The 115343-nt window shown below is 63.0% G+C and carries 102 protein-coding genes, 1 tRNA gene and 1 pseudogene (1 of these 104 running past the window's edge); 31 read left to right on the top strand and 73 right to left on the bottom strand.

What is annotated here, in order from left to right; genetic code table 11:
• Window positions 1-1008: the 3' portion of an aminotransferase-like domain-containing protein gene (locus A3M3_RS0113295; RefSeq protein WP_028266758.1), read on the top strand. It extends 405 nt beyond the left edge of the window; the window shows 1008 of its 1413 coding nt (coding positions 406-1413); the start codon falls outside the window, past its left edge; it ends in the stop codon at window positions 1006-1008.
• A 142-nt stretch (window positions 1009-1150) separates the two neighbouring features.
• On the opposite strand, the gene A3M3_RS0113290 is transcribed toward A3M3_RS0113295, so the two are convergent.
• The 4 genes from A3M3_RS0113290 to A3M3_RS0113275 form a co-directional block, all read right to left on the bottom strand.
• Entirely contained in the window at window positions 1151-2449 is a 1299-nt protein-coding gene (locus A3M3_RS0113290) for an RNA polymerase sigma factor (protein WP_028266757.1), read from the bottom strand.
• Between the two features lie 314 nt (window positions 2450-2763).
• Window positions 2764-4050: a DUF4192 domain-containing protein gene (locus tag A3M3_RS0113285; protein WP_028266756.1), complete on the bottom strand. Its 1287-nt coding sequence runs from the start codon at window positions 4048-4050 to the stop codon at window positions 2764-2766.
• 89 nt (window positions 4051-4139) lie between these two features.
• Window positions 4140-5498: an MFS transporter gene (locus tag A3M3_RS0113280; RefSeq protein WP_028266755.1), complete on the bottom strand. Its 1359-nt coding sequence runs from the start codon at window positions 5496-5498 to the stop codon at window positions 4140-4142.
• 35 nt (window positions 5499-5533) lie between these two features.
• Complete coding sequence (locus A3M3_RS0113275) at window positions 5534-6472, bottom strand: proteasome assembly chaperone family protein (protein ID WP_028266754.1); 939 nt, start codon at window positions 6470-6472, stop codon at window positions 5534-5536.
• Window positions 6473-6787: 315 nt separating this feature from the next.
• Between A3M3_RS0113275 and A3M3_RS0113270 the strand changes: the two genes are divergently transcribed.
• The 5 genes from A3M3_RS0113270 to A3M3_RS0113250 all read left to right on the top strand — a co-directional run bounded on the left by A3M3_RS0113270 (window position 6788) and on the right by A3M3_RS0113250 (window position 12959).
• Window positions 6788-8305, top strand: coding sequence for a leucyl aminopeptidase (locus A3M3_RS0113270; RefSeq protein WP_028266753.1), 1518 nt, complete (start codon window positions 6788-6790; stop codon window positions 8303-8305).
• A gap of 234 nt (window positions 8306-8539) precedes the next feature.
• Window positions 8540-9922: a dihydrolipoyl dehydrogenase gene (lpdA, locus tag A3M3_RS0113265; protein WP_028266752.1), complete on the top strand. Its 1383-nt coding sequence runs from the start codon at window positions 8540-8542 to the stop codon at window positions 9920-9922.
• Window positions 9923-10028: 106 nt separating this feature from the next.
• Entirely contained in the window at window positions 10029-11798 is a 1770-nt protein-coding gene (gene sucB, locus A3M3_RS0113260; protein ID WP_028266751.1) for a 2-oxoglutarate dehydrogenase, E2 component, dihydrolipoamide succinyltransferase, read from the top strand.
• A gap of 150 nt (window positions 11799-11948) precedes the next feature.
• Window positions 11949-12320 carry a membrane protein gene (locus tag A3M3_RS0113255; protein ID WP_028266750.1) on the top strand — a complete coding sequence of 124 codons (372 nt, stop codon included), beginning with the start codon at window positions 11949-11951 and terminating at the stop codon, window positions 12318-12320.
• 210 nt (window positions 12321-12530) lie between these two features.
• Entirely contained in the window at window positions 12531-12959 is a 429-nt protein-coding gene (locus A3M3_RS0113250) for an OsmC family protein (RefSeq protein WP_028266749.1), read from the top strand.
• A 75-nt stretch (window positions 12960-13034) separates the two neighbouring features.
• On the opposite strand, the gene A3M3_RS0113245 is transcribed toward A3M3_RS0113250, so the two are convergent.
• A complete protein-coding gene (locus tag A3M3_RS0113245) occupies window positions 13035-16535 on the bottom strand; it encodes a S41 family peptidase (protein WP_028266748.1) in 3501 nt (1166 codons plus the stop codon).
• Between the two features lie 83 nt (window positions 16536-16618).
• Here A3M3_RS0113245 and A3M3_RS0113240 point away from each other — a divergent pair, with 83 nt between their 5' ends.
• A complete protein-coding gene (locus A3M3_RS0113240; protein ID WP_028266747.1) occupies window positions 16619-17518 on the top strand; it encodes a TIGR01777 family oxidoreductase in 900 nt (299 codons plus the stop codon).
• A 4-nt stretch (window positions 17519-17522) separates the two neighbouring features.
• Here A3M3_RS0113240 and A3M3_RS0113235 read toward each other — a convergent pair whose 3' ends face one another.
• Entirely contained in the window at window positions 17523-19181 is a 1659-nt protein-coding gene (locus A3M3_RS0113235; RefSeq protein ID WP_051423160.1) for a serine/threonine protein kinase, read from the bottom strand.
• Between the two features lie 141 nt (window positions 19182-19322).
• Here A3M3_RS0113235 and lipB point away from each other — a divergent pair, with 141 nt between their 5' ends.
• From lipB to A3M3_RS0113220, 3 genes are all read left to right on the top strand, one after another.
• Window positions 19323-19991 (top strand): lipoyl(octanoyl) transferase LipB, encoded by a 669-nt coding sequence (lipB, locus tag A3M3_RS0113230; protein ID WP_028266745.1) that lies wholly within the window; start codon window positions 19323-19325, stop codon window positions 19989-19991.
• Window positions 19988-21007 (top strand): lipoyl synthase, encoded by a 1020-nt coding sequence (gene lipA, locus A3M3_RS0113225; RefSeq protein WP_028266744.1) that lies wholly within the window; start codon window positions 19988-19990, stop codon window positions 21005-21007. The genes lipB and lipA overlap by 4 nt, the downstream gene beginning before the upstream one ends.
• Window positions 21008-21096: 89 nt before the next feature.
• Window positions 21097-21861 (top strand): DUF4191 domain-containing protein, encoded by a 765-nt coding sequence (locus tag A3M3_RS0113220; RefSeq protein WP_028266743.1) that lies wholly within the window; start codon window positions 21097-21099, stop codon window positions 21859-21861.
• A 64-nt stretch (window positions 21862-21925) separates the two neighbouring features.
• Here A3M3_RS0113220 and A3M3_RS0113215 read toward each other — a convergent pair whose 3' ends face one another.
• A complete protein-coding gene (locus A3M3_RS0113215) occupies window positions 21926-22363 on the bottom strand; it encodes an RDD family protein (protein ID WP_028266742.1) in 438 nt (145 codons plus the stop codon).
• Window positions 22364-22682: 319 nt separating this feature from the next.
• On the opposite strand from A3M3_RS0113215, the gene glnA reads away from it, so the two are divergent.
• Window positions 22683-24107 (top strand): type I glutamate--ammonia ligase, encoded by a 1425-nt coding sequence (gene glnA, locus A3M3_RS0113210; RefSeq protein ID WP_028266741.1) that lies wholly within the window; start codon window positions 22683-22685, stop codon window positions 24105-24107.
• Between the two features lie 179 nt (window positions 24108-24286).
• Here glnA and A3M3_RS28545 read toward each other — a convergent pair whose 3' ends face one another.
• Window positions 24287-24451 carry a hypothetical protein gene (locus tag A3M3_RS28545; protein ID WP_197023219.1) on the bottom strand — a complete coding sequence of 55 codons (165 nt, stop codon included), beginning with the start codon at window positions 24449-24451 and terminating at the stop codon, window positions 24287-24289.
• A gap of 221 nt (window positions 24452-24672) precedes the next feature.
• Here A3M3_RS28545 and A3M3_RS0113200 point away from each other — a divergent pair, with 221 nt between their 5' ends.
• Complete coding sequence (locus tag A3M3_RS0113200) at window positions 24673-24933, top strand: hypothetical protein (protein WP_028266740.1); 261 nt, start codon at window positions 24673-24675, stop codon at window positions 24931-24933.
• A gap of 6 nt (window positions 24934-24939) precedes the next feature.
• On the opposite strand, the gene A3M3_RS0113195 is transcribed toward A3M3_RS0113200, so the two are convergent.
• The 3 genes from A3M3_RS0113195 to A3M3_RS0113185 are packed head-to-tail and all read right to left on the bottom strand — an operon-like array spanning window position 24940 to window position 29873.
• A complete protein-coding gene (locus A3M3_RS0113195) occupies window positions 24940-25461 on the bottom strand; it encodes a GNAT family N-acetyltransferase (RefSeq protein WP_028266739.1) in 522 nt (173 codons plus the stop codon).
• Between the two features lie 50 nt (window positions 25462-25511).
• Entirely contained in the window at window positions 25512-28523 is a 3012-nt protein-coding gene (locus A3M3_RS0113190; protein ID WP_028266738.1) for a bifunctional [glutamine synthetase] adenylyltransferase/[glutamine synthetase]-adenylyl-L-tyrosine phosphorylase, read from the bottom strand.
• A 9-nt stretch (window positions 28524-28532) separates the two neighbouring features.
• The gene (locus tag A3M3_RS0113185) at window positions 28533-29873 is read right to left on the bottom strand and encodes a glutamine synthetase family protein (protein ID WP_028266737.1); all 1341 of its coding nucleotides are present in this window, start codon (window positions 29871-29873) and stop codon (window positions 28533-28535) included.
• A gap of 192 nt (window positions 29874-30065) precedes the next feature.
• On the opposite strand from A3M3_RS0113185, the gene panB reads away from it, so the two are divergent.
• The gene (gene panB, locus A3M3_RS0113180; RefSeq protein WP_028266736.1) at window positions 30066-30965 is read left to right on the top strand and encodes a 3-methyl-2-oxobutanoate hydroxymethyltransferase; all 900 of its coding nucleotides are present in this window, start codon (window positions 30066-30068) and stop codon (window positions 30963-30965) included.
• Window positions 30966-30977: 12 nt separating this feature from the next.
• Here panB and A3M3_RS28085 read toward each other — a convergent pair whose 3' ends face one another.
• Entirely contained in the window at window positions 30978-31142 is a 165-nt protein-coding gene (locus tag A3M3_RS28085) for an SPOR domain-containing protein (protein WP_155854374.1), read from the bottom strand.
• A 114-nt stretch (window positions 31143-31256) separates the two neighbouring features.
• Here A3M3_RS28085 and map point away from each other — a divergent pair, with 114 nt between their 5' ends.
• The gene (map, locus tag A3M3_RS0113170; protein ID WP_028266735.1) at window positions 31257-32135 is read left to right on the top strand and encodes a type I methionyl aminopeptidase; all 879 of its coding nucleotides are present in this window, start codon (window positions 31257-31259) and stop codon (window positions 32133-32135) included.
• Between the two features lie 72 nt (window positions 32136-32207).
• A complete protein-coding gene (ppgK, locus tag A3M3_RS0113165; protein ID WP_028266734.1) occupies window positions 32208-33011 on the top strand; it encodes a polyphosphate--glucose phosphotransferase in 804 nt (267 codons plus the stop codon).
• Window positions 33012-33059: 48 nt separating this feature from the next.
• Here ppgK and nrdR read toward each other — a convergent pair whose 3' ends face one another.
• The 3 genes from nrdR to A3M3_RS0113150 all read right to left on the bottom strand — a co-directional run bounded on the left by nrdR (window position 33060) and on the right by A3M3_RS0113150 (window position 35654).
• Entirely contained in the window at window positions 33060-33554 is a 495-nt protein-coding gene (nrdR, locus tag A3M3_RS0113160; RefSeq protein WP_028266733.1) for a transcriptional regulator NrdR, read from the bottom strand.
• Window positions 33555-33722: 168 nt separating this feature from the next.
• Window positions 33723-35096 (bottom strand): histidinol dehydrogenase, encoded by a 1374-nt coding sequence (gene hisD / locus A3M3_RS0113155; protein WP_028266732.1) that lies wholly within the window; start codon window positions 35094-35096, stop codon window positions 33723-33725.
• Window positions 35097-35105: 9 nt separating this feature from the next.
• Window positions 35106-35654, bottom strand: coding sequence for a hypothetical protein (locus A3M3_RS0113150; RefSeq protein ID WP_028266731.1), 549 nt, complete (start codon window positions 35652-35654; stop codon window positions 35106-35108).
• Window positions 35655-35812: 158 nt separating this feature from the next.
• Between A3M3_RS0113150 and A3M3_RS0113145 the strand changes: the two genes are divergently transcribed.
• Entirely contained in the window at window positions 35813-36271 is a 459-nt protein-coding gene (locus A3M3_RS0113145; RefSeq protein WP_155854452.1) for a flavin reductase family protein, read from the top strand.
• A 10-nt stretch (window positions 36272-36281) separates the two neighbouring features.
• Here A3M3_RS0113145 and dnaE read toward each other — a convergent pair whose 3' ends face one another.
• The 24 genes from dnaE to A3M3_RS29380 form a co-directional block, all read right to left on the bottom strand.
• Window positions 36282-39839 carry a DNA polymerase III subunit alpha gene (gene dnaE, locus A3M3_RS0113140; protein ID WP_028266729.1) on the bottom strand — a complete coding sequence of 1186 codons (3558 nt, stop codon included), beginning with the start codon at window positions 39837-39839 and terminating at the stop codon, window positions 36282-36284.
• A gap of 61 nt (window positions 39840-39900) precedes the next feature.
• Window positions 39901-40827: an RluA family pseudouridine synthase gene (locus A3M3_RS0113135; protein ID WP_028266728.1), complete on the bottom strand. Its 927-nt coding sequence runs from the start codon at window positions 40825-40827 to the stop codon at window positions 39901-39903.
• Window positions 40820-41416, bottom strand: coding sequence for a signal peptidase II (gene lspA, locus A3M3_RS24995; protein ID WP_051423159.1), 597 nt, complete (start codon window positions 41414-41416; stop codon window positions 40820-40822). The genes A3M3_RS0113135 and lspA overlap by 8 nt, the downstream gene beginning before the upstream one ends.
• A gap of 93 nt (window positions 41417-41509) precedes the next feature.
• Complete coding sequence (locus tag A3M3_RS0113125; protein WP_028266727.1) at window positions 41510-42193, bottom strand: DivIVA domain-containing protein; 684 nt, start codon at window positions 42191-42193, stop codon at window positions 41510-41512.
• A gap of 165 nt (window positions 42194-42358) precedes the next feature.
• On the bottom strand, window positions 42359-42646 hold the full coding sequence (locus tag A3M3_RS0113120) for a YggT family protein (protein WP_028266726.1): 288 nt from the start codon (window positions 42644-42646) through the stop codon (window positions 42359-42361).
• A gap of 101 nt (window positions 42647-42747) precedes the next feature.
• Entirely contained in the window at window positions 42748-43278 is a 531-nt protein-coding gene (locus A3M3_RS0113115) for a cell division protein SepF (RefSeq protein ID WP_028266725.1), read from the bottom strand.
• 88 nt (window positions 43279-43366) lie between these two features.
• Window positions 43367-44116 (bottom strand): YggS family pyridoxal phosphate-dependent enzyme, encoded by a 750-nt coding sequence (locus A3M3_RS0113110; protein WP_028266724.1) that lies wholly within the window; start codon window positions 44114-44116, stop codon window positions 43367-43369.
• On the bottom strand, window positions 44109-44804 hold the full coding sequence (locus A3M3_RS0113105) for a polyphenol oxidase family protein (RefSeq protein WP_028266723.1): 696 nt from the start codon (window positions 44802-44804) through the stop codon (window positions 44109-44111). The genes A3M3_RS0113110 and A3M3_RS0113105 overlap by 8 nt, the downstream gene beginning before the upstream one ends.
• Before the next feature lie 38 nt (window positions 44805-44842).
• Window positions 44843-46075, bottom strand: a complete 1233-nt coding sequence (ftsZ, locus tag A3M3_RS0113100) for a cell division protein FtsZ (protein ID WP_028266722.1) — start codon at window positions 46073-46075, stop codon at window positions 44843-44845.
• Window positions 46076-46290: 215 nt separating this feature from the next.
• Complete coding sequence (locus A3M3_RS0113095) at window positions 46291-47130, bottom strand: cell division protein FtsQ/DivIB (RefSeq protein ID WP_028266721.1); 840 nt, start codon at window positions 47128-47130, stop codon at window positions 46291-46293.
• Complete coding sequence (gene murC / locus A3M3_RS0113090; RefSeq protein ID WP_028266720.1) at window positions 47123-48496, bottom strand: UDP-N-acetylmuramate--L-alanine ligase; 1374 nt, start codon at window positions 48494-48496, stop codon at window positions 47123-47125. Before murC ends, A3M3_RS0113095 begins: the two co-directional genes overlap by 8 nt.
• Window positions 48493-49614 carry an undecaprenyldiphospho-muramoylpentapeptide beta-N-acetylglucosaminyltransferase gene (gene murG / locus A3M3_RS0113085; RefSeq protein WP_028266719.1) on the bottom strand — a complete coding sequence of 374 codons (1122 nt, stop codon included), beginning with the start codon at window positions 49612-49614 and terminating at the stop codon, window positions 48493-48495. The genes murC and murG overlap by 4 nt, the downstream gene beginning before the upstream one ends.
• Window positions 49615-49620: 6 nt before the next feature.
• Window positions 49621-50925 carry a putative lipid II flippase FtsW gene (gene ftsW, locus A3M3_RS0113080; RefSeq protein ID WP_028266718.1) on the bottom strand — a complete coding sequence of 435 codons (1305 nt, stop codon included), beginning with the start codon at window positions 50923-50925 and terminating at the stop codon, window positions 49621-49623.
• Window positions 50926-50927: 2 nt separating this feature from the next.
• The gene (gene murD, locus A3M3_RS0113075) at window positions 50928-52529 is read right to left on the bottom strand and encodes a UDP-N-acetylmuramoyl-L-alanine--D-glutamate ligase (protein ID WP_051423158.1); all 1602 of its coding nucleotides are present in this window, start codon (window positions 52527-52529) and stop codon (window positions 50928-50930) included.
• Window positions 52511-53620: a phospho-N-acetylmuramoyl-pentapeptide-transferase gene (gene mraY / locus A3M3_RS0113070; protein WP_028266716.1), complete on the bottom strand. Its 1110-nt coding sequence runs from the start codon at window positions 53618-53620 to the stop codon at window positions 52511-52513. Before mraY ends, murD begins: the two co-directional genes overlap by 19 nt.
• A complete protein-coding gene (locus A3M3_RS0113065; protein ID WP_028266715.1) occupies window positions 53617-55107 on the bottom strand; it encodes a UDP-N-acetylmuramoyl-tripeptide--D-alanyl-D-alanine ligase in 1491 nt (496 codons plus the stop codon). The genes mraY and A3M3_RS0113065 overlap by 4 nt, the downstream gene beginning before the upstream one ends.
• 6 nt (window positions 55108-55113) lie before the next feature.
• Entirely contained in the window at window positions 55114-56751 is a 1638-nt protein-coding gene (locus A3M3_RS0113060; RefSeq protein ID WP_028266714.1) for a UDP-N-acetylmuramoyl-L-alanyl-D-glutamate--2,6-diaminopimelate ligase, read from the bottom strand.
• 121 nt (window positions 56752-56872) lie between these two features.
• Entirely contained in the window at window positions 56873-58669 is a 1797-nt protein-coding gene (locus A3M3_RS0113055) for a peptidoglycan D,D-transpeptidase FtsI family protein (protein WP_028266713.1), read from the bottom strand.
• A gap of 55 nt (window positions 58670-58724) precedes the next feature.
• On the bottom strand, window positions 58725-59390 hold the full coding sequence (locus A3M3_RS0113050; protein WP_028266712.1) for a hypothetical protein: 666 nt from the start codon (window positions 59388-59390) through the stop codon (window positions 58725-58727).
• Complete coding sequence (gene rsmH, locus A3M3_RS0113045; RefSeq protein WP_028266711.1) at window positions 59387-60385, bottom strand: 16S rRNA (cytosine(1402)-N(4))-methyltransferase RsmH; 999 nt, start codon at window positions 60383-60385, stop codon at window positions 59387-59389. Before rsmH ends, A3M3_RS0113050 begins: the two co-directional genes overlap by 4 nt.
• 195 nt (window positions 60386-60580) lie before the next feature.
• Window positions 60581-61012 (bottom strand): division/cell wall cluster transcriptional repressor MraZ, encoded by a 432-nt coding sequence (mraZ, locus tag A3M3_RS0113040; protein ID WP_028266710.1) that lies wholly within the window; start codon window positions 61010-61012, stop codon window positions 60581-60583.
• Window positions 61013-61391: 379 nt separating this feature from the next.
• Window positions 61392-61754: a DUF3040 domain-containing protein gene (locus tag A3M3_RS0113035; RefSeq protein WP_028266709.1), complete on the bottom strand. Its 363-nt coding sequence runs from the start codon at window positions 61752-61754 to the stop codon at window positions 61392-61394.
• A 236-nt stretch (window positions 61755-61990) separates the two neighbouring features.
• On the bottom strand, window positions 61991-63256 hold the full coding sequence (gene dinB / locus A3M3_RS0113030) for a DNA polymerase IV (RefSeq protein ID WP_081736792.1): 1266 nt from the start codon (window positions 63254-63256) through the stop codon (window positions 61991-61993).
• Between the two features lie 116 nt (window positions 63257-63372).
• On the bottom strand, window positions 63373-63636 hold the full coding sequence (locus A3M3_RS29380) for a hypothetical protein (protein ID WP_331280364.1): 264 nt from the start codon (window positions 63634-63636) through the stop codon (window positions 63373-63375).
• Here A3M3_RS29380 and A3M3_RS29375 point away from each other — a divergent pair.
• Together A3M3_RS29375 and A3M3_RS0113020 are read left to right on the top strand one after the other, a co-directional pair.
• Window positions 63614-63886: a hypothetical protein gene (locus tag A3M3_RS29375; protein WP_331280363.1), complete on the top strand. Its 273-nt coding sequence runs from the start codon at window positions 63614-63616 to the stop codon at window positions 63884-63886. The two genes, A3M3_RS29380 and A3M3_RS29375, sit on opposite strands and share 23 nt — an antisense overlap.
• Window positions 63883-64974 carry a polyprenyl synthetase family protein gene (locus tag A3M3_RS0113020; protein WP_028266706.1) on the top strand — a complete coding sequence of 364 codons (1092 nt, stop codon included), beginning with the start codon at window positions 63883-63885 and terminating at the stop codon, window positions 64972-64974. The genes A3M3_RS29375 and A3M3_RS0113020 overlap by 4 nt, the downstream gene beginning before the upstream one ends.
• Before the next feature lie 102 nt (window positions 64975-65076).
• Here the strand turns inward: A3M3_RS0113020 and A3M3_RS0113015 are convergent, their stop codons facing one another.
• Window positions 65077-65430: an Rv2175c family DNA-binding protein gene (locus tag A3M3_RS0113015; protein WP_028266705.1), complete on the bottom strand. Its 354-nt coding sequence runs from the start codon at window positions 65428-65430 to the stop codon at window positions 65077-65079.
• 224 nt (window positions 65431-65654) lie between these two features.
• Here A3M3_RS0113015 and A3M3_RS0113010 point away from each other — a divergent pair, with 224 nt between their 5' ends.
• Complete coding sequence (locus A3M3_RS0113010; protein ID WP_028266704.1) at window positions 65655-67031, top strand: lytic transglycosylase domain-containing protein; 1377 nt, start codon at window positions 65655-65657, stop codon at window positions 67029-67031.
• 83 nt (window positions 67032-67114) lie between these two features.
• Window positions 67115-69205 (top strand): Stk1 family PASTA domain-containing Ser/Thr kinase, encoded by a 2091-nt coding sequence (gene pknB, locus A3M3_RS0113005; RefSeq protein WP_028266703.1) that lies wholly within the window; start codon window positions 67115-67117, stop codon window positions 69203-69205.
• A 53-nt stretch (window positions 69206-69258) separates the two neighbouring features.
• Here the strand turns inward: pknB and A3M3_RS0113000 are convergent, their stop codons facing one another.
• Both A3M3_RS0113000 and A3M3_RS0112995 read right to left on the bottom strand, forming a co-directional pair.
• Window positions 69259-70686 carry a class II 3-deoxy-7-phosphoheptulonate synthase gene (locus A3M3_RS0113000; protein ID WP_035741741.1) on the bottom strand — a complete coding sequence of 476 codons (1428 nt, stop codon included), beginning with the start codon at window positions 70684-70686 and terminating at the stop codon, window positions 69259-69261.
• 65 nt (window positions 70687-70751) lie between these two features.
• The gene (locus A3M3_RS0112995) at window positions 70752-71555 is read right to left on the bottom strand and encodes a lysophospholipid acyltransferase family protein (RefSeq protein WP_028266701.1); all 804 of its coding nucleotides are present in this window, start codon (window positions 71553-71555) and stop codon (window positions 70752-70754) included.
• 199 nt (window positions 71556-71754) lie between these two features.
• Between A3M3_RS0112995 and A3M3_RS24990 the strand changes: the two genes are divergently transcribed.
• Together A3M3_RS24990 and A3M3_RS0112985 are read left to right on the top strand one after the other, a co-directional pair.
• Entirely contained in the window at window positions 71755-72570 is an 816-nt protein-coding gene (locus A3M3_RS24990; protein WP_035741738.1) for an alpha/beta hydrolase, read from the top strand.
• Entirely contained in the window at window positions 72563-73120 is a 558-nt protein-coding gene (locus A3M3_RS0112985) for a hypothetical protein (protein ID WP_028266700.1), read from the top strand. Before A3M3_RS24990 ends, A3M3_RS0112985 begins: the two co-directional genes overlap by 8 nt.
• Window positions 73121-73186: 66 nt before the next feature.
• Here A3M3_RS0112985 and A3M3_RS24985 read toward each other — a convergent pair whose 3' ends face one another.
• Window positions 73187-74302 carry an ROK family glucokinase gene (locus A3M3_RS24985; RefSeq protein WP_081736791.1) on the bottom strand — a complete coding sequence of 372 codons (1116 nt, stop codon included), beginning with the start codon at window positions 74300-74302 and terminating at the stop codon, window positions 73187-73189.
• Window positions 74303-74509: 207 nt separating this feature from the next.
• Here A3M3_RS24985 and A3M3_RS0112975 point away from each other — a divergent pair, with 207 nt between their 5' ends.
• On the top strand, window positions 74510-76321 hold the full coding sequence (locus A3M3_RS0112975; RefSeq protein ID WP_028266699.1) for an AMP-dependent synthetase/ligase: 1812 nt from the start codon (window positions 74510-74512) through the stop codon (window positions 76319-76321).
• An 80-nt stretch (window positions 76322-76401) separates the two neighbouring features.
• Here the strand turns inward: A3M3_RS0112975 and A3M3_RS0112970 are convergent, their stop codons facing one another.
• Window positions 76402-79797, bottom strand: coding sequence for a pyruvate carboxylase (locus tag A3M3_RS0112970; protein WP_028266698.1), 3396 nt, complete (start codon window positions 79795-79797; stop codon window positions 76402-76404).
• Window positions 79798-80110: 313 nt separating this feature from the next.
• Here A3M3_RS0112970 and A3M3_RS0112965 point away from each other — a divergent pair, with 313 nt between their 5' ends.
• Window positions 80111-80929 (top strand): ParA family protein, encoded by an 819-nt coding sequence (locus tag A3M3_RS0112965; RefSeq protein WP_028266697.1) that lies wholly within the window; start codon window positions 80111-80113, stop codon window positions 80927-80929.
• 118 nt (window positions 80930-81047) lie between these two features.
• Here A3M3_RS0112965 and A3M3_RS0112960 read toward each other — a convergent pair whose 3' ends face one another.
• The 5 genes from A3M3_RS0112960 to gcvH all read right to left on the bottom strand — a co-directional run bounded on the left by A3M3_RS0112960 (window position 81048) and on the right by gcvH (window position 84130).
• The gene (locus tag A3M3_RS0112960) at window positions 81048-81641 is read right to left on the bottom strand and encodes a MerR family transcriptional regulator (RefSeq protein ID WP_028266696.1); all 594 of its coding nucleotides are present in this window, start codon (window positions 81639-81641) and stop codon (window positions 81048-81050) included.
• Window positions 81642-81881: 240 nt separating this feature from the next.
• Window positions 81882-82385 (bottom strand): bifunctional nuclease family protein, encoded by a 504-nt coding sequence (locus A3M3_RS0112955; protein WP_028266695.1) that lies wholly within the window; start codon window positions 82383-82385, stop codon window positions 81882-81884.
• Complete coding sequence (gene ftsR, locus A3M3_RS0112950; RefSeq protein WP_028266694.1) at window positions 82385-83101, bottom strand: transcriptional regulator FtsR; 717 nt, start codon at window positions 83099-83101, stop codon at window positions 82385-82387. Before ftsR ends, A3M3_RS0112955 begins: the two co-directional genes overlap by 1 nt.
• A gap of 20 nt (window positions 83102-83121) precedes the next feature.
• Window positions 83122-83601, bottom strand: coding sequence for an FHA domain-containing protein (locus A3M3_RS0112945; RefSeq protein ID WP_028266693.1), 480 nt, complete (start codon window positions 83599-83601; stop codon window positions 83122-83124).
• A gap of 142 nt (window positions 83602-83743) precedes the next feature.
• Window positions 83744-84130, bottom strand: coding sequence for a glycine cleavage system protein GcvH (gene gcvH, locus A3M3_RS0112940; protein WP_028266692.1), 387 nt, complete (start codon window positions 84128-84130; stop codon window positions 83744-83746).
• A gap of 163 nt (window positions 84131-84293) precedes the next feature.
• On the opposite strand from gcvH, the gene A3M3_RS28080 reads away from it, so the two are divergent.
• Window positions 84294-84431, top strand: coding sequence for a hypothetical protein (locus A3M3_RS28080; protein ID WP_155854373.1), 138 nt, complete (start codon window positions 84294-84296; stop codon window positions 84429-84431).
• Here A3M3_RS28080 and A3M3_RS0112930 read toward each other — a convergent pair.
• Window positions 84428-85651, bottom strand: a complete 1224-nt coding sequence (locus A3M3_RS0112930) for an MFS transporter (RefSeq protein WP_028266691.1) — start codon at window positions 85649-85651, stop codon at window positions 84428-84430. The two genes, A3M3_RS28080 and A3M3_RS0112930, sit on opposite strands and share 4 nt — an antisense overlap.
• Window positions 85652-85823: 172 nt before the next feature.
• On the opposite strand from A3M3_RS0112930, the gene A3M3_RS0112925 reads away from it, so the two are divergent.
• Complete coding sequence (locus A3M3_RS0112925) at window positions 85824-86270, top strand: MarR family winged helix-turn-helix transcriptional regulator (RefSeq protein WP_028266690.1); 447 nt, start codon at window positions 85824-85826, stop codon at window positions 86268-86270.
• Window positions 86271-86331: 61 nt separating this feature from the next.
• On the opposite strand, the gene A3M3_RS0112920 is transcribed toward A3M3_RS0112925, so the two are convergent.
• From A3M3_RS0112920 to A3M3_RS0112865, 11 genes and pseudogenes are all read right to left on the bottom strand, one after another.
• On the bottom strand, window positions 86332-86682 hold the full coding sequence (locus tag A3M3_RS0112920) for a zinc ribbon domain-containing protein YjdM (protein WP_028266689.1): 351 nt from the start codon (window positions 86680-86682) through the stop codon (window positions 86332-86334).
• Between the two features lie 744 nt (window positions 86683-87426).
• Window positions 87427-87500: transfer RNA gene (locus A3M3_RS0112910), tRNA-Pro, on the bottom strand.
• A 127-nt stretch (window positions 87501-87627) separates the two neighbouring features.
• Entirely contained in the window at window positions 87628-89178 is a 1551-nt protein-coding gene (gene der / locus A3M3_RS0112905; RefSeq protein WP_028266687.1) for a ribosome biogenesis GTPase Der, read from the bottom strand.
• A 10-nt stretch (window positions 89179-89188) separates the two neighbouring features.
• Window positions 89189-89904: pseudogene (locus A3M3_RS24980) on the bottom strand (lysophospholipid acyltransferase family protein).
• 25 nt (window positions 89905-89929) lie between these two features.
• Window positions 89930-90643, bottom strand: a complete 714-nt coding sequence (gene cmk / locus A3M3_RS0112895) for a (d)CMP kinase (protein ID WP_028266686.1) — start codon at window positions 90641-90643, stop codon at window positions 89930-89932.
• A complete protein-coding gene (locus A3M3_RS0112890) occupies window positions 90643-91749 on the bottom strand; it encodes a prephenate dehydrogenase (protein WP_028266685.1) in 1107 nt (368 codons plus the stop codon). The genes cmk and A3M3_RS0112890 overlap by 1 nt, the downstream gene beginning before the upstream one ends.
• A gap of 4 nt (window positions 91750-91753) precedes the next feature.
• On the bottom strand, window positions 91754-92974 hold the full coding sequence (locus tag A3M3_RS0112885) for a pseudouridine synthase (RefSeq protein ID WP_028266684.1): 1221 nt from the start codon (window positions 92972-92974) through the stop codon (window positions 91754-91756).
• A gap of 153 nt (window positions 92975-93127) precedes the next feature.
• On the bottom strand, window positions 93128-93802 hold the full coding sequence (gene scpB / locus A3M3_RS0112880; RefSeq protein WP_028266683.1) for an SMC-Scp complex subunit ScpB: 675 nt from the start codon (window positions 93800-93802) through the stop codon (window positions 93128-93130).
• A complete protein-coding gene (locus A3M3_RS24975; protein ID WP_051423339.1) occupies window positions 93799-94731 on the bottom strand; it encodes a segregation and condensation protein A in 933 nt (310 codons plus the stop codon). The genes scpB and A3M3_RS24975 overlap by 4 nt, the downstream gene beginning before the upstream one ends.
• A gap of 44 nt (window positions 94732-94775) precedes the next feature.
• Entirely contained in the window at window positions 94776-95675 is a 900-nt protein-coding gene (locus tag A3M3_RS0112870; RefSeq protein WP_028266682.1) for a ParA family protein, read from the bottom strand.
• A 241-nt stretch (window positions 95676-95916) separates the two neighbouring features.
• Window positions 95917-97242: a cation:dicarboxylate symporter family transporter gene (locus A3M3_RS0112865; RefSeq protein WP_028266681.1), complete on the bottom strand. Its 1326-nt coding sequence runs from the start codon at window positions 97240-97242 to the stop codon at window positions 95917-95919.
• Window positions 97243-97391: 149 nt separating this feature from the next.
• Between A3M3_RS0112865 and A3M3_RS0112860 the strand changes: the two genes are divergently transcribed.
• The 3 genes from A3M3_RS0112860 (at window position 97392) to A3M3_RS0112850 (ending at window position 101074) form a co-directional block, all read left to right on the top strand.
• On the top strand, window positions 97392-99059 hold the full coding sequence (locus tag A3M3_RS0112860; protein WP_028266680.1) for a sensor histidine kinase: 1668 nt from the start codon (window positions 97392-97394) through the stop codon (window positions 99057-99059).
• The gene (locus A3M3_RS0112855) at window positions 99056-99769 is read left to right on the top strand and encodes a response regulator (RefSeq protein WP_028266679.1); all 714 of its coding nucleotides are present in this window, start codon (window positions 99056-99058) and stop codon (window positions 99767-99769) included. The genes A3M3_RS0112860 and A3M3_RS0112855 overlap by 4 nt, the downstream gene beginning before the upstream one ends.
• Before the next feature lie 153 nt (window positions 99770-99922).
• Entirely contained in the window at window positions 99923-101074 is a 1152-nt protein-coding gene (locus tag A3M3_RS0112850; protein ID WP_028266678.1) for a bifunctional 2-methylcitrate synthase/citrate synthase, read from the top strand.
• An 86-nt stretch (window positions 101075-101160) separates the two neighbouring features.
• On the opposite strand, the gene A3M3_RS0112845 is transcribed toward A3M3_RS0112850, so the two are convergent.
• From A3M3_RS0112845 to A3M3_RS0112835, 3 genes are all read right to left on the bottom strand, one after another.
• Entirely contained in the window at window positions 101161-102660 is a 1500-nt protein-coding gene (locus A3M3_RS0112845) for a hypothetical protein (protein ID WP_028266677.1), read from the bottom strand.
• Window position 102661: 1 nt separating this feature from the next.
• Window positions 102662-103171 (bottom strand): RNA polymerase sigma factor, encoded by a 510-nt coding sequence (locus A3M3_RS0112840; protein WP_028266676.1) that lies wholly within the window; start codon window positions 103169-103171, stop codon window positions 102662-102664.
• Between the two features lie 108 nt (window positions 103172-103279).
• The gene (locus A3M3_RS0112835) at window positions 103280-103783 is read right to left on the bottom strand and encodes an 8-oxo-dGTP diphosphatase (protein ID WP_028266675.1); all 504 of its coding nucleotides are present in this window, start codon (window positions 103781-103783) and stop codon (window positions 103280-103282) included.
• 55 nt (window positions 103784-103838) lie between these two features.
• On the opposite strand from A3M3_RS0112835, the gene A3M3_RS24970 reads away from it, so the two are divergent.
• Complete coding sequence (locus tag A3M3_RS24970) at window positions 103839-104492, top strand: hypothetical protein (RefSeq protein ID WP_051423156.1); 654 nt, start codon at window positions 103839-103841, stop codon at window positions 104490-104492.
• Between the two features lie 10 nt (window positions 104493-104502).
• Here A3M3_RS24970 and xerD read toward each other — a convergent pair whose 3' ends face one another.
• The 9 genes from xerD to A3M3_RS28900 form a co-directional block, all read right to left on the bottom strand.
• Window positions 104503-105465: a site-specific tyrosine recombinase XerD gene (xerD, locus tag A3M3_RS0112825; protein ID WP_028266674.1), complete on the bottom strand. Its 963-nt coding sequence runs from the start codon at window positions 105463-105465 to the stop codon at window positions 104503-104505.
• Window positions 105466-105467: 2 nt separating this feature from the next.
• A complete protein-coding gene (locus tag A3M3_RS0112820; RefSeq protein WP_028266673.1) occupies window positions 105468-106130 on the bottom strand; it encodes an NUDIX domain-containing protein in 663 nt (220 codons plus the stop codon).
• 27 nt (window positions 106131-106157) lie between these two features.
• Window positions 106158-107900, bottom strand: coding sequence for a CTP synthase (locus A3M3_RS0112815; RefSeq protein ID WP_028266672.1), 1743 nt, complete (start codon window positions 107898-107900; stop codon window positions 106158-106160).
• Between the two features lie 212 nt (window positions 107901-108112).
• Complete coding sequence (recN, locus tag A3M3_RS0112810) at window positions 108113-109849, bottom strand: DNA repair protein RecN (protein WP_028266671.1); 1737 nt, start codon at window positions 109847-109849, stop codon at window positions 108113-108115.
• Between the two features lie 3 nt (window positions 109850-109852).
• Window positions 109853-110875 (bottom strand): NAD kinase, encoded by a 1023-nt coding sequence (locus tag A3M3_RS0112805; RefSeq protein ID WP_028266670.1) that lies wholly within the window; start codon window positions 110873-110875, stop codon window positions 109853-109855.
• Window positions 110876-110888: 13 nt separating this feature from the next.
• Window positions 110889-111701, bottom strand: a complete 813-nt coding sequence (locus tag A3M3_RS0112800) for a TlyA family RNA methyltransferase (protein WP_028266669.1) — start codon at window positions 111699-111701, stop codon at window positions 110889-110891.
• A gap of 2 nt (window positions 111702-111703) precedes the next feature.
• Window positions 111704-111913: a hypothetical protein gene (locus A3M3_RS24965; protein ID WP_035741730.1), complete on the bottom strand. Its 210-nt coding sequence runs from the start codon at window positions 111911-111913 to the stop codon at window positions 111704-111706.
• Window positions 111914-111922: 9 nt separating this feature from the next.
• Entirely contained in the window at window positions 111923-112912 is a 990-nt protein-coding gene (locus tag A3M3_RS0112790) for an HAD-IIA family hydrolase (RefSeq protein ID WP_028266668.1), read from the bottom strand.
• Window positions 112905-113771, bottom strand: coding sequence for a hypothetical protein (locus A3M3_RS28900; protein WP_231497252.1), 867 nt, complete (start codon window positions 113769-113771; stop codon window positions 112905-112907). The genes A3M3_RS0112790 and A3M3_RS28900 overlap by 8 nt, the downstream gene beginning before the upstream one ends.
• Window positions 113772-113777: 6 nt before the next feature.
• On the opposite strand from A3M3_RS28900, the gene A3M3_RS28895 reads away from it, so the two are divergent.
• Window positions 113778-114605: a hypothetical protein gene (locus tag A3M3_RS28895; protein WP_231497251.1), complete on the top strand. Its 828-nt coding sequence runs from the start codon at window positions 113778-113780 to the stop codon at window positions 114603-114605.
• Window positions 114606-115343: the final 738 nt, after the last annotated feature.

Raw genomic sequence — 115343 nt, 5'->3', positions numbered from 1 at the left:
GCTTTGTCCCGCCCGCCGGCTCCCGGGCTGCCCGAACTGCAGTCGTGGTTCGCCCACGAACTGGGCGCCGCGACGCCGGCAGGGGTTACCCCGCCAACGCCGAGCGACGTCATCGTGCTCCCGGGAAGCCAAAGCGGCCTCAGCTCCATCTTCAGTGCGCTGCTTGGCCATGGGCAGCCCCTGCTGATGGAATCACCCAGCTACTGGGGAGCCATCCTGGCCGCAGCGCAAGCGGGCGTCCAGGTGGTTCCGGTGCCCAGCGGTCCGGAGGGTCCCGATCCCGACGAATTGGCCAGGGCTTTTGAAGAGACGGGCGCACGGCTGTTCTACGCCCAGCCGAACTACGCCAACCCCACCGGAGCGCAATGGCCCACCCGACGGGTCGAACAAGTCCTGGAGGTCGTCCGCCAGCACGGCGCATTCCTGGTGGAGGACGACTGGGCCCACGACTTCGGCATCACCTCGTCTCCTGTGCCGATCGCTGCGCGTGACGATTCGGGCCATGTCGTCTACCTCCGCTCCCTCACGAAGAGCGTGTCACCCGCAGTCCGGGTCGCTGCAGTGATCGCACGCGGCCCGGCCCGCGAACGCATTCTGGCGGACCGGGCAGCCGAGTCGATGTATGTCAGCGGTCTGCTCCAGGCGGCGGCACTCGACGTCGTGACGCAGCCGGCGTGGCAGACACATCTTCGCAGCCTCCGCCATCAGCTCCAATCACGCCGCGACCTCCTCGTCTCAAGTCTTCAGAAGCACGCCCCCCAAGCCCACCTCAGCCTCATCCCCAAAGGCGGGCTCAACCTGTGGGCACGGCTTCCCGACGGAACCGACCTCGAAAAGCTGAGCCGTGATTGCGAGAGTGCCGGGGTCATCATTGCTGTCGGCACCGAATGGTTCCCGGCAGAACCGGCAGGTCCGTTCATCCGGCTCAACTTCGCCGGACCTAATCCTGCCGCGTTTGCCGAAGGTGCACGAATCCTCGGACAGTCGCTGGAACGTAACAGCCGCTAGAAGCAACGCAGTGAACCTGGTCTTTCCGCGGCAGCTGCGTCCAGGCACCTTGCGGGAAGGCAGAAAAGAAACGGACCCCCGGAATAATCCGGGGGTCCGTTTCGTCACGGGCCGTGCGGTTTAAGGCCGCTCGTCCGTTGCTTTAGTCAAGGTAGTCGCGCAGAACCTGCGACCGCGAAGGGTGGCGCAGCTTGGACATCGTCTTCGATTCGATCTGACGAATGCGTTCGCGGGTGACTCCATAGACCTTGCCGATTTCGTCTAAAGTCTTCGGCTGGCCATCGGTGAGACCGAAGCGCATCGCGACCACGCCTGCTTCCCGCTCGGACAAGGTATCAAGCACCGAGTGCAACTGCTCCTGGAGGAGGGTGAAGCTCACCGCGTCCGCCGGCACAACAGCTTCGGAGTCCTCGATGAGGTCGCCGAATTCGGAGTCGCCGTCCTCGCCAAGCGGGGTGTGCAACGAGATCGGCTCGCGGCCGTACTTCTGGACTTCGACGACTTTCTCGGGCGTCATGTCCAGTTCGAGCGCCAGTTCCTCAGGAGTAGGTTCACGTCCGAGGTCCTGCAGCATTTGGCGCTGAACACGGGCCAGCTTGTTGATGACTTCCACCATGTGCACGGGAATACGGATGGTGCGGGCCTGGTCCGCCATGGCACGGGTAATGGCTTGGCGGATCCACCACGTGGCGTAGGTGGAGAACTTGAAGCCCTTGGTGTAGTCGAACTTCTCCACGGCGCGGATCAGACCCAGGTTGCCTTCCTGGATGAGGTCCAGGAACAACATGCCACGGCCCGTGTAGCGCTTGGCCAAGGAAACCACCAGGCGCAGGTTGGCTTCAAGGAGGTGGTTCTTGGCCCGCTTGCCGTCGTGGATGATGAACTCGAGCTCACGCTTGAGTTTCGGGTCCATGGATCCGTCATCGGCATTGATCTTCTCTTCGGCGAAGAGACCGGCTTCAATACGGAGCGCAAGGTCGACTTCCTGCTCCGCGTTCAGCAGGGCAACCTTGCCGATCTGCTTCAGATAGTCCTTGACAGGGTCGGCGGTGGCGCCGGCAGACATCACCTGCTGGACAGGTGCGTCGTCGTCATCGGCATCCGAGTAGACAAAACCGGAACCGGTGGTGGCGGGTTTCTTGCCCTCTTCGCCTTCTTCGACTTCCTCCGTGAGCTCTGCGTCGTCGGGAACGACGGCGTCAAGATCCTCGACTTCTTCCTCGGAGTCGTCGTCGGCGCCGGCGGAGTTGTTGGCTGCTTCGGCAGCGGCCTTGGCGCCGGGCTTGGGCCCGCGCTTCTTGGGTGCCGGCTTCTCTGCACCTGGAGTCGAAGCGTTGGCAGCACGCGTTGCCGCACGCTTCGCAGCTACAGCCGCCTTCTTTTCTTCGGCGGACAGTTCGGCCAGGGCGGCGGGTTCCTTCTCGGCGGAAGACGGGGTCACAGAAAACCTTTCTAGCGGCGGTCTGTGGAATCACCATGGGGGCAACACCACTATGACCCTGTCAAGTCCGCGATCAATTTCAAGTGCCATCGCCGACTGCAGAGTCTTAAGGTAAAACTCCCGCCGACGCCTAAATGTTCCCTGAATCCGGGGACATTTACGGCGCATGAATCACGGACCCAACCGGGTCTCGGCAATCATTGTCTCACGGTTTTGGATTCCGGAGGTCGATTTCAGCCTCCTTGCAGACAATTACGCTCCAGCGGACTGTGCGCAACAGCGCGCACCCGGAGGCCCCGCGTCATGGCTTCGCATCATGCCGCTGCCCCACCGAACTTCCGCCATGCAGACGAGGGGTTCTTGGCCCAGCCACACACAGTGCCGCGCCGCAACACTTCGCTTAGAAGTTCGGCAAGCCGATAGCCTGGTTGCTCGGCGCTTGCCTGCGAAAAGAGCTCGTCGGCGAACGACCCCCGTCCCTGGCACCAATGAATCCACCCCCGGATCGTGAGCGCAGCCGCACGTCCCTCCCCCACGCCGTGCCGCGAGAGCATAGCCAGAACCTCGTCCAGGCTCGTCATCCGGGCCCAGTCTGGATGCTCCGGGTGAAGACCCAGCAACACGTCCCCGTATCGCAAAGCATTGATGTCCCTGTCCGCACTCCACGAAGATTCCCCGGATCCGGAGGATCCCTGGACATTCCCTGTTTCCGATGGTCTCCTGGTTCCCTCCGGTTTCAGTGGCACCCGGGACGCGGGACGCAGCCCGTGCGGAATGACCAAAGGTTCCCCTTCGTCACCGTCGCGGTAGAAGGAGCAGAACGCTTCTGCGCCGCCGCGGGCGACTGCTTTCCCCGCAGCTGCCAGGACCACAACTGCGTCGCGCCACGCGGGGACCCTGAGGCTCGCCCGCAGAAACGCCGCAGCCTCAGCGTCGAATTCTTCGGGAGGGCCACCATCAAGGACCCGTGTCCAGACATCCAGCACTTCTTCGAATGCCCTCCCGCTTCGCCACCCCTGAAGCATTTCTTCCAGCTTGCCGTCTTCCGCACGCATGAATCCGGGATCTACGGCAGGTTCGTCCCGAGGCCCAAGCAGCTGCGGTGATTCCCGGATGCTGCTCCCCCTGAAGACCATTTCCGCATTAATCCGGCTATCAAGGATCTGGTCCACGGGACGCCCGGGGATGGGACAGCACTCCACATCGGCGCAGAACGCGCTCCGCCAATACTCCGAACCGATGAACCATGCATCCCGCAGCGCAAGCCCACAGCCGGCCAGGACCGGTTCAAGTGACGACAGCAGCGACACGTTGCCTTGGACCACGCCGCCGTCATCCCACCCCTCGTCGCTGAAGATCGCCAGGAGTACTCCATCGGCATCACGGTCCGCTTCCAAATATTCGCCGATCGTCCGCGAATACGCGGCAAGCACTCTTTCGGACCTCGCAGATGGAAGGTCCACGCGCAGGGTGGCGCCGATGGTTTGGCCGCGCAAGGTGATGGCCACGAGGCTCTCCTTCGGCCAGAGTCCCAAGGCATGGGGAATGAAGGCCAGGATGTCTTCGGCCCGGGAGACGGTTACTCGGTTGTCTGCTGTCATGAATCCAGCATCCGCAGCAATTCGCGGCGATGACAGCCCCCAATTGCCCTATGTGGACAACGCCGCGACGACCTTGTGGAGGAACACCGCTACTGGCTGGCGCTTCGCTGCTTCGCGAGACGTTCGCGGCGCAATTCCACACGGCGCCGACGCTGAGTTGCCAGCGATACCAAGAGGGGCGGAACGTGTACGCCTTGGGCCGCCATCTGGCGGCGCACCTTGCGACGGGTGACAAGTATCAACACGCCACCCACCAGCAAGAACAGGAACTGCACGCTGAGCGCGATGCGGAAGGACGCCAGGCTGTACAGTTCCCCGCCCGAAAAACCACTGGAATGGAGTACGTCGAGAATCAGCCCCACCAAGTAGATCGTCAAGAGCGCCGCAACAAAACCGCCCACGTTGACGATGCCCGTGGCTGTGCCGATCCGGTGCGAAGGATTGAAGGTTCTGGCGAAGTCAAAACCGATCATGGAGCCGGGGCCTCCGATGGCCAGGACAACCACCAGCAGGGCGAGCAACCACAGAGGCGCCCTGCCCGGGAGCGCCAGGACCGCAGCCCAAGCGAGCGCGGTGGCCACGGTAATCAGCAGAACCATGGCCGAGCGTCGCATGGGGTGCCTGGCCACGAAGGTTCCGAACAAAGGACCGACCAGAATGCTCGTGACAACGAACAGACCCATCAGGGCGGACACAGTCGCGGTATCCAGGCCCTGCGCGGACACCAGAAACGGGTAGCCCCAGGACATGGCAAAGACGTTCCCGCTGAATTGGACCGTGAAGTGGCTCCAGAGCCCCAGTCGCGTCCCTGGTTGCTGCCAGGCGCGAGCCAAAGTCACCCCGGTGGCACGCAGCCCCTGGCCACTCTCACGCGGCGGGTGGCCGGGCGGAACGTCCCTGAGGAGGGCTACGACAAGGACGACGGCGAGCGCGGACAGGGAGCTCAGCGCGAGGAAAGCCGTAGTCCAGCCTGCAGAATGAAGGACCAGCGCGAAGGGCACCACGCTAATGAGCTGGCCGAGCTGGCCCGACATGCCGGTCAGCTGGGTGACGAGCGGAACCCGCGCCGGGGCAAACCAAATCGGGACGAGGCGTATGACAGAGACAAACGTCATGGCGTCGCCGGCGCCGACGAGCACCCTGCCGAGAACACCAGCCGGAACCGCGTCGGCATATGCCAGCTGGAGTTGGCCGAGTCCCATCAGGACGGCACCGCTCGCAATCATCGCGCGGGAGCCGAAACGGTCGACCAGGAGCCCGACCGGTATTTGGAGGCCGGCGTAGACCAGCAGTTGGAGCACTGTGAAGAAGGAAATGGCCGCGGCACTGGCATGGAACCGCTCGGTCGCTTCCAGTCCGGACACACCAAAAGATGTGCGCTGGGCGACTGCCACGAGGTAGGCAAGCACCCCGATCGTCCAAATGAGCCAGGCGCGGGGTGCGTTCACCCCTCCATTATGCCCGGGGCAGGATTAAAGCTGCTTTAAGGGCGCGCATCTTTGCGCGCGAGATAAGCCTCAACCGCCGCACCCAGGTCCTCGGCATTAGGCAGCTCGTCGTTCTCGTCGGCGAGCAAGGACCGGCGGGTGGTTCCCTCGGCTTTGTCGTCGTAGCGCGATTCGAGGTTCGAGACCACCTGCTGCACATCCTCGGATGCCTCCACCTGCTCGGCGATCTGCCGGCCCACTTCCCTTCCGGCCTCACGGAGTCGGTCGGTGGGGAGCATGAGGGAGGTCGCGGCTCCCAAGTATTCAAGGCCCGCGACCGCAGCCGACGGGTACTCGGCGTCCGCCAGGTAATGCGGGACATGGATGACGTATCCAGCCACTTTCCGCCCGGCTTCCATCAACCGCAGTTCGAGGATGTGGCCGATGGCCGAAGGAACCTCGACCGTGGGTTTCCACGTCGAGATCCCCTCGATGAGTTCAGGCCGGTTTCCGTGCACCGTCACGCCAACCGGCCGCGTGTGCGGAACCGGCATGGGGATCGAGTGGATCCAGGTGACCAGGTTCACGTCGAGTTTTTCCACGATCCCGACGACGGCGCGCGAGAAACGCTCCCACTGCAGGTCAGGTTCAAAACCGGCAAGCAGCAGGAATGGCTCGCCCAAACCGTCATTGAGCTTGTATAGCGCCAACTGGGGAGCTTTGTAATCCTCCAGATGGTCTTCCACAAAACTGATGTGGGGACGGCGCGTGCGGTAGTCGATGAGCTGATCGGCATCGAATACCGCCACGGTTTCGACTTCGAGTGCATCCAGCAGTTCACGGTTGATCTGCTGGACCACGTGGCCGGCATCGGCAAACCCAGTGAAGCCCATCAGCATGTTGAGGCCCCTGATGTCCGGGCTGTGGAAGAGCTCAATGTTGCTCGCGTAGAGCGACTCGGGGTCAAGGAGGGAGCCGGAAATCCGTTCAAACACGGCGTTTTCCTTTCGCGGTTACACATTCGAGGAGGAGCAGGCGGCTACACACCGCGGCAATGCCTCGGCGGCCAGCCACGCTCCATGTATTGATACAACGTTTAGGACCAGCCACGCATTCCTCTCAATCGATGTGCTGCAAATCTCATTTAATTGCTTTCCGGCCCGGCAAACCGACTACGATCAAGACGTGCCGCTGTGCGCGGACCACTCAACCACCGACGTTGCCACAAGCTGGCGACCGAGGGGTATCAGGGCCGGCGCCTAACATGCAGCCCGGCCAAGCCATGCAGAGAGAGATGAGGACAGATCCTCGTGGTGAAGACTACAGACATCACCCTTGGCACGATCGCCAAGGACCTGAAGAAGTCGCCCAGCGACGCACTCGTGATAGGCATCGGACAGGGCGAGGACGGGCCAGTGCTGCTCGGAAATCCCCTGGGCGCGAAAGCCGCGGAATCCCTCGCGGCTTCGTTGGGCCTCCTCGGCATCACTGGAGCAGCCGATCAGGTTCACCGTCTGCCAGGTCTTCCGGAGACCGGTTCGGCCGTTCTGGTTCTGGCAGGTGTCGGCAAGGTTGCCGACACCCTCCTCTCGGAAGAGGCCCTGCGCCGCGCGGCTGGATCCGCCGTCCGCCAGCTGGCCGGCTTGTCCTCCGTGACCCTCGCGCTCCCGACGGCGTCCCTCGACGACGTCGCGGCCGTCGCCGAGGGCGCCGTGTTGGGTTCCTACTCCTACACAGAGCACCGCTCCAGCAAGGATGGCCTCAAGGATCCCGTCGGCAAAGTCCTGATCCACACGGCATTTGACAGCAAGGACGTCCAGCCTGCGCTTGACCGGGCCCTGCTCGTGGGACGCGCAGTCAACAACACCCGCACCCTGGTCAACCAGCCGCCGAGCCACCTTTTCCCTGAGTCCTTTGCCGAAGCTGCCAAAGAACTCTCCAAGGGACTTCCCGTCAAGGTGACCGTGTGGGACGAGAAGCGCCTCGAAAAGGACGGCTTCGGCGGAATCCTTGGCGTCGGCAAGGGTTCAACCCGTCAGCCCCGACTGGTCAAGGTCGAGTACGCCCCGGCCAAGGCCACCAGGAAGATCGCACTGGTCGGCAAGGGCATCACTTTTGACACTGGCGGCATTTCCATTAAGCCCGCCCTCGGCATGGGCGACATGAAGAGCGACATGGCGGGTGCCGCCGTCGTACTTAATACGGTCTTGGCGGTCGCCGGGCTCGGGCTGCCGGTCAAGGTGACCGCGTGGCTCTGCATTGCCGAGAACATGCCGTCCGGCGCGGCACAGCGCCCGGCCGACGTCCTCACGGTGTACGGCGGCAAGACGGTTGAGGTTCTCAATACCGACGCCGAGGGACGCCTTGTCATGGCGGACGGGATCGTGGCGGCGAGCCTCGAACAGCCTGATGCCATCATCGACGTCGCAACGCTCACGGGCGCGCAACTGATCGCCCTCGGCAACCGCACCGCCGGTGTCATGGGATCCGACGCCGTCACCGGCGCGCTCAAGTCCGCCGCAGACCGCGCCGGCGAGCTCGTGTGGCCGATGCCGCTGCCAGAGGAACTTCGGGCCAGCCTCGACTCGCAGGTGGCCGACATCGCCAACATCGGCGAACGCCACGGCGGCATGATGACCGCAGCCGTTTTCCTTCGCGAGTTCGTCGGCAAGGACGCCGCGGGCAAGCAAATCCCCTGGGCACACGTCGACATAGCCGGTCCGTCCTTCAACAACGGCAACCCCTACGGCTACACCCCCAAGCAGGGCACCGGTTGCACCGTCCGGACACTGCTTGCCTACGTGGAAGACCTGCTGGCAACGGCCTGAACCGGCACCCACGTGGGGCCGGTCATGACCGGCCCCACGGCCCGACGTGAGTCTGGCCACAAGCGCCCCACAAAAGCCTCGGCAGGGTGGAGCATGGATAAGTGGTTCGCTAAGGTGAACCACGGTAGTCACAAATGCAAGAGAACTTCGGTGCTGGCATAATCGCCGCAGTACAAGTTCCAAGACCAGATGACGCGTAGTCGCGTGTCATCGCTCACGCGAGGGAGCGTCCTAGTGGCCGATCAGGCAACTGCGCAAGAATTCGACATCCTGGTACTCGGCGGCGGCAGCGGCGGCTACGCCACGGCCCTGCGTGCCGTTCAGCTTGGTTTCACCGTTGGCCTCGTCGAGAAGGGCAAACTCGGCGGCACCTGCCTGCACAACGGGTGCATCCCCACCAAGGCACTCCTGCACTCGGCGGAACTGGCCGACCACGCACGCGACTCCGCCAAGTACGGCGTCAACGTCACGCTGGACAGCATCGACATCAATGCTGTGAACGCTTACAAAGACGGAATTGTCGCCGGTAAGTTCAAGGGCCTGCAGGGACTCATCAAGTCCAAGGGCATCACTGTCATCGAAGGCGAAGGCAAGCTGCACGGCACCGACACCGTCGTCGTGAACGGCACCGCCTACAAGGGCAAGAACATCGTCCTGGCCACGGGTTCCTACTCCCGCTCCCTCCCGGGCCTGGAAATCGGCGGCCGCGTCATCACCTCCGATGAAGCTTTGACCATGGATTACATCCCGAAGAGCGTGATCGTGCTCGGCGGGGGCGTCATCGGCGTCGAATTCGCTTCTGTCTGGAAGTCCTTCGGGGTCGACGTCACCATTGTTGAAGGCCTCCCCTCCCTCGTTCCCAACGAGGACACCGCCATAGTCAAGAACCTGGAGCGCGCCTTCAAGAAGCGCGGCATCAAGTTCAGCACCGGCGTCTTCTTCCAGGGCGTGGAGCAGGACGAGAACGGCGTGAAGGTCACTTTGGTCGACGGCCAGACCTTCGAAGCCGATCTCCTCCTGGTTGCCGTGGGCCGTGGCCCGGTCACTGCGAACCTCGGGTACGAAGAAGCAGGCGTCACCATCGATCGCGGCTTCGTCATCACCAACGAACGCCTGCACACCGGCGTCGGCAACATCTACGCAGTCGGTGACATCGTCCCCGGCGTCCAGCTCGCCCACCGCGGGTACCAGCAGGGCATTTTCGTTGCCGAAGAGATCGCCGGCCTGAAGCCGGTGGTCGTCGAAGACGTGAACATCCCGAAGGTCACCTACTGCGAACCTGAAATCGCCACCGTTGGCTACACCGAAAAGGGCGCCAAGGAGAAGTTCGGCGACGACCAGGTCCAGATCCAGGAATACAACCTGGCTGGCAACGGCAAGAGCTCTATTTTGGGAACGAGTGGCATCGTCAAGGTGGTCCGCCAGAAGGACGGTCCCGTCGTCGGCATCCACATGATCGGCTCGCGCATGGGCGAACAGATCGGCGAAGCACAGCTGATCGTCAACTGGGAAGCACACCCGGAAGACGTGGCCCAGTTCATCCACGCACACCCGACGCAGAACGAGGCCCTGGGCGAAGTCCACCTCGCGCTGGCAGGCAAGCCGCTCCACGGCTAAGTCTTTCGCAAGACACCCGGTCCTGCGCCCGCACGAACTGCGGACGCAGGACCCCAGCAGGCAACACTCATCCGCACTAAAGATCAATAAGGAGAACGGGGACGACATGTCTGAATCCGTTAACTTGCCCGCCCTTGGTGAAAGCGTCACCGAAGGCACCGTTACCCGCTGGCTCAAGCAGGTTGGTGACCGAGTGGAAGTCGACGAGCCCCTGCTCGAAGTTTCCACCGACAAAGTAGACACCGAAATCCCGTCTCCTATTGCCGGTATCATCGAAGAGATTCTCGTAGCTGAAGACGAGACCGCCGAGGTCGGCGCTCCCCTGGTTCGGATCGGCAGCGGCAGCAACGGCGCTGCAGCACCCGCAGCCGCACCTGCGGAAGAAGCCCCGGCAGCTCCCGCCCCGGCACCGGCACCCGCCCCTGAAGCAGCACCGGCTCCCGCAGCCGAAGCAACCGCAGCCCCCGCAGCAAGCTCCGGCCAGGCATCGGGCCACGACGTGACCCTCCCTGCCCTGGGCGAAAGCGTCACTGAAGGCACCGTCACCCGCTGGCTCAAGGCCGTCGGCGACACCGTCGAGGTCGACGAACCGCTCCTCGAGGTCTCCACCGACAAGGTCGACACCGAGATCCCTTCCCCCGTGGCCGGCACGTTGCTCGAGATCCGCGTCAACGAGGACGACACTGCGGAGGTCGGCGCCGTTCTTGCCGTCATCGGCTCCGGCGCACCTGCCGCCGCTACACCCGCACCCGCCGCCGCTGCACCCGAAGCTGCTCCGGCACCGGCCGCCGCCGCAGCTGCCCCGGCACCGGCCGCCGCGGCAGCTGCCCCGGCACCCGTTGTTGAAGCAGTGCCTGCACCGGCCGCGGCCCCTGCCACACCTGCACCAGCCGCCGCACCCGCAGCTGCGCCGTCGGCTCCGGCGGAATCCGGCTACGTCACCCCCCTTGTCCGCAAGCTTGCCAACCAGAACGGTGTTGACATCAGCACGGTGGCTGGCACCGGCGTCGGCGGCCGTATCCGGAAACAGGACGTCCTCGCCGCGGCCGACGCAATGAAAACGGCGGCGCAGGCAGCCTCGACTTCCGCGGCGGCGTCCGCCGCACCGGCAGCCCCCGGGAAGCCCGCTGCCGCCCCGGTTGCGGCGTCCTCGCTGCGCGGGACTGTCGAGAAGGCTCCCCGCATCCGCCAGGTCATCGCCCGTCGCATGCGCGAATCCCTCGAAACCTCCACGCAGCTGACCCAGGTGCACGAGGTCGACATGACCAAGATCGCCAAGCTCCGCCTCAAGGCCAAGGGTTCCTTCGAGGCTCAGAACGGCGTCAAGCTGACCTTCCTGCCATTCATCGCCAAGGCTGTCGCCGAGGCATTGAAGCAGCACCCCAAGCTGAACGCTGCCTATGACGAGGACAAGCAGGAGATCACCTACCACAACGCGGAACACCTCGCGATTGCGGTGGACACCGACAAGGGCCTGCTGGTTCCGGTCGTTACCGACGCCGGCAACCTGAACCTCGCCGGCCTGGCCAGCAAGATCGCCGACGTCGCCAGCCGCACCCGCCAAGGGAAGATTGGTCCGGACGAGCTGTCCGGCGGCACCTTCAGCATCACCAACATCGGTTCTGTCGGAGCCCTGTTCGACACGCCGATCATCAACCAGCCGCAGGTGGGAATCCTGGGTACTGGTGCCATCGTCAAGCGCCCGGTAGTGGTTGCCGACGAGAACGGCGACGACTCTATCGCTATCCGCTCCATGATGTACCTGTCTCTGACGTACGATCACCGACTGGTGGACGGCGCCGACGCAGGCCGCTTCCTGCAGACCCTCAAGGCCCGCCTTGAAGAGGGTTTGTTCGAAGCTGACCTGGGTCTCTAATCCCAGTCGCCCCGATAGCATGCAACGCCTGAGGTTGCGCTAGCAACGGGCAGGTCCCGGCACGAAACTGCCGGGACCTGCCCTTTTTTGCCTTCATTTTGTTCCGTGGCTTTGCTACGGCACGTAGAAGTTTCTGGCTAAGCTGGGGCCATGAGTATTCTCTTCAACGTCCTGCTGTTCTTGCACATCGTCGGCGCAGCCATGATTGTGGGCTACTGGATCGCCACCATGAAGCAGCCCACCGTCCACCCACGCCAGCGCGACGGCGCGTTCGTGCAGCTGATTACCGGTATTGCCATGATGGGTCTCCTGCCGGTGCTCCACAATCAAGACCCGGCCGAATTCGGCGAACCCAACTACTTCAAGCTCGGCATCAAGTTCGCCATCGGTCTCGCAGTCGCCGTGATGGCCGTCATCGGTGCGCGCAAGGTCAAGAAGGGCGAACCGGTCTCTACCGGCCTGGCCCACGGAGTAGGCGGACTGGCGCTGCTCAACATCGCGATTGCGACCATCTGGCAGTAATCCGGGAGAACCCCGCGGAACACGCCGCGAGGAACGAACAGAGCGGCCGCCCGGACCCTCCCGTCCCGGCGGCCGCTGCTGTCTCTAGCTCGGCAGTCACAATCCTCTGAGAGCGGACAAGCGGTGCGCCGCCGTCGTCGAATCCCTAGGATTGAACCCGGCGGCATCCGGCATCCGGACGCCAATTCGCAACGACGCTGAGGAGTGGACATGGCTACAACACGCACCGCACACACCGTATGGAACGGCAACCTGATCGAAGGCGCCGGCAACACCACGCTGGACAGCTCCGGACTCGGAACCTTCAACGTCACCTGGAAGGCCCGCGCGGAGTCCGCGGAGGGCAAGACCAGCCCCGAAGAGTTGATTGCCGCCGCACACTCGGCATGCTTTTCCATGGCCTTCAGCAACGGCGTGGCAGGCGCAGGCTTCACGCCGGAAGAGGTCAACACCAAGGCCGACGTGACCTTCCAGCCCGGCGAGGGCATCACGGGCATCCACCTGACCGTGAGCGCACGCATCCCCGGCGTCTCCGAAGAAGAATTCCAGCGCCTCGCCGAAGACGCCAAGGTCAACTGCCCGGTCTCACAGGCGCTCAAGGCAACCCCGATCACCTTGGACGCCACGCTCGCTTCCTAGCGGCAACACGTCCAAAGCAGCGAAGTCCCCGCCTTCCTTCCGGGAGGCGGGGACTTCGCTGTTGTGGCTTAGCCGCTAGCCCTTGTGCGGCCTCGCGGGCAGCTTGGCCGGGCGGACCTTGCGGTAGCCCTCACGCAGCGGAGGCCGGTCCGTGGGCAGTTCCTGGACCATTTCCTTAAGCGCGCCGATCCCGTACTCCAACTGGGGATCAGTGCCAGCTGCATATGCGTGCGGCGGGAACACCACTTCGATGTCAGGCTCCACCCCGAAGTTCTCCACGCTCCAGCCGATGCCCCCGGAGAACCAAGTCGCATAGCGGGGTTGCGTCACACCGGTGCCATCTGCCAGCGTGAAGCGGTTGTCGATGCCCACGACGCCGCCCCAGGTCCTGGTACCGATGACCGGGCCGATGCCCCGGAGTTTGGACACCTGGGTGATGATGTCCCCATCGGAGCCGGCGAATTCGTCGGTCAGGATGATGACTGGACCGCGCGGAGCGTGATGAGGGTACGTGCGCGGCTTTTCGCCGCGGGGCATGCTCCAGCCGGTGACCTTGCGGCCGATCAGTTCGGCCACCAATTGGGAAGTATGGCCACCGCGGTTGCGACGGACATCAACAATCAGCCCATCAAGCGCAGTCTCCGTGTCGAGGTCCCGGTGAAGCTGCGCCCAGCCGTTGGCCATCATGTCCGGAACGTGCAGGTAGCCGAACGTTCCGTCCGAGGCCTCGCGCACGGTGCGCCTGTTGGCGTGCACCCATTCCTGGTACCGCAGGCGTTCCTCGTCCTTCACTGGAACCACGGCGATCCGCCGCTGCCGGCCCGCTGCTTCACCGTGCCCGGCGCCGTTCAACAGCGTGAGTTCCACTGCCCGGCCTGCCGCGCCGACCAGCTGTTGGGCCGGAGTACGGTCCGCGGACAGCCCGACGCCGTCGATCGCCAGAATGACGTCGCCCACCTTCGCATCGGCTCCAGGCCGGGTCAACGGGGAGTTTGCCAGAGGGTCCGAAGTGTCTCCGGCGAGGATGCGCGTGATCTCCCAGCCGGCCTCCGTGAGCTTGAGGTCGGCACCGAGCCTGCCCTGTCCATTGCTCCCGGGTTCACTCACTGCCGCCGGACGCACGTAAGCGTGCGAGGTACCCAGCTCCCCGTGCAGTTCCCACAAGAGGTCCACAAGATCGTCGTGCGAACCCAGTCGTTCGACGATTGGACGGTACCTCCGGTGTACCGATTCCCAGTCCTGTCCTGCCATGTCTTCGGTCCAGAAGAAGTCCCGCTGCAGCCGCCATGCTTCGTCGAATGCCTGTCCCCATACGGCCACTGGATCCAGGACGACCCGGATACGGTTCAGCTCAACTTTCACGAGCTCACCGGATTCTTCGTCAACCTTGGCGTCCGACGGTACGGCAACAACCTGTTTGTCATTGACGTAGACCAGCTTCTTGCCATCTCCGGACAGGCGATAGCGCTCGACCGCGGAGACCAGGGTGACGTGTTTCTGCTTCGAAAGCTCGTAGCGGACCAGCGCGGGAGCGGGTGCCTTGTCCTGCACCTTTCCACGGCCGTCGCCGGTGACTCCCGAAAGCGGCGTGTCGAGCCAGAGCAACGCTCCGCCGGAGGCCGAAAGTTCCGAGTAGTTACCCTGAGGCACCGGGACACCCACCACTCGCAAGGGCAGGCCCTCGATGTCCACGCGGACCTGGACGGTAGGCGAGGCCCCATCCTTCGCCGATGTGGCAGGCTCAACGTCATCCTCGTCCAGAAGGTCCACTACCGGGCCGAATGGAGACGGAGTGTCCGCTGCGAGAGCCACGAGATAGGGCTTGATGGGGCTGGGGAAAGACAAGTCAAAGGCATGGCCGTCGTAGACGGGATCAAAACTGCGGTTGGACAGGAACGCCAGGAACTTGCCATCGGGAGTGAACGCTGGTGATTCGTCGCAGAATCGTCCATCGGTGACATCCACGATGTCTTCCGGCTTGGCGGTGCTGACCATGCGCAATTTGCTCCGGGAGCCGAAGGCCGTGACGGGTTCGGACCACGCCAGCCATTGTGAGTCGGGAGACCACGCGAGGCCGTCAATGCTGCCGTCCCCGACGCTGAACAGCAGCGACAAGGTGCCGCTGGCCGCGTCGGCCAGGTAGACGTCCCCGAACGCAGTTCCCACGGCAAGCCACCGGCCATCAGGGCTGGGCTCGAGGGCGCTCGGACGGGCTGCCTTGGGAAAGTCAATGCGCAGGACATCGATGCGCGGCCCTTCCGCCCGGTCATCCGCGGCTCCTACCGGGGCAGCTTCCTTCTCCCCGGAAGGCGGGACCGGCTCCGCATACGTTTCCGGTAGCCGGACGCCGGACGTGACAGGCTGCCCGGCGATAGCCGACGCCGAAACGGGGCGGGGCAGTTGCTCGGCCCCGCCCTCCGCACTTTCGCGCGGCTCCGGTGTGGTGTCCGGGACCGGCGCTTTGAGGACGGGCTGGCCGATTCGAGGGGCAATCCGCTTGATGTACACGGAATCGACGCCGTCGTGGTCTGCCACGTAAGCGATGCGACCGTCGATGAGGGGCCGGGGAAGCCTTGCGCGGACGCCGGGAGTCGCTTCGACCACCCGGGATGGTCCGTCTTTGTGGCGCAGCCAGTGGATGGTCCCGTGGGTTTCCACCGCGCTGGCCGAACCTGCTGCGTTGGGGAAGACTTCGCCCAAGTGGGCGGCAACTTTGAGGGGCGCCGGGCGGCGCGACTGCGATGACGAGCCCAGCGTAATCTCCAGACGCACTGCTTCGGACGTGGCGTCGAGCGTCGGCAGGATCCACAACTCGCCGGCCGATTCAAAGATGACCCGTTTGCCGTCGCTTGCGGCATGCCGTACGTAGAAGTCCTCGTGATCGGTGTGCCGACGCAGGTTCGAACCGTCCGGCTGCACAGAGTAGAGATTTCCGTAACCCTCGTGGTCCGAAAGGAAAGCAATCCGACCGTCCACCCATAGGGGATCTGCGAGGTTCCCGTCGAGTTCCGGAAGCAGCCGGGCGAACTCGCCGTTACCGTCGGCATCAATCCACAGTTTTCCAGCGGTACCGCCACGGTAACGCTTCCACCATGCCGGCTCCCGGGAGAGCACGCTGGCAAGGACTACGGGCCGTTCGTCCCCCACTTCCGGGCCAAACGCCAGCGATTCCACCGGACCGAATGGGAGCTCGACGGCGGGGCCACCGTCGAGGGGTAAGGCGTAAGCATGTGTGTGCCGTCCCTCAGCCTGTTCGAACGCGGTCGTAACGACCACGTCGCCCGAGGAGGTGAATCCTTTGACCCGGGTGGTGCTGTGGCCGAAGTAGCTCAACTGCCGGTACCCGCCGCCGTCGACCTCTGCTGTCACCACTTCGGGAGCAGCCCCGACGATCGTCGTCCAGACGAGCCGCTTGCCGTCCGGGGTGAAGCGGGGATTGCGTGCAGGCAACTGCTGGGCTGAAATCCGCCACGCGCGGCCTCCGGCCAAGGGGGCGATCCAAACGTCGTCTTCGGCCACGAAAGTAAGCAGATCACCGTGCACATGCGGGAAACGGAAGTAGCTGGAGGAGGTCATTGTTCGATCATAGTCAAAGGAGAAGGGAGCCCCTTGAGGCCTGCCGTAGTGCCGGAGTGACGCTCGCCATGATGTGATGAGGCATGCGAATCGTGATTTCGGGTGCTTCGGGATTCATTGGAACTGCACTGTCCGGGCATCTTCTCGCTCAAGGGCACGACGTCGTCCGCCTGGTTCGCCGTCCACCGGCAGGAACCGGCGAGGCTTTTTGGGATCCTGCCGCGGGGCAACTGGACGAGGCAGTGCTCGACGGCACGGACGCAGTGGTCAATCTCTCCGGGGCCGGCATCGGTGACCGCCGCTGGACGAAAACACGCGTGCGGGAGATCATCGACTCACGCTTGCGGACAACTACGACGCTTACGGCGGCCATGGCACGGCTGGCAGCCCCGCCCGGAACGTTTTTGAGCCAATCGGCGTCGGGCTATTACGGTTCGTCCCGGCAGGGTCTGCTCCGGGAAGATGCGGGACCAGGCAAGGGCATGCTGGCTACCCTGTGCGTCGAATGGGAGGCCGCCGCCCACACGGCACCCGCCGGAGTGCGAGTGGTGACCCCGCGCACCGGCGTGGTCCTCAGCCCGGCCGGCGGTGCGTTGGGCCCGCTCCTTCCATTATTGAAGCTGGGCGTGGGTGGCCCGCTGGGAAACGGCCGGCAGTACTGGCCGTGGATTTCCCTGGTGGATGAAGTCTCCGCCTTCGCTTACCTGCTCGGCTCATCGATCGAGGGTCCAGTCAACGTCTGCGCCCCGGAAAGCGCTGACGTCAACGCCATCGTTGCGCAGTTGGCGGCTGCCTTGCACCGTCCAGCGTTCCTCCGCGTACCCGCCCCGGCTCTACGACTCGTCTTGGGCGGCCATTTGGCTGAGGAGCTGGTCCTTGCCAATCAGCGCATGGAACCGGCGAGGCTTATGGACGCGGGCTTCACTTGGGAGCACCCAGCGCTTGCGGACGCGGCCCGGTGGGTGGCGAGCGGCGGCAAGTGATCGCTTAATCCTTCTTGGCCAGGATTTCCTTGATACGCCACGCGCCCTCGAAACGCTGGAGAACCACCCGGAGTTCCTGCGGTTTGCCAGGAGGACGGGAGCGGAGCATTTTCCCCGTGGAATCCTGTTCCGCATAGGCCGAAGCCTCCACCGTGACGGCAACTGTTGCTCGCTCGGAGCTCGGCGCGTCCTCCGAGCGCACGCTGGTCAAAGTGGTGGAGAAGCCCGCAAGAACCAAACCGCCTCCTTGCAGTTCGTCCCTGGTCTTGGTGTCCGCGGCAGCTGCGGCCGAGCCCTGCGCGTTGACGTGTTCCAACAGCTCAAGCCTGCCCGAATTGAAAGCCACGTCGCGGAGCGCCGATAGTCCCCGGAGGGCTTCCTCGGGGTCCGGCGACTGGATCTGGCGCTGCACCCTGTCGGGAAGTCCCCTGACGCCGGCAGGAAGCGGAGCATTTCCCCGCTGACCCTCCAACCCGCTGGAAGCCGGCGTCGGAGTCTGCTGCTCAACTCCCTGCCCCCTATCTCCGGCCCACCACACCGTAATTGCCGAACCGACAGCCACAAGTACCCCGACGGTGAACAGCATGGACGCGGCCCGTCGTCGTGTGGAAACGAGCGAAAGGGCCCAATGGCCCTTTCTTCCTCCCCGTGGCGAGCGGAAACGGCCGAAAAACGCCGCCACGCGGGTCCGCCTTGGGCGAGGACCAGAAGCCCGACGCCGGGTCAGCAGTTCCGGAATGACCGTCGCATGCACCGAAACGGAAAGGTCAACGGGTTCGGGCGCTGAGCTCCGGTAAACGGCTGTACCTAATTCGCTCGCGGAAGGCCTTTGACTCACCTCCGGATGAAGACCGGCCTCGATGGCAACGGCCAGGGCGGCGGGTACCTCCGGAACAAGCAACGTCAGGGGTGGCCTGCGGGCCGCGGCGCCTGGAGCGGAACCGGTAAGGCAATACCAACCAAGGGCAGCGAGGGCGTAAGTGTCCCGCTCGGGTTGGAGCTCGGCCCGCTGCCCGGCGATGGGAGCTGGATCGACGAATCCGGGAGTGCCAGCATCCGGGACACCTGCCGCATCCCCCACTATCCGCGAAATTCCCAGATCCGACAGAAGCGGCTTCCCTTGGGCGGTGAAAAGCACATTCCCCGGCGAAACGTCGGAGTGGGTCATGCCCTGATGGTGCAGGTACGCCAAAGCCTGGGCGAGGGGAGTCAGGATAGTCACTGTCTCGCCCACGCCGAGACGCCCCCTGCTGGACACCAGCTGGCCCAGCGAACCCCCGGGTGCGTAGTCCATGACCAGGCCCAGGCCGCCATCATATGCCCCCGACAACGTGACGACGCCACGAACTTTGACTAGGTGTTCATGGTCCAGCCGCGGCTGGAGTTGCACCTCCCGGAGCACAGGGGTTGTGGCCTCGCCCGGTTCCGCCGGATCGGTTTCGCGGGCAATGCACTTCACTGCGAATCCGTCGCCCGACCGTTGGTCCACGGCGAGCCACACCACGGCGGATCCACCGCGGCCCAGCTCCCGGACGGGGACAAAGCCGGGAATCACCGGTTCGGAACCACCGGTCCCCGGGGCGGCCCCTGCTTTCTCGTCTTTCTCGTCTTTCTCGTCTTTCTCGTCGTCTTGGTCGCCCTTGCCGGACGCAAAAGTCTCCATGCCTCAAGAGATACCGGATTTCCCGGATTGCCGCAGAAGTTATCCACAGGCTGCCTTGTCGAAACCGCAGTTGCAGCGGTACGACTGAGAGCTTGGCCACAAAATCATGGCCTCCGCCCAGCGGGGTCTAAGCTTGTCCCCATGACTCTTGAGTTTTCACAGCTGGGTCTTGCCCCGGATTTCGTCGACTACATGCAGGGCTGGGATATCCAGCGCGAACTCCACAACAAGGTTGTTGCGGGCGAGAAACCCAGCACCGTCTTGCTCCTCGAGCACGAGGCGGTTTACACGGCAGGCAAGCTCACGGAAGACCATGAGCGCCCGTTTGACGGCACTCCTGTTGTTCCCGTGGATCGTGGCGGCAAGCTGACCTGGCACGGTCCGGGCCAGCTGATTGCCTATCCCATTCTCAAACTGAAGAACCGTGCCGGGATCCGTGACTACGTCGAGCGCCTCGAAGCCGTCATGATCGCGATCATGGAGGACTACGGGATCAAGGCCACCCGGGTTAAAGGCCGGGCGGGAGTCTGGGTCCTCGCTGACGTCAAGGGCCCCGACCGCAAGATCGCCGCAATCGGAATCCGGGTCTTGGACGGTGTCACTATGCACGGCGTGGCCATCAACTGCAGCAACGATCTCGCTCCTTACGCACAGATCATCGCGTGCGGCATCACCGATGCCAGCGTCACCACTATGTCCATCGAAACCGGCAGGACCATCAACCCCGCCGACATTGCCGAGCGCTTCAAGGAAGAGTTCCGCAAGCACGAAGAAGCACTCGTATCCAGCCCCGAAGGAGCACTCCAGTGACCCTGGCACCTGAAGGCCGTAAGCTGCTGCGCGTTGAACAGCGCAATAAAGCCGTCCCGGTCGAACGCAAGCCCGAATGGATCAAGGCCAAGGTCCAGATGGGCCCGGAATTCGTGGGCCTGAAGAACCTCGTGAAAAAGGAAGGCCTGCACACCGTCTGCGAGGAAGCCGGCTGCCCGAACATCTTCGAATGCTGGGAAGACAAGGAAGCGACCTTCCTGATCGGCGGCTCCGAATGCACCCGCCGCTGCGACTTCTGCCAGATCGACACCGGCAAACCCTCACCGGTGGACATGTTCGAACCCACCAAGGTCGCCCGCTCCGTCCAGTCCATGGCCCTGCGCTACGCCACCGTGACCGGCGTGGCCCGCGATGACCTCCCCGACGAAGGCGTCTGGCTCTACGCCGAAACCGTCCGCAAGATCCACGAACTGAACCCCGGCACCGGCGTCGAACTGCTCATCCCGGACTTCTCCGGCAAAGCCGAACACATCAACGCGATCTGCGACTCGAACCCGGAGGTCTTCGCGCACAACGTCGAAACCGTGCCCCGGATCTTCAAGCGCATCCGCCCCGCGTTCCGCTACGACCGCTCCCTGGACGTCATCACCCAGGGCCGGGCCCGCGGCATGGTCACCAAATCCAACCTGATCCTGGGCATGGGCGAAACCCGCGAAGAAATCTCCGAAGCCCTGACCGATCTGCACGCCGCGGGCTGCGACCTGATCACCATCACCCAATACCTGCGCCCCTCCGAACGGCACCTGCCCGTGGACCGCTGGGTCAAGCCCCAGGAATTCGTCGACCTCGCCACCGAAGCCGAGGAAATCGGCTTCCTCGGCGTCATGTCCGGCCCCCTCGTCCGCTCCTCCTACCGCGCCGGCCGCCTCTGGGCCACCGCGATGCGCAAGAAAGGCCGCGAGATCCCGGTGCACCTGGCCCACATCGCCGAAGGCATCCAAGACTCCGGCACCACCCGCCAGGAAGCCCGCACCCTCCTCGCACAGGGCTCGTAGCGGGTCCGCAAACTCATAGCCAAAGGACCGGGTCCCGGATAAGTCCGGCGTCCGGTCCTTTGCCGCAAATCACGTAGAATTAAGGCACTATGGCGAAATCCCCTGATTCCAGCAACTCGACAACATCGGCTGCCGACGCTCCCAAGCGCGGCTTGTTTTCCCGCAAGCCCAAGGAAGCCAAGGCCAAGAAGCCGAGCCAGCTGAAGCAGATCGGCGAGGTCTTCAAGATGACCCGCCGCAACGATCCCATCGTTGTGTGGCTCATGCTACTGGCGTTCCTCGGCGTCGTTGCTGTCAGCCTCGTTGTCGGGCTGCTCCTGAACAACTGGGTCACGGGCCTGATCATCGGCATTCCTTTGGGCTTGCTTGCAGCTGTCTTCATCCTCTCTCGCCGTGCGGAACGGGCAGCCTTCGCCCAGATCGAGAACCAGCCCGGGGCCTCCGGTGCGGCCTTGGGAACCTTGCGCCGTGGCTGGATCACCGAAGACCAGCCGGTCGCCGTCAACCCAAGGACCCAGGACGCGGTCTTCCGCGCTATCGGCCGCCCGGGTGTCGTACTGGTCACCGAGGGCCCTTCGCACCGCGTCAAGCCGCTGGCCGACGCCGAGCGCAAGAAACTCTCCCGCATCCTCCCGAACGTGACCATCCACGTGATCGAGAGCGGCCGCGGCGAGGGTCAGGTGCCCATCAGCCAAATTGCAAAGACCATGAACAAGTTCAAGAACGAGCTCACCAAGACTGAGGTCGGCGCCGTCAACAAGCGGATCTCCTCGCTCGGCAACCGTCTGCCGATCCCCAAGGGCATCGACCCTTACAAGGCGCGCCCGGACCGCAAGGCAGCACGCGGACGCTAAACCACAAAAGCCGCTTGCTCCTGGAAACTCCAGAAACAAGCGGCTTTTTTGTCTGCGGAAGTGTCTACATCCGAATGAGTATTGTGTTCATCGCTTTGTCATGGAGGCCACGCTGATCAGGATCGAAGACGACTGCGGGAATCACCAGGCACAGCAGGAGAGTCCTCACCAGGGCTGCCAAAGGCCCCGCCGGCGTGCCTCCGAGCCGCACGACGTGGATACCTGCAACGCGGTGTCCGATGCTGTAACCAAGCGTGCCGATCAGGAGGATCTGTTCCACGGCAAAGACGGCAAGCGTTGCCCAAGAGTTGCCGCCAAAGGCAAAGTTGCTGATCGCCAGGGCGATAACCCAGTCGATGCAGATCGCCAGGATGCGACGGCCGGCCCTCGCCATGGAGCCGGGTCCCGACTCGGGCAGGCCGAGCCGTTCGCCCGGGTATTTGGATATTCCGGACGTATCCGGCCCTGTGAGCCATGAACCAATGTCTTTACGATCTACCACTGTTCAAGCTTACGGCTTCACCAAGGGATGCCAGACGGCGGTTGCTGATGCTTGCCGGACCGTCCACTGAGTTCCCAAGGAAACGGGCAGACACCTGAAGGACATAGACTGGCACTGCAGTAGACCAGTAGCGTTTACACAGCAGGTAGTTCTGTAACCTGCTCGAAACAATACCGACACTCCGGGGAAATCACGTTTCCCTAGGGTTGGAGAAGTTGCTAGCCACCGCCGCAGGGATACTTTTTTGTTTCCCTGCTTCCGGCTTGGGCTGGACCAGACGGCCCGAGGGCCTGTTACCTGTTATGCGTTAGGAGCATAGATGTTCAAGACTGCGGACGAAGTCCTCCAGTTCATCAAAGACGAAGATGTCAAATTCGTCGATATCCGCTTCACCGATCTCCCGGGTGTCCAGCAGCACTTCAACGTGCCGGCTAAGAGCGTAGATCTCGATTTCTTCGTCCACGGCCAGTTGTTCGATGGTTCTTCCATCCGCGGCTTCCAGGGCATCGCCGAGTCCGACATGCAGCTCATCCCGGATGTCACTTCCGCATTCGTCGACGCTTTCCGCATCGAGAAGACGCTCGCGCTTAACTTCTCCATCGTGAACCCGCGCACCGGCGACCCGTACCACCGCGATCCCCGTGGCGTAGCCGAGAAGGCTGAGGCCTACCTCGCTTCCACGGGCATTGCCGACACCGCGTTCTTCGCTCCCGAGGCCGAGTTCTTCGTCTTCGACAACATCCAGTACCAGTCTTCCCCGCAGGGCAGCTTCTACAAGATCGACTCCGAAGAAGCCCACTGGAACAGCGGTCGCGAAGAAGAGGGCGGAAACCTCGGTTACAAGACCCCTGTCAAGGGCGGATACTTCCCCGTCTCCCCGACCGACAAGCAGGCTGACCTTCGCGACGCCATGTGCCTCGCCCTGGATGAAGCCGGCCTTGAGGTCGAGCGCAGCCACCACGAAGTCGGCTCCGCCGGCCAGGCTGAAATCAACTACAAGTTCACCACCCTGACCCACGCGGCGGATGACCTGCAGAAGTTCAAGTACGTCATCAAGAACACCGCTGACGCCTGGGGCAAGTCCGTGACCTTCATGCCGAAGCCGGTCTTCGGTGACAACGGCTCGGGCATGCACTGCCACCAGTCGCTGTGGACCGGTGGCGAGCCGCTGTTCTACGACGAGAAGGGCTACGCCGGCCTGTCCGACACCGCCCGCTGGTACATCGGCGGCCTGCTGAAGCACTCTTCAGCAGTCCTGGCCTTCACCAACCCGACGGTGAACTCCTACCGCCGCTTGGTCAAGGGCTTCGAGGCTCCGGTCAACATGGTCTACTCGCAGGGCAACCGCTCTGCCGGTATCCGCATCCCGATCACGGGCTCCAACCCGAAGGCCAAGCGCATCGAGTTCCGTGCGCCGGACCCCTCCTCCAACCCGTACCTGGCGTTCGCTGCCCAGCTCATGGCCGGCATTGACGGCATCCGCAACCGCATCGAGCCCCCGGCTCCGATCGATAAGGACCTGTACGAGCTGCCCGCAGAAGAAGCCAAGGACATCCCCAAGGCTCCGGGTTCCCTTGAAGAAGCCCTCGATGCTCTGAGCGAGGACAACGAATTCCTGCAGGCCGGTGGCGTCTTCACGCAGGACCTGATCGACACCTGGATCGAGTACAAGTACGAGAACGAGATCCGTCCGCTGTCGCTGCGCCCGAACCCGTACGAGTTCGAGCTCTACTACGGCGTCTAATAACACCAAAAGGATAGAGGGGTCACGGGCAAGCGCCCGTGACCCCTTCTTCATTTAACGGTCACAGTGAAATAGTCACCGTGAATTGTCCGCACAAACAAAGAACGGCTGTGTCAATTAAGACACAGCCGTCCTTGTTGTAATGGCCTCAGGGTGCCGGGGTATGACCCCCAATTTCCCTACACCCGCCGGCGCCCACTCATCAACCTGAAGAGGAAGACAATGATCGCCAGGACGATCAGAATAGGGGCGATCCAAAGAAGGAACCCGAGGGCCTTTACGGTGCCGCCAATGATAAAGAAAAGAATCGCGATGACCGCGACGATTCCGAGGATGACATTCATGATGTAATACCTTCCGTTTCAGTCGTAAACATTTTGATGATTGCTTTATCGCTGTGCAAACCTCAGCAACCTTACTGTAAGTAAGCTTATTATTCCAATCGGCACTCGCGAAAGCCTGTCGCCGCAGCGAAGGCCGTGGTACTTTCAGCGTGATCAGGATGCCTAGGGCGATTCCTCTCCCAAACAGCTCCTGACGCAACTTCTGAAAGCGGAGGCACAAGATGACGACACTAATGATCTTCCATGAGGTCGATGACGTTGAGCACTGGCTCAGCTCACCACAACGGGGAGAAATCTTCGGACCCTTGGGTATGACAGTTCGAACGTTCGTCGACCCGGCAAAGACCAACCGCGTCGGACTGATCGTGGAAGTGCCCGATCTGGAAACGTTCCAACGGATGATGGAGTCAGAGGCTGCGGCCGAGGCAATGAAGGTCGACGGCGTACGCCCCGAAACAATAGTGATGCTAGTCGAGTCCTAGGTACCCCTAGTCGCTGAAAGCCCGATACATGGTCCATTGCGGACCTGCGGAACCGCCCAGGTACCTTCCAGTCTCGGCAAAACCCGCTTTGGCGTAAGCAGCCTTGGCCGCCGGATTGCTCTCGTTTACCGAAAGTACGACGCCGGCCTGGCCGCCGCCCAGCCTCTTTGTCAGCTTGAGTGCTTCCCGGGCGGCTGCGGCTGCCGCCAACGCACCAAGGCCCCTCCCTTGGTGCGCCTGGTCGATCAGGAACCCCCGCAAGAGCCACGCGGATTCATCGTCCGGCCATCCTGCCAAGCTTGCGGCACCAGCCTGCAAGGTGAAGACTCCCACGGCTGCGCCTGCCGCTTCAACCACGTACGGCAGGCGGCTCCCGTCTTCCAGACCCATGAGCATCATCCTGAAAGGGTCGCCAACGAAATCCTTTTGTCCCGCGGCCAATTCCATGGTCGCGACGTCGCCGAGCGTCACGGCGCGGGCGTCGTCGTCGAGATCCTTCAAGGGAATGAGCCACACGGTGTCAAGCATCTTTCGAGCTTAGCGGTCTCCGGGCTCCCCCAGGCGCCCCGAACCGAAGGTCACTGGCCGTAGAAATCCTTTTCGAATACAGCTCGGGTCCGCCGGCTCAGGCGCAAGTAGTCCTCTTCAAGCCTCGCCGCCTGGCCGGGAGCGTAGCCACACCACCGGGCCACAGCCTCCAGGTCCCGCCGGGAGGCAGGCAGGAGATCGGAGGCGCGGCCGGTGCAGATCACATTCGCCGAACGGATGCGGGTTGCGAGGCGCCACGCTTTGCGCAGCAACACGATGTCCGCCTTGGCGATCAGGCGCAGCGACTCAATCGCGTCGAGGGCCTGCAAGGTGGAGGTGGTCCGGAGTTGCGGATGGCGCCCCGCGTATTGGAGTTGCAGCAGCTGCACAAGCCATTCGACGTCGCTGAGTCCGCCCCGGCCGAGCTTGACGTGCCGTGCAGGATCGGCGCCCCGGGGAAGGCGTTCGGATTCGACCCGGGCCTTGACGCGTCGAATCTCGCGCAGATCCGTATCAGCGAGCGATTCCGGGTAGCGGATCGGGTTGATGAGCCGGACGAATTCGGCTGCCAATTCGTCGTCGCCGGCCATGGGCTGGGCCCGCAACAGCGCCTGGGCCTCCCAGATGAGGGACCAGCGCCGGTAGTACTCGGCGTAGGAATCCAGGGAGCGGACCATGGCTCCGTTCTTCCCTTCGGGGCGAAGAGCGGCGTCGACGGCGAGCACCCGCTCCGCCAGGATGGCCGGCTTGAGGGGTTGGGTCAGCAAAGTGGAGATATGCCCCACAATGGCGAGCGCCTGCTGCTGGGCTTCTGACTCGCTCGCTCCCGGAAGGGCGCGATGGACGTACATGACATCGGCGTCCGAGCCGTAGCCAATCTCGCGTCCGCCTTGCCTTCCCATGGCAACCACCAGCACCTGGGTCTTGAGGGGCCCTTCGGTCCCCACGATCGCCTCGGCGACGTGCAAGGCGCCCAATACGGCAGCCCGGTCGGCGTCGGCCAATGCCACGCCCACTGCGTCCTGCTCCAGGAGCCCGGAACTGTCCGCAATCGCGATCCGGAGGATTTCCCGGCGCCGGATGAGCCTGATAAGCCGCATCGCGTTTGCGGGATCGGCATGGCGTGACAGCTTGGATTGGATTTCCTGCCACTGCGCCTCGAAGCCGATCGGCATAAGATCCTTGTCGGAACCAAGCCACGCAACCGATTCCGGGGACACCTCCAGGAGGTCGGCAATCAGCCGTGAGTTGGAGAGAACATGGCAAAGTCGCTCGGCGGCTGCCTGCGAATCCCGCAGCATCCCGAGATACCAGTGCGTGGTTCCGAGGGCTTCGCTGACGCGGCGGAAGGCGAGCAAGCCGGCGTCGGGATCCACTCCTTCGGCGAGCCAGCCGAGAAGGATAGGGAGCAGCTGACGCTGCAAAGCGGCACGCCGGCTGACACCCGCCGTCAAGGCTTCAATGTGGCGCATCGCCCCTTGCGGATCACGGTAGCCAAGCGCCGCAAGGCGACCCTGGGCAGCTTCCGGCGTGAGCCGGGCATCCTCGCTGCTCAGCTTCGCGGCAGTGTTGAGCAGCGGCCTGTAGAAGATCCGGTCGTGCAGCTCCCGCACGGACCGTTTGGTCTTCTGCCAGGTTTCGACCAGCGCATCCGGATGCGGCCTGCCCGTGGAAAAGGGACCCAGGACGGCCTTGGCGAGGAACCGCAAGGATTCCTGGCTGGTGGGCATGAGGTGGGTGCGGCGCATCTGGAACAATTGGATCCGGTGCTCAAGAACCCTCAAGTAGCGGTATGCGGCGTCAAAGGCAGCGGCATCGACCCGGCCAATGTAGCCGCCTGTGGACAGCGCGGATATCGCCGAGGTGGTGTCCCGGCAACGAAGGGATTCGTCGGACTTTCCATGGACGAGTTGCAGGAGCTGCACCGTGAATTCGACGTCGCGCAGGCCGCCCGGCCCGAGTTTGATCTGGCGCTGTTCATCCGCCGGGGCGATGTTGTTCGTGACCCTGCGGCGCATCGCCTGCACCGATTCAACGAAGCCTTCCCGCCCGGCCGAAGCCCAGACGAGCGGCTGAACAGCCTGCTCGTACCTCGCGCCCAGATCCTTGTCCCCGGCGATGGTCCGGGCCTTGAGAAGTGCCTGGAATTCCCAACTTTCAGCCCACTTCGCGTAGTAGCTCAAGTGCGAGGGCAAGGTCCTGACCAAAGGACCCGATTTCCCCTCGGGCCGCAGGTTCGCGTCGACTTCCCACAATCCGGGTTCTGGAGCTGTGGAAGAGATAGCGCGGGAGATGCCGGCTGCAAGCGCGGTACCGATAGTCGCCGCCCTCGCGTCATCCAACTCCGGCGCCTCGATGACATAAATGACATCGACGTCGGAAATGTAGTTCAGTTCGCGGGCACCGCATTTGCCCATACCGATCACGGCCAGCGCGACGCCGGCAATCTCGGCCGGATCGAACGTCGCCGCCGCTTCGGCGCGGGCCACCGCCAGGGCGGCCTCTATCGCCGCACCCGCGAGGTCAGCCAGTTCAGCGCCGACGGCGGGCATGAAATCCTGGGGACTGGCTGCGCAGAGGTCCTTGATGGCCAGCTCGGTCAGTCCACGCCGGTAGGCCGTCCGGAGCGCGGCATATGCGCCAACCCCCGTCACCCCGGCGACCGGCCGCGGAGAGTTGGGGTCCGCCTTCACGGAGCGGAGGAGCTTCATCCGCAGCTCACCGGCGTCGGCGGACAACGGCTCAGGGCTGACACGGACGTCGAAGACATCCAAATGCTCCGGATGCCTGATCAGGAACTCCCCTAAGGCCTCGGAAGCCCCCAACAAGCGGTAAAGCGGCTCACTGCGATCCGGGTGCTCTCCCGCAAGCTGCCTGAGTGAGGGATGCTTCTCAATCAGACGGACGAGCGACTGAAGCGCGGTGTCCGGGTTGGCGCTCAGATGCAGTCCGGCGAAGATCGTGTCTTGATCTATGCCCTCGAGTTCGCGCGCAGCAAGGAACCGCTCGCCCTTCTCAAGATCGCTGAAGCCGGCCGAGATGAGCCGGCGGGCCAGACTCACACTCACGGTCTAGAGAATGCCGAGATTGCGCTTGAGCTCGTAAGGCGTGACCTGGAGCCGGTAGTCCTGCCACTCCGAGCGCTTGTTCCGCAGGAAGTGGTCAAAGACCTGTTCGCCAAGGATATCGGCTACGAGTTCAGAATCCTCCATGGCCCGGATGGCATCGTGGAGGCTGGCTGGCAGCGGAGTGTGCCCCATCGCCTTGCGTTCGGCCGGGGTCAGCGACCAGACGTCGTCTTCAGCTGCAGCCGGGAGCTCGTAGCCTTCCTCGATACCCTTGAGCCCGGCGCCCAGCAACACTGCGTAGGCGAGGTATGGGTTGGTGGCGGAGTCGATCCCCCGGTATTCGATCCGCGCGGACTGCCCCTTGCCCGGCTTGTAAAGCGGCACACGAACCAGGGCAGAACGGTTGTTGTGGCCCCAGCTCAGGTAGCTCGGAGCTTCACCTCCACCCCAGAGACGTTTGTACGAATTGACGAACTGGTTAGTGACGGCGGTGAATTCCGGAGCGTGCCGCAGGATACCGGCAATGAACTGGCGGGCGGTCTTGGACAGCTGGAATTCGGCGCCTGCCTCGTAGAAGGCATTCGCGTCACCCTCGAACAGGGAGAAGTGGGTGTGCATGCCCGAACCCGGGTGATCGGTGAACGGCTTGGGCATGAACGTGGCGTAGGTGCCCTGTTGTAGGGCCACTTCCTTGATCACAGTGCGGAAGGTCATGATGTTGTCCGCAGTCTGGAGCGCGTCGGCGTAACGGAGATCGATCTCGTTTTGGCCGGGCCCGCCCTCGTGGTGGCTGAACTCCACGGAGATACCCACGGATTCCAGCATGGTGACCGCCGTGCGGCGAAAGTCTTGTGCCACGCCACCGGGTACGTGGTCGAAGTAGCCGCCTTCGTCAACGGGAACAGGCACGCCGTTGGCGTCAAGTTCCTGGGACTTGAGGAGGTAGAACTCGATCTCAGGATGGGTATAGCAGGTAAAGCCCATATCGGCGGCCTTCGCGAGGGTGCGCTTGAGCACATTCCGCGGATCGGCAGCCGACGGCTCGCCGTCGGGCGTCAGAATGTCGCAGAACATTCTGGAGGTCTGCTCTGTTTCGCCGCGCCACGGGAGGATCTGGAACGTGGAGGGGTCCGGCTGGGCCAACATGTCGGATTCGAACACCCTGGCGAGCCCTTCAATGGCCGATCCGTCGAAACCGAGGCCTTCTTCGAAGGCACCCTCCACTTCGGCCGGCGCGAGCGCCACTGACTTCAGGGAACCGACGACGTCGGTAAACCACAAGCGTACGAAGCGCACATCACGCTCTTCGATAGTTCGCAGAACGAACTCTTGCTGGCGGTCCATGGGGCCTCATTTCAGGGTCAACGTCCATGCCGTGGGTTCGGGGAGTTCGAAGCCGACGACAACTCAGCATTTACTCTACTAAGCATTGACCCGGAATGGCTGCAGGCCCGGTCCCCGTAACACAGCGTTTACAAATGCCTCGCCCCGCTGCCTCCGGTGGCTACGACAGCCGGTACCGCATACGCTCTACTCATGGCCTCAAGCAACAAATCTGATTCCAGCATGCCCGCCGAAGCTCCCGCCCCCTACGGAACAGGACCTGCCGTTGCAGGTACCGGTGCTTCAGCGCCGAAGCCCGCTACCAGGATCCGCACGCACCACCTCCAGCAGGCCAAGGACAAGGGTGAGCGTTTCGCGATGCTGACCGCCTACGAGCAGTACACGGCCGAAATATTCGACGAAGCCGGCATCGAAGTCCTGTTGATCGGCGATTCTGCGTCCAACAACGTCTTCGGGAACGAAACCAGCCTCCCGGTCACCGTCGATGAGCTCCTGCCGTTGTGCCGAGCGGTGTCCCGGTCGGCCAAGCGCGCGCTGGTAGTGGCCGATCTCCCCTTCGGAAGCTATGAGGTCTCGCCGGAACAGGCTGTGGCGACGGGTGTGCGTTTCCTGAAGGAAGGTTTGGCCCACGGCGTTAAGATCGAAGGCGGCGCGTTCTATGCGGGAACTGTGCGGGCCATGGTCCAGGCAGGCATTCCCGTCATGGCGCATATCGGCTTCACGCCCCAGAGCGAACACTCCCTGGGCGGCTACCGCGTCCAGGGACGGGGCGATGACGCCAACCGTCTGGTCGAAGACGCAATTGCCCTCGCAAATGCCGGAGCTTTCTGTGTGCTCATGGAGATGGTTCCCGCAGAAACCGCAGCCGCAGTCGATGCCGCTATTGAAGTGCCCACTATCGGAATCGGCGCAGGCAACGCGACCACGGGACAGGTTCTGGTGTGGCAGGACATGGCCGGACTTCGCGGCGGCAAGATGGCCAAATTCGTCAAACAGTATGCGGATCTGCGCACCACGCTCAGCGAAGCCGCGAGGGCGTACGCCGACGACGTCAGGTCCGGGCAGTTCCCCGGCCCGGAGCACTCTTTCTAGGAGGGCGGGGCTTCAGTCCTCGTCGTCCTTATCCCACGCGTCGTTGCGGGCTTTGACCTTTTCGAGGGCGTGCTCGGCTTCTTCTCGAGTCTTGTAAGGACCAATCAGCTGGGTCCAGTCCGACAAGGCGTCTTCTTCGATCTGGTGTGTCTGAACGTTGTACCAGTACTCCGCCACGGTTCCTCCTTTGCTCCTCCCGCCGGAACGCCGGCGGGCCAGTCGGCCTGCGACCGGGCTGTTATTTAGCTACTTAGTTACTTGCGTCTCGCGCGTGCCTTATATGATCAATCTATGCCTTCTCCCGCTCTGACTGCACCCATCGGCACGCTCACCCGAGGAACCGTCAGCCCACAGCTGCCTGTACCGGCGTCCATCCCGCGTCCGGAGTACGTTGGAAAGCCCGGACCGGCTAAATTCACCGGTTCCGAAGTCAAATCGGCGGAGACCATCGAGAAAATCCGTATCGCCAGCAAGATTGCCGCCCAGGCGATCGTCGAGGTCGGAAAGCACATCGAGCCAGGCGTCACGACGGACCAGTTGGACCGGATCGGGCACGAGTTCATCCTGGACCACCACGCTTACCCGTCAACCCTTGGCTACCGCGGCTTCCCGAAGTCCCTGTGTTCTTCGCTCAACGAGGTCATTTGCCACGGAATTCCGGACAGCACGGTGGTGCGCGACGGTGACATCCTGAACATCGACATCACGGCCTACATTAATGGCGTCCACGGCGACACCAACTACACCTTCCTCGTGGGGAACGTGGACGAGGAGTCCCGACTGCTGGTTGAACGCACCCGGGAATCGCTGAACCGTGCCATCAAAGCGGTAGCTCCCGGCCGCGAAATCAACGTGATCGGCCGGGCCATTCAGTCCTACGCGAAACGCTTCGGCTACGGTGTGGTCCGCGACTTCACCGGCCACGGGGTCGGCGAGGCCTTCCACACGGGCCTGATCATCCCCCACTATGACGCCGCGCCGGCCTACAACACCGTGATCGAAGCGGGCATGGTCTTCACGATTGAACCCATGCTCACCCTCGGCACGATCGAGTGGGACATGTGGCCCGATGATTGGACCGTAGTGACCCGGGACCACAAGCGGACTGCGCAATTTGAACACACCCTGTTGGTCACCGAGACCGGCGCGGAAATCCTGACTCTTCCTTAAGCTGTCCGGAAGGTCACTTGCAGCCCTTCCGGCTATGACCCGCCCACCCCTCCTGCCATGAACGGAATCGCATTGACCAAGAAGGATGAGAAGATCCACAAGAACGGCCCGCTGATCGGCATCGACGTCGGTGGCACCGGCATCAAGGGCGGCGTCGTCGATCTCAAGAAGGGCAAGCTCGTCGGGGACCGCCTTCGCATCCCCACTCCGCAGCCGGCCACGCCCGAGGCCGTCGCCGAGGTCATCGCACAAATCGTTGACGAGTTGTCTTCCCGTTCGGACGCCCCTGCCAAAGGTTCGCCTGTGGGCGTCACCTTCCCTGGAATCATCCAGCATGGTGTGGTCCGTTCTGCCGCCAATGTGGACAAGTCCTGGATCGACACCGACATCGATTCCCTCCTCACCAAGCGACTGGATCGCCCCGTCGAGGTCATCAACGACGCCGACGCAGCCGGCCTCGCGGAAGCCCGCTACGGAGCTGGCGAAGGCGTTAACGGCACCGTGCTCGTCATCACCCTCGGTACCGGAATCGGCTCGGCCTTCATCTTCAATGGCCACTTGGTGCCCAATGCCGAGCTCGGCCACCTCGAGGTGGACGGCCACGACGCGGAAACCAAGGCGTCCGCCGTCGCGCGCGAACGCGATGGCTTGAGCTGGGAAGAGTACAGCGTCCTGCTGCAGCGCTATCTCTCCCATGTGGAGTTCCTGTTTTCCCCTGAGCTCTTCATCATCGGCGGCGGGATTTCGAAGCGTTCCGATGAGTATTTCCCGCACCTGAAGTTGCGTACGCCCATCGTTACGGCGGAGCTGAAGAACGACGCAGGAATCGTCGGAGCGGCCCTCGACGTCGCCCTTCACCACAAGCTTGCCAAGTAAGTGATGCCGGTGGCGGCTGCGGCTTCCCCTCCGCAGCCACCACCGGAGCTAGAGTGCGCTCTTCTCGGAGCTTTTGCCGGGGCCCTTTGCTGCATCCTCGGCCTCGTGGCGAAGGAGCGAAATGGCTGATTCGAAGTCCTCCAGGGATTCGAAGGCCTGATAGACGCTGGCAAAGCGCAGGTAGGCGACCTCGTCCAGTTTCTGGAGCGGACCGAGGATGGCCAACCCGACCTCATGGGCATCGATTTCCGCCGCACCCGAGGAACGGATGTTCTCTTCGACTTCCTGGGCCAGCATCGCGAGGTCATCCTCCGTCACCGGCCTGCCCTGGCAGGCCTTGCGCACACCGTTGATGATCTTGATCCGGCTGAAGGGTTCTCCCACGCCCGATCGTTTAATGACCGACAGGCTGGTGGTCTCCACGGTGGTGAAACGGCGGCCGCATTCGGGGCACTGCCGCCGACGCCGAATGGCTGACCCGTCGTCTGCCATGCGACTGTCAACAACGCGCGAGTCAGGGTTTCGGCAGAACGGACAATACACGCTGGACCTCCCCTGCTCGGTTCCGGCCCGCCGCCCCCGCGCCAGGAGCGGCCGGGAACGCAAAGGTGCCGGAAGTTTGACTTCCGGCACCAGTTTACGGCTACATCAGGCCTAATGACAAGAATGTAACTACTATATGTAGTAGTGCGCACCCATACATGTAGTGGTCTAGGCGCCAGCGAACCGGATCTTGACGGCGTCGCCGTGGCCCGGAAGGTCCTCGGCGTCGGCAAGACTCACAATGTGTTTGCTGACCTGTTCCAACGCGACCTTGTTGTAGCTGATGACCTGGATGGCCCGCAGGAAAGTTGTCACGTTCAGCCCGGAGGAGAAGGCTGCGGTACCGCTCGTAGGCAACACATGGTTGGAGCCCGCGCAGTAGTCCCCCAAGCTGACAGGGCTGTAGTCCCCCACGAAAATCGCGCCGGCGTTGCGGATCCTTGCGGCCACTGCGGGCGCATCCGCCGTCATGACTTCCAGGTGCTCTGCTGCGTAGGCATCGCAGACCGCAATGCCTTGCTCAAGGTCATCAACCAGCACCACGCCTGATTGCGGCCCCGACAACGCCGTGCTGACTCGTTCCCCGTGCTTCGTGGTTCCGGCCTGAAACTCGAGCTCCCGCTGAACCGCCGACGCAAGTTCCTCAGAATCGGTGATCAAGACCGACGCCGCCTTGGGGTCGTGCTCGGCCTGACTGATAAGGTCCGCGGCCACGAGCGCCGGGCGGGCCGAAGCATCAGCCAAAATGGCGATCTCCGTGGTCCCGGCCTCGGAGTCGATCCCCACGACGCCTTTCACCAGGCGCTTGGCGGTGGCCACGAAGATGTTTCCGGGGCCGGTCACAACGTCCACTGGCTCGATGGGCTGCTCGTCTCTAACACCCGGGATCCCATACGCAAAAGAGACGATCGCTTGAGCGCCACCGATGGCGTAGACCTCGTCGATTCCGAGCAAAGCGGCCGCGGCGAGGATGGTGGGGTGGGGCAAGCCGCCGAAGTCCTTTTGGGGCGGCGAGGCCAACGCAATCGAAGCGACTCCGGCAGCCAGCGCCGGAACCACGTTCATGATCACCGAAGACGGGTACACGGCGAGCCCGCCAGGCACATACAACCCCACCCGGCCCACCGGCACCCAATTCTGACTGACGACGGCGCCGTCCCCCAGTTCCACGTCGATGTTCGCGGGCCGCTGGGCGTCGGCGAAACGCCGGGCACGGCTGATGGATTCCTCCAGAGCCGCACGGACCGCCGGGTCCAGATTTTCAAGAGCCTCGGCGAGAGCCGCGGCCGGCACCCGCGGGTGGGATTGTTCCACGCCGTCGAACGCCAGGGCCAACTCGCCCAGCGCTTCAAAGCCCCGGGCGCGGACGGCAGCAATGATGTCAAGGACCTTTTGCTCGGCGTCCGCCATGGTTTGATGCTTCGCCCGGGGCACCGTGGCGCGCAGTTCGGCCAACGTGAGGGACCGTCCGCGCAAGTCAATGCGGCGAAAGTCCACGGGCAGGGCGGCGGTGTCGGCAGGATTCTCCGGAAAAATGGTCACCAGATCATTTTACGGGTCGAGCGGCTGTGCCTCCGGCTGGCGTCCCATCAAGCCGAAAAGAGTCAGGAAGAAAGTCACGAGGGCGATCGCTCCGGGCCACAGCAAGAGCGCCGCCATCGACCGCAAAGAGAATCCGTTTGCCGCGTCGCTGGAAACGGGACCCCACCACTGCGCGGCCAAGAGGCCCACCTGCCAGGCCACCAGGGCGCCTGCGGCGCCGCCGAGAACCGCCAGGAAGGTACGGATGCCCTGACCTGGCTTCTGCGCCTTGCTGTCGAGGAGGATGGCCGTGAAGCAGCCTGCAAGCAGGAAAATCCCGGCCAAGACCACATCCCGCGGAAACCGGCCTGCAGAGGCAGAGGGATCCGCGAGGGCGGGATTTCCAGAGATGACATTAAGGCCGCCCGGGGCCAACACCCACCAAACGAGGCCGAGCCCTATGCCCGAAGCAACGGGTACGGCGAGCCATAGCCACCATCTTGGTGCCCGCGTTTCCGTATCCGCACCGGCGCCTGTCACAGGGGCGGAGTCGAGAACATTCGATGTTGGCTTGGTCATGACACAAACATTAACAAACCTTCCTGAAAGCTCCACAAGTAAGCTCCCTGGCGGGCCGCGGAATACGCTGAACCCATCAGCTTTATTACTAGTACTTCATCAGGAGATCGAGCAAAGTGTCGTCGGACAAACCGGCTTTCGAAGCAACGTTCAAGCAAATGTTCCGTCGGCATGCCGCCGGTGTTGCCATCATCACCGCCAACCTCAACGGAAAGCCGTTCGGCTTCACCGCGACCTCAGTCGCTTCGTTGTCCGCGGAGCCGCCCCGATTCACGTTCAATATGTCCCGCAGTTCCAGTTCCTGGCCGGCGATTGCGAATTCGACATATATCGGCTTGCATATGCTCGGTCTCGAGAACCAGGCACTTGCGGACCGTTTCGCCCGCACCCAGGAACGGTTCGAGGGCGATCACTGGGAACCGGGACCCTTCGATGTTCCCCTCCTGAAGAACGTGCCAGGTTGGCTGATCGGCAAGATCCAGATGCGGCTTTCCTTCGAAAACAACGCGATCGTGGTTGTCGAAGTCATCGACGGCCTGGTGGGCGACGACGATACGCCCCTGCTGTACCACTCCGGCGCCTACGGACAGCCCGTTCCGCTCGACTACGAAATCTGACTCGCGGGGATCAGCTGTCCAGGCAGGTCGGACCGAGGAGAACCTTGAGGTCACCGAACAGCGACGGCGTGGGATTCACGCGCAGGTGCACCGGCAGGCCCATGACCTCCACTTTGGAGTCACCCTGCAGATGAAGCCTGACCTCGGAGTTTCCCCGGTGGGTGTTCAAAACGTCGCGAAGATCGGTGACAACAGCCTCAGTTGCCTTGTAGGTGGGCATCGTAATGACCAGCGGACCGTTGGTACTTTCACTCAAGTCCGGAACTGAGAGCTCCATGCAGTTCAAAGTGACCGCACCGTCGTCGCGCCGTTGCAAACGGCCCTTGACTACCACGATCAAGTCCTCCGCCAGCACCGAGGCAATCGGGCCGTAGACCTGGCCGAAGAACATGACCTCGATGGATGCACCGAGGTCTTCGATCTCGGCCCGCGCGTAGGCGTTGCCGCTTGCCTTGGCGATCCTGCGGCTGAGGGACGTGATCATGCCGGCAATGGTGACGATGGCGCCGTCGTGCGGTCCGTCTTCGCCCAGGATCGAGGTGATCGACTGCTCGGCGTGCTGGCTCAAGACGCCTTCAAGCCCTTGCAACGGGTGGTCCGAGACATAGAGCCCAAGCATGTCGCGCTCGAAGGCAAGCTTGTCCTTCTTTTCCCATTCCGGCAGGTCCGGGATCTCCGTGCTCAGGGAGGCCTCGGGTTCCTGGTCCTCGAAGCCGGCAAACAGATCGAACTGGCCAATCGCTTCGTTCCGTTTGAGTGTGATGACGGAGTCGATCGCTTCTTCGTGGACCATGGCCAACGCACGGCGGTGATGGCCCAGGGAGTCGAAAGCACCGGCCTTGATAAGGGACTCGATAGTGCGCTTGTTGCAGACCACCGCCGGAACCTTCATGAGGAAGTCCTTGAAGGTGGTGTAGGCGCCTTCGCTCGCACGGGCCGCCACCATGGCCTCCACGACGTTGACGCCAACATTGCGGATGGCCCCCATTCCGAAGCGGATGTCAGTTCCCACAGGGGTGAAGTTGAGGCTTGACTCGTTGACGTCGGGCGGCAGGACAGTGATGCCCATGCGCCTGCATTCATTGAGGTAGATGGCCGATTTGTCCTTGTCATCGCCCACGGAAGTAAGCAAAGCAGCCATGTATTCGGGAGCGTAGTGGGCCTTCAGGTAAGCAGTCCAGTAGGAGATGACCCCGTACGCGGCCGAGTGCGCCTTATTGAACGCATAATCGGAGAACGGAAGCAGGATGTCCCACAGGGTTTTGACGGCAGCCATGGAGTAGCCGTTGTCCTGCATGCCTTGGGAGAAACCAGCAAACTGCTTATCCAGTTCGGATTTCTTCTTTTTGCCCATGGCACGGCGCAGGATGTCGGCTTGGCCCAGTGAGTAGCCGGCCAGCTTCTGGGCCACGGCCATGACCTGCTCCTGGTACACGATCAGGCCGTACGTTCCGCCAAGGATTTCCTGCAGGGGCTCGGCGAGCTCCGGATGGATGGGGATGACCTCTTGGATCTTGTTCTTCCGGAGGGCGTAGTCCGTGTGGGCATTGGCGCCCATGGGGCCCGGCCGGTACAACGCCAACACGGCGGAGATGTCTTCGAAGTTGTCAGGCTTCATGAGCTTGAGCAGCGACCGCATGGGTCCGCCGTCGAGCTGGAACACACCCAAAGTGTCGCCACGCGCCAGCAGCTCGTACGACGCCGCGTCGTCCAACGCCAGGTTCTCGAGATCGAGGTCGACTCCGCGGTTCATCTTGATGTTTTCCAGGGCGTCGGAAATGATCGTCAGGTTCCTCAGACCGAGGAAGTCCATCTTGATCAGCCCGAGGCCCTCGGACGTCGGGTAGTCGAACTGGGTGATGACCTGGCCGTCCTGGATACGGCGCATGACGGGAATGACGTCGATGATGGGGTCCGAGGACATAATGACCCCGGCGGCGTGTACGCCCCATTGGCGTTTCAGTCCTTCGATGCCCAGGGCGGTCTCGAAGACCTTGGCCGCTTCGGGGTCCGTGCTGATGAGCTGGCGGAAGTCTCCGGCCTCGCCGTAGCGCTTGGCTTCCGGGTTCTGGATGTCCGCAAGCGGGATGTCCTTGGCCATCACGGCCGGCGGCAGGGCCTTGGTGAGCTGTTCGCCCATGCTGAACGGGTAACCCAGCACGCGGGAGGAGTCCTTGAGCGCTTGCTTGGTCTTGATGGTGCCGTAGGTGACAATCATCGCCACGCGCTCGTCGCCATACTTCCGGGTGACGTAGTCGATGACTTCGGAGCGGCGGCGATCATCGAAGTCGACGTCGAAGTCGGGCATGGACACGCGATCCGGGTTGAGGAACCGCTCGAAGATCAGGCCATGTTCCAGCGGGTCGAGGTCCGTGATGCGCATCGCATACGCCACCATGGAGCCCGCACCGGAACCACGGCCCGGGCCCACCCTGATCCCGTTGTTCTTGGCCCAGTTGATGAAGTCGGCCACGACGAGGAAGTAGCCCGGGAATCCCATGGACGTGATGACGTCGAGCTCATAGTCGGCTTGCTTGCGCACCTTGTCCGGGACGCCTTGGGGGTATCGGTAATCAAGTCCCGTGGCTACCTCCTTGACCAGCCAGGACGTCTCGTCCTCGCCTGGCGGGCACGGGAAGCGGGGCATGTAGTTTGCGCCCGTGTTGAAGGACACTTCGCAGCGCTCCGCGATCAACAAAGTGTTGTCGCAGGCCTCGGGATGGTCTCGGAACAGCTCGCGCATCTCCTGCGGGGACTTCAAGTAGTAGCCGCTTCCGGAGAAAGCGAATCGGGAGCCGCCATTGTCATAGGTGGGCTCGAGCAGGGTGGAGCCCGACTGGATCGCCAACAAAGCCTCGTGGGCCTTGGCGTCATGCTCATGCGTGTAGTGGAGGTCGTTGGTGGCCACGAGCGGAAGCTTCAGTTCCTTGGCCAGGCGCAGCAGATCGCCAGTGACCCGCCGTTCGATGTCCAGTCCGTGGTCCATCAGTTCGCAGAAATAGTTTTCCGCACCGAAGATGTCACGGAACTCGGAGGCCGCGGCCAGGGCCTCCCGGTATTGCCCTAGCCGGAGCCGGGTCTGGACTTCGCCCGAAGGGCAGCCCGTGGTGGCGATCAAGCCTTCGGAATACGTGTTCAGCAGCTCGCGGTCCAAACGGGGCCATTTACCGAACACCGAGTCGAGGGAGGCAATCGACGATGCCCGGAATAGATTGCGCATGCCGACGTTGTTGTAGCTCAGCAGGGTCATATGGGTGTAGGCGCCACCACCGGAAATGTCGTCCTTCCGCTGGCTTTCCTCGCCCCAGCGAACGCGCTCCTTGTCGCCTCGCGCCGTGCCCGGCGTGACATAGGCCTCGACGCCGATGATCGGCTTGATGCCTTTGTCCGTGGCCTTCTTCCAGAAATCGAAGGCGCCAAACAGGTAACCATGGTCCGTGGTGGCAAGCGCAGGCATCCCGAGCCGCTCCGTCTCATCGAACAACTCGGTGAGACGGGCCGCACCATCCAGCATGGAGTATTCGGTGTGGGTGTGCAGATGGACGAACGAGTCATTGCTGGAAGTCACCACGACAGTCTACCGGCAGGGGTCGCGAGGTTGGAGTGGCACGCCTGAAGCACGAATCCGGCTACGCGTTGCCGCTTTCAAGAAGCTCCAGCGCATACTGCAGGTCCGCCGGGTACTGGCTGGTGACTTCCACCCATTCACCCGAGCGGGGGTGGGTGAAGCCAAGCTGGCGCGCATGCAGCCACTGCCGGGTCAGCCCCAGGTTCGCGGCCAACCGTGGATCCGCGCCATAGGTCAGATCACCCGCGCAGGGATGCCGGAGGGCCGAGAAATGCACGCGGATCTGGTGTGTCCGGCCAGTCTCAAGGTGAATTTCCACGAGGCTCGCCTTGCCATAGGCTTCGAGGACTTCGTAGTGCGTTACGGACGGACGGCCATCCTCGATCACCGCGAAACGCCAGTCATGCCCGGGATGGCGCCCGATGGGCGCGTCGATGGTGCCCTCCAGCGGATCCGGCAGCCCTTGGACCACTGCGTGGTACACCTTGTCCACGGTGCGTTCCTTAAAAGCCCGCTTGAGCACCGTGTAAGCGTGCTCCGTCTTCGCCACTACCATGACGCCGGAAGTTCCGACGTCGAGGCGGTGGACGATGCCGGCCCGCTCGGGCGCTCCGGACGTGGAGATCCGGTATCCGGCACCGGCGAGGCCCCCGACCACAGTGGGGCCGACCCAACCCGGTGACGGGTGCGCCGCCACACCAACTGGCTTGTCGATGACAACAAACTCGTCATCGTCCAACAAGATATTCAGGCCTTCCACGACTTCCTCCACGATTTCCAAGGGATCCCGGCGTTCGGGAACAGTGACTTCCAGGACGGACCCGGCGACGAGCTTCGCCGATTTGCCCACCGCACTGGCTGAGACGGTCACGTTGCCCTCGGCGATCAGCAAGGCAGCCGCGGAACGGGAGATATCCATGAGCTTGGCCACGCCTGCGTCCGCCCTGACGCCGTCCAGCTCTTCGGGCACCACGAATTGCTCAGACATCGCCGGGATCCTCGTCGGTCCTGGGCATGCCGGTTCGAGGCCGGGCGGCGTGCTGCCGGGAGCCATCGAGCCCAATCCCGCGCAGAGTCAGAAGGCAGATGATCGCGACGCCGGAAACCACTGCTGAGTCTGCGATGTTGAAGATCGCGAAATTGGGAAATTGAATGAAGTCCACCACGTGGCCCATGGCGAAAGAAGGCTCACGGAAAAGCCGGTCCGTGAGGTTTCCGAGCGCGCCACCTAGCAGGAGGCCGAGGGCAAGTGCCCACCAGGCCGACCCCAATCGACGCAATTGGAACAAAATCACCACCGAAACGGCCGCCATAATGATCGTAAAGACCCACGTGACGTTTTCACCGATCGAGAACGCAGCACCGGAGTTACGGATGTAGTACCAGTGCAGGAGCGGCGGAAGGACGGGGATCCGTTCACCTTCGACCATGGTGCTGGTGACCCAGAGTTTTGTCAGTTGGTCGAAGGCATACGCGAACACGGCGAAGCCTGCAAAGACCCAAAGCAGTGCGGGACGCCAGATGTGGGTTTTGATGCGGACCGGCTCCGTGGTGCCGTCAATTTGTTCGTCGCTCATAGTACTTTCATTCGGTAACCGTGGCTTTTCACGCCTTAACAGGCGAAAGCCGGTGGCCGAGGAATCCCCAGCCACCGGCTTTCAGAATACTTGCTAGACCTCTGCAGCGGCTTCGCCGACCTCAGGAGCCGCAACCGAGCCGCGGGCATCCAAGTCACGCAGCTGGCCTTCGATGTATGCCTTCAGGCGGGAACGGTAGTCACGCTCGAAGCCGCGGAGCTGCTCCACCTTGCGTTCCAGAACCGAGCGCTGCTGCTCGAGAGCACCGAGGATCTTGCGGGACTTGTCCTGCGCGTCGTTGACGAGGGTGGAAGCTTCGATCTGTGCCTCGGCAATGATCTTTTCCTTCTGCTGCTCACCATCAGCGACGTGCTTGTCGTGCATCTGCTGCGCCATGGCGAGCAGGCCCGCTGCGGACTCAGCAGAAGGAGAGCCGACAGAAGCGACTGGAGCGGGGGCCGGAGCGACGGGCGCCGGTTCCTTCTTCTTGTCAGCTTCGACTGCCTTGGCTTCGGCTTCCGCCTTGGCCTGGGCGTCCTTGTCGGCCTTCACCGGCGCGGGCACCTTTTCGATCACGGGTGCCGATACTGCACTGGCAGGAACCGGGTTTCCGCCTTCGGCGAGCTTCTTGCGCAGCTCGTCGTTCTCTTGGTTCAAACGCCTCAGCTCGACGACGATTTCGTCGAGAAAGTCGTCGACCTCGTCCTGGTCGTAGCCTTCGCGGAACTTGGTCGGCTGAAAGCGCTTGTTGACAACGTCTTCTGGCGTCAAAGCCATCTGGTCACCTCGTTGGTCTAGTTAGTCAGTAGGCCTTCCGGCCGTTCAAAACTACGGTACCTAAATATCATCTGATTCCCCCAATTCAACACCATGTGTTGGCTCGAAGGATTGCAGCCCACGGGCCGAAGAAAACAGATCGTCGGAACATGCACTACGGAAAAGCTACGCCAGCGTCCAGACGAATCCCATCGCGATGCTGACGATGATAAACACGATCAGAAATGCCAGATCAAGCGACACTCCTCCAAGCTGCAGGGGTGGAATGAGCCGGCGAATCCGTTTCAGGGGCGGATCAGTCACGGAATAAACCACGTGCGCGGTGACGAGCGCAGCGCCTCGGGGCCTCCACTGGCGAGCAAACATCTGCACCAGATCAAAGACGAGCCTAACGATGAGGGTGACCAGGAACAGCAGCAATGCAATGTAGATAAGGCCGAAAACTATGCCCACGGGTTAGCTCAGATCTCCTAGTTCGCCACTTTTCGGTCAGTCCCTCTATTGCAACACAGATGCCAGGCAGATCGCTCTGCCTGGCATCTGTGTCAATGGTGCTAGCTTTGGTTGAAGAACGTTGCCTGCGCCTCGCTGGCCTTCTTATCGTCGCCAAGGACTTCGACATACGACGGCGACAACAGGAATACCTTACTGGTGACGCGCTCGATGCTGCCATGGAGTCCGAAGACCAGGCCGGCCGAGAAATCAACGAGTCGCTTGGCATCTGCCTCGCCCATGTCCGTGACGTTCATGATCACGGGGATACCGTCCCTGAAACTTTCGCCGATAATCTTGGCGTCGTTGTAGGACCGGGGATGGACGGTGGTGATCTGCCTCAGTCCGGAGGCGTCTTCGCGGCTCGAAGCCGCACGCTTGATAGGTGTCACGGGTGCGCGGTATTCCTCTTCGGCGACAGGGGGGACTTCACGAACTACTTCACGTACAGGCGCAGGGGCGCGGCGCTCTTCGCGATCATGGTCAACGGAACGGTCCTCGTCCGCTTGCTGCATGTGCTGCTCAGACTCGTAGTGATCATCGCCATCGGCGAGCCCAAGATAAACCATTGTCTTGCGCAGTGCGCCAGCCATGCTGGACTCCTATCGTGTCTGCAGTAGGCGGGCCGCCCATGACTTGACATCGCTGAAATCCCGGCCCGTCGCTTCCAATACTTCGACGCTACCCCACCTGCGGACGCGAACCGAGAATATCCGAGCCAATTCTCAGGTGTGTCGCACCGAAGTGGACAGCAGCTTCAAGGTCCTGGCTCATCCCGGCGGATATCCCCACGGCACCCGGGTGCAACCGCCGCAGATCCATTGAAATACCTGCGAGTTTCTCGAACGCTTGCTCCGGGGGCGCTCCGAGCGGCGCGACCGCCATCACGCCGGCTAGATGCAGCCCGGCTGCGGTAGCGATGGATTCGGCGAGGCGTTCGATGTCGGACGGAGCAGCACCGCCGCGGTGGGCACCGGCGTCGTCCTCGAGGCTGACCTGGATGTAGCAGTCAAGATCCGGCCTGCCGGACTCGGACTGTTGCCGAGCAACCGCCTTGGCCAGTGCCTCGGAGAGCTGCGCGCGATCAATTGATTGGACGGAGAATGCGTACCTCGCAACCGACTTTGCCTTGTTGCTCTGCAATTGACCGATGAAGTGCCAGCGCACCGGGAGCCCGGCGAGCTCCGCGGACTTCCCGGCCGCTTCTTGGTCGCGGTTTTCGCCGACGTCCGTCACGCCCAGCGCCGCGAGCCGGGTGACATCCGCTGCGGGATGGAATTTGGTGACGACAATCAGTTGGGGCTCTTCGCTGCGTCCAGCCGCCAGGGTTGCCGCAGCGATTCTCTGCCGGACGGCGGCGAGCCGTTCCCGCAGCTCGACTGTCCGCGGATCAGTGCCGCCAGTACCCGCAGCCGGAGGGACTTCACTCATGGGTCCACACCAAACCTGCAAAGCGGCCTGTTTGCTGATTGCGCCGGTAGGAGTAAAGCCGGGCAGTCTCCCGGGTGCACTCCCCCGAGTACTCGACCGTGACTCCAAGCGCTTTCAGCTGAGCCCGCACGCCGGCGGGCAGGTCCAGAGCAGGCGTACCCCACGAGGTTGTGGACCAGGTTTCCGGGACAGCGGCAGCAACGTCCGCCCGCAACTGTTCGGGAACTTCGTAGCATGCGCCGCAAATGGATGGGCCTACCCAGGCGCTGATGGTCGCGGCACCTCGGCAGCGCATATTCGCCACAGTGGCCGAAACGATATCTACAGCAACACCGGGCCGGCCGGCGTGGACCACCGCAAGGACTGAGTCGATTTCGTCCTGCACTTCGCCCAACAGCACGACGGGGACGCAATCTGCCACCATGACGGCGAGCGGCTGTCCCATGGACACCATAGCGTCAGCCGTTGGACCGTCGCCGTGCGCGGTGATGAATTCGACGGCGTTTCCGTGGACCTGGTTCATATATTGGAAATGCCGTTCGCCGAGCCCTGCTGCTGATTCCAGCCGGGCCCGGCGCGCCGTGACGTCGTCAGGATTGTCCGCCACGTGCAGTGCGAGGTTGCCTGCATCGACATCGGTGAAGGCGACCGAAATTCCTGGCCGTACTTCTTTTCGCCACCAAAACACTGCTGACTGACTCTCCTGGAATGACGTGAACGGACCGGCTACTTCAGGAAGTCCGGAACGTCCAGGTCGTCGGTGCGGCTTCCGGAAAGGTCCGGTTCGACGACCGCCGGAAGGTCTACGTCGAAACCCGAGTCGGCAGGGAGTGCCGAGGGGCGCTGCTGGCCCCAGTTACTCAAACCCGAGGCGCCGATCCCGGCAGCAACGTGCTGCGGAGTCGAATAGGCCGGGGCAGCTGCGGGCGCTGCAGGACGGTCCGGGATCGAAGACGCCTGGTGCTGGCCCGCCTGTTGGGAGGTGTGCTGGTTCATCGACGGTGAGGTGGCCTTGACGTCGTCAAAACCAGCGGCGATGACCGTGACGCGTGCTTCGTCACCCAGGGCGTCGTCAATGACGGCACCGAAGATGATGTTGGCCTCGGGGTGGGCCACTTCCTGCACGAGCCGCGCGGCTTCGTTGATTTCGAACAGACCGAGATCCGATCCGCCCTGGATGGAGAGCAGAACGCCGTGGGCACCGTCGATCGACGCTTCCAGCAATGGCGAGGCAATGGCAAGCTCTGCCGCCTTCACCGCACGGTCCTCACCGCGTGCCGAGCCGATACCCATAAGGGCCGAGCCGGCACCCTGCATGACGGACTTGACATCGGCGAAGTCGAGGTTGATCAGGCCGGGTGTCGTGATGAGGTCCGTGATGCCCTGAACACCGGACAGCAGTACTTGGTCAGCGGAACGGAAAGCGTCCAGGACGGAGACGTTACGGTCGCTGATGGAGAGGAGGCGGTCGTTGGGGATGACGATGAGGGTATCGACTTCGTCGCGCAAGGCATCGATACCTGCCTCGGCGGAACCGGCCCGCCGGCGGCCTTCGAAAGTGAAGGGCCGCGTCACGACACCGATGGTCAGAGCGCCGAGCGAGCGTGCGATCCGCGCCACGACGGGGGCGCCGCCGGTTCCGGTTCCGCCGCCTTCGCCTGCAGTGACGAAGACCATGTCGGCTCCACGAATTACTTCTTCGATCTCATCGGCGTGGTCCTCGGCGGCCTGGCGTCCGACGTCGGGGTTGGCGCCTGCTCCCAGACCGCGCGTGAGCTCGCGTCCGACGTCGAGCTTGACGTCCGCGTCGCTCATGAGGAGAGCCTGGGCATCGGTGTTGATAGCGATGAACTCGACGCCGCGAAGGCCGACTTCGATCATTCGGTTAACTGCATTCACGCCACCGCCGCCGATGCCGACGACCTTGATGACGGCCAAGTAATTCTGCGGTGCTGCCACGTTTCGTGCCCCTTGCTTGTGTCCTATAGCGAAACAGATCGAGTCCAACTTGAATTCTTGGACCTTAACCCTCTAGTTGAAGGTTATAGTTATGTCAAGTAACTCCTAAGTGACGGTATGGGCTATGAATCCGACATTCAATGACCGCCTCCGCGTGTCGTGCGAAAGTCCGAAAAATAGCGCCATACATCAGCGAAGTTACTTCCCGGAATTGGCTACTTGGTGAACGGGTGCCGCGGGGCGCTGACGTCGTAGACGTTCACTGGAACCTTGGGATTCGCCGGAGCCTTCAGCAACGCCTCGAGAACCCTCGCCTTCAGTTCCTTTTCGTCCGCATTCCCCCACACCACGATCTTGCCGTCAGTGAGCTTGAGCTCTACGGCATCGGGCGACGTGGCCGAAGCGCTGGCCATCTTCGCCAGGACATCGGGCGGCAGTGTCGCAAGGACACTCGTAATCGCCTTGAACAGGTCCTGGTTGGCTCCTTGTCCGTCGACCAGGGGCAATGGAACCGAGGCTGGATCCGCGGTTGACCCAAGCTGCACTCCATCGACATCAACCAAAAGATAGTTGTCCCCGCTCTTGACCAACGCCACGGGTACCCGCTCCACAACGTGGACCAAAAGTTCGGACGGCGGGCGCGCCTCGGTGCTCACGGAACGCACCTGGACCAACGGTTTGAGCAGCGCGGCGATTTCGGCGTCGCTGACCTGCGGAAGCGGTTTTCCCTTTACCGGTTCCAATGCCTTCTGGACAGCCCCCGGCTGGAGCAGCTTGGTGCCGTCGACCGACACCGTGCGCACGGCGAAAACCGGCGAATAGATCGCCGCAACGAGTATTCCGGCGACCAAAACGACGATGACCGCCAACGCCGTGAGCACCGTCCGCCGCCGCTTGCGTCCTTTCGGCTCCGGGAAGGCCAGTACATTGCTGTCCTTGCCGCGAGCGGCTTCTTGGGGACCGCCGACGGAATCGTCGAGGCTGCGTTCAGCACTGACGACTCCGCCTCGGACTCCGGGCTTCCGCTTGAAAGTGGGCTTCCGGGTATCAGCCACCCAACAACTCCACGATCCGGGGCCCGTAAGCCGTCACGTCGCCAGCTCCGACGGTCAAGACGATATCGCCCCCGCTGGCCGCCGCAAGGACTGCGTCCAGCGCTTCCTGTCCGGCCCCCACCAGCCTGCCGTTCTTGAGGCGCTCCGTGATCATCGTGCTCGTGACCCCGGGAATGGGATCTTCGCGGGCAGGGTAGATGTCCAGCACGAGCGCCGTGTCCGCTTCGCCGAGCGCCTCGGCAAAATCTTCGGCGAATTCCCGGGTGCGCGAAAACAGGTGCGGCTGGAAGAGCACATGCACTTTGTTCCCACCTGCCACGGAGCGGGCCGCGGACAAGGCAGCCCGAACCTCGGTGGGATGGTGGGCGTAGTCGTCATAGACCCGCACCCCTCTCCCCTGACCCTTGAATTCAAATCGCCGCGATGCTCCCGTGAAGCGGCCCAGGGCTGCCGCGGCGGCCTCTGGTGCCACTCCCAGTTCGACGGCGACGGCGAACGCTGCAGCCGCGTTCAGCGCGTTGTGCCGCCCGGGAACCTGGAGGTCAAGCCGGTACCGCTGTTCGTCGATGGACACCCAGACATCACCCGGCCCTCCATCATGTAGGCGGATATCGGCGTCCTCTGCCGTCCCGTAGCCCAGCACCCGGGTGTTGCCCGCCGCACGGGTCCGTCCCGCGAGGGCCCGGGCACCGTCGTCGTCGGCGCAGGCGAACAGAGCGCCTGCAGCCGGCAACAATGCGGCGAAACTGTCGAAGGAGGCAAAGACGGCCTCTGGAGTGCCGTAGTAGTCCAGATGATCGGCTTCGACGTTGGTGACAACGGCGATGAGGGGCCTGTAGTTGAGGAAGGAACCATCCGATTCGTCGGCCTCGGCGACGAAGATGTCCGAGCTGCCGTGCGCTGCGTTGACACCCAGGGCGGGCACGTTGGCCCCGATGGCAAACGACGGATCCAGGCCCGCTTCCTTGAGCAAAACAGCCACCATTGACGTGGTGGTGGACTTGCCATGCGTGCCGGCCACGGTCACCACGCGGTCCGCGCCCATGGTTGCCGCGAGGGCCTCGGAACGGTGGAGCACGGGAAGTCCTGCCGCGCGGGCCGCTTCCAATTCCGGGTTGTCAGTCCTGATGGCTGAACCTGCGACGACGGTCTGCGCGTCACCAAGATTTTCTGCGGCGTAGCCGACGCAGATCCGGGCCCCGGCGGACCGCAGGTCCTGCATGACGGGCAGGTCTTTGGCATCCGAGCCGCTTACCGGAACTCCGCGGGCCACCATGATCCGCGCGACGGCGGACATGCCCACCCCGCCGATACCGATGAAGTGAACCCGGCCGAGGGACGAGAGGTCTGTGAGGGGCTGGGTCATTCGGATACCGCTTCCAAGACGAGATCAGCCACCCGCTGATCAGCATTTCTGATGCCAAGTCCTTTTGCCTTGCTGGCCATATCCTCAAGGCGCGTTTGATCCGTGAGCAGCGGAATCAACTCGGCTTTGAGCCACTCCGCGGTCAGCGCCCGATCATCGACCAGAAGCGCCGCGCCTGCCTTGACCAAGGCGGAAGCGTTCATGGCCTGCTCGCCGTTCCCGACCGGCAAGGGAACGAATACCGCAGGAAGCCCGACGGCGGCCACCTCGCTGACTGTTGCGGCTCCGGAGCGGGCAAGGAGGACATCCGCTGCCGCGTAGACGTTCTCCATGCCGTCCACGTATTCCACCTGATGGTAGCCTTCGGCTGCCAGGAGGGCGCCGCCGTCGTTCGTCACTGCCTTGCCGCGGCCGGTGATGTGGAGTGTTTGGATCCCGGCTTCGGCCAAAGCGGCAACGGCGCCGGCGATGGTGAGGTTGATGCTCTGGGCTCCGGAAGAACCGCCGGTGACGATGAGTGCAGGTTGTCCGGCATCCAGGCCCAGGGATCGCCTGGCGGCCGCACGGCCGGCCGCACGATCCAAACCGGCGATGGCCTTGCGCATGGGCATGCCGACGTGGCGGGCGTGCCTCAACCTGGTCTCCGGGAAGGCCACGGCAACATGCTTGGTGAACATCGCCCCGACCCTGTTCGCAAGCCCGGGGCGGGTGTTGGCCTCATGAATGACGATGGGGATCTTCCGGCGCCATGCCGCAAGGTACATCGGCGTGCAGACGTAGCCACCCACGCCCAGCAAGACGTCGGCTTGGGCATCGTCGAGAATACGGCCGGCCTGTTTGACGGCTGCCGTGAGCCTCCCGGGCAATTTGAACAGATCTGCGGAAGGTTTCCGGGGAAACGGAACCCTATCAATCGTGGCCAGCTCGTATCCCGCGGCCGGAACGAGGCGGGTTTCCATTCCATTCGGCGTCCCGACGGCAAGGATGGCCGCATCCGGCCGCAGCGACTTGAGGGCATCGGCGATGGCGAGCAAGGGACTGATGTGTCCTGCCGTCCCGCCGCCGGCCAACACCACGGAGAGAGGCTTGGGCTGGGAATTCTGGGGTTGGGAATTCATGGAGTGCTATGTACGCTTTCGTGCAGGTTTCACAAGACGCCAACGCGGCTTGGAGGGGCTGGCAGAAGCCGTTTGTGCCCGGGCCAAAGACAACACTACGCCCACGCCGCATAGTGACATCACCAACGCTGAACCGCCATAGGAGATGAAAGGCAGCGGAACACCGATCACGGGAAGCAAACCTGCCACCATGGCCATGTTGATGACGGCTTGCCCCAGCATCCAAGCCATGATCGATCCGCCCAACACACGGGCGAACAAGTCTTCCTGGTGGCTGACGACGCGATAAATGGCAACGGCCAGCAACGCGAAGAGCACCAAGACCACGATGGTTCCCACCAGGCCGAGTTCCTCCCCGATGACGGCGAAGATGAAGTCATTGTGGGCTTCAGGGATCCACTGGTACTTTTGCCGGCTCTGGCCGAGCCCCACGCCAAGCCAACCACCGGAAGCCAGCGCGTTCATGCCCTGTTCACTCTGGAAGCCAATGTCGCTTGCCCCCGCGCAGCTCTGCCCCATCCACGAGGTAATACGGCACATCCGGTTTCCGCTGGTGGCCGCGAGTATCAGGGCTGCAGCGGCGGCAACGCCACCCGCCGCAGCGAAGAGCTTCAGATTGACGCCGCCGAAAAACAGGCCGGCAGCCATAATGAGCATGACCACCAGCGAGGTGCCGAGGTCGTGGCCTGCAACGATCAGGCCAATGATGCAAAACGAGACCGGGACGATCGGGACCAGTGCGTGCGTCCACTTGTCGAGGAGCTTTGCCTTCACCGAAAGGACCGTGGCCATCCAGAGCACTAGCGCGAATTTGGCATACTCCGACGGCTGGAAGGTGAACCCGCCTATCTCGATCCAGTTCTGGTTGCCCAGGACCCGCTTGCCGATCACCAGGACGAGCATCAACAAGGCAACGGCAAGCACAATGGCCGGCCACGCGAACCTCTTCAGCCACAGGACGTTGACTCGTGAAAGCACCAGCATTGCAACGATTCCGATACCGGCAAACATGCCTTGCTTTGTGGCTATGGAGTATGGGGATTCCCCGGCCGCAATCGATTCGACGCTGGAGGCGGACAGGACCATGATGATCCCGATGGCTGTCAATGCGAGTGTCGCGCCAAGGATCAGGTAATAGGTAGAGCTGCTGGTCGGCTTGCCGTTTCCTTCAAGGTTCGACCAAAATCCGCCGACCCCGGACCGAATGCGCGACGGTAGCGAGGCTCGAGCAGCGCCTGCCGCGCGTCCAGCGGGGGCTGCCTTAGGGGCCCGAGTCCGCCCGGGCCCCCTGCGCGTGGGCGTGCTGACCATTGCTACTCCTCGGTGGTCTGTGCCTGGCCTTCCACAAGATCGCGCACTGCCCGGATGAAAGCATCGCCACGGTGAGCGTAGGAAGAGAACTGGTCCATGGAGGCAGCCGCCGGGGCCATCAGCACAGTATCGCCGGACACAGCGATACTGGCTGCCGACTCGACAGCGTGGGCCATGACGGTGTCGCCGAAGATCGGAGACGGTTCCGCGGCGGCACCAGCTGAATCGGCGGACTGCACCATTTCAGTGTCGCTCTTCGGCTGCCCGATTACGGGCACATCCGGCGCGTGTCGTTGGAGGGAGGCTTCAAGATCCGCGGTATCGGATCCGATCAGCACCACGGCCTTGAGCCTGCGTGCGTTGGCCTTGACCAGTTCGTCATAGTTGACGCCCTTGGACAAGCCGCCCGCAATCCAAACGACGTTCCTGAATGCCGACAGGGCCGCCGAGGCGGCGTGTGGATTGGTCGCCTTGGAATCGTTGACCCAAAGCACACCGTTCTGTCTGGCCACCGGCTGGATCCGGTGGTCTCCCGGGAGATAGTTCCTGAGACCCTCGCGCACTGCCGCCGGATCCACGCCATAAGCGCGCACCAGTGCCGCAGCAGCCAGAGCGTTGGCAACCATGTGGCGTGGAGCAGCCAGGCCGAGATCCGCCAGCGAGGCAAGTTCCACGGCGGAGCTCTTGCGTTCTTCGATGAACGCACGGTCCACGAGCAACCCCTCGACGACGCCGAGCATGCTCACGGCCGGAGTCAAAGTGGTGAAGCCGATTGCCCGGCAGCCCTCCACGACGTCGGCCTCTTCCACCATGCGTTCGGTCTCGACCTGCTCGGCGTTGTAGATACACGCCTTCTGGGTGTTCTTGAAGATCTTCGCCTTGTCCGCGAGGTAGGACTCGTAGGATCCGTGCCAGTCAACGTGGTCCTCCGCAACATTGAGGCAGACACTGGCGACCGGAGAGATCGACTCACTCCAGTGCAGCTGGAAGCTGGAGAGTTCAACCGCGAAAGCATCGTATTCCACCGGGTCGCGGAGGGCATCAAGGATGGGAGTGCCCACATTCCCCACAGCGATCGCTTTGAGGCCCGCTGCCTGCAGCATGGCCTCGGTCATGCCCACCGTGGTGGTTTTGCCGTTGGTACCGGTGATCGTGAGCCAGTCCGCGGTCTTGTGGCCTTTGCGTTCGCGCACCCGCCATGCGAGTTCGACGTCGCCCCACACTGGCACGTGGGCACGCTTGGCAGCTGCCAGGAGGGACTGGTCCGGGCGCCAGCCCGGTGACGTCACCACAAGTTCGGCCTTTTCACCGTCCACCAAAGGCAACTTCTTGACGGCGTCCTGGCCGAGGAGGACGTCGGCAGCGCCCACGATCTTCAAGGTGTCCGCCTGGGCCGCGGCCTTAGCGCTCGTGGCGGCGTCGACCACCACCACCCGCGCACCGAGTTCGATAAGGGTGTCGGCGGCAGCGAAACCGGAGACGCCGATGCCCGTCACAACGACGCGCAGGCCTTTCCATTCGGAATCCCAGCTGACGAGGTTCTCAAGCCGGTCATTGGCCGAAGGTTTGGTTTCAGGAATTGCGCTCACAGCAGCACCACCCATTCAGCATAGAAAATCCCAAGGCCGGCGGCCACGAACAGGCCACAAAGAATCCAGAATCGGACAACCACAGTGATCTCGGCCCAACCCTTGAGTTCGAAATGATGTTGCAGGGGGGCCATTTTAAAGACCCGCTTGCCCTTGGTGACTTTGAAATAGCCCACCTGGATGATGACGGACAAGGTGATCAGGACGAAGAGGCCGCCGATGATCCCCAAGAGAAGCTCGGTGCGGGAGAGGATCGCAAAGCCGGCCACCGCGCCGCCGATGGCCAGGGAACCGGTGTCACCCATGAAGATCTTTGCCGGGGACGTGTTCCACCAAAGGAAGCCCACCAGCGCAGCACTGCAGATAGCCGCCAAGAGTGCCAGGTCAAGCGGATCACGGACCGAATAGCAACCGCTGCCCGCTTCGCGCGGTGAACCACAAGCCTGGTTGTTTTGCCAGATTCCCATGAGTGTGTAGGCCCCGAAGACCATGATCGAGGCGCCCGCGGCGAGGCCGTCCAATCCGTCTGTCAGGTTGACGCCGTTGGTCGCTGCGGTGACGATCAGGTTCGACCAGATGACGAACAGGATGGCTCCCAGGACGGTACCTCCGAAGGCCAGGTTCAGCCATGGGATGTCGCGCACCAGGGAAATATGCGTGGAGGCCGGTGTGATCCCCTTGGCGTCCGGGAAGTTCAGGACCAGCACGGCGAAGACAATGCCGACGAACGCCTGCAGGATCAGCTTGGCCTTGGCATTGAGCCCCAGGCTGCGTTGCTTCGAAATCTTGATGAAGTCATCGAGGAAACCAACGAATCCCATGCCGACCATGAGGAACAACAACAACAAGCCCGAAGCGGACGGCCCGGGTGAATGCGGATTCATCATCCACATGATCAGGTGGGTCACTCCGTAGCTGATGAGGACTGCGGCCACCACGACCGTGCCGCCCATGGTGGGCGTGCCGCGCTTGGTGTGGTGGGACGTGGGGCCGTCGTCCCGGATGAACTGGCCGTAGCCCTTGGTGACGAGGAACCGGATGAATAGTGGTGTTCCGATCAAGGCCACCAGGAGGGCGACGCCTGCGCCGATCAACAGTGCAATCACAGCAGCTCGTTCCCTTCATTGGCGGCAGTCGCAGTCGCGGTGTTCGCACTCGTTCCGGCTTGTGGGGGTAATGCTATCCGATCCCCCAAATACCGCAGGCCGACTCCGTTCGAGGACTTGAACAGCACAAGATCGCCCGGTTCAAGCTCAGCCTGCAGGAGTTCGTAGGCCTCGTCCGCCGTTTCTGTGAAACTGCATTCGTTGCCCCAGGAGCCTTCCTGGATCGCGGAAACGTACAGCGCCCGGGCCTCTCGGCCAACCACCACGAGCCGGGAAATGTTCAAGCGAACCACTTGGGTCCCCACGGCCGTGTGTTCACGAATGGAATCGTCGCCGAGTTCGCGCATCGCGCCGAGCACGGCCCAGGTGCGGCGTCCCTGGCCGAGATCGGCAAGGGTGCGCAAGGCTGCACGCATGGATTCGGGATTCGCGTTGTACGCATCGTTGATGACGGTCACCCCGTCTGCCCGCTCGGTGCGTTCCATTCTCCACCGGCTGGCCGGCGACTGCTCGCTCAGCGAGGCGGCAATGTCGGTCCCGGAGATTCCCGCCGCGAACGCGGCCGCTGCAGCGGCAAGCAGGTTGGTGATGTGGTGAGCACCGATCAACTTGCTGTGGACGGCATGGGGGGCCGCGCCGTCGGGCAGGCTGAGTTCGAAGACCGGATGGCCGTCTTGATCGATATCGGCGTTCCTCGCCTCTACCCCCGCGCCGGAGGCACCGGTGGAGGTTGTTCCAAGCACTGTGGCCCGCGTGCGGGAAACCATCGCCGCGACACGCGTGTCGTCGAGGTTGATGACGGCCGTCCCGGCTTCCCCCAGTGCCTCGACAAGTTCACCCTTCGCTTTGGCGATGTTCTCGACGCCACCGAATTCGCCAGCGTGCGCTGTGCCGACGACAAGTACCACGCCGATGTCGGGTTGGACCATTTCGGCGAGGTACTTGACGTGTCCCACACCGGTGGCTCCCATTTCGATCACGAGGTAGCGCGTACCGGCGTCGGCTCCGAACACCGTGAGCGGTACGCCGACTTCACCGTTGTACGAACCCTGGGGAGCCACTGTGGCCCCGGCACGGGAGAGAATCCCGGCGAGCAGGTCCTTCGTGGTGGTCTTCCCCGCCGAACCTGTGATGCCAATGACAGTAAAGCCCTCACCCTTGACGGCGCGGGCAGCACGGATGCGGCGCACGGACTCAGCGGCCAGAGCACCCATCGCGAGCACGGCGTCATCGACGACGACGGCGGGGTAGGGCCGGCCGGCATCGTCGGAAATGGCGCGCTCGGTTAGCGCCAGGACGGCACCGCGCTCAAATGCGGCGCCAACATAAACATGGCCATCGGCGTTTTCTCCGGGCTTGGCAACGTACATCGATCCCGCGGCCGCCTCACGGGAATCGGTGACGATGGACTCGGGAACAATGCCCGGGTCCGCCATCAATCGGCCGTTGGTGATATCGGCGATTTCCGCCGCAGTAAGTGCAATCATCTCGGTCTAGGACTCTATCCGTTTGTCCGTGGAAATTCTGAATCTCCTGGCTGTCAAGGCTGCCCGCAACTCGACCCGGTCATCGAGCGCAAGGTTGACACCTTTCACTTCCTGCCAAACCTCATGGCCCCGCCCGGCGATCAGGATGGTGTCCCGTTCAGTGGCCAATTCCACGGCGCGCCGGATGGCAAGCTCCCGGGGGTACGCTTCGACGATCTCGCAGCTAAGTTGCTCCGACTCGCGGGCGGCTTTGGCCCCGGCCAGTACCTCCGAGCGAATGGTTGCGGCATCTTCGTCGTGCGGGTCGTCGTCGCTGATGATCACGACGTCGGCGAGCCGGGCGGCTATGGCGCCCATGGTCGGCCGCTTGCCTTGGTCGCGCTGGCCTGTGGCCCCGAAAACGACGATGACCCGGGATCCGGGTTCTTGGGAACGCACGGCCTTCAGGGCCCTGGCCAGGGCGTCCGGGTTGTGCGCGAAATCAACGACAGAAGCCGGAGCGTCCGAGATCAGTTGCATCCGGCCCGGCACGGAAAGGGTGAAAGGATCGTATTTGTCGAGGGCCGCCTGCAATGTCTGCGGATCGACACCCGAATCGAGCACCATGAGGGTGGCGAGTGCCGCGTTCGCGACGTTGAAGTCCCCCGGCAATCCTGTGTGGACGCGCAGGAGCGTTCCGTCTCGGTGGCGCAATTCGAAGTCGTTTCCTAGCCCGCGTTGCTTTGCCGATTCCACCGTCCAGTCAGCATCCGTGCCCGGCACGGCGGAAAGGGTGGTCACGGGAATTCCCGCTCCTTCCGCCAGCAAACGACCCCACTCGTCGTCCACGGTGACCACGGCGCGCCGAGCGCGGGACGCGGAAAAGAGTTCCGCCTTGGTCCGGAAATACTCGTCCATGCTTCCGTGGAGGTCCAAGTGATCCTGGGTGAGGTTCGTGAAGCCGGCAACGTCGAACGTGACCGAGTCGACCCTGTGGAAGGACAGGGCGTGCGAGGAGACCTCCATGGAAGCCGAGTCCAGCCCCCGCTCGCGCATGAGCGCGAGAAGGGCATGAACATCCGTTGACTCGGGCGTCGTCAGCAGACTGGGGATGGCCTCTGCTCCCGCAAGAATTTCTATCGTCCCGATCAAGCCTGGATTCCTGCCCAGGGCGCGAAGAAGCGCGTTGATGAAGTACGTCGTGGTGGTCTTGCCGTTGGTACCCGTGACGCCGAACAGCGTGGGAAAAGCCTCATCGTGGGGCTGGCTTCGATAGATGAGGGCAGCAAGGGGCCCGACGGCGGCACGAGGACTGCTGACGATCAACACAAGGATAGCAAGATCGTCGAGTGCCAATTTGCGTGCGCCGTCTTCATCAGTCAAGACGGCCACGGCGCCTGCGGACACAGCTTGGGGGACAAAGTCGGCCCCATGGCGTGTGGCGCCCGGCAATGCCAAGTACAAGTCGCCCGGCTCGACGGTGCGGGAGTTCAGGGACACCCCGGTCACCGACGTCTTGGCTGAGTCCGGTGGCAGCACGATTCCTAGCGAGGCTGCGATGGTTTCGAGGGAAACGGACTCCACGACGGCGGGACGGAAGCCGGCTTTGTCCGTAGCCGGCGGATTCCCGGAAGGGATCGATGCGGCGTCATTCTGCTCTGACAATGGGTCTCCGTTGGTACTCGTAAAACTGGCCGCGCAGGAACCGTGGGACTCCTGGAAACGGCATGGGTGGATCGTGGTGTGGCCGGACAGATGCCAAATAAGCTTACTTGGCAAAACCGACTTACTTGGCGTACTGCGGGAATCGCGCCGGAGTGCCGGTGGAGGGCGAGACGTTGTAGGTGCGCAGGACCTGGCCCATGACCGAGCGGAAGATCGGCCCCTGGGTGATGCCGTAGATGTTTCCCTTGGGCCGCTGGACAACTACTTCGACGATGAACCGTGGATTGTCCATAGGTGCCATTCCGATGATGGAGGCGGTGAAGCCATCGAAGCCGGGCAGCCCGTCTTCACGGGGCGCCTGGGAGGTTCCCGTCTTGGCGCCCACACGGTACCCATCGATTCCCGCGTCCTTCACTTCGCCCATGGTGACGTTGCTCTCAAGGATGTCGCGAACCTGCTGCGCCGTGTCTTTGGAAACGACTTGCCGGGAATCCTTGGCAGGCACTTTGGCCTCGACTCCGTCAGCGCCGACGTAGCCGTCGATGAGCCGCGGCTGCAGCATCACGCCGTCATTCGCCACGCTTTGGTACGCCCGGACAGTCTGAAGCGTGGACTGGGAGACACCCTGTCCGAAAAGCACCGTGTATTGCTGGCGGTCGTCCCATTGCTCGGGCTTTGCGAGGATGCCGGTTGCTTCAGCCGGAAGGCCGATATCCGGAGCTTCGCCGATACCGAAGCGGGTGAGGTAGTCGTACCGTTGTTGCTTACTCAGGCGGCTACCGATCATCACGGTACCGGTGTTCATCGAATAGCCGAGGATGCCGGCGAGTGTCCGTTGTTCGGTTCCGTGCTCGAACGCGTCCGTGAAAGTCTGCCCGTCAATCGTCAAGGCCGGTGGAACGGTGACCGTATCCAGCGGGCTGGACTTTCCTTCATTGATCGCAGCCGAGGCCGTGATCATTTTCTCCACCGAACCGGGCTCGTAGGCAGCTGTCACGGAACGCACGCCACGGTCCGCGGCCGCCGTCTTACCGGGATCGTTGGGGTCCGGCGCATTGGTGTCCGCCATCGCGATGAGGTTTCCGGTCTTGATGTCCTCGACCACGATTGATCCCCACTCGGCATTGAGTTGGCTCACTTGCGTCTGGATCGCCTGCTGGGCAAAGTACTGGATGTCAGTGTTCAGCGTGAGCTTGACGTCCTTGCCGTTGACCGCAGGGGTCAGGAGGTCAGTAGCCACGGGGATACGAAGCCCATCGGCGCCGATCTCGAATACCCGTTTTCCGTCCGTGCCGCGGAGGAGATCATCCTGGGTCTGCTCAAGCCCGGCCTGGCCTGTGGTGCCGTCCTTGAGAAAACCAATGACTCCCCCAGCGACGCTGCCGTTGGGATAGACCCGTTTGCTGACACCTTCGGAGCCCACTCCCGGAATGTGCAGCTGGGAAATCCGGTCTTCGACGTCCGGTTTCACTTCCTTGGCCACGATGTTGTACTTCTTCTCGCCTGTTACTGCCTGCGTGACTTGGCTGACGTCCATCCCCAGGGCGCTGGAAAGCTCTGCTATGCCCTGGGCCCTGGAAATCTTGTCGATGCCTTGGGTCTGGGAGTTGTAGCGCGGGAACTGATCAGTGTTTGTGTTGACCGTTTGATCCACGACGATGTTGTAGCGGATCACGCTGGTGGCGAGCACGGTGCCGTTCGCGTCAAGGATCTTGCCGCGTTCGGCAGGCAGGATGGTGCTTGTCAGCCGGTTGTTATAGGCAGCCTCGGCCATCCCTCCAACGTCCAGGCCCTGGACGAGGAACAGTTTGCCCCCGACGATCAGCAGCAGCGTGAGCATGATGGTCAGGCCGATGCGCAGGCGCTTCTGCGCCGCCGGCGTTCTCTTGTTTTTCGATTTGCCGGTCTTCTGCACCACGTCGATTTCCTTGCTGCTTGCCTTGCTGTTTGCCTGAAATCAGGTCGGCCGGAAGCTACTGCCCGGGCACCTTCTGCTCGGGAGCAGGGACCGAGCCACCATGGAGGTCCACCACGGGGGGCTTGGGGGCCGCAGGAACCGCTGGCGCCGTCGGTTTGGCCGGTGTGGAGTCCACAGCCCCGTTGGGTTTGCGGCTATCCAGTGAATCATTCTTGGCCGGCGCGGAAGGTGCCGCACTGGGCTGGCCTCCAACCGCAGGAGCCGCGAGGACAGCCCCGGGATCCTGTCCCTTGGTTGCTGGCGTTGCCTTTCCTGTAACCGTCAGTTTGTCCAGATCGATCTGGCCAGTGGCGGTGGACGCTACCATTCCCAATTCTGCAGCCTTGGCGGCCAGATTCTGCGGAGCTTGGAAATTCTGAACTTGCTGTGTCAGATCCTGGTTTTGTTTGTTCAGGGACGCATCATCGTTCCTGAGCTTCACGAGGTCGTACTGGGCTGTGGAAACGGAGATGTTGAGCACCAGGACAGTCAACAGGGCTGCCGCAAGCACGCCGAAGCAAAAGACGACGAAGGGGGTGCGGCGTCTCCCGGGGACGCTCTGAACGAGCGAGAGCGGCGTGCGGACCTTGCGGGTGGGGTCGGGTTCCGGACCTCGGACGGGCAGGGCACGCGCGGTGTTACCCACCGTGGTCGGCAAGATCTTCGCGGCGGCGGTGCTCATGCTGTTCTCCTCGCTTTGATGCGTTCCACGGCCCGCAGGCGGGCCGATGCCGCACGGGGGTTTTCGGCAATTTCTTCGGCTGTTGGCACTTCGGTGCCTTTGGTCAAGGTCTTGAATTCCGGTTTGTGTTCCTCCAGCTCCACCGGGAAGCCGAGCGGAGCCGATGACTTGGACCGGGACTGGAATGCCGATTTGACGATCTTGTCTTCAAGCGAGTGGTACGACATGACCACAACTCGTCCCCCCAATGCGGAGGCCGCAAGAGCTGCAGGCAACGCTCTCTCCAAGACATCGAGTTCCTCGTTCACTTCAATCCGCAGAGCCTGGAAAGTCCGCTTTGCCGGGTGCCCTCCGGACTTTGCGGCCGCCGCGGGAACGACGCCTCGGATTTGTTCGACGAGTTCGCCTGTGGTGGCGAACGGCCTGGTGGCCCTCGCAGTGACGATGCGGTTTGCGATCCTGCCGGCAAACTTCTCTTCGCCCCACTTGCGGATAATCCGCACCAGGTCTTCTTCGGAATAGTTGTTGACTACGTCAGCGGCAGTCTGGCCGCGACTGGTGTCCATCCGCATGTCCAGTGGCGCGTCGTAGGAGTAGGCAAAGCCACGCTCCCGCTCGTCCAGTTGCAGGGACGACACGCCGAGGTCCATGAGGATACCGTGCACCTCCGGGATGCCAAGGTCCGCGAGGACGTCTTCGATCTCGTCGTAGACGGCATGTACCAGGTCGGTGCGGGCCGAGAACGGCTTCAGTCGCTCTCCGGCGAGAGCCAAAGCCTCTTCGTCCCGGTCGATTCCGACGAGGTGCAGATCAGGGAACCGTTGAAGCATCGCTTCGGAGTGGCCGCCCATACCCAGGGTGGCGTCGATGGCCACAGGCGTTTCGCCGCGGCGACGGGCCGCCTCAAAACCGGGGGCCAACAAATTGATGCACCGGTCCTTCAGGACCGGTACATGGCGTTCCGAGGTTGGTTTTGGCGCGTCCTGCTCCTCCATGCGGCCTCCTCAGTGCTGAATCGTTCGGTACATCCGTCAGTTGCGTGTTGCTTTGAGTGGTCGCTACTTGGGCCGGATCCCCATCCGCGCCTATCCCAGGGTCTGCCTGGCTCCGGGGAAGGGAAGTCAGGAAAACAATGTGATGGGCGGCTGGAGATCCCGTCCAAGAAGCTTCGGTGCTTTCTTGCCCGGCTTCTACATGAATCCGGGAAGGGTGTCGTCGTCGGTCTCCGAGAAGGCGGCTTCCTTCTCAGCCAGGTACTCATCCCAAGCCTGGGCATCCCAAATCTCAGCTCGGGTGCCGGCGCCGATTACCGCCAATTCCCGGTCGAGACCTGCGTAGCTCCGGAGCGTCGGCGGAATCGTCACTCGCCCCTGCTTGTCAGGTACCTCGTCAGAGGCTCCGGACAGGAAAACCCGCATGTAGTCACGTGACTGTTTGGAGGAGATGGGGGCCTCCCGCATCGATTCGTGAATACGTTCGAATTCCCGCTGGCTGAAGACGTAGATGCATCGCTCCTGGCCTCTTGTGAGTACCAAGCCGTCAGCAAGTTCCTCGCGGAACTTGGCGGGAAGGATGATCCGGCCCTTTTCGTCCAGACGCGGCGAATGCGTGCCAAGAAACATTGGCCCACCGCCCATCTGTCAAAGGTGCCCGTACCTACCCCACGCCGCCACTACCCTCTTACTTGCTCCACTTTACTCCACAAGCTCCCACAGTCAACGCAATCAGGCGTGTTTCTGCCCCACTTTCGAAGGCAGGAGCCCGAACACATGCGGAATTTTCGGGCGTGGTTGAAAGTGGAGTGGATTTGCGATGGTTTTCAAGGAAGCGCACGACGGCGGCGCCAGAGTTGCGCCTACATCCTCCTGAGAAGCTGCGCGCCCCGCTTAAATGCGAAAAGACCCGAAGTCCGGGTCTTTTCGCAATCAGGCCGACGCCTGGTGGTGCAATGTGGAGGATTTACTTCCAGCGGAAGACCATCCCGATAATGGAGGCTCTCAGCTACTCCTCGCCCCGCCGGCGCTCGTCCCAGCGCTCCTCAAGGTTGCTCATGAACGAGTTCCTTGCCTTGCCCGGCTTGGCACTCTTCGACTTGCCTCCGATAGCCCTTCTCAGGGTCGCAAAGTACACGCCGGCGCCCATGACAATGAAGCCCAGCACTCCAAGGAAGATGTTCTGCAAGGACACACCCACCAATAACAAGAGGATCCCGGCGATAGTGCCTAGAACGCCAATAACGATGTGCCTGGTCGACCACGAACGAATGGGGTCAGAGCCCATTGAATTGGCAAACTTCGGATCGTCCTCATGCAGTTGCTTCTCGAGTTGTTCGAGGAGCTTCTGTTCGTGCTCCGAGAGGGGCATCGCGACCTCCTTTAGTCGGCCAGCGACTGGATATGCCGCTGCCCTTGCCTCTGTACCCTTGAACGGACGAACCCAAAAAAGGGTTCCCGAAGACCGGGTCTTGTGAACACGGTCTCACGGAACTGACACAACGGAGCAATTTATCCAGACGGTCTAAATCTGTGTATCTCTAGGATAGTTTGTTGGCCGCTGTTCTGAAAGACACTCGACCGGCATCCGGGGGTGCTCTTGGGCACCTAGGGAGAGTCCGGTTCATCCGGCCCTGCATGCGGCTCCAAGAGCCTCGCCGGAAGGACCGTCTTGCTGCCGAACCGCTCGGTGACACGGTCGAGCGCCTGCTCAGCCGCTCGCCAGTTATCATCCCGGCGATCCAGGCTTAACTGCAGTGAAGCCTGTTCAGCTGGCTCAAGCTGCTCGGCGCGGACACCCACAAGCCGCACGTCCATCGGACGCTCGCCCAAGGACGCCAGCAACTGGCTTGCCACCTGATAGATCAGCTGGGCGCTATCCACAGGTGTATGCATCGTCTTGCTGCGGCTTATGGTCGAAAAGTCCGCATACCGCAGCTTCAGCGCAATGGTGCGGGCCAGCATTCCGGCATTCCGTAGCCGTGAAGCGGTGCGGTGCGAAAGCCGGAGCAACTCGCGGTGGAGGAGGGCGTCATCCGGAGTATCGACTGCGAAGGTTTCCTCTGAACTGACGCTCTTCTCGAGTCGGACGGGAGTGACCGGACGGGGATCAAAACCCATGGACAGCCGGTGGACGTGCTCCCCCGAGGCGCCGAGGACCTTTTTCAAAGAGGAAAGCGGCGTGGCCGCGACGTCGGCCACGGTGCGGATCCCCAATCTGGCAAGGACATCAGCCGTCTTGGCCCCGACTCCCCACAAGGCATTCACCGGCAGGCTGTGCAAATAAGCTACGGTCTGCCCAGCCTCAATAAGCAGCATCCCGTCGGGCTTGCAGCGCGTGGAAGCGATTTTGGCAACGAACTTGTTCGCGGCGATACCCACGGAAGCCGTGATTCCGAGCTCGGAAGCGACGCGTCGCCGGATCAATTGGCCGATCTCGAGAGGCGGCCCCAGCCTCCTGATCGCCCCGCCGACATCCAGGAAGGCTTCGTCGACGCTCAGGGGTTCCACGAGGTCCGTTATTGATTCAAAGATTCCCATCAACTGCCCGGAGACCTCGTAGTAGAGGCTGTGGCGGGGTTCGATAATCACCGCGTGGGGGCACAGCCGCATGGCGTTGGCCATGGGCATGGCGGACTTTACACCCAGGGCGCGTGCTTCGTAGGAGGCAGACAGGACAACAGAGCGATCCACAGGGAAGCCCACAATGACGGCTTTTCCCCGGAGCTCTGGACGGGTGCGCAGTTCCACGGAGACGAAGAAGGCATCCATGTCCACGTGGAGAATGCTGGTGCGCCTTAGCTCCCGCAGTGCGGCGGCATCCGGGGCGATTACTCGACCGGGGCCCCGCCCGTCCTCTCCATGTGGTCTCACAAGCAAATCCTATGCCGGGACGCTGGTTACTGGAGGCAGCGTCCGGCGTCCTAAACTGAAGGCAGCATCCGGCGTCGTCCCCAGGAGGAAATCCCTGTGAAGCTCTTTGGAAAGCCTCAACCCGTCAGCCTGGCCGTGTTGGCCGCGGGCGTCGCGTTGACCATCTCGGCTTGCGGCTCGTCCCCTGCAAGCACGGCATCCCAAGGGGCTGCGCCAACATCGTCCGGGCCGGCAAGCGCCTCGGCAAGTCCGATGCCCGCTGCTCCCTCCACAGCGAGCCCGGGAGCGTCCGCGGCGGTCGGGGCGTTGGTCCCCGGGTTTCCACAACAACTCATTCCGCTGATGCCCCAGGCGAGCGTGGAGTCCAGCAGTTTCGACAAGAACACCTCCCCGGCGTCGGTGGCCCTGGTCGGTACCATTGCATCGCCTGCCGACGCGGTGGTCGCCTTTTACACCACTGCACTCACGGCACAGGGGTTCAAGGAAATTCCCGGTAATACGGTGGGGAGCATCAAGTCAAAGGACTTTCTCCGCGGGGACAATGAAACAGTAAACATCTCGGTGGTGGAAACCGCGGGCAAATCCACATTCACCATCGGCGCCAACGTGGCCGCCGGGTCCGTCAAATGACCGCGGAGAGCCTCGGTTCGGAGCAGAGCCGATTCGTGGCCGACGTCGCCGCCAAACTTCATGGCTTCCTGGGTGTGCAGCAGGAGACCATGGCCACCATATCCCCCGATGTCGCTCCCCTCATGGGCTCCATCAGGAACCTTGTGACAGGTGGCAAACGCCTCCGTGCCCTGATGTGCTATTGGGGATGGCGGGGTGCCGGAGGTGAGTCCGGGCATCCCGATATCATCACGGCTGGCTGCGCTTTGGAACTCTTTCAAGCTGCCGCCCTGATTCACGATGACATCATCGACCGCTCTGATACACGACGCGGCGGGCCCAGCGTGCACAAGCGGTTCAGTCAACTCCATGAAGGCGAAGGCTGGGCCCTGGACAGCGAACGGTTCGGGCATGCGGCAGCCATATTGACCGGGGATCTGTGCTTGTCTTTCAGCGAAGAGGCATTCACCCAGATTGGGGCCAGGGCTGCTTCCGGGACGCCTGCGCGGCGGATCTTCAACGTGATGCGCGCCGAAGTGATGGCAGGTCAATACTTGGACATCCTGGAGGAGGTTGCAGGTCCGGTGCGGGACCGCGCAGGCGCCGTCCACCGCGCGCAATCGATCATCCGTTATAAATCGGCAAAATATTCAACGGAACATCCCCTGGCGCTGGGGGGCGCCTTGGCCGGCGCCAGCCAAGAGCTCTTAGAAGGATATTCCGCTTTTGCGCTGCCGCTTGGTGAAGCATTCCAACTGCGGGACGACGTGTTGGGCGTGTTCGGCGACCCGGGGACTACGGGAAAGCCCGCGGGCGATGACCTCCGCGAAGGCAAGCGGACCGTTCTGGTCGGCTTCGCCATCAACCAAGCCGGAGCCGCTGATTCCAGCTATATCGACACCATGCTGGGAAGGCAGGATCTCGGGGAAGCCGAGGTTGCAGAGATCAGGCGGATCATCGTGGATTGCGGAGCACTGGAAGCCACGGAGTCAATGATCGAGGAACTCAGCAACCAGGCTTTCGAGGCCTTGGAACGCCTCCCCTTGGCTGACCTCCCGCTCACGGCACTACGGCAGTTGGCCGAAGCCGCTGTCAGCAGGGCCGCGTGAACTCTTGGCTAAATTCAGATTAATCTCAACATAGAATCCTGGATTAAATACAGTGGTGACGGCAGTTTCCTGCCGCCACCACTGTATTTAACGGAGGAGTCCTTACCAGGCCAGCGATTGGGCTCTGCGTCGGATTTCAGTCTTGCGCCCTTCGCGTAACGCGTCCACAGGCCGGCCACGCAGTGATTCATCCGGAGTGAAGAGCCACGCAATGAGCTCCTCATCCGTGTACCCGGCGTCGCCAAGTACTGCAATCGTGCCCTTCAGGCTGTCCACTACATGACCATCCTGGATAAAGAGTGCGGGAATCGACCGGATGTTCCGTTCGCCCACTCTCACAGCCACCACTGCACGCTCATCCAGAAGACCGTGGACCTTGGTGATTGAAACGTTCAGCAGCTCTGCGACATCGGGCAGCGGCAGCCAATCGGAAACGAGGCTTTCTACATTACTCACGGATCAAGATTGCCACGCCTTTGCACTTTGCGCCTAGCCAGCTGGGCGGAACCGGCCGGATTTGCGGCCATGAATTGCCCAAGGATCGAATGCTCAAGGATTTCTTGTGCCGAAACGAAAAATGTGAGAGATTCACATTGATCACATTTGCATCACTACTAACTTTAGTAACACTGGCAACAGCGGCATTCCCCGTATCCGCTGCTGAGATGAGGATTGCTTCCATGACGACGCCCCGCTCGCCCAAGAAGACACCGAACATGCCCATAATTGCGGCCACAACCGCGGCATTGCCCGCCGTCATGCTCTCGTCATTGGCGCTTGCCCAACCGGCAACTGCGCTTCCAGCGGTCCAGCCCCAGAGGATTCCCGCCACGCTGGCAGCGGCCATGCAGGCCCAGGCTTCAGCCGTTGCTGCGAACGTCATCCCGGCCTCAGCCGTTGCCGCCACCATCCCGGCTGCCATGCAGCCGATGGCCCCTTCCGTACCTGCCACGTACACCATCGTCCGCGGCGATACCATCAGCGGCATCGCAGCCCGCTATGGACTGAACACCAACACAGTGCTGCAGCTCAACCAGCTCTCGGCCAACACCATCATCTACCCGGGACAGCAGATCAAGCTGACCGGTTCCGCGACCACGCCCGCTGCCCCGGCGCCGGCACCAACCCCGGCTCCCAGTACCGCATCGTCGTCGGATGCCACATACACCGTCAAATCCGGCGACACCCTGGGCGGCATTGCGGCCCGCCATGGCGTGGCGCTGTCCGACGTTTTCAGCTGGAACGGCCTTAACGGCCGGTCCATCATTTACCCCGGCCAGAAGATCAAAGTCGGGGCGGGATCGAAAGCCCCGACACCCGCAGCACCGGCCCCTACGGCGCCAGCCCCTGCGCCTGCGCCAGCGGTGACGGCCCTTGCCAGCACCGGCGCTTATACGATCAAGTCCGGCGACACTTTGGGCGGCATTGCGGCCCGCCTTGGCGTCTCCCTGTCATCGCTGCTTTCCGCCAACAAACTGTCCATGAGCACCATCATTTATCCCGGGCAGAAGCTCGCCATCCCGGGCGCTCCTGCGGCCCCCGCACCAGCCCCCGCTCCCGTCACCACACCTCTGGTTCCGAGCACTTTCCTGGGCTACACGTACCCGGCCGCCGTCGTCAGTTCAGCCAACGCCAATAAGGCCCTGCTCAATGCTTCCCCGGTTCCGACCGCCGCCCAGATGAAGGCAATCGTTGCCGACACCGCGCGTCGTATGGGCGTGGACCCCTCCCTGGCCCTGGCATTCGCCTACCAGGAATCGGGCTTCAACCAGCGTGCCGTCTCGCCTGCCAACGCCATCGGCACCATGCAGGTGGTTCCATCCTCCGGCGAATGGGCCTCGGAACTTGTGGGACGCAAGCTCAACATCCTGGACCCGTACGACAATGTGACTGCCGGCGTCGCCATCATCCGGGCACTCGTGAACACCAGCAAGGACCTGAACACCGCTATCGCAGGGTACTACCAGGGCCAGTACTCGGTGAGCAAGTACGGGATGTACGACGACACCAAGGCCTACGTCGCCGCGATCTTGGCACACAAGAAGACCTTCAGCTGAGCCACACGAATAACATGGGTCCGGATCGCTTGGCGATTCGGACCCATGTTTTTGCTCAGTTTTTGCTCAACTAGGATCGTAGGGTGCAGGAACAAGTTTCGGACCATCTCCTTGGATCCCTAGTGGACGGGCGCTACCTGGTGCGATCGCGCCTTGCGGGTGGCGGAATGTCCATCGTCTACCTCGCTACCGACAAGCGGCTCGACCGCGACGTGGCGCTCAAAGTGCTGCATCCGCACCTGGCAAACGACCAAAATTTCCTGGACCGGCTTCAGCGTGAGGCCAGAGCCGCCGCCAGCTTGTCCCACCCCCACGTTGTCGGGGTACTCGATCAAGGACAGGACGGCCACATTGCGTACATCGTCATGGAGTACATCAAAGGCCACACCCTGCGCGACGTCCTCAACGAGAAGACAGCGCTTCCGCCCCGGCTGGCCTTTGCATTGATCGATCCGGTCATCGAAGGGCTTGCTGCCGCCCACGCGGCGGGACTGATCCACCGTGACGTGAAACCGGAGAATGTCCTGATCGCCGAAGACGGCCGCATCAAGGTGGGCGATTTCGGCTTGGCCCGGGCGGTCACGGCCACAACGAGCACCGGCGCCCTGATCGGTACGGTCGCTTACCTGGCTCCCGAACTGGTCCTGGGCAAGGCCGCCGATGCGCGCAGCGACATCTACTCTGCCGGCATCATGCTCTACGAGATGCTTACCGGCAAGCAACCGTACGCGGGCGAGGTACCCATCCAAGTTGCCTACCAGCATGTCAACGCCGCCGTCCCTCCGCCGTCGCTCGCCGTCCCCGGCCTTGCCGCGGACGTGGATGAACTCGTCCAATGGTGCACCGCGAAGGACCCCGACGGGCGTCCCGTTGACGGCGCTGCGCTCTTATCTGAACTACGGCATATCCGGACGACCCTGAGCGACGCCCAACTGGACATCAATCCGCCAGCAGCCAAGACACTTGCTGCAGCTTCGGAAGGGCGGAACGATGAGGCCGGAGCAACGGCAGTCGTCGCCCCCTTCCCTGCAGAACCGACACAGCCCTTGGAGAGGATCGGACGCCCAACCGAGGTTATCTCCGGCCAGCGCAATCCAACCACGGTGCTGCCGCCGTCGGGCTACTCCCCCGGCGCCACCACCCTCCAGGGACGATTACCGCAGGACCGGACGGCCTCGGCGGGACCCCCGGCGAGCAAACGCGACATCAAGCGGATGGCGCGCCAAGAGGAGAAGGACCGTTCGCGTGCAGCGGCTACGCCGTCGCGCTCGTTGCGGGAAGGCAATCCGCGCCGCCGGGCCGTCATCTGGACGATCGTAGTGATTGTCCTGGCGATCCTGGCTACCGCAGCGGGCTGGTTCTTCGGCATGGGGCCCGGCTCGCCCGGAACCATTCCGGATACCAAGAACAAGACGGTCGCGGAAGCGCAGCAATTGCTGAGGACAGCGGGCTTCCAATCGGATCCGAAAGACGTCTTCGACGACGAAGTCACGGCTGGCTTCGCGGTGGGAACCGAGCCCGCATCCGGCCAGGTGGCCCGGAAATTCCAGCCTGTGTCGCTCTTCGTCTCGAAGGGACCACAATTGTTTCCCCTTGCCGGGATGACAGGCCTGACGTTGGACCAGGCCAGGAACGCCCTCGGAACTGCCGGGATGACCCTCGGCAAGGTCACTGAGCAGTACGACGACAGCGTGCCTTCGGGACTGGTCATCTCCCAGTCCCCGGCACAGGACACCCCGGTGCGCCACGGAACCCCCGTAGGGTTCGTGGTTTCCAAGGGACCCCAGCCACTCCCCGTGCCCGATGTCCGCGGCATGACCCAGCAAGCTGCCGTCAAAGCGATCAGCGATGCCGGATTGACGGCGCAGATCGCTCCGGATCCTGTCAATGATAAGAAGGTTCCTGCCGGGGCCGTGGTCAGCCAAACTCCAGGCAACGGCACTTTGGCCCGCGGGGAGGCCGTCACGCTGACCCTGTCCAAGGGACCGAAACTCGTCCACGTCCCCAACTTCATCGGCAAGCAGGCCGACGCTGCCCGCAAGGCCCTGGAGTCGCTCGGATTCGACGTCAAGATCAACAACATCCTGGGTGGCTTCTTCGGCACCGTCCGTGACCAGAACCCCGTGGAGAGTGACGCGCCGGAGGGCTCGCAAGTCACCCTGACCGTCGTTTAGGACCCAAGCAAGCTCGCCGCGCGGCGTATTAGCCGGATGGCACCCTTGCCGGACTAACGCTTGGTGAGGGCTCCGGCTACGAGGAATGCCATCTCAAGGGACTGCATGTGGTTAAGTCGGGGATCGCACACTGATTCATAGCGGTCCAGGAAGGCGTCCTGGTCGATGGGATCGGCACCGCCAAGGCATTCCGCGACGTCGTCCCCCGTCATCTCCATGTGCAAGCCACCCGGTACCGTACCCAAGCCGTGGTGGACCTCGAAGAATCCGCGGACTTCATCCACGACGTCGTCGAAGTTGCGCGTCTTGTACCCGTTGGGCGAGGTGACCGTGTTCCCGTGCATGGGGTCCGTGACCCAGAGAACCTGCGCGCCCGAGGCTGTGACCTTTTCGACAACGGCAGGCAGTTTCTCGCGGATGTTCTTGGCACCCATCCGCGTGATAAAAGTGAGGCGGCCTGGCTCGCGGTTCGGGTCCAGCTTGTCGATTAGCCGCAATGCGTCGTCTCCACTGGTCCCGGGGCCAAGTTTGACGCCGATGGGATTACGGACGCGGGACAGGAAGTCCACATGCGCATGATCGAGCTCGCGCGTACGCTCACCGATCCAGAGGAAGTGAGCGGAGGTGTCATAGGGAAGGCCCGTGCGGGAGTCAATGCGGGTCAGCGCGCGTTCGTAATCCAGCAACAAGGCCTCGTGGCTCGCGAAGAATTCCACGCGCTTGAGGGCTTCAAAATCGGCACCGCAGGAATCCATAAACTTGATGGCGCGGTCGATGTCCCGCGCCAAGGACTCGTAGCGGGCGTGTGCGGGATTTTCGGTGAATCCCTTGTTCCAGAGGTGCACCAAGCGGAGATCGGCGAAACCGCCCTGCGTAAAGGCGCGGATGAGGTTCAGCGTGGAAGCCGAGGTATGGTAAGCCTTCAGCATGCGGCTGGCATCGTGGGCGCGCGACTCGGGGGTGAAGTCGTAGCCGTTGACGATGTCTCCGCGGTAGGCCGGCAACGTCACGCCATCGCGCGTTTCCTCGTTTGAGGACCGTGGCTTGGCAAACTGGCCCGCCATGCGCCCCATCTTGATGACGGGCATGGCCGCACCATAGGTGAGGACAACGGCCATCTGGAGGATGGTGCGGACCCGGGCGCTGATCTTATCAGCGGTGGCGTCTTCGAAGGTCTCGGCACAGTCGCCGCCTTGAAGCAGGAATGCCTTGCCTTGGGCTGCGGCAGCCAAGCGCTCGCGCAAGATGTCCACTTCGCCGGCAAAGACCAACGGCGGGAGCACGGAGAGTTCTTTGACGGAGGCATCGAAGACGGCCCTGTCGGTCCAGGTGGGTTGCTGCGAGATAGGCAGCTGGCGCCAATCGTCCAAGCCGGGATAGTTTGCCGCGCCGCTCTGCGCGGTGCTGGTCAGCGGGCTGCCCAGGGAAGTGCGCAGGGGGCTCGTCACGGACGGGGCGGGGTTCGCGGATAGCTCAGTCACCCTCCAAGACTAGTTGCCTTGCCCGCTGTTCGGGGCACGGCCCCGTAACCGTTATTCGCGGGTCGTCACACTTTTCCAGACACTGCGCCGTTGCCCTCATCCGGGTCTGGGCCCTCGACGGACACGGGCTTGTCAACCTTGCCGGTATCTGCTGGATCTTCCTGGCCTTCCTTCACGTGGCCAGGAAGGTGCCCGGCCAGCCGCTGCTTGACGACGGCGGCATATTCGTCCACGTATTCCTGCCCGGAGAGCCGCATGAGTTCATACATGATTTCATCGGTCACGGCGCGTTGCACGGAGTGATCTTCTTCTTGGCCGTAGTACCGGCTGAAGTCCAGCGGTTGGCCGAAAATGATCCCGATGCGGCGGATGTTGGGCAGACGCTTGCCGATCGGCTGGACCTTTTCGGTGCCGATCATGGCCACGGGGATAACCCGCACCCGGGTCTGGAGGGCAAGTTTGGCGACTCCCACTTTGCCCCGGTACAGCTTGGCGTCAGGGCTGCGGGTGCCCTCGGGGTAGATGCCCAGCAGGCCGCCCCCGGTCAGGACGTCTCTACCCGCCTGCAGGGACATCTCGGATGCCGCTCCGCCGGAACGATCCATGGGCAGCTGGTTGGTGAGCCGGAAGAACATGGCCGTCAGCCTGCCCTTGATCCCTGTGCCGGTGAAGTACTCGGACTTGGCCAGGAAGACGACGGGCCGCGGCACCATCAACGGCATGAAGATCGAATCGGAAAAGGACAAATGATTTGAAGCGAGAATAGCGGCGCCATCGGGGGGAACATTGTCGAGACCCTTGACCCAAGGACGGAACAGCAATTTGAGAACCGGACCCAGGAAGATCCGTTTCATGACCCAATAGAACACTGCGGTTCCTCTCGAGGGCGGCGTCTGCAAGGCGTCCGGACAGTCCCGGCCGGCACTCAGGAGCCACCCTACTCCAGTGAGAAATGTCCCGAACAGTGACACCATGGACTCATGACGGAAAGCACGCTCCGACCATACTTGAGGAATCGACCAGCTTTTGCCTGCAGCGTGCCGCCAACACAGTAGCCTCGGAGTCATCATGAACAGGATCCCTGATCCTTCCCCGTACGCCAGCGATTTTACCGGCGGCGGACCTAGCGTCGGCGTCGTGATGAGCCACGGGTTCACCGGCAGTCCGCACAGCATGCGCCCTTGGGCAGAGTACCTTGCAGCCGAAGGCTACGCCGTCCGCCTCCCCCTGCTTCCGGGCCATGGGACTACTTGGCAGGACATGTCCACCCGGCACTGGCAGGAATGGCACCACGCGGTGGATGAGGCGTACCTCGACCTCCAGGCCGAGTGCGATTTCGTCTTCGCCGCCGGGCTGTCGATGGGCGGGACGCTGGCCCTCCGGATCGCGGCGACCCGCCCCGTGGCGGGTAGCGTCGTGGTCAATCCGGGACTGGTGATCGATGACCCCCGTGCGGCAGTGGTTGGCCTTCTCAAGCACGTGATGAAATCCACCCCGGCCATTGCCAACGACATCCTCAAGCCAGGCATGGACGAGGGAGCGTACCCCAGAACACCGGTCGCGGCAGCCCATGAGCTGAAGAAGATGTACAAGGACACCGTCACCCTCCTCCCCAGGATTTCCGCCCCCGTGCGCGTCTTCCGTTCCTCGGTGGACCACGTGGTTTCGGATCGAAGCACCAAGCTGTTGACGGAGCGCGTCACCGCTTCGATGGAATTCAGCACTCTGGGGAACAGCTACCACGTAGCCACCCTGGACAACGATGCCCTGGAGCTCTTCCGTGGCTCGGCCGAGTTCATCCGGAAGACGATGGCTGGACTGGCCAGCGGTTCCGCCGCCGCCCGCCGGTCGAGCTCCGAACTCCGGGACCTACCCCATGAATAGGCCAGGACCTGATTCCGCAGACCAGAGTGCGAACAAGGGCGACGACGCCGTCTGGCTCGATCTTGTGGCCCGCCTTGAGTCGATGCCTTCCTCAGCGCTGGATGAGCCGCTGCCGGCGGAGGAGCTCCCCAAAGAGCCGGTGCCTGAACAAGGTCCCGGACCGGATGCGGTTCCGGGCAAAACCACATCCCGTTCGTTTCAGGACTTCGATCCCCTCGGGTTGTCAAAAAGAGGCGCTGCCGAAGGCCCGGGAACAGGAGAGGGGGAAGGCGGCGGAACGGCCGGTCCGCGGGACTATGACGTCGAAGACGAGAACGGGTTCGTGCCCGAGGACCCGCCGAGCCTGGCCGGCACGGAACCCCTGACCATGCTCGCCTGGATCGGAGCCGTGGGCGGCCCGCTTGCGCTGCTCTTCACCGCAATGTTCTGGCGCTCAGCACCTCTCCTGGCGGTGATGGGCATCCTGGTGGCGTTTTTGGCCTCGGTGGTGTACCTCATCATGAAGCTGCCCCAGGAAAAAGACGAGAACGACGACGGAGCCCGCGTCTAGAGGGCAGTCCTGGGTAGCTTGCCACATCGCAGATAGTCCCAGCTCGAGCCGCAGGGATACCCGTATCTAACCGCGTGCCCTGCCGCTGACCCGGGACAGATCCGCAGCGCCGATCATCCCTGCCCGCGGCCCCAGTGCCGCAAGCTTGATGGCGGCAGCGGGTCTGAAACCGCGGCCCGTGAGGTTCCGGGCGAACGCAGTCCGCGCAGGGCCCACAAGAAGCTCTCCTGCATCGCACAATCCACCGCCGATAACGAATGTCCCGGGGTCCAGCGCAGCCGCCAGGTTCGCCAAGCCGAGGCCGAGCCAGTGCCCCACCTCTTCCAGGAGTTCCCTTGAAGCCGGGTCTCCGGCTTTTGCCCGCTCGGTCACGGTGACGCCCGTAATGCCGTCGGCAGCTCCCCCGGCTGCCTTGAGCAATTCGTAGGCTACCGGCGAATTCCGCAGGGCCAACTCCCGGGCTTCCCTGCCGAGCGCGTTCCCAGAGGCGTATTGCTCCCAACAGCCCCGGTTGCCGCATTCGCAGCGGTGCCCGCCGGGCACCACGATCTGGTGGCCGAACTCTCCCGCTACGCCGAAGCGTCCGCGTTCGACGCGTCCGTCCATGACCATGGCGCCACCAATGCCGGTGCCGAGCGTGATGCAGACGAGGCGGCTCTCCCCAAGACCAGCGCCGAAGCGCCATTCAGCCCAAGCCGCCGCGTCGGCGTCGTTGGTCACCAGTACCGGGCGCCTCAACAGGCTCTGGAGGTTTTCGCGCAGCGGTTCGTTACGCCAGGCGAGGTGCGGGCTGAACAGCACCGTGCCGCCGTCGAGATCCATCCAACCGGCCGCACCGATCCCCACGGACGCGATGCGGTGGCTTCTGCCCAATTCCTGAACCAGCTCGACGATCACCCGCTCCACGGCGCGGGGGTCATTACCGGGCGTGGAGCGCCGGGCTTCATCGACGACCCGGCCCGCGGGATCCACGACTCCGGCCGCCACCTTGGTGCCGCCTATATCGATCCCGATGGCAAGTCCCCTGCGTCCGAGATGCGAGCGGCGGGCGGCCCAAGGCACCGACTCCCATCGGGTGCCGCCACGCAGGGAGCCCGGACGCCGACCGGTTGTGGTTGAACCGGACCAGGAAGTCTTCAGAACTCTTGCCGCGGCCTGGTCGTTGGATGAAATCAGAGGCATTCCGCCATCCTATTCCCGGTACCGCATATGTACTGACTTGCAGGCTCTGCGGACGGAGCGCCTGTCCGCCGACAGTGGAGGGAATGACGCGCTTCGCGTAAAGTTACTCATCAGTAACTTGAGTAGGTGAATTGCGCCACACCCATTACTTGGCCGTATAGAGTTAGAGCAGCCCCGCAATGGTCTGTTGATATCGAAGGAGCTATCGTGCGTGAATTCAGTGTTCCGCCCCTGGTGAATGTTGCCCCCGAAACCAACATCACGGACCTCGTGGTTCGTCAGGCCATCAAGCCATCCAACCCGGCACTGTTTGCCAAGCTCAACAGCACGGGCCAATGGCAGGACATCCGGGCAACGGAGTTCCTCAAGGACGTCTCGGCCCTGGCCAAAGGCCTGATCGCGAACGGCGTCGGCTTGGGAGACCGCGTGGGCATCATGTCCAGGACCAGGTACGAGTGGTCCCTGGTGGACTTCGCCGTCTGGTTTGCGGGAGGCATTTCCGTACCGATCTACGAAACCTCTTCTCCGTCCCAGGTGGCTTGGAACCTCGGCGACTCAGGAGCTGTTGCGGCGTTCGCGGAATCGGCGCACCACGAGGACATCATCCGCCAAGCCGTCGCTGCTGAAGGACTCAGCACTGTTGCCAACGTCTGGCAGCTTGAAGGCGGCGGCCTTGACGTGCTCCGAACGGCGGGAAGCGGCGTGAGCGATGAGGATCTTGAGGGCCGCCGCAGCAGTGCCGGGCTTGCCGACGTCGCCACCATCATCTACACGTCCGGCACAACGGGCCGCCCGAAAGGTTGTCAGCTCACGCACGGCAACTTCGTGGAACTCTCCGAGAACGCCCTGGCTTCCCTCGGCGACGTCGTCAACGAGAATGCCAAGACCATCATGTTCCTCCCGCTGGCCCACGTCTTTGCGCGGTTCATCTCGGTCCTGGCCGTCGCAGCCGGGGCCCAAGTCGCCCACACTCCGGATATCAAGAACCTCCTGGCGGACCTCCAGAGTTTCCAGCCATCGTTCATCCTGGCCGTTCCCCGCGTCTTCGAGAAAGTCTTCAACTCGGCACTCACGAAAGCGGAAGACGGCGGCAAGGGCGCCATCTTCCACAAAGCGGTAGAAACAGCGATCGCCTACTCCAAGGCGCAGCAGTCAGGATCTGTCGGGCTGGTTTTAAGGCTCAAGCACGCCGTTTTCGATCGCTTGGTGTACCGGAAGCTCCGCGCCGCTATGGGCGGCCGCGTCAGCCACGCAGTCTCCGGTGGCGGCCCGCTCGGGGAACGGCTGGGGCACTTCTTCCACGGCATCGGCCTGCAGATCCTGGAAGGATACGGATTGACCGAGACCACGGCGCCCATATCAGTCAACACCCCGTCGCTGATCAAGATCGGCACGGTGGGGGCTCCGCTTCCCGGGAACGCGGTCAAGATCGCTGACGACGGCGAAATCCTCGCCAAGGGCGTCTGCGTCATGAAGGGGTATTACAAACGGGACGACCTAGCCGCGGACACTTTCGTGGACGGCTGGTTCCGCACGGGCGACATCGGTGAGCTCGACGAACAGGGCTTCCTGAAGATCACCGGCCGCAAAAAAGAGATCATCGTGACAGCCAGCGGCAAGAACGTCGTGCCCGCCCACCTCGAGGACCAAATCCGGGCCGACGCTCTGGTGTCCCAAGTCCTTGTCATCGGCGACAACCGACCCTTCATCGGTGCCCTGGTCACTCTGGACGAAGAAGCGCTGCCAGGCTGGTTGGAGCGCCACGGCCTTCCCACATCCACCAGTACGAGCGACGCGGCGGACAATTCCCTGGTCCGGGCGGCCGTCCAGGAACTGATCAGCCACGCCAATCAGTCAGTCTCGCAGGCGGAGGCGATCAAATCGTTCCGGATTGTCCCGGCCGATTTCACGGAAGCGTCCGGACACCTCACCCCGTCCTTGAAGGTCAAGCGCGCCCAGGTCATGAAGGACTTCGACGCCGTGATCGAGGAAATGTACTCGGCACCCAAGGCGTCCTGAGGCACCGCCAAAGCGAAGAAAGGTCCCGGGCTCATGAGCCCGGGACCTTCCCTATGCCGTCTCCGTCAAGGAGCGCGGAACTATCCGACGACGATCAACAAGTCTCCGCCCTGGACCTGCTCCACGTTGTTGATGGCGAGGCGCGAGACCGTGCCGGCCACCGGCGTCGTAATCGACGCCTCCATCTTCATTGCCTCAATGGTGGCGATAGTGTCGCCGGCCTTGACGGCGTCTCCAACCTTGACGGTCAGGGTTACGGCACCCGCGAACGGCGCGGCAACCTGGCCCGGTTGGGCGGGGTCCGCCTTCTCCGCAGCCTTGACATTGCTGACAACGGACTTGTCACGGACCACCACGGGCCGGGACTGGCCGTTGAGCTTGCACATGACGGTACGCATGCCCTTTTCGTCGGGCTCTGAGACCGCTTCCAGCGAGGCGATCAGGCGCACGCCTTTCTCGAGTTCCATGACGTGCTCGGCGCCGAGCTGCAGACCGTACAGGTAGTCACGGGTGTCAAGGACAGAGAGGTTGCCGTAGGTCTCGACGCTCTTGAGGTAATCCTTCGTGGGGCCATCGAACAGCAGCCGGTTCAGGGTCCCCTGGCGGGACTTGGAATCACCCTTGAGCGCTGCACTGTCCTCGGCACTCAGCTCGACGTCGCGGACCTTGATGCTGCGGCCCTGGAGCGCCTTGGTGCGGAACGGCTCAGGCCATCCTCCGGGAGGATCTCCCAGCTCACCCGACAGGAAGCCGATGACGGAATCCGGAATATCGTAATTCTGCGGGTTCTCGTTGAAGTCCGCGGGGTCTGCATGGATTCCCACGAGGTGCAGGGCGAGGTCTCCCACGACCTTCGAAGACGGCGTCACCTTGACCAGGCGGCCCAGAATGCGGTCCGCTGCGGTGTACATGTCCTCGATGGCCTCAAAACGCTCGCCAAGCCCCAGCGCGATGGCCTGCTGGCGCAGGTTGGACAGCTGGCCACCCGGGATTTCGTGCTGGTAAACCCGGCCTGTCGGGCCTGGCAGGCCGGATTCGAACGGTGCATAGACCCGGCGGACGGCTTCCCAGTAGGGCTCCATCGCACTGACGCTGGCCAAGCTGAGTCCGGTGTCGCGCGGGGTGTGCGCCAAGGCTGCCACAAGGGCCGAAGCCGACGGCTGGCTCGTGGTGCCTGCCAGCGACGCAGATGCGACGTCGACGGCGTCCACGCCGGCTTCCACGGCTGCCAGGAGGGTGGCCAGCTGGCCGCCTGCAGTGTCGTGCGTGTGCAGGTGGACCGGAAGGTCGAAGCGTTCACGCAGGGCGCCGACGAGCTTGGCTGCGGCCGCCGGGCGAAGCAGACCAGCCATGTCCTTGATGGCGAGGATGTGTGCACCGGCGTCGACGATCTTCTGGGCGAGGTCCAGGTAGTAGTCGAGCGTGTACAGGTTCTCGTTCGGATCGAGGAGATCGCCGGTGTAGCAAAGTGCGACTTCGGCCACGGCGGTGCCGGTGGCGCGCACTGCGCGGATAGCCGGGGCCATCTGGTTGACGTCGTTGAGGGCGTCGAAGATGCGGAAGATGTCGATGCCCGTCGCCGCAGCCTCGTTGATGAATGCCTCGGTGACTTCTTCGGGGTACGGCGTGTACCCAACGGTGTTACGGCCACGAAGCAGCATCTGCAAGCAAACGTTGGGCAGCGCCTTGCGGAGCGCGGCGAGTCGGTCCCAAGGGTCTTCGCCGAGGAAGCGCAGGGCCACGTCGTAGGTGGCACCGCCCCAGGCTTCTACCGACAGCAGTTGAGGCATCAGCGCGGAGACCGCAGGTCCGGCAGCGACAAGGTCGCGGGTACGGACACGGGTAGCGAGGAGCGACTGGTGCGCGTCGCGGAACGTGGTGTCCGTGACCGCCACGGCAGTCTGCTCCCGCAGCGCTTTGGCAAATTCCTCGGGACCCAATTCCTGCAGCTTCTGGCGGGAACCGGGGGGTACAACAATCCCGGCGACCGAAGGAAGCTTGGCTGCGGGGTCCGAATGGACTTTGAGTTCGCCATTCGGCTTGTTGACGGTGACGTCGGCCAGCCAGGTCAGCAGCTTGGTTCCGCGGTCTGCGGACACGTGGGACTTCAGCAGCTCGGGGCGCTTGTCGATGAAGTCCGTGGCCACGTTGCCGGCAATGAAGTCCGGATCGGCCAGGACAGCCTGGAGGAAGGGGATGTTGGTGGACACGCCGCGGATGCGGAACTCGGCCAAGCCGCGCCGCGCGCGGGCGACGGCGGCCGGGTAGTCGCGGCCGCGACAGGTCAGCTTGACCAGCATGGAGTCGAAGTGCGGGCTGATCTCGGCGCCTGAGTAGACCGTGCCGCCGTCGAGACGCACGCCAGCGCCACCAGCGGAACGGTAGCCGGTGATCCGTCCCACGTCGGGCCGGAAGCCGTTCGCGGGGTCTTCGGTGGTGATGCGGCACTGCAGGGCAGCACCCTTGATGGACACCGATTCCTGGCTCAGGCCGAGGTCGGCGAGGGTCTCCCCCGATGCGATACGCATCTGTGCCTGGACGAGGTCAACGTCCGTGATTTCCTCGGTCACCGTGTGCTCAACCTGGATGCGCGGGTTCATCTCGATGAAGACGTGCTGGCCGGCGCGTTCGCCCTCGGTGTCCACCAGGAACTCGACGGTGCCGGCGTTGACGTAGTTCAGGGCCTTTGCGAATGCCACGGCGTCGCGGTAGAGGGCTTGGCGGATGGACTCATCCAGGTTGGGTGCCGGCGCGATTTCCACGACCTTCTGGTGGCGGCGCTGCAGGGAGCAATCGCGCTCGAAAAGGTGCATGACATTTCCTTCGGCGTCAGCCAGGATCTGGACCTCGATGTGGCGAGGACGCAGCACTGCCTGTTCCAGGAACATGGTGGGATCGCCGAAGGCGGCGTCAGCCTCACGCATGGCCGACTGGAGGGCATCAGGGAGGTCCTCGCGGGTCTCCACCCGGCGCATGCCGCGGCCGCCGCCACCAGCGACGGCCTTGGCGAAGATCGGGAATCCGACCTCGTCCGCGGCAGCGATCAGCTCATCAATGTCACGGGAAGGCGCGCTGGACTTCAGGACTGGTACACCTGCCTTGCGTGCGGCTTCGAGTGCGGCGACCTTGTTGCCGGCGAGCTCCAGAACTTCCGCCGGTGGGCCAATAAACGTGATTCCTGCTGCTTTGGCCGCCCGGGCGAGGTCCGGGTTCTCGGACAGGAATCCATAGCCTGGGTAGATCGCGTCGGCGCCGGACTCTTTCGCGACACGGACGATCTCGGCCACGTCAAGGTAGGCGCGGACCGGATGACCCTCCTGGCCAATCAGGTAGGCCTCGTCAGCCTTCTGCCGGTGGATCGAATTGCGATCCTCATACGGGAAGACCGCTACGGTCTTGGCGCCGAGTTCGTAGCCAGCGCGGAAGGCCCTGATCGCGATTTCGCCGCGATTAGCCACCAGAATCTTGGAAAACATGCTTCTCCTGCATCATTGCGGGTGTAACGGTCGGTGGTCACAGTGTGTAAGACCTCCATACCCAAACACAAATCTTTGTGGTGACAGTCACACGGGAATTCGTCACGAGCAGTGTAGCTTCGCCCGCGGTGCAGTTTCACGTGCTAAAAGGCGGCGAAGTAACAGACGTCCCAAGCGGTTCAGCGCTGATAAGACGGGAATCAGCGGCCGCGCACCATATGATGTTGAAGGGCGGCGGCAGAGCCCCGGTTCCGGCAACGCCGGAACACAAGCACCGCGACACGGCAACCGGCGTTAGGTTTTGGGTTTTCAAGTGCAAGTAGTCAGCATCAGCAGCCTCAAAGGCGGCGTGGGCAAGACATCCGTAACCACTGGGCTAGCCTCGGCCGCATTGGCCGCAGGCATCCCCACACTCGTGGTGGACTTGGATCCCCATGCCGACGCCACCACGGCCCTCGGCGTCCAGGCCAGCGAGCAGCTGGACATTGGCCGGATGCTCAAGAATCCCCGCAAGGCCCGACTCTTGGAAAACGTGGTCAGCAGCGGCTGGGTTGAACAGGCACGCCGCAACGGCGGAGGCTCGGCCCTTGATGTCGCGGTTGGATCCGCGTACACGGGAATCTATGATCGGCCGGACCTCGGGCGGCGAGATCTCCGCCGCCTCAGTTCAGTTCTTGCCCCGGCCGAAAAATATGAGCTGGTGCTCGTCGATTGTCCGCCATCCCTCAACGGATTGACCCGCATGGCCTGGAGCGCGAGTGACCGCGTTGTACTTGTTGCCGAGCCTGGTCTCTTCTCGGTAGCCGGCACGGAACGCACGATGCGCGCCATCCAACTTTTCCGTCAGGAGTTCGCTCCTCAACTGGCCCCCGCAGGCATTGTGGCCAACCGGGTCCGCCCGGCCTCCTCCGAGCACACCTTCCGGCTCGCCGAGATGGAATCGATGTTCGGCGAACTCTTGCTGGCCCCGCATATTCCGGAGCAGGCGAACTGGCAGCAAATCCAGGGTGCCGCGCATGCTGTGCATCACTGGCCTGGCGATTCTGCCAAGAACACTGCCAAGCTGTTCGACTCCCTATTGGAGAACATGCTGTCCTCACCCAACGGCACGCGGAAACACGGCCAACGCTGAGCAACGCGGGGATCTGCTCGGCAAAAAGCTCACTTTGAGGACAGCGATGAAGCCGCTTTCCTGTTGGAAGGCGGCTTCATCGCTGTTCTCACGGTCGTGCGAAGGATCCGACGGCGGCTCAGCCGGTGCGGCGCGCGGACCGCCGCTTGCTCAATTCGTCGTCGGGAAAGGACTGTTCTGCGGCGTGCTCGCTTGGGAGCGCAGCAAGGCTCCCCTCGACTTCGCGCCACACGCGGCCTACTGCGATACCGAACACGCCTTGGCCACCCTGGACCAGGTCGATGACTTCGTCTGCGGACGTGCACTCGTAGACACTCGCGCCATCGCTCATAAGCGTGATTTGGGCGAGGTCTTCCACTCCGTGTTCGCGCAGATGCTCCACGGCCGTGCGGATCTGCTGGAGGGACACGCCTGTGTCCAGAAGGCGCTTGACGACTTTGAGAACCAGGATGTCCCGGAAACCATAGAGCCTCTGCGATCCAGAACCAGCAGCTCCCCGTACAGCGGGTTCCACAAGTCCCGTGCGTGCCCAATAGTCAAGTTGGCGGTAGGTGATACCCGCCGCCTTGCACGCAGTGGGACCACGGTAGCCGGCATCTTCATCCAAGACCGGAAGGTCCTCGGTGAAAAGCAGACCCTGGGCACCGCTTGCGGGTACAGCAACGCCTACCGAGGCCTGCTTTAGCTCGCCTGCTTCGCCTTTGGGACTCACGTGACCCTCCTTGTCAGAAGTTCCCTTGGGGATGGTGCATACGGCGGCCAACACGAAGGGAAAATGCAGTCGTGTAATTTCAGCGCGTCCGCACCTTTCAGTGTGACTTGCGCGGGCCCTGTACGCAACGGGAACTTGATACCTTCGACGTTAGGCGGGCCGGGGCCTCAGGTCAAAGACGTCCGGCCCTTTTCGGATCGTGTCGAAACTTTCACCCTCACCTTTAACCTTAGGCGGCCTTCAGCCTTCGAAGTCCTCGGGCTCCACGTCGTCCAGGAACTCCCGGAAGCGGCGCAATTCCCGTTCTTCGTCGACCTCGGGACCAGGCTCGGTATCTTCGCCTTCGTCATGTTCGGTGATTCGAACGCCGGCCTCATCCATTACCGCGTCGGCACACCAGATGCGGCATTTCGCCCGCAACGCAAGGGCCAACGCGTCCGAAGCGCGGGAACTGACCACAGTGCCGTCGTCGAACTGGAGCTGGCCATAGAAGATGTTGTCCTCAACCGCCACGATGTTGACACTGATGATCGCGTGGCCCAAGGCCTCAACGACGTCGATCATCAGGTCGTGGGTCATGGGTCGTGGCGGAACCACACCTTGCTGGGCCAGGGCGATGGCACTGGCTTCCGGCGTTCCGATCCAGATGGGAACATGGCGCTCCCCGTGCATCTCACGCAGGAGAACCAGCGGCTGGTTTGAAGGCAGTTCAATCCGCACGCCAACAATCTCGACCTCAATCATCATGCGTCCATACGAGAGATTCGGTCCTGCACCAAAGCTCGGTGCAGGCTGAGGCAAAGCTCGCTGATTTCCCGGGCAGCCTCGGCAGCCCGGGACTGGGATGCCGCGTCCTTCCGGGAGGTCAGCGGCGCGACAACCCGCTCCACCAGACCGAATTCGCGTTCGGCCGCAGCCTGGAACGGACGGAGGTGCCGCGGCTCAAGCCCGTGGCTTTCAAGTTGCACGCATGCACGCGCCACTTGCAGGGCGTGTTCATCGAATTTTCCGTTGACGTGACTGATGAGCCCGAAGCTGAGAAGGGACTGCACGAGGGGAACACTGGCTCCGGATTCCGCCCGGAGCTGTTCCTCGGTCAGAGCACGCGTATGCCCCTGCAATTCAGCGGCCAATTCATCCGAGACAATGCGGGGGGAAACCGATACTCCCGGAGGGAGGTTTTCGGGACGTTCGCCGCGGTCGATCGCGTCCAAATAGTCTTTGATGACTTTGAGGGGCAAATACTGGTCACGCTGAAGGGCCAACACGAAGCGCAAACGCTCAACGTCACTTTCGGCATACTGCCGGTATCCCGCAGGGGTGCGCTTGGGATTGATCAGTCCTTTTTCCTCAAGAAAACGGATCTTGGACGCCGTCATGGTGGGAAAATCGTCGCTGAGTTGAGCGAGGACCTCTCCAATGTTGAGGACCTGCGGTCCGCGCCGTTCCGGCTGGGCCATTGCCACAGGCGTACCCGGTATCAGTCCTGCCCTGCTGCGCGGGCAGGACTCAAGTAGTAGGTGAGACGGAACTTTCCGATTTGAACCTCGCTGCCGTTCTTGAGCAGTACGTTGTCCACCCGGTCCTGGTTGACATAGGTGCCGTTGAGGCTTCCCGTATCCACCACTTCGAAGCCCTCGGGCGTGCGTACGAATTGCACGTGCTTACGCGAAACCGTCACGTCGTCCAGAAAGATATCCGCATCCGGGTGACGCCCTGCTGTGGTGGTATCCGAGTCCAGGAGGAACCGCGCACCGGCGTTGGGGCCGGTGTGCGCAATCAGCAACGCCGAACCCGGAGGCAATGCCTGCACTGCGGCGCGCTCTTCCGGCGCCAGCGGCGGGCGAACATCCGGCTCATGGTGGCGCACCGGCGTGAGCTGGATGGAGGTGGTCTCCGACGTTGGCCGTTCTACAGCACCGTGCTCGTCCCGGGCGTGGTTCCGTTTGCCGCCAACCATGGAAGTCCTCCTCATCCGCCGGCAGCCGTTGTCAACTGCCGGTTACGCATCTACCCGGTTCCGCCGGGCCCAAACGGGTCGCTGGCCCGCCGCCGTCGCTCCCCTGCTTCGGGGAGGGCCAACCGGGCGGACCAGATACCTTTTAGCCTACCTGTTGTTCGTACTCTGATGCACTGAGGAGCGTTTCGATGGCGTCGGCTTCCGACAGCTTGACCTCGAACAGCCAACCCTCACCGTAGGGGTCCGAGTTAATGAGGGCAGAATCGGTGTCGAGGGCCTCGTTACGGGAGACAATTTCGCCGCTGACCGGGGCATAGATGTCGCTCACGCTCTTGGTGGACTCAACTTCACCCACGACGTCGTTGCCCTTGACGGTAGTGCCGGGCTCGGGCAACTGGGCGTAGACCACATCACCGAGTGCGTCCTGGGCGAAGTCCGTGATGCCGACGCGCACAACGCCCTCTGCATCCGGGGCGCTGACCCATTCATGTTCGGCGGTGTAGGAAAGCTCGGCAGGAATGTTGCTCATGAGTCGCCTTTCATCGGTACGTTACGGACCAGGACGGCAGCCCGGGCTTCCGGCCACCGCTGAAAGTATAAGCACATCAAGCCCTCCTCCCCACAAGGTCTCGGGGATGATTGGGTCGATACCGAGCCGCTCAGTCCTGCAACGCCGTCGAAGGAGCGTAATCATGCCGGTACTGCCTGAAATCACTGCCCTGAGCGACTACCTTGGCGATCGGCGGTCCGGCGCAAAGCGTGTAGCGACGAAATCCTCCGCACGGCGAAGCTATCTATCTGTCGCCGTCGGCTTTCTTGTGTTCGCTTAGGCGAGCGGCACATCCTCCGGCTCGCGCACGACGTCGGGGGCTGCTTGCGGTGCGAAAGCAGCCTGAGCTGGTCTCCCCCGCCGGGCCGCTGCCGCGGCGGCGATCATGACGATCAGGGCCGCTGCGGTGATGGCGGCCCCGGCCCAGATCGGCGAGGTATAGCCCAGACCCAGGGTGATGGTGACTCCGCCCAGCCAGGCGCCGAGGGCGTTGCCCAAGTTGAAGGCGCCGATATTCGCGCCGGAGGCGAGGGTGGGCGCGGTGGTGGCAAAGTGCATGACGCGCATCTGCAGGCCGGGCACGGTAGCGAAGCCGAAGCCGCCCATGAGCGCCAGCGAGAACAGGGTGGCCACCGGGCTGATGGCGGTGAGTGCGAAGAACACGAGTACTAGTACCAGGCCCGCGAGGATAACCACGAGGGTTTTGTCGATGGATTTGTCGGCCGCTTTGCCGCCGGCGATATTGCCGACGAACAGCCCGGCGCCAAACAGGACGAGGAGCCACGGGACGGCGCGGGGATCGAATCCGGAGACGTCGGTCAGAATGAAGGCGATGTAGGTGAAGGCTCCGAACATGCCGCCAAAGCCGAGAATCGTGACAATGATGGACAGCCACACCTGGCCGGAGGCGAAAGCGCCAAGCTCGCTGCGGAGGCTGCTGGCGACGGCGCCCTCCTTGGTGCGCGGGACCATGAGGGCGATGCCGATGAGGGCGGCAACGCCAATGAAGGTAATGGCCCAGAAGGTGGACCGCCAGCCGAAGTTCTGGCCAAGGAAGGTTCCGAAGGGCACGCCCAGCACGTTGGCGGCAGTGAGGCCCGTAAACATGATGGCAATCGCTCCGGCCTTCTTGTGGGCCGGGACCAGGCTGGCCGCGACCACTGAGCCGATACCGAAGAAAGCTCCGTGGCAGAGGGCCGCGACAATGCGCCCGGCCAGCATGGCCGGGTAGCTGCCCGCAATGGCGGAGAGGAAGTTTCCCGCGATGAACAGGACGAGGAGTCCGATCAGCACAGGTTTGCGGGGCAAGCGAGTGACGGCCGCTGTCACCAGGAGGGCGCCGACAACGACGCTCAGCGCATAGCCGGTGATGAACCAGCCGGCGGCGGCTTCGCTGACCCTGAAGTCGGTGGCGATCTCGGGCAAGAGGCCCATGATGACGAACTCGGTCAAGCCGATGCCGAATCCGCCGAGGGCGAGGGCGATCAACCCTGCGGGCATGTTGTTGCTCCTTTGTGGGGATGGATTCCCGTAATACTGGAAGTGCGTCGCCGGGAACCATAGAATATTAGTTGCATACGCTCCATATATAGTTGCACGCGCCATGTAATTGCGCAAGCAACTACTTTGCGTGCGTCTGCTTTTTCATCAATCGGCAGGAGTTACGGGAGACATGGGCATCAAGGACGACGCCGTTGAGGTGCGCGCGCAGGGGTGGCGGACTCTCGCTGCGCTGCACGGCAACATCGAGGCAGCACTGGAGAAGGCGTTGCAATCGGCCGCGGATCTTTCGGTGGTCGAGTACACGGTGCTCGACGCCCTGAGCCGTCAGGACGGCTGGCACATGCGGATGCAGCAGCTCGCCAGGGCCACAGCACTATCCAGCAGCGCCACGACGCGTCTGGTGAACCGGCTCGAGGACCGCGCACTGCTGACCAGGATCCTGTGCGCCGACGATCGGCGCGGAATCTACACGGAACTCACTGCCGCGGGTCAAAAGTTGCTGCTCTCGGCCAGGCCCGTGCACGACGAAACCCTGGCGGAGTCTTTGGCTGCTGCGGAGTCGGTGCCGGAGCTTGAACCATTGGTGAAGGCATTGGGGGCGCTACAGGGGGACTGAGGCCTTGCCTTGTTTCGTGGGCCGCGACGTGCGGCGGGGCGTGGGCGCACCTCGCGGCGCCTTAGACCTTCTTGACTACGCTGGACTTGAGCTGCATGGGACCGAAGCCGTCCACCTTGCAGTCGATGTCGTGATCCCCCACGCCGTTCACGAGGCGGATGTTGCGAACCTTGGTTCCAACCTTGATGGCCGTGGCGCTCCCCTTGACCTTGAGGTCCTTGATCACAGTCACGGTATCCCCGTCTACGAGGACATTGCCCACAGCGTCCTTGATCTCCGTTGACTCGGCTTCTACTTCATCAGCCGCGGCCGGCGACCATTCGTGGGCGCATTCGGGGCAGACCAGCAAGGCACCCATCTCGTAGGTGTATTCGCTGGCGCATTCGGGACAAGGGGGAAGGGTTTCGCTCACCGTCCAATAATAGACGGCGGCGGCCCGACCCGTAGACGGAGACCTGGGCACACGAAGGCGCCCGTCAAGATCCCGTTCATGCGCCGAGCCTTCCTTGCCCTGTTAAGTCGCCTAGGAAGGCCAGGACAGGGAAGTCAGGCCATGGAACAAGACATGTATGGGGGCTTGCTGCCGAGCTTGGGCGGCGGAGATCCTCCCGGAGCCGTGGGTCGAGTGCCAAGAAGGTCCATTCTGCTGGATCATTCCCCACCTCAACGTGGCCCACCGCGTGATTCCGAGGCACCGGGACGTGGGAAAGCCGATGATCCAGCAGAATCGCTCGGTTATAGGACAAAACGTCTGGATGGGAGGGGCTTGCTTCCCAGTGTTGGCGGGCCGGTTCGGGGACATCCAGGCTTTCGGACCGTAACTGGCCGTGTTTGATCTCCAGCCGAGGCTTGTCAGAACCGGAAGCCAGGTTGCGGGCCGGCCGTCCCTTGACCGTCCTGTTGTGCCGAAGGGCCGAGGTCGAGGGGCGGCGGGCATCGTCCCGGCACCGTGGGTCGAGCGCCGTGAAGATACATTCTGCTGGATCATTCCCCAGGTCAACGTGGCCCACCGCGTGATTCCGAGGCACCGAGGACTCGGGAAGCCGATGATCCAGCAGAATCGCACGCTTCCTGCTACCCCTACAACCTCAGACCAACGCTTAAGCGCAAAAATCCCGGGAACCCTTAGGTTCCCGGGACTCTGTGTACCTTGCGGTCGGGCTGACAGGATTTGAACCTGCGACCCCTTGACCCCCAGTCAAGTGCGCTACCAAGCTGCGCTACAGCCCGTCAGTTCCGCCGTTCTCCGCTTAGATTTTCATCTAAGCAGTCCGGCCGAACCACCTCAAAAAGCTTACACGATCTTCGAGGCCCTCGATGACACCTTGACGGGTGTCATCTGTGATGCGCGTCTCAATTAGCGCTTCTTGCCGCGCTTTTCACGGACGCGCATGTTGACCTCGATCGGCGTGCCCTCGAAGCCAAAGGTTTCGCGAAGCCGTCGGGTGATGAATCGACGGTATCCGGGGTCCAGGAAACCCGTGGTGAACAAGACGAACTTCGGCGGACGGCTGGATGCCTGGGTGCCGAACAGGATGCGCGGCTGCTTGCCGCCGCGGACCGGGTGCGGGTGGGCAGCCACGAGCTCGCCCAGGAACGCGTTGAGGCGTCCTGTGGGGATGCGCTTGTCCCAGCTTTCCAAGGCCACGTCCAGCGCAGGAACCAGCCGGTCCTTGTGCCATCCGGTCTTGGCGGAGATGTTGACGCGCGGAGCCCACTCTACGTGTGCCAGGTCCTGATCGATTTCGCGTTCAAGGTAGCGGCGGCGTTCGTCGTCGAGCAGGTCCCACTTGTTGAACGCAAGGACCAACGCGCGGCCCGATTCAATGGCGAGCTGAAGGATGCGCACGTCCTGTTCGCTGAGGACTTCGTCAACGGCGAGGAGCACGACGGCGACCTCCGCCTTTTCGAGCGCGGCCTGTGTACGCAGGGAAGCGTAGAAGTCCGCGCCCTGGGCCATGTGCTGACGGCGTCGAATGCCTGCGGTGTCCACGAAACGCCACGTACGGCCGCCGAGTTCGATGAACTCGTCTACCGGGTCGCGGGTGGTCCCGGCGAGGGTGTCGACAACAACGCGCTCGGAGCCGGCCAGCTTGTTCAGCAAAGAGGACTTGCCGACGTTCGGACGGCCGATGAGGGCGATGCGCCGGGGGCCGCCGGAACGCTCGACACCTTCGACCGTGGAGAACTCGGGCAGGGTGTCCATGACATGGTCCAGGAGGTCGGCAACGCCGCGGCCATGAAGGGCGGACACAGGGTATGGCTCACCGAAGCCAAGGCCCCAGAGCGCAGCCGAGTCAGCTTCCTGCGCAAAGTCGTCAACCTTGTTGGCCACCATGATGACCGGTTTCTTCGACTTCCGCAGCATCTTCATGACGCCCTCGTCCGTGGCAGTAGCGCCAACAGCGGAGTCCACCACGAAGAGCACTGCATCAGCGAGTTCCACTGCCATCTCGGCCTGCTCGGCCACGCGGGCATGGATGCCCCTCGCGTCGTGCTCCCAGCCACCGGTGTCCACCAGGGTGAAGTTTCGGCCGTTCCAGTGTGCCGAGTACATGACGCGGTCGCGGGTAACGCCCGGGGTGTCCTCGACGACGGCTTCGCGGCGGCCAAGGATACGGTTCACCAGCGTGGATTTGCCGACGTTCGGGCGACCAATGATGGCCAGGACCGGGTCAAGCTTGAGGGGACCTTCCTCGCCTTCGTCGTCGTACAGCCCGCTCAGCAGGGCGGCATCGTCCTCGTCGAGGTCATAGTCTGCCAGACCCGCCCGGAGAGAGGCGGCACGGAGTTCGGCTTCTTCGTCGTCCAGGGCGGCGAGGTTCTCAGCCACCTGGTCGGTGCCGGTGGGCGTGTATTCGTCGTCGCCGGCTCCGATGTTGCCGGATTTTTGAGTCGTATCGCTCATTGCACTTTCCTTAGTGGTGATCTGCCGGCGTCCCGGCTACTTCTTCTTGGCGGTGCTGCATTGGCTGTGGTGCTGCATTGGCTGTGGGCCGGTCCTTTAGTCCCACGGGAGGGACTGACCGGTGGTCTCGACGGCATCCTGGACGTGTCCAGCCAGCGCAGCGCGGATCTCCGCGGCCGCCCTGTCCATTGAAACACGCCCGGACTCGCCATCTCTGCGGGTCACACTGAAGGGGGCTCCGAAATTGACGTGAAGGTGGCGGCGCAAACGCGGAATGGAATCACGGTGTTCGCCTCCAGTTCGCGTCCCGAGAACCGCCACGGGAATAACTGTTGCTTCGGACATCAGGGCGAGCCAGGCGACGCCGTTGCTGATGCTGCCAGCGGTCCCGCTCCCCCGCGTTCCTTCCGGGAGAATACCGACGCAACGGCCGGCGTCGAGCACTTGCCTCCCGCGCTGGAGCGCCCCGCGGCCGCCCGAGCGGTCCACCGAAATCTGGCCTGAGGCACGCAGCACCGTTCCGAGGAAACCCTTGAACATCTCCTTCTTGACCAGGATGTGCATGGGCCGCGGGGCGGCGCCGAACATCACCGGCCCATCCAGGAAGCTGATGTGGTTGCCCGCGAAAATGACCGGACCCGATTTGGGAACGTTGGAGCGCCCGGTCACCGTGGTCCGGTACAGAACATGGTCCACCAGCCAGCCGACGGGCCGGCTCCAGACCATGGTCCAGCGTGCCGGAATTCGGGTTTCAGTCACCGTAGATGACCTTGCCTACAATGCTCAGGGCCGTTTCGACCGTCTCGTCGAAGTCCAGGTCGGAGGAATCCAGGGTGACGACGCCGTCGGCCGCTTGGGTGAAGTTCACCACGGTGGAGTCCTTCGCATCGCGGTGGATTACTTGGGCGGCGAGCTGCTCTTTGCTCTGGGTCCCGCCCAGCTGAAGGCCGCGGCGGCGCAGCCGGGCTTCCTCGCTGGCGGTCAGCAGCATCCGGATTTCCGCATTGGGCGCGACGACGGTGGTGATGTCCCGTCCCTCCACCACCATGCGGCGGTGGTGCTGGTCGATCAGTTGCCGCTGGCGTCGGATGAGTTCATTGCGGGCCCCCAAGGTGGTTGCCACCGCACTGACGGAAGAGGAGATCCTGGGCTCGCGGATTTCTTCCGTGATGTCCACGCCGGCAACACTGACATATTCGGCGTTGGCGCTGGTACTCAATTCCAGCGGCAGATCCTTTGAAGCTTGCTCGACGGCGGCGCCGTCTGTGAGGTCGATGCCGGTCTTGAGGCAGTACCAGGTCAACGCGCGGTACATCGCACCTGTGTCCAGGTAGGCGAGCTTCAAGCGTCGGGCCACTTCCTTGCTGACGCTGGACTTACCGGAGCCGGATGGGCCGTCGATGGCGACGACGAGCGGCTTGCCCGGACGTACTACGGTCTCCGGGCCGAAAAGGTCACGTGTCATTACTGCAGTACCCGCCATCCACGGTCGGTCAAGGCTTCAACAAGGACGTCATGCTTGTTGGGCATGACGGAAAGCTCCACCATGCCCACATTCTGCCCGGACGAGTGATCCAGGCGGAGGTCTTCGACGTTGACGCCGATCTCACCGATCTCCGTCAACAGCCTGGCGATTTGCCCGGGCTTGTCGTCTACCAGAACTGTAAGCCATGAGTATGCCTGCGGGGGTCCGCCATGCTTTCCCGGAATCTTGGCCTGCCCGGCGTTGCCCTCGCTGATGAGCTGGGCAAGGTCCAGGCGGGCACCAGGAGCCGTGGGATCCTCCAGGGTACTGATCAGGCGATTGAGGTCCTCCCGGACACCATAAAGGATGTTCACCATCTTGGCTGCGTTGTTGCCAAGGATCTGGACCCAGAGGGTGGGATCGCTCGCAGCAATCCTGGTGGTGTCCCGGAGCCCATTGCCGGCCAGGGACAGCGCATGAAGCGGTGTCCCCTGCAGGCGGCTGGCGAGAAGCGATGACATCACCTGGGGCAAATGCGAGACCAAGGCAACGGCTTCATCGTGTTCCTCTGCCGTGAACTGCGAGACGATCGCCCCCAGGTCACCAGCCAAGGAACGAGCGGTCTGGAGCGCATCGGCGCTGGTCTCTTGGGAAGGACAAAGCACCCACGGCATGGAGGTGAAGAGTTCGCCGCGGGCAGCAACGGGCCCTGACTTCTCGCGGCCCGCCATCGGGTGCGTCCCGACGTAGCGGGACATGTCCACTCCACGACCCCGGAGATCAGCCTGGATGGCCAGCTTGACGCTGGCAATGTCCACGACGACGGCCTCCGGGTATTCACCCAGGGCACGCTGAACGACGTCGGCCGTGACGTCCGGCGGCGCGGCGACGACAACCAGCTGAGGTGCGCCTTCAAGCTCGGACAGGGGCCGGCCGGCCCCGATGTCCACGGCGACGGCCTGGTTGGTTGGCGAAGGATCTGAGAGGAAGACGGGGACACCCCGGCCGCGCAGGCCGAGGCCGATGCTGGCCCCGAGCAGGCCGGTACCGAAAACGACCACAGGACCGTCAAGGTGGCCCCGGCCATGCGAGTGGAACGCCGACATGCCTTTACAGTCCCACGGAGGCCAGGAGGTGTCCGACTTCCTGCTTGCCGAGGTTACGGATGCTGCCTTGGCGCTGGTCACCCAGGCCGATGGGGCCGATCTTGACGCGCACGAGCCGCAGCACGGGGAAGCCGACGGCCTCGAACATGCGGCGGACAATGCGGTTCTTACCGGAGTGCAGCACCACCTCGATCAGCACATGGCCCGGGGTGGAATCCACGAGCTTGAAAGAGTCCACTGCTGCAATTCCGTCTTCGAGCTCGATGCCTGCCTTCAGCTTCGCGCCGACGCCCTGCGGGAATGGACCGCGGACCTGCACGAGGTACGTCTTGGGCACCTCATACGACGGGTGCGTCAAACGGTTGGCGAGTTCGCCGTCGTTGGTCAGCAAGAGCAGTCCCTCGGTGGCGACGTCGAGGCGGCCCACGTGGAAGAGGCGCTCACCTTTGTTCTTGGCAGACTTGAGGAAGTCGCTGATGCAGGGACGACCCTCAGGGTCTTCCATCGTGGAGACGACGCCCTTGGGCTTGTTGAACACCATGTAGAGCATGGTGTCATCGAGCTGGATGCGAATGCCATCGACGTGGATCACCGCGCTGGTGGGATCCACGCGCATGCCAAGCTCAGTGGTGAGCTGGCCGTTGACCTCAACGCGGCCTTCTTCGATCATTTCCTCGCAAACGCGGCGGGAAGCCACGCCTGCCTGGGCCATGACCTTCTGAAGGCGTACGCCGTCGGCGTCGTGCTGCTCGGACTGAACCACCTCACCGCGGCGGCCGCGAGGCTTGCGGATTGGACCAAGGCTCTGCCCGAAGCGCTCGCTTCCGAAGGCACGGGAAGCATACTGTTTTTTATTGCCGGCCTTGGGCTTCAATGCGCCGGGCGTGCCCGGGGCTTTGCCGAAGCCGGGCTTGTTGGAACCGGGCTTGCGCGGTGCCTTTGCTGGCTTGGCATCTTCACGGCGCTCGCGGCCGCCGGCCGTGGTGGGGTTGTCCGGATCAAAGGGGCGCTCTTCACGCGGACGAGTTGATTTGAAGGGGCGGTCTCCGCCCGGGGAGAAGCTGCGCTTGCTGCCTCCGGAGGCGCCGCCGGCACGGCCTGCACCGAAGCTGCTGCCTCCCGTGCGGCCTGCGCTACTGCGGCCTGAGTCTTGCGACTCGTTGCGTCCGGAACTGTTTCGTCCCGAACTATTACGTGGTGAACCCTGGCGTCCCGCCTGTGTCATGACCCGTCCTTTTGTTATGGTGGCCGGCTTGTTCTTTCTCAACATTAGCCAGCCGGGCAGAGAATATCTGCCCAGTGTCAACTCCGCCCGCTACTTACCGGGCGTTGGTAAATCCCTTTGCAACATTAAAATTCATTGGGTTGTTTCCCGCGACTACATGCGTTCGGCGTCGAAGAACTCCTCGATGCCCTCCAGCCCCGGAAGGTGGGGGGACAATTGAGGTAGTTCCGCCACCGAGCCAATGCCCATGCGCTCGAGGAAGTACGAGGTGGTCCGGTAAAGGACAGCCCCGGATTCAGGATCGGTACCTGAGTCCTCGATCAGGCCGCGTTGGACAAGGGTCCTGACGACCGAATCGACATTGACGCCGCGAATGGCCGACACCCTGGCCCGGGAAACCGGCTGGCGGTACGCGATGACCGCCATGGTTTCAAGGGCTGCCTGCGTCAGCCGCGCGGTCTGGCCTTCGAGAACGAACCTGCCCACGACGTCGGCAAATTCCGCCCGTGAATAGATTCGCCACCCTCCGGCAACGTTCCGCAACTCAAAACCCCGGGGTGCAGCGCTGCTACTTACATCGTTCAATTCACCATGCAAGCCATCAGCGTCCCTGCCCGGGGCTTTAACAGTATAGCCGCTGTACTCCTGCTGAAGTCCCGCCAGCAATTCCTCGACGACGGCGACTGTCACGTTGAGCCCGGCGGCGAGCTCATCCGCGGTGGCCGGTTCGTCGATCACCATGAGGACAGCTTCCAGTGCCGCACGAGCGCCACCGGGAAGTCCTTCAAGCTCGGCGAGGCCATCCCCGCCTGTTTCTTGCCCGCTCACAACGGTTCGCCTGCCTTCTGGATGCTATCGGTGTCAGTTTGGGCGTTGGCGTCCATCTCAGCAACGGAATCGTACTCATCGCTCAGGCCGTCACTACTCCATCCTTCAGGGCGCCCTGTCCAGCGGACGGTCAGTTCCGCAAGCGGTCCGGGCTGTTCGAAGGCCACCACGCGATCGCGGAACAATTCCAGCAGCGCCAGGAACCGGGCCACGACAACCAGTGTGGACTCTGCGTCGGCAATGAGTGCCCTGAAGGACTGTGCCATTCCGCGTTGTAGGCGGTACCCGATGATTTCCGCCTGTTCCTTGACGCTTACCGGCGTGCCGTGGAGATGGTCCAGCCCCACTTCCTCGGGCGTCTGGTCCTTCGGCGCCAACGTCTTGGCCGCAAGGGCCGCGAACTGTTCGGGCGTGTGGCGCCAAATCAGCTCAGGCAGCAATGCGGCAAAATGCCCTTCCAGGGCGACTTGCCGCGGGAAGCGCCGGGCTTCGGCTTCCAAAGTGCCGGACATCATCGCGGCTACCTGCTTAAAAGCCTTGTACTGCAGGAGCCGGGCAAACAAAAGGTCGCGGGCTTCCAACAGGGCAATGTCTTCGGCATCCTCGACTTCTCCCGCCGGCAACAGCCTCGCAGCTTTCAGGTCCAGGAGGGTCGCAGCGATGACCAGGAATTCGCTGGCTTCGTCCAGCGCCCAATCCTTCCCTAGTTCCTGCAGGCGCCGGATGTACTTGATGAACTCATCAGTGACGGTGGCCAGCGCAACTTCCGTGATGTCCAGCTTGTGCTTGGAGATCAGGCCGAGCAGGAGATCGAACGGGCCGGTGAAGTTGGCCAGCCGGACCTCAAAGCCGGCCTTTCGTCCGGAAGGCGAGGCTCCGGCGTCGTCCGCGTTGCTTGCAGAAGAGTACGACGGCGGGGCGGCGCCCATCAGGGCGGGCGCGGCTTCAGATGTGAGTGGCTCTGCCACGCTGGCTAGGGTGCGCCGCCGCGCGAAATCAGTTCCTTGGCCAGCCGACGGTAGGCGTCGGCACCGATGTGGTTTCCGGCGTAGCTGGTGATGGGCTCAGCGGCAACCGTGGCGTCGGCGAACTTAATGGAACGCTTGATGACGGTTTCGAAGACCTTGTCTCCGAATGCCTCCACGAGCCGCGAAATGACTTCCCGGCTATGCAGTGTGCGGGCGTCGTACATCGTGGCGAGCACGCCGTCCACTTGAAGCCGCGGGTTCAGCCGGTCCTGGACCTTTTCGATTGTTTCGACGAGAAGGGCCACGGCGCGGAGGGCGAAGAATTCGCAGATCAACGGAATGATGACTCCGTGCGCGGCCGTCAGGGCGTTGACCGTCAGCAGGCCAAGGGACGGCTGGCAGTCAATGAGCACGACGTCGTAGTCGTCCTCGACGCTCTTGAGCGCGCGGTCCAGCACTTGTTCACGGGCAACCTCGTTGACCAACTGGACTTCGGCCGCGGAAAGGTCGATGTTCGCCGGCAAAAGGTCGATGCCTTCGACGCCGGTCTGCTGGATGGCGTCACGGATGTCCACTTTGCGGTCCATCAGGACGTTGTAGACAGTGAGGTCAAGCTCATGCGGGTTCGCACCGAGGCCCGCGGAAAGAGCACCCTGCGGGTCGAAGTCGACGAGCAGGACGCGACGGCCGAATTCCGCGAGCGCAGCGGCGAGGTTGATGGTTGAAGTGGTCTTGCCCACGCCACCCTTCTGGTTGACCATGGCGATGACCCGGGCCGGGCCATGGGAGGCCAAGGGTGCGGGTTCCGGGAAGTCGCGGTACGGGCGGCCCGTGGGCCCCATGACGGCGTCTTCCAGATCGAAATCCGTGCCCTCCAGCGTAGTTGCTCCCCGATCGCTGCTCACGTATCTATCCACTCTCTCCACGACGGTCATTTCCTGCTGCTGTCTCCAGCATCAGCACTGCTCCCCACCTAGGCTACAGCGCCCGACACGGCATTCTGCGGAACTTGACATTCCCCGAAATTTGAGCCTTTACCTTCTAGTTGAGGTAGAAGGTTCTAGATAAACGCCAGCCAAAACGCTGGCAGGGCAGGCCTTGGGGGCCTGCCCTACCAGCGTTGAAGGGTCCGGATTGCGTGCCTCGCTAAGCGGCCACAACTTCCTTAGACTCGACGTCGCCATGGTGGCTGATCATGGTCAGCTCGTCGAACGGCTTGGTGCCGGACAGGACGTCTGTGACCTGCTGACGGTCGATTTCCTTGACCCACGTGCCGATCAGCACTGTGGCGACTGCGTTGCCGGTGAAGTTGGTCAGCGCCCGGGCCTCGGACATGAAGCGGTCGATACCTACGATCATGCCGACGCCGCCCAAAAGCTCGGGCCGGTGCGCCTGCAGGCCTGCTGCGAGGGTGGCCAAGCCTGCACCGGAAACTCCGGCTGCTCCCTTGGATGCGATGATCATGAAGACCAGCAGCGATACCTGGGCTCCGAGGTCCAGCGGGATACCCATGGCGTTGGCGACGAACAGCGAGGCCATGGTCAGGTAGATGGCCGTTCCATCCAGGTTGAAGGAGTAACCGGTAGGCACCGTGACACCTACAACCGGCTTGGAAACACCCAAGTGCTCCATCTTGGCGATGAGCCGCGGCAGTGCTGCTTCCGAGGAAGATGTGGAGAAGATGAGCAGGTACTCGCGAGCGAGGTACTTCATCAGTTGGAAGATGCTGACGCCAGCCACGACCCGGAGCAAAGTGCCTAGCACCACAACGATGAACAATGCACAGGTGATGTAGAAGGCGACCATCAGGGTGAACATTCCGAAGATAGCCTTTACTCCGGTAGCACCGACCACGGCGGCGATCGCTCCGAAGGCGCCGACGGGTGCCAGCCACATGATCATGATGAGGATGCGGAAGACCAAGGCCTGGCCGTGCTGGATGGCTTTGAGCACCGGCTGGCCCTGGGAGCCCATGCGCTGCAGCGCGAAGCCCACGAGAATGGCGGCCAGGAGCGTGGGCAGGACGGGGATGTCGCCCGGGATGATGCCCAGCAGGAAGTCAGCGGTGCTGTTCGTGGAGGTGGGGGTGTTGGGGTTGTACGGGACGAGCTTCAGTCCCTCGCCCGGATGGATGATGTTGCCTACTACCAGCCCGATGGCAAGGGCGAAGGTGGACATCACCAGGAAGTAGATCAGGGCAAGTCCGCCCACCTTGCCAACTGTTGCTGCCTTGGCGATGGAGCCGATCCCCAGGACGATGGTGCAGAAGATGACCGGGGCGATCATCATCTTGATCAGTTTGATGAAGCCGTCACCCAGTGGCTTGAGGGATTTACCGACTTCAGGGAACATCAGGCCTACGACGGCGCCCAGCACAACTGCGGCGATCACGGCCATATAAAGGTAATGCGACTTGTCCAGCCCCTTGCGCCCGGCCTTGGCGGGTGCAATCTCTCCTCTTTGAGAGGTCATGGCTTTGCTCCTTTTAGATACTCTGGAAAGCGCCGTGGTTCCTGCAATGTCCCTGCGTCGCTCTGCTGTGATATCCATCATTGGGGGCAGCGTGACATGCATCACTGTTGCGTTCATATTGGTCACAGAACTCGCCGAAGGAGGAGCGCGTGATCCGACGCTGGAGCATTGCCCGGAGACTCTTTGTGGCGAACCTCCTGTTCGTCCTGGCGCTCACCGCCGTTGTCGGTACGGCGGCCTTTGTGGACGCCAGGGACCGGGCCTACAACGACGCCGGCCAGCGCATGCAGGCTGTTGCCGCTGCGATTGCAGCCAATCCCCTCGTGCTACAAGCAGCCGGCACTCCGAATCCTTCCGCCGCCCTGCAGCCATACGCCCTAGTGGTGATGGCCAATGCCCACGCCGACTTCATCACCATCATGGCGCCGGACCGGACCCGCTGGACCCATGCGAATCCCGACGAAATCGGCAAGCCCTACATCGGCACCATTGATCCTGCCTTGCACGGCCAGACGTTCACCGAGGTTACGGCCGGCACCCTCGGCCCGTCGGTACGAACGATCGTTCCGGTGGAGGATTCATCCGGCGCGGTTCGGGCCCTCGTGGCCGCGGGCGTCACGGTGCGGACCGTGGACGTCGCCGTGTCGGCGCGGCTCCCCGCCATCATCGCCATCTCCCTGGCCATGCTCGCAGGAGGCTCCCTGGCCTCGTGGTTGCTGGGCCGATACCTGCGCTCCGTCACCCGGGGCTGGGGGCCGGAACAATTGGCGCAATTGTTCGCCTACTACGAGTCCGTCCTCCATTCGGTCCGCGAAGGCGTGGTCCTCATCGACACAGGCGGCAGGGTAGTCATGTACAACGACCAAGCCGCGGAGCTGCTGGGACTGGAACGGTCCGACGTCGATCCCGTCGCAGGGGCGCCCCCGCGCCTTTCGGATCTTCCCTTGGAACCGAGCCTCAACAGCCTCTTCGAATCCGGCCGGACGGCGCACGACGAAATCCACCTCAGCGGCTCGCGCATCCTGGTGGTGAACCAAGCACCGGCAGTGGGTCCGCCTGGAATGAGGGGTCGGCAGCGGCCTGCCGTGTTCGGGACCGTCGCCACGCTTCGGGACAGGACGGAAATCGAGTCCCTGGGCAGCGAACTGGAAACCATGAAGACCCTGTCCGACGCCTTGCGGGCACAGACGCACGAACACGCCAACCGTCTTCACACCATCGTTTCCCTCATGGAGCTCGGGCGTAGTGCTGACGCTCTGGATTTTGCCACCAAGGACCTTGAACTGAGCCAACAGCTGACGGACCACCTTGTGGCATCAGTGGACGAGCCTGTCCTCAGCGCGCTGATCATGGGGAAGACGGCCGAGGCGCACGAACGCGGAGCAGAACTCACGGTCACGGTGTCCGGCGGGGACGGTCTCCAGGGTTTGGCCGTCCAGGACCTGGTGACGATCTTGGGCAACCTGCTGGACAACGCCCTCGACGCTGCGGCTGCCGCTCCCCCGCCACGGAAAGTGGAACTGGGCATCGGGTCCGGACCTGAAGGAACCACATTCACGGTTGCAGATTCCGGCAACGGCATCGATCCCCGTATCGTGGACGATGTCTGGCAGTACGGATATAGCACCAAAGCGGCGGGCATTGGCCAAAGCGCCGGGCAGGCAGCTCCCTCCCGCGGTGTTGGTCTGGCCTTGGTGCGGCAAGCAGTGAAGCGGCTTGGCGGTACGCTGTCCATCAGCGAATCCATGAGCGCCTTGGGCGGAGCGTTGTTCCGGGTGGTGATCCCCGCTGGGGACTTCAGGAAAGAAGCCGAATGACCGAAATACGCGTCCTCGTTGTCGAGGACGAACCTATAGCCGCTGATGCCCATGGCGTCTACATCGGCCGGATTGACGGTTTCACTGTTGCTGGAACGGCGCCGGACGGGCAATCGGCCCTCCGGCTACTCAACGATTTCGCTGCTGCAGGACAGCCCGTGGACCTTGTCCTGCTGGACATGAACTTACCGGACCTTCATGGCCTGGATGTTGCCCGCCGGATGCGCGCTGCGGGGCTGCTCGCCGACATCATTGCCATCACAGCCGTCAGGGAAGTGAATATTGTGCGCAGCGCAGTGTCAATCGGTGTGGTCCAATACCTGATAAAGCCGTTCACTTTCGCAACGTTTGCGGACAAGCTCGCCAGCTACCGCATGTTCCGCGAGCAACTTGCCGCGCCGGCGTCCGGGTCGCGAGCCAGTGGCGCTTCGCAAAGCGATGTGGATCAGGCGTTCGCCAGCCTCCGTGCGCCCACTGAACTCCCACTGCCCAAGGGCCTTTCCGCCAACAGCTTGGAGTCCGTCAAGGACCTTCTCGCGGGCCTTGGCCGGGCCGTGTCTGCGAGCGAGGCAACCGTAGCCTTGGGAATGTCCCGGGTCACCGCGCGCCGCTATCTCGAGTACCTGGCCGACGCCGGGATGGTCACCAGAAATCCGCGGTATGGCGCCCCTGGGCGCCCGGAGAACGAGTATCGCTGGAATCGGAGCTAGCCGTCCAAACAGACACCCAAACAGCGGACCACAGCGAGTTCCAAGCCAGCCGTGATGCAGTGGATGTGGTGCAGAGCGTACGCTGGAAACGATCAGGGGATGCAAGCGTTCCGGCTATTCCGGAGCGTTTGCCGATGAACGAAGGAGTCCGGCATGGCAGCTGAAGAGATCAAGAAGGGCCTGGCCGGCGTCGTGGTCGACTACACCGCGATCTCCAAGGTCAACCCCGAGACCAACTCGCTGCTCTACCGCGGATACCCCGTCCAGGAACTCGCCGCCAAATGCAGCTTCGAAGAAGTCGCCTACCTGCTCTGGCATGGCGAACTTCCCACCCAGGAGGAACTGGCGGATTTCTCAGCCCGCGAGCGTGCCGGCCGCGCCCTTGACGCCGTGGTCAAGCAGGTTATCGACACTCTGCCCACCACGGGACACCCCATGGACGTGTGCCGGACGGCAGCGTCAGTGCTCGGAGCCCTGCACCCCCTGGCAGGAGATTCCTCCCCCGAAGCCAACCTGGCAAAAGCGAAGGACCTCTTCGCCGCCATGCCGGCCGTGGTGGCCTACGACCAACGCCGCCGCCGTGCTGCGGGCCACGCCATCGAACCACTGGAACCCCGGGACGACCTGGGCTACTCCGCGAACTTCCTCTGGATGACCTTCGGCGAGGAACCCGTAGACGAAGTCGTCGAAGCCTTCGACGTCTCCATGATCCTTTACGCCGAGCACTCCTTCAACGCCTCGACCTTCACCGCCCGCGTCATCACCTCCACCCTCTCGGACCTGCACTCCGCCGTCACCGGAGCCATCGGTGCCCTCAAGGGACCACTGCACGGCGGCGCCAACGAAGCCGTCATGCACACCTTCGACGAGATCGGCATCCGCACCGAAGAATCCCTCGAAGACGCCGCCGCACGCGCAAAAGCCTGGATGGAAGACGCCCTCGCCCAAAAGAAGAAGGTCATGGGCTTCGGACACCGCGTCTACAAACACGGCGACTCAAGAGTACCCACCATGAAGGCCGCCCTGGATAAGATGATCGCCCACTACGGCCGGCCGGAACTTCTCGGTTTGTACAACGGGCTGGAACAAGCCATGGACGAAGCCAAAGCCATCAAACCCAACCTCGACTACCCCGCCGGACCCACGTACCACCTCATGGGCTTCGACACCCCCACCTTCACCCCGCTCTTCGTCGCCAGCCGCATCACCGGCTGGACCGCGCACATCATGGAACAAGCCGCCTCAAACTCCCTCATCCGCCCCCTGAGCGAATACAACGGCGTGGACGAACGGCACCTGCCGTAATCTTCGGAACGTACGACGGCGGGCCGGACACCTGAGTGGGTCCATGCGAGCAGGGTTCCCTAACCGGCCCGACGTCGAAACTCAAGCTATTGCGTGAGCTGCAGGCTGGTGATCATTTCCTTCAATTTCGCGTACTCGGGTGTGCCCATGTATGCCTTGGCATCCTCCATTGTGGCGAAAGTCGGGGCCCCCGACCCCTGGCTAGCCCGGTCCGCGAAGGACAGCGTGCCCTTGGGAGCGCCGCTGACCACTGTGTACATCAATTCCGGGCACGTATCGCTCAGTTGACCGCTGGACTTGTCCACCAGACCCACCTCATAGCTCAGACCCTTGCCCACCCCGGATTGATCCAGAATGCGGTATGAGAAACGGACACCCGCCGACTGCGCCCATGCGCCGTTCAAGGCCGATGGGGCCGTATCAAGCTCCGTCATTTTGTAGCGCTCATTGGGACCGCAGGCGCCACCGAGGCCACCACCGGAGCCGTAGTACAGATGCGCCACCTTCCCGCCAGACTCATCCGCGACCTCAATCCCCGAGGCCGGGAAGTCCGCGGTCCCTGCAGGGACATCCTTGGCTGTCCACCCGGCTGGAAGGCTGAATTGCACGTTGGCCTTGTCGCTCTTGAAGAGATTCGAAGTTGCCACGTTGCTTGGCTTCAGTGACAGCGAGATCAGCATCCGCTTCATGTCCTGGTATTCCTGTGTCTGCATGTACGCGCGAGCTTCCGCAACCGAGTTGAACACGAGCGGCGCGTTGGAGCCATCGGCCGCCATCGCCCAGACGTCCCCGAAGTCGACGAAAGGTACATTACTCGGTCCGGTAATGCCGTTAATCTGCTGGCACACGGGCGTTCCTGGCAGCTTCTGTTCTTCTGAAAGCGCCACGGTCCCGTAAACGCGGTCTCCTGTAATCACGGTGAACGTAAAACGTGACGGACCAAGCGCGGAACCTTTGAGCGCGGAAAGCTCAGCGACCTTGTCGGGCTTCTGCGGGATATCCAGATCCACTGAATCCAGGACGGCCACCGGCTTAGGTGCGGCGCAGCCACCAATGGTCCGGTCGTAGACCAGGTTCAGTGCGGCAACCTGCTTGTTGGCGGGGTTGCGGACGCTGACGCTGTTATACGCTTTGCCGGCAATCATCGTGGGTGTCTCGATCACGGTCCAGCTATCAGGCAATTCGAAGGTCGCCTGCGATGTTGCGTCTGTGAACGTCTTCCATGGGACCGCCGGAGCCTGACTTGCTGTCGGTGTGGCCGTTGCCGAGGCTGAAGGCGTCACGGTGGCAGCCGAAGTCACAAGCCCTGAGTTGGCGGGAACGGGGGCTCCCCTTACGGTGCCCAGATTTGAAACTACCAGCACACCAGCCGTTACGGCAGCTGCAGCGATAGTGAGCAATCCAGCAATGCGAACGGCGCGCTGCCGCTTGGCATCGGCCAAGGACCGGACATTCGGCGGCATCTTGTCAACGGCTTCGGAACGGTCCGTGACAATTTGCCGCAGTACGGTCTCGGCGTCGGGGACCGCAGCTGGATCTGTTTTCAGCGGATCGGTAGCGGAAATCAAGTTCTTGATGGCATCCATCTCATGCCCCCATTTTCTGTGAAGCGGTCCCGGCCTGGACCGGCATCGTCTTGCGGAAGGCCTCCCGGGCGCGGTGCAGGCGCACCTTTGCGGCCGATTCGCTGCATTGCAGCACCCCGGCGATTTCCGCGATCGAGAACTCATCCCAATACGCGAGTTGCAGGACGTCACGGTCCTTTTCCCGCAATGCAGCCATGGCGTGCTCCACGAGTTCGTTGCCTTTGCCATCTGCTTCAATGGCACTCGCTGACTCCATCAGCCGAAAATGCAACGCTTGTTGACGTTCGTAGCTACGGTAGGCGTTCCCCAGCAGGTTCCGGGCCACTGCAAATAGCCAAGCGGGTTCAAGCACTCCGGCGTCGTCCCATTTCTGCCACGCCACGCGGAACACGTCCGCAGCGAGCTCCTGCGCCAATTCCGGATCAGTCACCCGTCTCCGGACAAAACGGAATACGCGTGGGTAACAGTCCTTATGAAGCGAAATAAACTCCAGCTCCCGGTCTGAAAGCATCGGTCCCCCTTTTGAAATTGAGCCTGGATTTGCCGGCTACGAAGGTAATTTCCAGGCAGGCGGACAAAGTTACAGTTCACTGCAAGCTTTTTGAGAATCTTTCAAGAGTTAGAGAGTAGCGCCCGAATCCAGCCATTCCGCGGTGTGCACTTCGGCGACGCTTTCGTTGTCATCGGCGAGCACCACCTCAACTGCAATGCGTTGGCCGGAAATCATGGCGGGCAACCAATGTTCGGCGTCGGCCCACATCTGTTCGACCGGGAGTCGGGCCACCCGGTACCACTGTGGAGCTATTTCATCGCTTTCGGCGGGTTCGCCGGTCCATCGCTCGGTCAGATACACCGTGGTGAACATGTTCCATTCGGCCTTGGCGGGAAAAAGAAAGTCCACGGTACCGGCCGGAATGAGATGCTTCTCCTCCACGCGGACGAAGATTTCCTCATCGACCTCGCGACAAACCGCCTCAGCGGCTGTCTCTCCAGGCTCCACGTGCCCGCCCACACCCACAATTTTCCCGGTGCCAAAGCCCGTCTTCTTCCGGCCAAGAAGCACCTCCTTGCCCGCATCGCCGTCGCGGAGCAAGAAACAGAGGGTGACATGGGCTGCAGTCATTGACCAAGCCTAACTCTGTGGGTCTTCGAAGGTGGGTCCTTGCTACAGTTGCCCCATGAGCGTGGATGGGGGCGAGGGGTTCCCTGGCTGGGTGGTCCGGAATCCGCTCTACGCCGGGTGGGCTTGGACCGGGTTCTGGGCACTATTAATCGTCCTCGATGAGTTTCTGGATATTGCCGGGTGGAGTTGGTACCTGTTGGTCGGCATGGCCGCCCTACCGACGCTTCTGTGCACCCTGGCAGTGCTGAACGCGACTCCCCGCAGGCATTTGAAACCGCAAAACGAATCAGTGCTGGGGCACTTCTTCGTGCGATTCCTTGCCTTGGTGACTGCATTCCTCGTGTGGGGCGTTTCAGTGGTCATGAGCGCCTCGATCTCCACCACCGTCCAGGCCGCAGCAGGCAATTCCGAGCGCGAGGTGACATCCCTGGGTTTTAACTTGCTGGTGGCAGCTGTCCCGCTGGTCATTTCGGTGCTGTGGATGGCCTTTATCGTCCGCTGCGCCTGGTTCCTGCGCCGCCTGCGTGGCTGGAGCCAGAGTCCCGCCAATTCACGGGTGCCCAGGAAATTCCTGCGCTCCCGGCCACGGCTGAGACGGCTGGTGGTGGGTCTGGCCCATCCCGGCCTTCTGCTCGTGGCCGGTCTTGGCATGTCGGTTCTGGCCTTGTTTTTGAACGCCGTGGAGCTGACCTTCAACGCGCTTCAGTAAGGGACCGTCCTCAGCCGAGCGCCCTCGGATGCGCAGCCGCGTACACCTCGCGCAGGGTGTCGGCAGTGACCAGGGTGTACACCTGTGTGGTGGTCACCGAAGCGTGGCCCAGGAGCTCCTGCACGACACGGACATCTGCGCCGCCCTCCAGCAGGTGCGTGGCGAAAGAATGCCGGAGGGTGTGCGGGGAGACGTCCTTGGTGATGTTGGCCTTCTCCGCCGCGGTCTTCAGGATGGTCCAGGCGCTCTGCCGGCTGATCCGGCCTCCGCGCGCATTCAGGAACAGCGCCGGAGTGCCTTTTCCCTTGCCGGCCAACGCGGGCCTTCCACGGACCACATAGGATCCGACGGCGCGCGCACCATAGGAACCCAACGGCACCAAGCGCTCCTTGGAGCCTTTTCCGAACAGCCTCACGATCGCCGGCCCGTCGGCCTCCACTTCAAGGGAAACATCGTCAACGTCCAACCCGACGGCTTCGCTGATGCGGGAACCGGTGGAGTAAAGGAACTCCAAAAGGGCCCGGTCCCTCAGGCCGGTGGCGGTATCGGCACCGGCAGCTTCGAGAATCCGGGTCACTTCGTCGACACTAATTGCCTTCGGAAGACGTTTGCCAGGCATGGGCGGGTGGACATCGCTGGCGGGATCCGCCGTCGTCGTCCCCTCCAAAGCCCAAAACTTATGGAGGCCGCGGACGGCAACCACCGTGCGCGCCGCGGACCGTACTCCTAGAGCCGCTGCGCCGTCCGAGCCGTCCGCAAGCGCCTGAACAAAGGCAGTGACGTCGTGGCGCGAGATGTTCCCCGGTTTGTCGACGCCGGCAGCGGCCAGGAAGTTCGAATAGCGGGACAGATCCCGGCGGTAGGCGGACAACGTATTGCTTGCGAGGCCGCGTTCCACGCCAAGGTGCTGCAGATAGTCCGTCACGGCGCGGTCAATGGCCGTTTGAATCCGGGTGTCCGCAAGCTGGGGCATGGTCAGCGCTGGCTCGGGTGAGCTGGCCAAGGGGCATTGCCCGGGCGCAGGCTCCTGAAGCCATCGGCCCGTGCAGCGGCGGCCGCGAGGATCCCGACGACGGCGGACGGGTTGTGCAGGCGGCCTTCCAGCACCGCGGAAACAGCTTCGTCGAGAGGTACCCACACCAACTCGATCTCTGCCTCTTCCTCCGTGCGGATGTGCCGTTCGGACTCGGGTACGTCCCCGAGTCCGCGCGCCAGATAGATTCGGATCGCTTCGCTCGAGGACCCGGGCGAATTGAAGAAGTCCGCCAAGACATTCCACGTGGCGGCCGTAAGATCGGCTTCCTCGGCCAGCTCACGCGCCGCACCCACCACGAAGTCTTCGCCGGCAATATCAAGGAGCCCGGCAGGAATTTCCCACAGATCCATGCCGACCGGGTGGCGATACTGCTTGAGCAGCAGGACTTCGCCGTCGACATTCATCGGCAGCACCGCTACAGCGCCAGGGTGGTCGATATAGTCGCGGACCAATGTACCGGCGTCTTCATTTAGCTCGAAGGCGTCGCTGACAACGTCCCAAATGCGGCCCTCATAGACCTTGCTCGACGACAAAAGACGGCGCGGACTCGGCATATCCGAAACCTTCCGAACAGTACTGGGAGTTTCAGAAATACCGGGCATCGCGCCGTCCTTCGTTGGTGTGGGAAATTACTTCGCGGCTACCTTGCGGGCCGACTTTGCTGCCGAATCAACGCCTGCCTGACGCTCCAACGCAGCCTTCACGAGGCCGGCAAACAGCGGGTGGGGGCGGGTAGGGCGGGAGCTGAGCTCCGGGTGGGCCTGGGTTGCGACGTAGTACGGGTGTACTTCGCGGGGCAGTTCCACGAACTCAACCAGCTTGCCATCGGGAGAGGTTCCGGAGAACACCAGTCCTTCGGCTGCGATCTGCTCGCGGTACTTGTTGTTGACCTCGTAACGGTGGCGGTGACGCTCGCTGACCGTCGTTGTGCCATAGGTCTCTGCGACCACGGAGCCTTCGTCCAGCTTGGCCTCATAGAGCCCCAAGCGCATGGTGCCGCCAAGGTCGCCCTTGCCGTCCACAATGTCCAGCTGCTCTTCCATCGTGGCAATCACCGGGTACTTGGAGTCAGGCTCGAATTCGCTCGAGGAAGCACCTTCAAGGCCAACCACATTGCGGGCATATTCGATGACCATGCACTGCAGGCCCAGGCACAGGCCCAGCACCGGAAGCTTGGTTTCGCGGGCGAACTTCAGCGCGCCGAGCTTGCCTTCCAGACCGCGGATACCGAAGCCGCCGGGAACGCAAATGGCGTCGACGCCAGCCAAGGACTTGGTGGCGCCCTCGAGGGTTTCACATTCGTCGGACGGGACCCAGCGAATCTTGACCTTGGTTTCATTTGCGAAACCACCGGCACGCAATGCCTCGGTTACGGAGAGGTAAGCGTCCGGCAGGTCGATGTACTTGCCCACCAGCGCAATTTCAACGTGGTGCTTGGGGTTGTGGACCGCTTCGAGCAGCTTGTCCCAGCTGGTCCAGTCGACGTCCTTGAACGGAAGGTCCAGGGCGCGGACGACGTAGGAATCAAGGCCTTGGGAGTGCAGCGTCTTGGGAATGTCGTAGATGCTGGGAGCATCGGCGGCGTTGACCACTGCGTCGATATCGACGTCGCACATGCGTCCGATCTTTTCACGCATGGCCTCGGGCACTTCGCGGTCCGAACGGATCACGATCGCCTCCGGCTGGATGCCGAGGGAACGCAACGCAGCAACGGAATGCTGGGTTGGCTTGGTCTTCAGTTCCTGCGAAGGTCCGATGTAGGGCACCAGCGAGACATGCAGGAAAAAGACGTTGTTGCGGCCGATGTCCTGGCGGACCTGGCGTGCGGACTCCAGGAAAGGCTGCGACTCAATGTCGCCCACGGTGCCGCCGATTTCGGTGATGATGACATCCGGCGCGTTCTTGCCTTCAGCGGGGAGGCGCATACGGCGCTTAATCTCATCCGTGATGTGCGGGATGACCTGGACGGTATCGCCGAGGTACTCGCCACGCCGTTCCTTGGCGATGACCGTCGAATAGATCTGGCCGGTCGTCACGTTGGCAGAGCCCTCGAGGTTTTCATCGAGGAACCGCTCGTAGTGTCCGATGTCGAGATCGGTCTCGGCGCCGTCGTCGGTGACGAAGACTTCGCCATGCTGGAAGGGGTTCATTGTGCCCGGATCCACGTTCAGATAGGGATCGAGCTTCTGCATAGTTACAGACAAACCGCGTGCCCGCAGTAGGTGGCCGAGGCTCGAAGCCGTCAGTCCCTTACCGAGCGAGGACGCCACACCGCCAGTGACAAAGATGTGTTTGGTCGTCTTGGACGAGCCCGGGAACCGGGAATTTACACGGGAATTTGATCGCTGCACCACGGAATTCGAGCCTATCATCAATTGCGCCTCCAAAGGATCCGCTCACCGTTTCCCCAAATGCTCAATAGTCCCCCGCCGTGGCGCCAGGATCAAGGGTAACGTTCGGCGAACCCGCCAAAAACAGCGCAGGCACTCGGGAATCCGTAGCTTCTTGCGAGCCCCGCAGCAGCTCGATCCGGAGCCTGGCCGGGCACGCTTGTGAGCGATGTCCTACGGGCGCAGCTCCGTGGCTACGCCTGAGGTAGAAGCTTCGCGTCGTCCAGCAATTCCTGGGCATGGGCCCGCGCGGACTCCGAATCTTCTTGGCCCGCCAGCATCCTGGCAAGCTCTTTCACGCGCTCTTCGTCGTCAAGAAGCTGGACATCGCTGGAGGTGAAGCCCGTGGCGGTCTTCCCATCGCTCCCCCTGACGGAGGTCTTGGTGACCCGGATGTGGTGGTCGGCGAACGCAGCTACCTGCGGAAGGTGGGTGACCACCAGCACCTGGACGTGGCGCGCCAGCATGGCAAGCCGGCGTCCGATCTCGACAGCTGCACGCCCGCCAACGCCCGCGTCCACTTCGTCGAAGACAAACGTCGGTACCGGATCCACAGCGGCCAGCACCACCTCGATGGCGAGCATGACGCGGGACAACTCACCACCGGACGCCCCCTTGCCCAGAGGGCGCGCCGGGGCGCCGGAATGGGGTTGCAACAGGAACGAGATGTCGTCGACACCGTGTGGCCCCAGCTGTCCATCGCTGTCCACCTCGATCATCAGGGTGGCATCCGCCATTGCCAATGCGGTGAGTTCCGCGCTCACCCGCGCGGAAAGCTCTTTCGCAGCCTTGGACCGCGCTTTCGAGATGCGGGCAGCCTGCTTTCGCAGGGTGGACTCCGCCGCAGCCACTTCGGCGTCGAGGGCTTCGATCCTGCTGGAGTCGTCCTGCAATTCGTCCAGCCGGGTCCTCGAAGCCGCTGCCCATTCCAGGACCTCGTCGATGCTCGGGGCGTACTTTCGAATGAGTTTGGCCAGTGCTGCCCGTCGCTCCTCGATCTCCGAAAGGCGTTCGGGACCTTCGGAGTCCAAGGAAGCCTGGTAGCTGGATAGCTCCCCCGCGATGTCGTTGATGAGGAAGCCGATTTCGGCGAGCCGTGCGGCGGCCCCGGCCAGCGCCTCGTCATGGTGGGAAACCTGGTCCAGCGCCCGCTTGGCAGCGTCGATCAGCGTCGTGGCATCGGCTGTTTCGCCGAACTCCTCCGAGATCAGTCCCTCGTGTGCTGCTGCGGCTGCGAGACGGAGTTCTTCCACGTTGGCCAATTTCACGGCCTCGGCCTTCAAGGATTCGTCCTCGCCCGGTTGGGGGTCGACGTCGTCGATTTCCTGCAGGGCGACTGAAAGCGATTCCGCCTCGCGTAGCCTTTCCCGGGCTTCACTGCGGAGCGTATCGAGTTCCGCCTGGCTGGACTTCCAATGGCCGTAGAGCTCCTGGTATTCCGCCAGGGGCGCAGCAAGGTCGGCTCCGGCGAAGCGGTCCAATGCATGCCGCTGCGCTACGGCACCCTTGAGCCGGATCTGGTCCGACTGGCCGTGCACCACCACGAGGCTTTCGCCAAGTTCCGCCAGCACGCCCACCGGCGCCGAACGTCCGCCCACGAAAGCACGGCTGCGGCCATCCGCGCCCACGGTGCGGGCCAGCAGGAGCTGGGTGCCGCCGTCGTACTCTTCGGCATCGCCGCCTGCCTCCACGGCCCGCTCAACGGCGGCGTGCCCCGGCTCAAGCATGAGCCGGGCCTCCGCAGAGGCTGATTTGGCACCGGAACGCACCGCACCGGCGTCGGAGCGCGCCCCCAGAAGGAGGCCGACGGCGGTGACCACCATGGTCTTGCCCGCACCGGTTTCGCCGGTGACGACGCTCAGTCCGGGCCCCAATGGCAATGTGGCATCGGCGATGACGCCGAGATCACGGATCCGGAGTTCCTCGATCATGGTTTACATCTCCTTGGTGGGGTCGGCCGCTCTGCCCGTCCGCACATCCTGGGGCGTTGGCAAAGGGCTGGGCTTGAATGTCCTGACCACGGGGGTGGGACCGGTATGGATATCCGAGGAACGGGGTGCCGGACCCCGCCAGCCGTGAATGGGGAGCTCGAACTTCCGCACGAGCCGTGCGGAAAACGGCGTCTGGTGGGTGCGGGCAAGGCGGACTGGCCGGGTAGACCGGGTTACTTCAATGCGGGCGCCGGGCGGCAGGTCCACGGAACGTCGGCCATCGCACCAGAGCACGCCTTGGGCATCGGTCCGGGAGAGAATCTCCACGGCCAGCCTGGACCGCGGAGACACCACGAGGGGCTTCGCGAAGAGGGCATGGGCACTGATGGGGACAATCACCAGGGCCTCGACCTCAGGCCATACCACCGGTCCCCCAGAGGAGAATGCATAGGCCGTGGAGCCCGTGGGGGTGGCAAGCACCACACCGTCGCAGCCGAAAGACGTCAGGGGACGTTCATCTACTTCCGTCACCACTTCGATCATGCGTTCCCGATCGGCTTTTTCGATGGCGGCCTCGTTGAGAGCCCACGTGTGCCAGATCTTCTGGCCCCGGACCCACACCTGGACATCGATGGTCATGCGCTCTTCCACCGTGTATTCGCGGCTGGCAATCCACTCGACCGTCTGGGCAAGATCTGCCCGTTCACTCTCGGCGAGGAATCCGACATGCCCGAGGTTGACGCCCAACAGGGGTACGTCCACGTTCCGGACCAGCTCTGCAGCCCGCAGGATCGTCCCATCGCCGCCAAGTACCATGACGAGTTCCACGTCCTCCAGGCGAAGGTCCTCGTGGAGTATCTCGATCGGCTTATCGACCACGCCGTAGAACCGTTCGATGTCATCCAGTTCCGACTTCTGCATCACGGGAATCAAACCGGAATAGTGAAGCTGCCCGCAGGCATCCCAGGCCGCGCGAAGGGAGTCCTCACGCCCGGTGTGGGCAAGGACCAAAACGCGCCTGCTCATGGTGTTCTGCTTTCTAGTGGGTGGTCCAGTTTCGTTCCATCAGTGCAGCAACTTCCTCGTCCCGCTCTTCGATCTTAGGCAAGTCCGGCTGGATCCTGCGTCTCATCCACAGGAAGTACTCCACATTTCCGTCCTGGCCCGGCAAGGCACTCGGTGCCAAGCCGCAGAGTTCAAGACCAGCGTCCACGGCGCCTTTCGCCACTTGGGCCACCGCCCGGCGCCGCTCGTGGTCGGAGGTGACCACCCCGGTGCGGCTCAGGCGTTCCTTGCCCACTTCAAATTGCGGCTTCACCATGAGGACCAGGTCTCCCCCGGGTTCAGTACAGGCAGCAAGCGGATGCAGGACCAGGGTAAGTGAAATGAAGGACAGGTCTGCCACGGTGAGCTCAGCCGGACCGCCGATCTGCTCCGGAGCCATGTACCGGACGTTGAGGCCCTCATGGACGGTAACGCGCGGGTCCTTCCGCAAGGATGGCACCAACTGGTCATGCCCGACGTCGACCGCCACCACGTGCGCGGCACCCTGCCGGAGCAGCACGTCCGTAAAGCCGCCAGTGGACGCGCCGGCGTCGAGACACCGCTTTCCTGCCACGAGGACCGAGGGAAACGCCGCCAGCGCACCCGCCAGCTTGTGACCAGCCCGGCTGACGTAGGCGTCCTCGGCGTGAGCTTGGACATCGAGCTCAGTCTCCCCAGAGACCTGCTGGGCCGCCTTGGCGAGAATGCTGCCTCCGGACCTGACTTTTCCATCCGCAATAAGCTTCGCGGCATGGGTACGCGACCTCGCCAATCCGCGGCTGACGAGTTCCTGGTCCAGTCTGGGCATGCTCAGCGGTCTTCTGCGTCGAGGGCGGCCATCAGCGAGCCGTGGATCTCGGCGTATATGCCGCTATGCTCGGCCACCGGGACAGAGCGGATATCGGACAGCCGCTCAAGGGTCGAGTCCACGACCCCGTCCCCTGTGGAGGCCAAGTGGTCCGGCCAAGGGGCATCGTGCGGCTCGACGGCGTACGCCGGGAGATCGTTCACCTCGCTCATTGGACCAGTCTAGTTTTCCAGCCATTCCAGCCGCGGCGAAGTAGCCTCCGCTGCGTCGGGATGCGCGGCCCACCAGGCCGCGCAGGCAGCACGCCAAGCGTCAAGATTCTTTTCGGACCCGGAAACGGTGATGAGGCCATCTTGGACTTCGGCGGTAGCCTTTCCGCAGCGGAACCCGCTGTCCTCCTCGACGATCTCCGGATACGGCTCATACAGTTCCGTGAGATCAGCCAGCAGGTAACCGGGGCGCTCCGAGCTTCGTGCGGCAAGGACGGACTCGCGCGTGTCGACTCCTGTGAGGACCGCTGCCGTCGCGAAGCCCGCACGGTTCCCGCCGAGAATGTCGGTGTCGAGGCGGTCTCCGACGACGATCGGCCGTTCCGACTTGAGCCGTCTCGCGGCGGAATGGAAGAGCGGGGCCTCCGGCTTGCCGGCGACTCGTGGCTTTTTGCCCGTGGCAGACGCGACGGCGGCGACGAGCGTGCCGTTCCCTGGAGCCATCCCGCGAGTCTGGGGAATGGACATGTCCGTGTTTGTAGCGACCCAGAGGGCACCTGCGGCCACGACGTAGGATGCTTCGGCCAGGTCCTTCCACGCGATTTCCGGGTTGAAGCCTTGGACCACCGCCACAGGATTCTCCTCGGCGCTGTGGACCGGGGTGAGGCCCACCAGTTCGATTTCATGCGCCAGCGCCGCGCTGCCGGTAATCAGCACCCGCGAACCGGGAGCAAGGAGCCCGGCCAAAAGATCTCCGGCGGCCTGCGAAGAGCTGACCACCTGGTTGTCCTCGGCAGGTGCACCAAGTTCGCGAAGATGCGCCGCGACCTGGGCAGGGGTGCGGGAAGCGTTGTTCGTGACGTATCCAAGCCCCACCCCCACGGACCCAAGCCGCTGCAGGGACTCCACGGCACCGGGGATGGCGTGGGGACCTGCATAAACAACTCCGTCCAAGTCGGCCAAAACTGCGTCAAAATGCGATACGAGCGGGGCCTCAGTCATTAGTCGACTCCTCGGCGTCTTCGGAAGCTTTTTCTTCATTTTCTTCGGCGTCGTCCGCGCCTTCGTCTGCTTGCTCATCGTGCTCGTCTTCGGCGTCTTCGACCGAATCGCGGTCCGACTCAGCATCATCGGACTCGAAGTAGTCAGACTCGACGTCGTCAAGTTCCACCTCGTCCTGTCCCGAGGCTTCAGAATCGGTCACCGTCTCTGCGCGTGCCGGGGCAACTTCGGTGTTCTGCTGTTCGGCTCGCTCGTGGTTGTCGTCGAAGTTCCGGAAGCGGGCCCTGGGGGCTTCCCTTTCATCGTCTTCGCCGAGATCGATGATGTCAGGGTCTTCGAACTCGCCTACGCCTAGCGCATTCTCGGCAACCACCGCCTGCCGCTGCCACTTGCCGGCCTCTTCCGTGCGACCCACGGCAGTCAGGGCGTCAGCGTACGCACGGAACAGGCGCGGGCTGTAGGAAAAGGCTCGATTGATGTCGAGCTGAATGATCTCTAGCTCAGCCACGGCGGCGTCCAACTGGCCAAGATCGCTCCTGGCACCGGAGGCCACAATAGCGAGCTCGACCTTGCCGGGGGCGTCAAGATCCTGGGCCTCGGGTGAACGGACAACATCCAGCGCACGGTCCGGTCGCCCCAGACCGCGTTCGCAGTCGGCCATGAGCGGCAAATGAACATTGGAGCCGCTGATCCGACGGTAGGTGCGGAATTCGCGAAGCGCCTCTCCATAGTGGCCCGCCGCATAGGCGGTCAGGCCGACGGCTTCACGGACGGCTGCCAGTCTGCCACCGCGTCGGCTAGCGGCCAAGGCGTGCTGGAACGACAGCTCAGGGTCGATGTCGATAAGCCGACCTGCCATGACAAGGTGCTTGGAAACCCAATCGGCGTTGGTGCCTTCAAGGGTCTTGATCTGGTGCTTGGTAACCCGGTCGAGCTCCTGACCGGTAACGTCGTCGTCGATCTCCGGCGAACGCTCACGGTCCGGGCGGTTGGCGCTGCGCAGATCCGCCGCGTTCGGAACCCGCGCGGGACGCTCTTCCCACGATCCGCCGCCGAAGCTACGTCCTTCGGCACGGGGGCCATCGAACTTGCGGGGGCCGCGCTCCGGACGGTCGCCGAAGCTGCGGCGCTCACCGTCACCCTGACGATGGGGCCGGTCACCAAAAGGTTTGCGGTCGCGGTCGCCGAAGTTCGGGCGCGCATCCCCATCACGACGTGGACGATCACCAAAGGGTTTGCGGTCACGATCGCCCTCACGACTCGGACGGTCGCCAAACGGCTTACGATCACGATTGCCGAAGCTCGGACGCGCATCCCCATCACGACGAGGACGATCACCAAACGGCTTACGATCACGATCGCCCTCACGACTCGGACGGTCGCCAAACGGCTTACGATCACGATCGCCCTCACGACTCGGACGGTCGCCAAACGGCTTACGATCACGATCACCAAAGCTCGGACGCGCATCCCCATCACGACGAGGACGATCACCAAACGGCTTACGATCACGATCGCCACCGGCAGTGCCGGGAGTGCCATCACGGTTGTCCCTGGAACGGAATCCTCGCGGCTCGCCCCCGGAATTGTTGTTGGCGCGGAACGGGCCGCGATCGCCACGGCCACCGCCGAAGTTGCCGCGGTTGCCGCTGTTGTGCTCAGCCATGATGGAGTTCCTCCTGTTGTGAGCTGACCACTGGCGCATGCGCAGCCGCTCTTATCCGTACTTTGTTCGCACGCCGCCGGGATCCGGCTCGTATCTCTCATGCAATTCTAGGTGAACACCTATCCCCCAACGCATTCAGGGGCCGAGTAATCAGCTCCCCGTGGGAATCATCACAACACCCAAACCTGAGTGAGCCCCTCCGACAGGCTTCCTGATCCAAGTCCAAGGGCGGAGAGTCTGCGCTTTGCGCAGCCAAAGAGTCAGAATCCTCAAACAACCCTCGCTCACTTACACCGACTCCCGCGCCGACGCCCGCTCACATATGCCGGGTCCCGGCCGGGCCCCCGCTCACATCTACGTGAGGGAGGGTTTGCGTGAAACGCCCGATACGTGATCGGGGGTTGCTGGCAACCGGTGCATACGTGATCGGGGGTTGTGGGAAGCGCCTGATAGGTGATGGAGGGTTGGGTTCCCGGGAGGCGGGCCCGCGGCTGGGCCGGACGCCCGCTCACGTATGCGCGGTTCGGGCCGGACGCCCGCTCACGTATGCGCGGTCCCGGCCCGACGCCCGCTCACTTGTAGGTGATGGAGGGTTTGGGTGAAACGCCCGATACGTGATGGAGGGTTGGGTGGAACGCCCGCTCACCTATACCGCGGTCCGGGCCGACGCCCGCTCACCTATACCGCGGTCCGGGCCGACGCCCGCTCACCTATGCCGCGTTAGGGCCGGACGCCCGCTCACGTATAGGTGATGGAGGGTTGGGG

Origin of the sequence: Arthrobacter sp. MA-N2 (genome assembly GCF_000517125.1) — a bacterium.
Classification (GTDB): domain Bacteria; phylum Actinomycetota; class Actinomycetes; order Actinomycetales; family Micrococcaceae; genus Arthrobacter; species Arthrobacter methylotrophus.
This window is presented reverse-complemented; position numbering and strand designations above follow the sequence as displayed.

Bases quoted from the DNA above. Each gene is read 5' to 3' on its own strand.
- A3M3_RS0113285 (WP_028266756.1), bottom strand. From the start codon at position 4,050: ATGACAGCAGACAACCGAGTAACCGTCTCCCGGGCCGAAGACATCCTG.
- sucB (WP_028266751.1), top strand. From the start codon at position 10,029: ATGTCTGAATCCGTTAACTTGCCCGCCCTTGGTGAAAGCGTCACCGAA.
- A3M3_RS0113255 (WP_028266750.1), top strand. From the start codon at position 11,949: ATGAGTATTCTCTTCAACGTCCTGCTGTTCTTGCACATCGTCGGCGCA.
- A3M3_RS0113250 (WP_028266749.1), top strand. From the start codon at position 12,531: ATGGCTACAACACGCACCGCACACACCGTATGGAACGGCAACCTGATC.
- A3M3_RS0113245 (WP_028266748.1), bottom strand. From the start codon at position 16,535: ATGACCTCCTCCAGCTACTTCCGTTTCCCGCATGTGCACGGTGATCTG.
- A3M3_RS0113240 (WP_028266747.1), top strand. From the start codon at position 16,619: ATGCGAATCGTGATTTCGGGTGCTTCGGGATTCATTGGAACTGCACTG.
- A3M3_RS0113235 (WP_051423160.1), bottom strand. From the start codon at position 19,181: ATGGAGACTTTTGCGTCCGGCAAGGGCGACCAAGACGACGAGAAAGAC.
- lipB (WP_028266745.1), top strand. From the start codon at position 19,323: ATGACTCTTGAGTTTTCACAGCTGGGTCTTGCCCCGGATTTCGTCGAC.
- A3M3_RS0113220 (WP_028266743.1), top strand. From the start codon at position 21,097: ATGGCGAAATCCCCTGATTCCAGCAACTCGACAACATCGGCTGCCGAC.
- glnA (WP_028266741.1), top strand. From the start codon at position 22,683: ATGTTCAAGACTGCGGACGAAGTCCTCCAGTTCATCAAAGACGAAGAT.
- A3M3_RS28545 (WP_197023219.1), bottom strand. From the start codon at position 24,451: ATGAATGTCATCCTCGGAATCGTCGCGGTCATCGCGATTCTTTTCTTT.
- A3M3_RS0113200 (WP_028266740.1), top strand. From the start codon at position 24,673: ATGACGACACTAATGATCTTCCATGAGGTCGATGACGTTGAGCACTGG.
- A3M3_RS0113195 (WP_028266739.1), bottom strand. From the start codon at position 25,461: ATGCTTGACACCGTGTGGCTCATTCCCTTGAAGGATCTCGACGACGAC.
- A3M3_RS0113185 (WP_028266737.1), bottom strand. From the start codon at position 29,873: ATGGACCGCCAGCAAGAGTTCGTTCTGCGAACTATCGAAGAGCGTGAT.
- panB (WP_028266736.1), top strand. From the start codon at position 30,066: ATGGCCTCAAGCAACAAATCTGATTCCAGCATGCCCGCCGAAGCTCCC.
- map (WP_028266735.1), top strand. From the start codon at position 31,257: ATGCCTTCTCCCGCTCTGACTGCACCCATCGGCACGCTCACCCGAGGA.
- A3M3_RS0113150 (WP_028266731.1), bottom strand. From the start codon at position 35,654: ATGACCAAGCCAACATCGAATGTTCTCGACTCCGCCCCTGTGACAGGC.
- A3M3_RS0113145 (WP_155854452.1), top strand. From the start codon at position 35,813: ATGTTCCGTCGGCATGCCGCCGGTGTTGCCATCATCACCGCCAACCTC.
- A3M3_RS0113135 (WP_028266728.1), bottom strand. From the start codon at position 40,827: ATGTCTGAGCAATTCGTGGTGCCCGAAGAGCTGGACGGCGTCAGGGCG.
- lspA (WP_051423159.1), bottom strand. From the start codon at position 41,416: ATGAGCGACGAACAAATTGACGGCACCACGGAGCCGGTCCGCATCAAA.
- A3M3_RS0113125 (WP_028266727.1), bottom strand. From the start codon at position 42,193: ATGGCTTTGACGCCAGAAGACGTTGTCAACAAGCGCTTTCAGCCGACC.
- A3M3_RS0113115 (WP_028266725.1), bottom strand. From the start codon at position 43,278: ATGGCTGGCGCACTGCGCAAGACAATGGTTTATCTTGGGCTCGCCGAT.
- A3M3_RS0113110 (WP_028266724.1), bottom strand. From the start codon at position 44,116: ATGAGTGAAGTCCCTCCGGCTGCGGGTACTGGCGGCACTGATCCGCGG.
- murC (WP_028266720.1), bottom strand. From the start codon at position 48,496: ATGACCCAGCCCCTCACAGACCTCTCGTCCCTCGGCCGGGTTCACTTC.
- murG (WP_028266719.1), bottom strand. From the start codon at position 49,614: ATGAATTCCCAACCCCAGAATTCCCAGCCCAAGCCTCTCTCCGTGGTG.
- ftsW (WP_028266718.1), bottom strand. From the start codon at position 50,925: ATGGTCAGCACGCCCACGCGCAGGGGGCCCGGGCGGACTCGGGCCCCT.
- murD (WP_051423158.1), bottom strand. From the start codon at position 52,529: ATGGGTGGTGCTGCTGTGAGCGCAATTCCTGAAACCAAACCTTCGGCC.
- A3M3_RS0113065 (WP_028266715.1), bottom strand. From the start codon at position 55,107: ATGATTGCACTTACTGCGGCGGAAATCGCCGATATCACCAACGGCCGA.
- A3M3_RS0113050 (WP_028266712.1), bottom strand. From the start codon at position 59,390: ATGAGCACCGCCGCCGCGAAGATCTTGCCGACCACGGTGGGTAACACC.
- rsmH (WP_028266711.1), bottom strand. From the start codon at position 60,385: ATGGAGGAGCAGGACGCGCCAAAACCAACCTCGGAACGCCATGTACCG.
- mraZ (WP_028266710.1), bottom strand. From the start codon at position 61,012: ATGTTTCTTGGCACGCATTCGCCGCGTCTGGACGAAAAGGGCCGGATC.
- A3M3_RS0113035 (WP_028266709.1), bottom strand. From the start codon at position 61,754: ATGCCCCTCTCGGAGCACGAACAGAAGCTCCTCGAACAACTCGAGAAG.
- A3M3_RS0113020 (WP_028266706.1), top strand. From the start codon at position 63,883: ATGACCGCGGAGAGCCTCGGTTCGGAGCAGAGCCGATTCGTGGCCGAC.
- A3M3_RS0113010 (WP_028266704.1), top strand. From the start codon at position 65,655: ATGACGACGCCCCGCTCGCCCAAGAAGACACCGAACATGCCCATAATT.
- A3M3_RS24990 (WP_035741738.1), top strand. From the start codon at position 71,755: ATGAACAGGATCCCTGATCCTTCCCCGTACGCCAGCGATTTTACCGGC.
- A3M3_RS0112985 (WP_028266700.1), top strand. From the start codon at position 72,563: ATGAATAGGCCAGGACCTGATTCCGCAGACCAGAGTGCGAACAAGGGC.
- A3M3_RS24985 (WP_081736791.1), bottom strand. From the start codon at position 74,302: ATGCCTCTGATTTCATCCAACGACCAGGCCGCGGCAAGAGTTCTGAAG.
- A3M3_RS0112970 (WP_028266698.1), bottom strand. From the start codon at position 79,797: ATGTTTTCCAAGATTCTGGTGGCTAATCGCGGCGAAATCGCGATCAGG.
- A3M3_RS0112955 (WP_028266695.1), bottom strand. From the start codon at position 82,385: ATGATTGAGGTCGAGATTGTTGGCGTGCGGATTGAACTGCCTTCAAAC.
- ftsR (WP_028266694.1), bottom strand. From the start codon at position 83,101: ATGGCCCAGCCGGAACGGCGCGGACCGCAGGTCCTCAACATTGGAGAG.
- A3M3_RS0112945 (WP_028266693.1), bottom strand. From the start codon at position 83,601: ATGGTTGGCGGCAAACGGAACCACGCCCGGGACGAGCACGGTGCTGTA.
- gcvH (WP_028266692.1), bottom strand. From the start codon at position 84,130: ATGAGCAACATTCCTGCCGAGCTTTCCTACACCGCCGAACATGAATGG.
- A3M3_RS28080 (WP_155854373.1), top strand. From the start codon at position 84,294: ATGCCGGTACTGCCTGAAATCACTGCCCTGAGCGACTACCTTGGCGAT.
- A3M3_RS0112930 (WP_028266691.1), bottom strand. From the start codon at position 85,651: ATGCCCGCAGGGTTGATCGCCCTCGCCCTCGGCGGATTCGGCATCGGC.
- A3M3_RS0112925 (WP_028266690.1), top strand. From the start codon at position 85,824: ATGGGCATCAAGGACGACGCCGTTGAGGTGCGCGCGCAGGGGTGGCGG.
- der (WP_028266687.1), bottom strand. From the start codon at position 89,178: ATGAGCGATACGACTCAAAAATCCGGCAACATCGGAGCCGGCGACGAC.
- cmk (WP_028266686.1), bottom strand. From the start codon at position 90,643: ATGACACGTGACCTTTTCGGCCCGGAGACCGTAGTACGTCCGGGCAAG.
- A3M3_RS0112890 (WP_028266685.1), bottom strand. From the start codon at position 91,749: ATGTCGGCGTTCCACTCGCATGGCCGGGGCCACCTTGACGGTCCTGTG.
- A3M3_RS0112885 (WP_028266684.1), bottom strand. From the start codon at position 92,974: ATGACACAGGCGGGACGCCAGGGTTCACCACGTAATAGTTCGGGACGA.
- A3M3_RS24975 (WP_051423339.1), bottom strand. From the start codon at position 94,731: ATGGGCGCCGCCCCGCCGTCGTACTCTTCTGCAAGCAACGCGGACGAC.
- A3M3_RS0112865 (WP_028266681.1), bottom strand. From the start codon at position 97,242: ATGACCTCTCAAAGAGGAGAGATTGCACCCGCCAAGGCCGGGCGCAAG.
- A3M3_RS0112855 (WP_028266679.1), top strand. From the start codon at position 99,056: ATGACCGAAATACGCGTCCTCGTTGTCGAGGACGAACCTATAGCCGCT.
- A3M3_RS0112850 (WP_028266678.1), top strand. From the start codon at position 99,923: ATGGCAGCTGAAGAGATCAAGAAGGGCCTGGCCGGCGTCGTGGTCGAC.
- A3M3_RS0112845 (WP_028266677.1), bottom strand. From the start codon at position 102,660: ATGGATGCCATCAAGAACTTGATTTCCGCTACCGATCCGCTGAAAACA.
- A3M3_RS0112840 (WP_028266676.1), bottom strand. From the start codon at position 103,171: ATGCTTTCAGACCGGGAGCTGGAGTTTATTTCGCTTCATAAGGACTGT.
- A3M3_RS0112835 (WP_028266675.1), bottom strand. From the start codon at position 103,783: ATGACTGCAGCCCATGTCACCCTCTGTTTCTTGCTCCGCGACGGCGAT.
- A3M3_RS24970 (WP_051423156.1), top strand. From the start codon at position 103,839: ATGAGCGTGGATGGGGGCGAGGGGTTCCCTGGCTGGGTGGTCCGGAAT.
- xerD (WP_028266674.1), bottom strand. From the start codon at position 105,465: ATGCCCCAGCTTGCGGACACCCGGATTCAAACGGCCATTGACCGCGCC.
- A3M3_RS0112820 (WP_028266673.1), bottom strand. From the start codon at position 106,130: ATGCCCGGTATTTCTGAAACTCCCAGTACTGTTCGGAAGGTTTCGGAT.
- A3M3_RS0112815 (WP_028266672.1), bottom strand. From the start codon at position 107,900: ATGATAGGCTCGAATTCCGTGGTGCAGCGATCAAATTCCCGTGTAAAT.
- recN (WP_028266671.1), bottom strand. From the start codon at position 109,849: ATGATCGAGGAACTCCGGATCCGTGATCTCGGCGTCATCGCCGATGCC.
- A3M3_RS0112805 (WP_028266670.1), bottom strand. From the start codon at position 110,875: ATGAGCAGGCGCGTTTTGGTCCTTGCCCACACCGGGCGTGAGGACTCC.
- A3M3_RS0112800 (WP_028266669.1), bottom strand. From the start codon at position 111,701: ATGCCCAGACTGGACCAGGAACTCGTCAGCCGCGGATTGGCGAGGTCG.
- A3M3_RS24965 (WP_035741730.1), bottom strand. From the start codon at position 111,913: ATGAGCGAGGTGAACGATCTCCCGGCGTACGCCGTCGAGCCGCACGAT.
- A3M3_RS0112790 (WP_028266668.1), bottom strand. From the start codon at position 112,912: ATGACTGAGGCCCCGCTCGTATCGCATTTTGACGCAGTTTTGGCCGAC.
- A3M3_RS28900 (WP_231497252.1), bottom strand. From the start codon at position 113,771: ATGGCAGGTCGGCTTATCGACATCGACCCTGAGCTGTCGTTCCAGCAC.